Annotated in this window: 138 protein-coding genes and 3 pseudogenes (2 of these 141 cut by a window edge); 56 read left to right on the forward strand and 85 right to left on the reverse strand. The window is 70.4% G+C overall.

Annotation, left to right across the window (positions count from 1 at the left end; genetic code table 11):
- The 7 genes from rsmD to mutM form a co-directional block, all read left to right on the forward strand.
- A protein-coding gene (gene rsmD, locus G9272_RS31565; protein ID WP_171399646.1) for a 16S rRNA (guanine(966)-N(2))-methyltransferase RsmD crosses the window boundary here: on the forward strand, positions 1-50 show its 3' end. The gene continues 535 nt to the left of window position 1, outside the view; only the last 50 of its 585 coding nucleotides appear in the window; the start codon falls outside the window, past its left edge; it ends in the stop codon at positions 48-50.
- Positions 51-76: 26 nt separating this feature from the next.
- Complete coding sequence (gene coaD, locus G9272_RS31570; protein WP_216377890.1) at positions 77-556, forward strand: pantetheine-phosphate adenylyltransferase; 480 nt, start codon at positions 77-79, stop codon at positions 554-556.
- Between the two features lie 110 nt (positions 557-666).
- Positions 667-1,728: an ATP synthase F0 subunit B gene (locus tag G9272_RS31575; RefSeq protein WP_171399648.1), complete on the forward strand. Its 1,062-nt coding sequence runs from the start codon at positions 667-669 to the stop codon at positions 1,726-1,728.
- Between the two features lie 164 nt (positions 1,729-1,892).
- Positions 1,893-2,546 (forward strand): YceD family protein, encoded by a 654-nt coding sequence (locus tag G9272_RS31580; RefSeq protein ID WP_171402257.1) that lies wholly within the window; start codon positions 1,893-1,895, stop codon positions 2,544-2,546.
- Between the two features lie 2 nt (positions 2,547-2,548).
- Entirely contained in the window at positions 2,549-2,722 is a 174-nt protein-coding gene (gene rpmF / locus G9272_RS31585; protein ID WP_007493396.1) for a 50S ribosomal protein L32, read from the forward strand.
- Positions 2,723-2,741: 19 nt separating this feature from the next.
- Positions 2,742-3,566: a ribonuclease III gene (gene rnc, locus G9272_RS31590; protein WP_171399649.1), complete on the forward strand. Its 825-nt coding sequence runs from the start codon at positions 2,742-2,744 to the stop codon at positions 3,564-3,566.
- 82 nt (positions 3,567-3,648) lie between these two features.
- On the forward strand, positions 3,649-4,509 hold the full coding sequence (gene mutM, locus G9272_RS31595) for a bifunctional DNA-formamidopyrimidine glycosylase/DNA-(apurinic or apyrimidinic site) lyase (RefSeq protein WP_171399650.1): 861 nt from the start codon (positions 3,649-3,651) through the stop codon (positions 4,507-4,509).
- Here the strand turns inward: mutM and G9272_RS31600 are convergent.
- On the reverse strand, positions 4,482-4,883 hold the full coding sequence (locus tag G9272_RS31600; protein ID WP_171399651.1) for a winged helix-turn-helix transcriptional regulator: 402 nt from the start codon (positions 4,881-4,883) through the stop codon (positions 4,482-4,484). The genes mutM and G9272_RS31600 overlap by 28 nt on opposite strands.
- 106 nt (positions 4,884-4,989) lie before the next feature.
- Here G9272_RS31600 and G9272_RS31605 point away from each other — a divergent pair, with 106 nt between their 5' ends.
- Entirely contained in the window at positions 4,990-5,577 is a 588-nt protein-coding gene (locus G9272_RS31605) for a flavodoxin family protein (protein WP_171399652.1), read from the forward strand.
- 46 nt (positions 5,578-5,623) lie between these two features.
- Here the strand turns inward: G9272_RS31605 and G9272_RS31610 are convergent, their stop codons facing one another.
- Complete coding sequence (locus G9272_RS31610) at positions 5,624-6,757, reverse strand: CAP domain-containing protein (RefSeq protein WP_171399653.1); 1,134 nt, start codon at positions 6,755-6,757, stop codon at positions 5,624-5,626.
- A gap of 198 nt (positions 6,758-6,955) precedes the next feature.
- Here G9272_RS31610 and G9272_RS31615 point away from each other — a divergent pair, with 198 nt between their 5' ends.
- The 4 genes from G9272_RS31615 (at position 6,956) to G9272_RS31630 (ending at position 13,288) form a co-directional block, all read left to right on the forward strand.
- Entirely contained in the window at positions 6,956-7,237 is a 282-nt protein-coding gene (locus G9272_RS31615) for an acylphosphatase (RefSeq protein ID WP_171399654.1), read from the forward strand.
- 379 nt (positions 7,238-7,616) lie between these two features.
- Complete coding sequence (locus G9272_RS31620) at positions 7,617-7,820, forward strand: hypothetical protein (protein WP_020128723.1); 204 nt, start codon at positions 7,617-7,619, stop codon at positions 7,818-7,820.
- A 275-nt stretch (positions 7,821-8,095) separates the two neighbouring features.
- On the forward strand, positions 8,096-11,653 hold the full coding sequence (gene smc, locus G9272_RS31625; RefSeq protein ID WP_171399655.1) for a chromosome segregation protein SMC: 3,558 nt from the start codon (positions 8,096-8,098) through the stop codon (positions 11,651-11,653).
- Between the two features lie 216 nt (positions 11,654-11,869).
- Positions 11,870-13,288, forward strand: a complete 1,419-nt coding sequence (locus tag G9272_RS31630) for a sugar porter family MFS transporter (RefSeq protein WP_171399656.1) — start codon at positions 11,870-11,872, stop codon at positions 13,286-13,288.
- Positions 13,289-13,375: 87 nt separating this feature from the next.
- Here the strand turns inward: G9272_RS31630 and G9272_RS31635 are convergent, their stop codons facing one another.
- Positions 13,376-14,347: an LLM class flavin-dependent oxidoreductase gene (locus G9272_RS31635; RefSeq protein WP_171399657.1), complete on the reverse strand. Its 972-nt coding sequence runs from the start codon at positions 14,345-14,347 to the stop codon at positions 13,376-13,378.
- A gap of 353 nt (positions 14,348-14,700) precedes the next feature.
- On the opposite strand from G9272_RS31635, the gene ftsY reads away from it, so the two are divergent.
- The gene (gene ftsY / locus G9272_RS31640) at positions 14,701-15,906 is read left to right on the forward strand and encodes a signal recognition particle-docking protein FtsY (protein WP_171399658.1); all 1,206 of its coding nucleotides are present in this window, start codon (positions 14,701-14,703) and stop codon (positions 15,904-15,906) included.
- Between the two features lie 108 nt (positions 15,907-16,014).
- On the opposite strand, the gene G9272_RS31645 is transcribed toward ftsY, so the two are convergent.
- Positions 16,015-16,671 (reverse strand): bifunctional DNA primase/polymerase, encoded by a 657-nt coding sequence (locus G9272_RS31645; RefSeq protein ID WP_171399659.1) that lies wholly within the window; start codon positions 16,669-16,671, stop codon positions 16,015-16,017.
- 447 nt (positions 16,672-17,118) lie between these two features.
- On the opposite strand from G9272_RS31645, the gene nsdA reads away from it, so the two are divergent.
- From nsdA to ffh, 5 genes are all read left to right on the forward strand, one after another.
- Entirely contained in the window at positions 17,119-18,603 is a 1,485-nt protein-coding gene (nsdA, locus tag G9272_RS31650; RefSeq protein ID WP_171399660.1) for a transcriptional repressor NsdA, read from the forward strand.
- Positions 18,604-18,940: 337 nt separating this feature from the next.
- Complete coding sequence (locus tag G9272_RS31655; RefSeq protein ID WP_171399661.1) at positions 18,941-20,287, forward strand: ammonium transporter; 1,347 nt, start codon at positions 18,941-18,943, stop codon at positions 20,285-20,287.
- Positions 20,284-20,622, forward strand: coding sequence for a P-II family nitrogen regulator (locus G9272_RS31660; RefSeq protein WP_003997576.1), 339 nt, complete (start codon positions 20,284-20,286; stop codon positions 20,620-20,622). Before G9272_RS31655 ends, G9272_RS31660 begins: the two co-directional genes overlap by 4 nt.
- Before the next feature lie 26 nt (positions 20,623-20,648).
- Positions 20,649-23,096: a [protein-PII] uridylyltransferase gene (locus G9272_RS31665; RefSeq protein ID WP_171399662.1), complete on the forward strand. Its 2,448-nt coding sequence runs from the start codon at positions 20,649-20,651 to the stop codon at positions 23,094-23,096.
- Between the two features lie 122 nt (positions 23,097-23,218).
- On the forward strand, positions 23,219-24,769 hold the full coding sequence (ffh, locus tag G9272_RS31670; RefSeq protein WP_171399663.1) for a signal recognition particle protein: 1,551 nt from the start codon (positions 23,219-23,221) through the stop codon (positions 24,767-24,769).
- 203 nt (positions 24,770-24,972) lie between these two features.
- Here the strand turns inward: ffh and G9272_RS31675 are convergent, their stop codons facing one another.
- On the reverse strand, positions 24,973-25,854 hold the full coding sequence (locus tag G9272_RS31675) for an SAM-dependent methyltransferase (protein ID WP_171399664.1): 882 nt from the start codon (positions 25,852-25,854) through the stop codon (positions 24,973-24,975).
- Between the two features lie 199 nt (positions 25,855-26,053).
- Between G9272_RS31675 and proS the strand changes: the two genes are divergently transcribed.
- The 17 genes and pseudogenes from proS (at position 26,054) to G9272_RS31760 (ending at position 38,723) form a co-directional block, all read left to right on the forward strand.
- On the forward strand, positions 26,054-27,469 hold the full coding sequence (gene proS, locus G9272_RS31680; RefSeq protein WP_171399665.1) for a proline--tRNA ligase: 1,416 nt from the start codon (positions 26,054-26,056) through the stop codon (positions 27,467-27,469).
- A gap of 261 nt (positions 27,470-27,730) precedes the next feature.
- Positions 27,731-28,327 (forward strand): hypothetical protein, encoded by a 597-nt coding sequence (locus G9272_RS31685; protein WP_028806665.1) that lies wholly within the window; start codon positions 27,731-27,733, stop codon positions 28,325-28,327.
- Between the two features lie 286 nt (positions 28,328-28,613).
- Positions 28,614-29,033 carry a 30S ribosomal protein S16 gene (gene rpsP, locus G9272_RS31690; protein ID WP_054239730.1) on the forward strand — a complete coding sequence of 140 codons (420 nt, stop codon included), beginning with the start codon at positions 28,614-28,616 and terminating at the stop codon, positions 29,031-29,033.
- 5 nt (positions 29,034-29,038) lie between these two features.
- Positions 29,039-29,278: an RNA-binding protein gene (locus tag G9272_RS31695; protein WP_003973401.1), complete on the forward strand. Its 240-nt coding sequence runs from the start codon at positions 29,039-29,041 to the stop codon at positions 29,276-29,278.
- A gap of 105 nt (positions 29,279-29,383) precedes the next feature.
- Positions 29,384-29,974 carry a ribosome maturation factor RimM gene (gene rimM, locus G9272_RS31700; RefSeq protein WP_171399666.1) on the forward strand — a complete coding sequence of 197 codons (591 nt, stop codon included), beginning with the start codon at positions 29,384-29,386 and terminating at the stop codon, positions 29,972-29,974.
- A complete protein-coding gene (gene trmD / locus G9272_RS31705; RefSeq protein ID WP_171399667.1) occupies positions 29,974-30,807 on the forward strand; it encodes a tRNA (guanosine(37)-N1)-methyltransferase TrmD in 834 nt (277 codons plus the stop codon). The genes rimM and trmD overlap by 1 nt, the downstream gene beginning before the upstream one ends.
- Positions 30,808-30,944: 137 nt before the next feature.
- Complete coding sequence (gene rplS, locus G9272_RS31710) at positions 30,945-31,295, forward strand: 50S ribosomal protein L19 (protein WP_020128707.1); 351 nt, start codon at positions 30,945-30,947, stop codon at positions 31,293-31,295.
- Between the two features lie 45 nt (positions 31,296-31,340).
- Positions 31,341-32,072 (forward strand): signal peptidase I, encoded by a 732-nt coding sequence (gene lepB / locus G9272_RS31715; protein WP_171399668.1) that lies wholly within the window; start codon positions 31,341-31,343, stop codon positions 32,070-32,072.
- Positions 32,065-33,162, forward strand: coding sequence for a signal peptidase I (gene lepB, locus G9272_RS31720; protein WP_171399669.1), 1,098 nt, complete (start codon positions 32,065-32,067; stop codon positions 33,160-33,162). The genes lepB (G9272_RS31715) and lepB (G9272_RS31720) overlap by 8 nt, the downstream gene beginning before the upstream one ends.
- Entirely contained in the window at positions 33,050-34,033 is a 984-nt protein-coding gene (gene lepB, locus G9272_RS31725; protein ID WP_171399670.1) for a signal peptidase I, read from the forward strand. The genes lepB (G9272_RS31720) and lepB (G9272_RS31725) overlap by 113 nt, the downstream gene beginning before the upstream one ends.
- A gap of 122 nt (positions 34,034-34,155) precedes the next feature.
- On the forward strand, positions 34,156-34,932 hold the full coding sequence (gene lepB / locus G9272_RS31730) for a signal peptidase I (RefSeq protein WP_171399671.1): 777 nt from the start codon (positions 34,156-34,158) through the stop codon (positions 34,930-34,932).
- Positions 34,922-35,458: an NUDIX hydrolase gene (locus G9272_RS31735; RefSeq protein ID WP_171399672.1), complete on the forward strand. Its 537-nt coding sequence runs from the start codon at positions 34,922-34,924 to the stop codon at positions 35,456-35,458. The genes lepB (G9272_RS31730) and G9272_RS31735 overlap by 11 nt, the downstream gene beginning before the upstream one ends.
- A gap of 56 nt (positions 35,459-35,514) precedes the next feature.
- Positions 35,515-35,823 carry a DUF2469 domain-containing protein gene (locus G9272_RS31740; protein WP_005311352.1) on the forward strand — a complete coding sequence of 103 codons (309 nt, stop codon included), beginning with the start codon at positions 35,515-35,517 and terminating at the stop codon, positions 35,821-35,823.
- Between the two features lie 87 nt (positions 35,824-35,910).
- On the forward strand, positions 35,911-36,318 hold the full coding sequence (locus G9272_RS31745; RefSeq protein ID WP_171399673.1) for a YraN family protein: 408 nt from the start codon (positions 35,911-35,913) through the stop codon (positions 36,316-36,318).
- Position 36,319: 1 nt separating this feature from the next.
- Positions 36,320-36,580, forward strand: a pseudogene (locus tag G9272_RS31750) (magnesium chelatase domain-containing protein); the annotation flags it as partial.
- 31 nt (positions 36,581-36,611) lie between these two features.
- Positions 36,612-38,228: a recombinase family protein gene (locus tag G9272_RS31755; RefSeq protein WP_171399674.1), complete on the forward strand. Its 1,617-nt coding sequence runs from the start codon at positions 36,612-36,614 to the stop codon at positions 38,226-38,228.
- Positions 38,229-38,489: 261 nt separating this feature from the next.
- Positions 38,490-38,723: a helix-turn-helix domain-containing protein gene (locus G9272_RS31760; RefSeq protein WP_171399675.1), complete on the forward strand. Its 234-nt coding sequence runs from the start codon at positions 38,490-38,492 to the stop codon at positions 38,721-38,723.
- Positions 38,724-38,725: 2 nt separating this feature from the next.
- Here G9272_RS31760 and G9272_RS31765 read toward each other — a convergent pair whose 3' ends face one another.
- Both G9272_RS31765 and G9272_RS31770 read right to left on the reverse strand, forming a co-directional pair.
- Positions 38,726-39,055 (reverse strand): hypothetical protein, encoded by a 330-nt coding sequence (locus G9272_RS31765; protein ID WP_171399676.1) that lies wholly within the window; start codon positions 39,053-39,055, stop codon positions 38,726-38,728.
- Positions 39,052-39,390, reverse strand: a complete 339-nt coding sequence (locus tag G9272_RS31770; protein ID WP_171399677.1) for a hypothetical protein — start codon at positions 39,388-39,390, stop codon at positions 39,052-39,054. The genes G9272_RS31765 and G9272_RS31770 overlap by 4 nt, the downstream gene beginning before the upstream one ends.
- Positions 39,391-39,533: 143 nt before the next feature.
- Between G9272_RS31770 and G9272_RS31775 the strand changes: the two genes are divergently transcribed.
- The 3 genes from G9272_RS31775 (at position 39,534) to G9272_RS31785 (ending at position 40,749) form a co-directional block, all read left to right on the forward strand.
- Complete coding sequence (locus G9272_RS31775) at positions 39,534-40,289, forward strand: GntR family transcriptional regulator (protein ID WP_253267995.1); 756 nt, start codon at positions 39,534-39,536, stop codon at positions 40,287-40,289.
- Positions 40,290-40,350: 61 nt separating this feature from the next.
- Positions 40,351-40,536, forward strand: a complete 186-nt coding sequence (locus tag G9272_RS31780; protein WP_171399679.1) for a hypothetical protein — start codon at positions 40,351-40,353, stop codon at positions 40,534-40,536.
- A 9-nt stretch (positions 40,537-40,545) separates the two neighbouring features.
- On the forward strand, positions 40,546-40,749 hold the full coding sequence (locus tag G9272_RS31785) for a hypothetical protein (RefSeq protein ID WP_171394574.1): 204 nt from the start codon (positions 40,546-40,548) through the stop codon (positions 40,747-40,749).
- A gap of 25 nt (positions 40,750-40,774) precedes the next feature.
- Here the strand turns inward: G9272_RS31785 and G9272_RS31790 are convergent, their stop codons facing one another.
- The 41 genes from G9272_RS31790 to G9272_RS31990 form a co-directional block, all read right to left on the reverse strand.
- Entirely contained in the window at positions 40,775-41,074 is a 300-nt protein-coding gene (locus tag G9272_RS31790; RefSeq protein WP_171399680.1) for a hypothetical protein, read from the reverse strand.
- Positions 41,075-41,095: 21 nt separating this feature from the next.
- Entirely contained in the window at positions 41,096-41,293 is a 198-nt protein-coding gene (locus G9272_RS31795; protein ID WP_171399681.1) for a hypothetical protein, read from the reverse strand.
- On the reverse strand, positions 41,290-41,514 hold the full coding sequence (locus tag G9272_RS31800) for a LexA family protein (protein ID WP_171399682.1): 225 nt from the start codon (positions 41,512-41,514) through the stop codon (positions 41,290-41,292). The genes G9272_RS31795 and G9272_RS31800 overlap by 4 nt, the downstream gene beginning before the upstream one ends.
- A 263-nt stretch (positions 41,515-41,777) precedes the next feature.
- Complete coding sequence (locus G9272_RS31805) at positions 41,778-42,137, reverse strand: hypothetical protein (RefSeq protein ID WP_171399683.1); 360 nt, start codon at positions 42,135-42,137, stop codon at positions 41,778-41,780.
- A complete protein-coding gene (locus G9272_RS31810) occupies positions 42,134-42,544 on the reverse strand; it encodes a hypothetical protein (protein WP_171399684.1) in 411 nt (136 codons plus the stop codon). Before G9272_RS31810 ends, G9272_RS31805 begins: the two co-directional genes overlap by 4 nt.
- Positions 42,545-42,574: 30 nt before the next feature.
- Positions 42,575-42,949, reverse strand: a complete 375-nt coding sequence (locus tag G9272_RS31815; RefSeq protein WP_171399685.1) for a hypothetical protein — start codon at positions 42,947-42,949, stop codon at positions 42,575-42,577.
- A gap of 20 nt (positions 42,950-42,969) precedes the next feature.
- Entirely contained in the window at positions 42,970-43,890 is a 921-nt protein-coding gene (locus G9272_RS31820) for a peptidoglycan-binding protein (protein WP_171399686.1), read from the reverse strand.
- Positions 43,887-44,078, reverse strand: coding sequence for a hypothetical protein (locus tag G9272_RS31825; protein ID WP_171399687.1), 192 nt, complete (start codon positions 44,076-44,078; stop codon positions 43,887-43,889). Before G9272_RS31825 ends, G9272_RS31820 begins: the two co-directional genes overlap by 4 nt.
- Before the next feature lie 63 nt (positions 44,079-44,141).
- A complete protein-coding gene (locus G9272_RS31830; RefSeq protein WP_171399688.1) occupies positions 44,142-44,519 on the reverse strand; it encodes a hypothetical protein in 378 nt (125 codons plus the stop codon).
- Entirely contained in the window at positions 44,520-44,957 is a 438-nt protein-coding gene (locus G9272_RS31835; protein ID WP_171399689.1) for a hypothetical protein, read from the reverse strand.
- An 8-nt stretch (positions 44,958-44,965) separates the two neighbouring features.
- The gene (locus tag G9272_RS31840; protein WP_171399690.1) at positions 44,966-48,280 is read right to left on the reverse strand and encodes a hypothetical protein; all 3,315 of its coding nucleotides are present in this window, start codon (positions 48,278-48,280) and stop codon (positions 44,966-44,968) included.
- Positions 48,280-51,591, reverse strand: a complete 3,312-nt coding sequence (locus G9272_RS31845) for a phage tail tape measure protein (RefSeq protein WP_171399691.1) — start codon at positions 51,589-51,591, stop codon at positions 48,280-48,282. The genes G9272_RS31840 and G9272_RS31845 overlap by 1 nt, the downstream gene beginning before the upstream one ends.
- A 2-nt stretch (positions 51,592-51,593) precedes the next feature.
- On the reverse strand, positions 51,594-51,749 hold the full coding sequence (locus G9272_RS31850; protein WP_253267996.1) for a hypothetical protein: 156 nt from the start codon (positions 51,747-51,749) through the stop codon (positions 51,594-51,596).
- A gap of 53 nt (positions 51,750-51,802) precedes the next feature.
- Complete coding sequence (locus G9272_RS31855; RefSeq protein WP_171399692.1) at positions 51,803-52,330, reverse strand: DUF7426 family protein; 528 nt, start codon at positions 52,328-52,330, stop codon at positions 51,803-51,805.
- The gene (locus G9272_RS31860; RefSeq protein WP_171399693.1) at positions 52,330-52,803 is read right to left on the reverse strand and encodes a phage tail tube protein; all 474 of its coding nucleotides are present in this window, start codon (positions 52,801-52,803) and stop codon (positions 52,330-52,332) included. The genes G9272_RS31855 and G9272_RS31860 overlap by 1 nt, the downstream gene beginning before the upstream one ends.
- A 13-nt stretch (positions 52,804-52,816) precedes the next feature.
- Positions 52,817-53,251, reverse strand: coding sequence for a minor capsid protein (locus G9272_RS31865; RefSeq protein WP_171399694.1), 435 nt, complete (start codon positions 53,249-53,251; stop codon positions 52,817-52,819).
- Positions 53,248-53,598: a hypothetical protein gene (locus G9272_RS31870; protein WP_171399695.1), complete on the reverse strand. Its 351-nt coding sequence runs from the start codon at positions 53,596-53,598 to the stop codon at positions 53,248-53,250. The genes G9272_RS31865 and G9272_RS31870 overlap by 4 nt, the downstream gene beginning before the upstream one ends.
- A gap of 10 nt (positions 53,599-53,608) precedes the next feature.
- A complete protein-coding gene (locus tag G9272_RS31875; RefSeq protein WP_171399696.1) occupies positions 53,609-53,926 on the reverse strand; it encodes a hypothetical protein in 318 nt (105 codons plus the stop codon).
- Positions 53,923-54,597 (reverse strand): hypothetical protein, encoded by a 675-nt coding sequence (locus G9272_RS31880; RefSeq protein WP_171399697.1) that lies wholly within the window; start codon positions 54,595-54,597, stop codon positions 53,923-53,925. Before G9272_RS31880 ends, G9272_RS31875 begins: the two co-directional genes overlap by 4 nt.
- A 12-nt stretch (positions 54,598-54,609) precedes the next feature.
- Positions 54,610-57,582, reverse strand: a complete 2,973-nt coding sequence (locus tag G9272_RS31885) for a hypothetical protein (RefSeq protein ID WP_171399698.1) — start codon at positions 57,580-57,582, stop codon at positions 54,610-54,612.
- A gap of 17 nt (positions 57,583-57,599) precedes the next feature.
- Positions 57,600-58,046 carry a hypothetical protein gene (locus tag G9272_RS31890; RefSeq protein WP_171399699.1) on the reverse strand — a complete coding sequence of 149 codons (447 nt, stop codon included), beginning with the start codon at positions 58,044-58,046 and terminating at the stop codon, positions 57,600-57,602.
- A gap of 62 nt (positions 58,047-58,108) precedes the next feature.
- A complete protein-coding gene (locus G9272_RS31895) occupies positions 58,109-58,618 on the reverse strand; it encodes a hypothetical protein (protein ID WP_171399700.1) in 510 nt (169 codons plus the stop codon).
- Positions 58,619-58,637: 19 nt separating this feature from the next.
- Positions 58,638-59,204: a hypothetical protein gene (locus G9272_RS31900; protein WP_171399701.1), complete on the reverse strand. Its 567-nt coding sequence runs from the start codon at positions 59,202-59,204 to the stop codon at positions 58,638-58,640.
- Positions 59,201-59,671 carry a hypothetical protein gene (locus tag G9272_RS31905; protein ID WP_171399702.1) on the reverse strand — a complete coding sequence of 157 codons (471 nt, stop codon included), beginning with the start codon at positions 59,669-59,671 and terminating at the stop codon, positions 59,201-59,203. Before G9272_RS31905 ends, G9272_RS31900 begins: the two co-directional genes overlap by 4 nt.
- Before the next feature lie 5 nt (positions 59,672-59,676).
- Positions 59,677-60,741, reverse strand: coding sequence for a major capsid protein (locus G9272_RS31910; RefSeq protein ID WP_171399703.1), 1,065 nt, complete (start codon positions 60,739-60,741; stop codon positions 59,677-59,679).
- Between the two features lie 17 nt (positions 60,742-60,758).
- Complete coding sequence (locus G9272_RS31915) at positions 60,759-61,547, reverse strand: hypothetical protein (RefSeq protein WP_171399704.1); 789 nt, start codon at positions 61,545-61,547, stop codon at positions 60,759-60,761.
- 284 nt (positions 61,548-61,831) lie between these two features.
- Entirely contained in the window at positions 61,832-62,947 is a 1,116-nt protein-coding gene (locus tag G9272_RS31920) for a phage minor capsid protein (RefSeq protein WP_171399705.1), read from the reverse strand.
- Positions 62,948-62,959: 12 nt separating this feature from the next.
- On the reverse strand, positions 62,960-64,564 hold the full coding sequence (locus tag G9272_RS31925; RefSeq protein WP_171399706.1) for a phage portal protein: 1,605 nt from the start codon (positions 64,562-64,564) through the stop codon (positions 62,960-62,962).
- Positions 64,551-64,748, reverse strand: coding sequence for a hypothetical protein (locus G9272_RS31930; protein WP_171399707.1), 198 nt, complete (start codon positions 64,746-64,748; stop codon positions 64,551-64,553). Before G9272_RS31930 ends, G9272_RS31925 begins: the two co-directional genes overlap by 14 nt.
- Positions 64,748-66,043, reverse strand: a complete 1,296-nt coding sequence (locus G9272_RS31935) for a PBSX family phage terminase large subunit (RefSeq protein WP_171399708.1) — start codon at positions 66,041-66,043, stop codon at positions 64,748-64,750. The genes G9272_RS31930 and G9272_RS31935 overlap by 1 nt, the downstream gene beginning before the upstream one ends.
- Positions 66,044-66,055: 12 nt before the next feature.
- Positions 66,056-66,565 carry a helix-turn-helix domain-containing protein gene (locus tag G9272_RS31940; protein ID WP_171399709.1) on the reverse strand — a complete coding sequence of 170 codons (510 nt, stop codon included), beginning with the start codon at positions 66,563-66,565 and terminating at the stop codon, positions 66,056-66,058.
- 76 nt (positions 66,566-66,641) lie between these two features.
- The gene (locus G9272_RS31945) at positions 66,642-67,058 is read right to left on the reverse strand and encodes a hypothetical protein (protein ID WP_171399710.1); all 417 of its coding nucleotides are present in this window, start codon (positions 67,056-67,058) and stop codon (positions 66,642-66,644) included.
- Positions 67,059-67,185: 127 nt separating this feature from the next.
- A complete protein-coding gene (locus G9272_RS31950; RefSeq protein WP_171399711.1) occupies positions 67,186-67,464 on the reverse strand; it encodes a hypothetical protein in 279 nt (92 codons plus the stop codon).
- 105 nt (positions 67,465-67,569) lie between these two features.
- Positions 67,570-67,749: a hypothetical protein gene (locus G9272_RS31955; protein WP_171399712.1), complete on the reverse strand. Its 180-nt coding sequence runs from the start codon at positions 67,747-67,749 to the stop codon at positions 67,570-67,572.
- Between the two features lie 68 nt (positions 67,750-67,817).
- Positions 67,818-68,438, reverse strand: coding sequence for a hypothetical protein (locus G9272_RS31960; protein ID WP_171399713.1), 621 nt, complete (start codon positions 68,436-68,438; stop codon positions 67,818-67,820).
- Positions 68,435-68,932 (reverse strand): hypothetical protein, encoded by a 498-nt coding sequence (locus G9272_RS31965; RefSeq protein WP_171399714.1) that lies wholly within the window; start codon positions 68,930-68,932, stop codon positions 68,435-68,437. Before G9272_RS31965 ends, G9272_RS31960 begins: the two co-directional genes overlap by 4 nt.
- A gap of 10 nt (positions 68,933-68,942) precedes the next feature.
- A complete protein-coding gene (locus G9272_RS31970; protein ID WP_171399715.1) occupies positions 68,943-69,101 on the reverse strand; it encodes a hypothetical protein in 159 nt (52 codons plus the stop codon).
- Positions 69,101-69,943, reverse strand: a complete 843-nt coding sequence (locus tag G9272_RS31975) for a protein transporter Sec31 (RefSeq protein WP_171399716.1) — start codon at positions 69,941-69,943, stop codon at positions 69,101-69,103. Before G9272_RS31975 ends, G9272_RS31970 begins: the two co-directional genes overlap by 1 nt.
- 86 nt (positions 69,944-70,029) lie before the next feature.
- Positions 70,030-70,221: a hypothetical protein gene (locus G9272_RS31980; RefSeq protein WP_171399717.1), complete on the reverse strand. Its 192-nt coding sequence runs from the start codon at positions 70,219-70,221 to the stop codon at positions 70,030-70,032.
- Positions 70,221-70,391 (reverse strand): hypothetical protein, encoded by a 171-nt coding sequence (locus G9272_RS31985; RefSeq protein ID WP_171399718.1) that lies wholly within the window; start codon positions 70,389-70,391, stop codon positions 70,221-70,223. The genes G9272_RS31980 and G9272_RS31985 overlap by 1 nt, the downstream gene beginning before the upstream one ends.
- Positions 70,388-70,675 carry a hypothetical protein gene (locus tag G9272_RS31990; protein ID WP_171399719.1) on the reverse strand — a complete coding sequence of 96 codons (288 nt, stop codon included), beginning with the start codon at positions 70,673-70,675 and terminating at the stop codon, positions 70,388-70,390. Before G9272_RS31990 ends, G9272_RS31985 begins: the two co-directional genes overlap by 4 nt.
- Positions 70,676-70,841: 166 nt before the next feature.
- Between G9272_RS31990 and G9272_RS31995 the strand changes: the two genes are divergently transcribed.
- A complete protein-coding gene (locus G9272_RS31995) occupies positions 70,842-71,135 on the forward strand; it encodes a helix-turn-helix domain-containing protein (protein WP_171399720.1) in 294 nt (97 codons plus the stop codon).
- A gap of 432 nt (positions 71,136-71,567) precedes the next feature.
- On the opposite strand, the gene G9272_RS32000 is transcribed toward G9272_RS31995, so the two are convergent.
- The 34 genes from G9272_RS32000 to G9272_RS32165 form a co-directional block, all read right to left on the reverse strand.
- Positions 71,568-72,281 carry a hypothetical protein gene (locus tag G9272_RS32000; protein WP_171399721.1) on the reverse strand — a complete coding sequence of 238 codons (714 nt, stop codon included), beginning with the start codon at positions 72,279-72,281 and terminating at the stop codon, positions 71,568-71,570.
- A 97-nt stretch (positions 72,282-72,378) separates the two neighbouring features.
- Positions 72,379-72,534: a hypothetical protein gene (locus G9272_RS32005; RefSeq protein ID WP_171399722.1), complete on the reverse strand. Its 156-nt coding sequence runs from the start codon at positions 72,532-72,534 to the stop codon at positions 72,379-72,381.
- A gap of 2 nt (positions 72,535-72,536) precedes the next feature.
- Positions 72,537-72,734, reverse strand: coding sequence for a hypothetical protein (locus G9272_RS32010; RefSeq protein ID WP_171399723.1), 198 nt, complete (start codon positions 72,732-72,734; stop codon positions 72,537-72,539).
- A 205-nt stretch (positions 72,735-72,939) separates the two neighbouring features.
- Entirely contained in the window at positions 72,940-73,320 is a 381-nt protein-coding gene (locus tag G9272_RS32015) for a hypothetical protein (RefSeq protein WP_171399724.1), read from the reverse strand.
- Positions 73,317-73,706, reverse strand: a complete 390-nt coding sequence (locus G9272_RS32020; RefSeq protein ID WP_171399725.1) for a hypothetical protein — start codon at positions 73,704-73,706, stop codon at positions 73,317-73,319. Before G9272_RS32020 ends, G9272_RS32015 begins: the two co-directional genes overlap by 4 nt.
- Positions 73,703-73,954: a hypothetical protein gene (locus tag G9272_RS32025; protein ID WP_171399726.1), complete on the reverse strand. Its 252-nt coding sequence runs from the start codon at positions 73,952-73,954 to the stop codon at positions 73,703-73,705. Before G9272_RS32025 ends, G9272_RS32020 begins: the two co-directional genes overlap by 4 nt.
- A complete protein-coding gene (locus G9272_RS32030; RefSeq protein ID WP_171399727.1) occupies positions 73,951-74,208 on the reverse strand; it encodes a hypothetical protein in 258 nt (85 codons plus the stop codon). Before G9272_RS32030 ends, G9272_RS32025 begins: the two co-directional genes overlap by 4 nt.
- Complete coding sequence (locus tag G9272_RS32035) at positions 74,205-74,618, reverse strand: hypothetical protein (protein WP_171399728.1); 414 nt, start codon at positions 74,616-74,618, stop codon at positions 74,205-74,207. Before G9272_RS32035 ends, G9272_RS32030 begins: the two co-directional genes overlap by 4 nt.
- A complete protein-coding gene (locus G9272_RS32040; protein ID WP_171399729.1) occupies positions 74,611-75,558 on the reverse strand; it encodes a hypothetical protein in 948 nt (315 codons plus the stop codon). The genes G9272_RS32035 and G9272_RS32040 overlap by 8 nt, the downstream gene beginning before the upstream one ends.
- Before the next feature lie 70 nt (positions 75,559-75,628).
- Positions 75,629-76,267, reverse strand: a complete 639-nt coding sequence (locus G9272_RS32045; RefSeq protein ID WP_171399730.1) for a DNA cytosine methyltransferase — start codon at positions 76,265-76,267, stop codon at positions 75,629-75,631.
- Positions 76,264-76,782: a hypothetical protein gene (locus G9272_RS32050; RefSeq protein WP_171399731.1), complete on the reverse strand. Its 519-nt coding sequence runs from the start codon at positions 76,780-76,782 to the stop codon at positions 76,264-76,266. Before G9272_RS32050 ends, G9272_RS32045 begins: the two co-directional genes overlap by 4 nt.
- Before the next feature lie 73 nt (positions 76,783-76,855).
- On the reverse strand, positions 76,856-77,479 hold the full coding sequence (locus tag G9272_RS32055) for a hypothetical protein (RefSeq protein ID WP_171399732.1): 624 nt from the start codon (positions 77,477-77,479) through the stop codon (positions 76,856-76,858).
- A complete protein-coding gene (locus G9272_RS32060; RefSeq protein WP_171399733.1) occupies positions 77,476-79,302 on the reverse strand; it encodes an AAA family ATPase in 1,827 nt (608 codons plus the stop codon). The genes G9272_RS32055 and G9272_RS32060 overlap by 4 nt, the downstream gene beginning before the upstream one ends.
- An 11-nt stretch (positions 79,303-79,313) precedes the next feature.
- The gene (locus G9272_RS45525; protein ID WP_253267997.1) at positions 79,314-79,511 is read right to left on the reverse strand and encodes a hypothetical protein; all 198 of its coding nucleotides are present in this window, start codon (positions 79,509-79,511) and stop codon (positions 79,314-79,316) included.
- Between the two features lie 107 nt (positions 79,512-79,618).
- Positions 79,619-80,428: a DUF2303 family protein gene (locus G9272_RS32070; protein WP_171399735.1), complete on the reverse strand. Its 810-nt coding sequence runs from the start codon at positions 80,426-80,428 to the stop codon at positions 79,619-79,621.
- Between the two features lie 2 nt (positions 80,429-80,430).
- Positions 80,431-80,811, reverse strand: coding sequence for a hypothetical protein (locus tag G9272_RS32075; protein ID WP_171399736.1), 381 nt, complete (start codon positions 80,809-80,811; stop codon positions 80,431-80,433).
- Between the two features lie 135 nt (positions 80,812-80,946).
- The gene (locus G9272_RS32080; RefSeq protein WP_171399737.1) at positions 80,947-81,093 is read right to left on the reverse strand and encodes a hypothetical protein; all 147 of its coding nucleotides are present in this window, start codon (positions 81,091-81,093) and stop codon (positions 80,947-80,949) included.
- A complete protein-coding gene (locus G9272_RS32085; protein WP_171399738.1) occupies positions 81,090-81,425 on the reverse strand; it encodes a WhiB family transcriptional regulator in 336 nt (111 codons plus the stop codon). The genes G9272_RS32080 and G9272_RS32085 overlap by 4 nt, the downstream gene beginning before the upstream one ends.
- Positions 81,422-82,327, reverse strand: a complete 906-nt coding sequence (locus G9272_RS32090; RefSeq protein WP_171399739.1) for a hypothetical protein — start codon at positions 82,325-82,327, stop codon at positions 81,422-81,424. Before G9272_RS32090 ends, G9272_RS32085 begins: the two co-directional genes overlap by 4 nt.
- Positions 82,327-82,947 carry a hypothetical protein gene (locus G9272_RS32095; protein ID WP_171399740.1) on the reverse strand — a complete coding sequence of 207 codons (621 nt, stop codon included), beginning with the start codon at positions 82,945-82,947 and terminating at the stop codon, positions 82,327-82,329. Before G9272_RS32095 ends, G9272_RS32090 begins: the two co-directional genes overlap by 1 nt.
- Positions 82,944-83,081, reverse strand: a complete 138-nt coding sequence (locus tag G9272_RS32100; RefSeq protein WP_171399741.1) for a hypothetical protein — start codon at positions 83,079-83,081, stop codon at positions 82,944-82,946. The genes G9272_RS32095 and G9272_RS32100 overlap by 4 nt, the downstream gene beginning before the upstream one ends.
- Positions 83,078-83,911 (reverse strand): exonuclease domain-containing protein, encoded by an 834-nt coding sequence (locus G9272_RS32105; RefSeq protein ID WP_171399742.1) that lies wholly within the window; start codon positions 83,909-83,911, stop codon positions 83,078-83,080. The genes G9272_RS32100 and G9272_RS32105 overlap by 4 nt, the downstream gene beginning before the upstream one ends.
- Positions 83,908-84,690, reverse strand: a complete 783-nt coding sequence (locus G9272_RS32110; RefSeq protein WP_253267998.1) for an ERF family protein — start codon at positions 84,688-84,690, stop codon at positions 83,908-83,910. Before G9272_RS32110 ends, G9272_RS32105 begins: the two co-directional genes overlap by 4 nt.
- Before the next feature lies 1 nt (position 84,691).
- Positions 84,692-85,729, reverse strand: a complete 1,038-nt coding sequence (locus tag G9272_RS32115) for a YqaJ viral recombinase family protein (RefSeq protein ID WP_171399743.1) — start codon at positions 85,727-85,729, stop codon at positions 84,692-84,694.
- A complete protein-coding gene (locus tag G9272_RS32120; RefSeq protein ID WP_171399744.1) occupies positions 85,726-85,953 on the reverse strand; it encodes a hypothetical protein in 228 nt (75 codons plus the stop codon). The genes G9272_RS32115 and G9272_RS32120 overlap by 4 nt, the downstream gene beginning before the upstream one ends.
- Positions 85,950-86,183: a hypothetical protein gene (locus G9272_RS32125; protein ID WP_171399745.1), complete on the reverse strand. Its 234-nt coding sequence runs from the start codon at positions 86,181-86,183 to the stop codon at positions 85,950-85,952. The genes G9272_RS32120 and G9272_RS32125 overlap by 4 nt, the downstream gene beginning before the upstream one ends.
- Complete coding sequence (locus tag G9272_RS32130; protein ID WP_171399746.1) at positions 86,176-86,637, reverse strand: hypothetical protein; 462 nt, start codon at positions 86,635-86,637, stop codon at positions 86,176-86,178. The genes G9272_RS32125 and G9272_RS32130 overlap by 8 nt, the downstream gene beginning before the upstream one ends.
- The gene (locus G9272_RS32135) at positions 86,634-87,080 is read right to left on the reverse strand and encodes a hypothetical protein (RefSeq protein WP_171399747.1); all 447 of its coding nucleotides are present in this window, start codon (positions 87,078-87,080) and stop codon (positions 86,634-86,636) included. Before G9272_RS32135 ends, G9272_RS32130 begins: the two co-directional genes overlap by 4 nt.
- Positions 87,077-87,397: a hypothetical protein gene (locus tag G9272_RS32140; RefSeq protein WP_171399748.1), complete on the reverse strand. Its 321-nt coding sequence runs from the start codon at positions 87,395-87,397 to the stop codon at positions 87,077-87,079. The genes G9272_RS32135 and G9272_RS32140 overlap by 4 nt, the downstream gene beginning before the upstream one ends.
- On the reverse strand, positions 87,394-87,759 hold the full coding sequence (locus tag G9272_RS32145) for a hypothetical protein (protein ID WP_171399749.1): 366 nt from the start codon (positions 87,757-87,759) through the stop codon (positions 87,394-87,396). Before G9272_RS32145 ends, G9272_RS32140 begins: the two co-directional genes overlap by 4 nt.
- A complete protein-coding gene (locus tag G9272_RS32150; RefSeq protein WP_171399750.1) occupies positions 87,756-88,229 on the reverse strand; it encodes a hypothetical protein in 474 nt (157 codons plus the stop codon). The genes G9272_RS32145 and G9272_RS32150 overlap by 4 nt, the downstream gene beginning before the upstream one ends.
- Positions 88,226-88,444 carry a hypothetical protein gene (locus G9272_RS32155; protein ID WP_171399751.1) on the reverse strand — a complete coding sequence of 73 codons (219 nt, stop codon included), beginning with the start codon at positions 88,442-88,444 and terminating at the stop codon, positions 88,226-88,228. Before G9272_RS32155 ends, G9272_RS32150 begins: the two co-directional genes overlap by 4 nt.
- Before the next feature lie 87 nt (positions 88,445-88,531).
- Positions 88,532-88,720, reverse strand: a complete 189-nt coding sequence (locus G9272_RS32160) for a hypothetical protein (protein WP_171399752.1) — start codon at positions 88,718-88,720, stop codon at positions 88,532-88,534.
- Positions 88,717-89,010, reverse strand: coding sequence for a helix-turn-helix domain-containing protein (locus G9272_RS32165; protein WP_171399753.1), 294 nt, complete (start codon positions 89,008-89,010; stop codon positions 88,717-88,719). The genes G9272_RS32160 and G9272_RS32165 overlap by 4 nt, the downstream gene beginning before the upstream one ends.
- A gap of 264 nt (positions 89,011-89,274) precedes the next feature.
- On the opposite strand from G9272_RS32165, the gene G9272_RS32170 reads away from it, so the two are divergent.
- The 6 genes and pseudogenes from G9272_RS32170 (at position 89,275) to G9272_RS32195 (ending at position 94,531) form a co-directional block, all read left to right on the forward strand.
- Entirely contained in the window at positions 89,275-89,709 is a 435-nt protein-coding gene (locus G9272_RS32170; protein ID WP_253267999.1) for an XRE family transcriptional regulator, read from the forward strand.
- A 157-nt stretch (positions 89,710-89,866) separates the two neighbouring features.
- Positions 89,867-90,154 carry a hypothetical protein gene (locus G9272_RS32175; protein ID WP_171399755.1) on the forward strand — a complete coding sequence of 96 codons (288 nt, stop codon included), beginning with the start codon at positions 89,867-89,869 and terminating at the stop codon, positions 90,152-90,154.
- A 59-nt stretch (positions 90,155-90,213) separates the two neighbouring features.
- Positions 90,214-91,602, forward strand: a pseudogene (locus G9272_RS32180) (YifB family Mg chelatase-like AAA ATPase); the annotation flags it as partial.
- A complete protein-coding gene (gene dprA / locus G9272_RS32185; RefSeq protein WP_171399756.1) occupies positions 91,599-92,759 on the forward strand; it encodes a DNA-processing protein DprA in 1,161 nt (386 codons plus the stop codon). The pseudogene G9272_RS32180 and the gene dprA, both read left to right, overlap by 4 nt.
- A 263-nt stretch (positions 92,760-93,022) precedes the next feature.
- Complete coding sequence (gene whiG / locus G9272_RS32190; protein ID WP_054239720.1) at positions 93,023-93,865, forward strand: RNA polymerase sigma factor WhiG; 843 nt, start codon at positions 93,023-93,025, stop codon at positions 93,863-93,865.
- 108 nt (positions 93,866-93,973) lie between these two features.
- Positions 93,974-94,531: a TetR/AcrR family transcriptional regulator gene (locus tag G9272_RS32195; RefSeq protein WP_171402260.1), complete on the forward strand. Its 558-nt coding sequence runs from the start codon at positions 93,974-93,976 to the stop codon at positions 94,529-94,531.
- 1 nt (position 94,532) lies between these two features.
- Here G9272_RS32195 and G9272_RS32200 read toward each other — a convergent pair whose 3' ends face one another.
- On the reverse strand, positions 94,533-95,108 hold the full coding sequence (locus G9272_RS32200) for a M23 family metallopeptidase (RefSeq protein WP_171399757.1): 576 nt from the start codon (positions 95,106-95,108) through the stop codon (positions 94,533-94,535).
- A 279-nt stretch (positions 95,109-95,387) separates the two neighbouring features.
- On the opposite strand from G9272_RS32200, the gene rpsB reads away from it, so the two are divergent.
- The 11 genes from rpsB to G9272_RS32255 all read left to right on the forward strand — a co-directional run bounded on the left by rpsB (position 95,388) and on the right by G9272_RS32255 (position 106,501).
- Positions 95,388-96,347, forward strand: a complete 960-nt coding sequence (rpsB, locus tag G9272_RS32205; RefSeq protein WP_171399758.1) for a 30S ribosomal protein S2 — start codon at positions 95,388-95,390, stop codon at positions 96,345-96,347.
- 146 nt (positions 96,348-96,493) lie between these two features.
- On the forward strand, positions 96,494-97,330 hold the full coding sequence (gene tsf / locus G9272_RS32210; protein ID WP_171399759.1) for a translation elongation factor Ts: 837 nt from the start codon (positions 96,494-96,496) through the stop codon (positions 97,328-97,330).
- Positions 97,331-97,515: 185 nt separating this feature from the next.
- Complete coding sequence (gene pyrH / locus G9272_RS32215) at positions 97,516-98,274, forward strand: UMP kinase (protein ID WP_171399760.1); 759 nt, start codon at positions 97,516-97,518, stop codon at positions 98,272-98,274.
- A 183-nt stretch (positions 98,275-98,457) separates the two neighbouring features.
- A complete protein-coding gene (gene frr / locus G9272_RS32220; protein WP_053748032.1) occupies positions 98,458-99,015 on the forward strand; it encodes a ribosome recycling factor in 558 nt (185 codons plus the stop codon).
- On the forward strand, positions 99,015-100,196 hold the full coding sequence (locus G9272_RS32225) for a phosphatidate cytidylyltransferase (RefSeq protein ID WP_171399761.1): 1,182 nt from the start codon (positions 99,015-99,017) through the stop codon (positions 100,194-100,196). Before frr ends, G9272_RS32225 begins: the two co-directional genes overlap by 1 nt.
- Positions 100,197-100,430: 234 nt before the next feature.
- On the forward strand, positions 100,431-100,847 hold the full coding sequence (locus tag G9272_RS32230; RefSeq protein WP_171399762.1) for a polyketide cyclase: 417 nt from the start codon (positions 100,431-100,433) through the stop codon (positions 100,845-100,847).
- Positions 100,847-101,275, forward strand: coding sequence for a MarR family winged helix-turn-helix transcriptional regulator (locus tag G9272_RS32235; protein WP_171399763.1), 429 nt, complete (start codon positions 100,847-100,849; stop codon positions 101,273-101,275). Before G9272_RS32230 ends, G9272_RS32235 begins: the two co-directional genes overlap by 1 nt.
- A 126-nt stretch (positions 101,276-101,401) precedes the next feature.
- Entirely contained in the window at positions 101,402-102,508 is a 1,107-nt protein-coding gene (rlmN, locus tag G9272_RS32240; RefSeq protein WP_171399764.1) for a 23S rRNA (adenine(2503)-C(2))-methyltransferase RlmN, read from the forward strand.
- A gap of 250 nt (positions 102,509-102,758) precedes the next feature.
- Positions 102,759-103,835 carry a thiamine ABC transporter substrate-binding protein gene (locus G9272_RS32245; protein WP_171399765.1) on the forward strand — a complete coding sequence of 359 codons (1,077 nt, stop codon included), beginning with the start codon at positions 102,759-102,761 and terminating at the stop codon, positions 103,833-103,835.
- Entirely contained in the window at positions 103,811-105,481 is a 1,671-nt protein-coding gene (locus tag G9272_RS32250) for an ABC transporter permease (protein ID WP_171399766.1), read from the forward strand. The genes G9272_RS32245 and G9272_RS32250 overlap by 25 nt, the downstream gene beginning before the upstream one ends.
- Positions 105,482-106,501, forward strand: a complete 1,020-nt coding sequence (locus tag G9272_RS32255; RefSeq protein WP_171399767.1) for an ABC transporter ATP-binding protein — start codon at positions 105,482-105,484, stop codon at positions 106,499-106,501.
- A gap of 100 nt (positions 106,502-106,601) precedes the next feature.
- Here G9272_RS32255 and G9272_RS32260 read toward each other — a convergent pair whose 3' ends face one another.
- The gene (locus G9272_RS32260; protein WP_171399768.1) at positions 106,602-107,324 is read right to left on the reverse strand and encodes an LAETG motif-containing sortase-dependent surface protein; all 723 of its coding nucleotides are present in this window, start codon (positions 107,322-107,324) and stop codon (positions 106,602-106,604) included.
- A gap of 162 nt (positions 107,325-107,486) precedes the next feature.
- Positions 107,487-108,273 (reverse strand): annotated as a pseudogene (locus G9272_RS32265) (LOG family protein); it runs 376 nt beyond the window's last position.

Raw genomic sequence — 108,273 nt, forward strand, 5'->3', positions numbered from 1 at the left:
GAACGTTTTGGTACGGTCGCGCCGCCTCTACGTGCGAAGACGCACGATGACCGGACTGGAGAGCGAGGGACCACAAGTGCGCCGTGCCGTCTGTCCCGGGTCGTTCGACCCGATCACCAACGGACACCTCGACATCATTTCCCGCGCTTCTCGTCTGTACGACGAGGTCTATGTCGCGGTCATGATCAACAAGGCCAAGAAGGGCCTGTTCGAGATCGACGAGCGGATCGACCTGATCCGCCAGGTCACCGCCGAGTACGGCAACGTCCGGGTCGAGGCCTTCCACGGCCTCCTCGTCGACTTCTGCAAGCAGCGCGACATCCCGGCCATCGTCAAGGGCCTGCGGGCGGTCAGCGACTTCGACTACGAGCTCCAGATGGCCCAGATGAACAACGGCCTGTCGGGCGTCGAGACGCTGTTCGTGCCCACCAACCCCACGTACAGCTTCCTCTCCTCCTCCCTGGTCAAGGAGGTCGCCACCTGGGGTGGCGACGTCTCCCACCTGGTGCCGCCGCTGGTCCTGGAAGCACTGGGCGAACGGCTCAGGAAGGACTGACCCCGGGACCGGTCCGCTGACGGCTCGTCACCCGGTGTCCGGCGGACACCTCATGGCCGTACAGTCGTCCCGTCCGTCTCCAACACAGCGCAGAGAGTGGCGAGCAACCGGTGGACGTGCAGAAGAAGCTCGACGAGATCGTCACGGCGGTCTCCAGTGCCCGGTCGATGCCGATGTCGGCCTCGTGCGTGGTCAACCGCGCGGACCTGCTCGCCCTGCTGGAAGAGGTGCGCGCGGCCCTTCCCGACTCCCTCGCCCAGGCCGAGGAGCTGATCGGCGGCCGTGAGCAGATGGTGGAGCAGGCCCGCCAGGAGGCCGAGCGGATCATCTCCACCGCGCACGCCGAGCGCGGCTCCCTGATCTCCGACACCGAGATCGCCCGCCGCTCCCGGTCCGAGGCGGACCGCATCCTCGACGAGGCCCGCAAGGAGGCCGAGGAGGTCCGCGCCGAGGCCGACGACTACGTCGACTCCAAGCTCGCGAACTTCGAGGTCGTCCTCACCAAGACGCTCGGTTCCGTCGGCCGCGGCCGCGAGAAGCTCCTCGGCACCGGACCCGGCACCGACGAGAACGGCTACGAGGACGAGGACGCCCCCGAGCGCAGCCACGACCCCGAGACCCTGCGCCGCGACGCCGACGCCTACGTCGACACCAAGCTGGGCGCCTTCGAGGCGGTCCTCGCCAAGACCCTGGACGCGGTCGGCCGCGGCCGCCAGAAGCTGCACGGCCGTATCGCCTCGGACGACCTCGGCGCCCTCTCCGACGACGCCACGACGTTCCAGCACTCCTCCGACGCCGACTACCTCGCCGACCTGACCGCCCTCGCGGAGCAGGACGCCGCGGCGGCGCAGCCCGTCCAGCAGTCGTACGACCAGCAGGAACCGCAGCCGGCGTACGGCTACCAGCAGCAGGCGGACCCCTACGGCGGCTACCAGCAGCAACCGCAGCAGGGCTACGGCCAGCAGGACGCGTACGGCTACCAGCAGCAGGCCGACCCGTACGCGTACCAGGGCTACGACACCCAGCAGGCCCCCTACGACCCGAACCAGGCCGTGCAGCAGCCCCAGCAGCAGGTCCAGCAGGGATACGCCCTCGACGAGACCAGCCTCTTCGACACCGGCATGATCAGTGCCGAGCAGCTGCGCGCCTACGAGCAGGAACGCGGCCTGTAGCACCGGGTGCAGCACCGGGTCGGTCCGGGAAAAGGCCCCGGATTGGGCTGTGGGCGAATGCTCCAGTATCCTGGCTCTTCGGTCGCGTGTACGTCCGCGATCACAGCTGCCCGCAACACCGTAGTAGGGCAGCGTCCCCCGAGCTCAGAAGATCGAAAGCAGGAATGGCCCTGAACGCCCGCCTCGACCACCGCAAGCCTCTCGTGTTCGACACGCACGAGCTGGGGCGGCGTCCTGGTGCGCTACAGCGCCTGACCCGCGAGTTCGACGCTCCCCAGGATCTCGGGATCCAGGGAGTGATCGGAGTGCCGGAAGGCGCCCCGGTGGAGCTCGAGCTCCGACTCGAGTCGGTCATGGAAGGTGTGCTCGTCACAGGCACCGCCCGTGCACAGGCCGAGGGGGAGTGCGTAAGGTGTCTGGAGCCGCTGGAGCTGGAGCTCGAAGCGGACTTCCAGGAGATGTTCTCGTACCCTGACGCCGACGACCGGGGCCGCCCCAAAGCGGAGCCGGTCGACGACGCCGAGGAAGACGAGGACAGGCTCTTCATCGAGGACGGCTTGTTCGACCTCGAACCCGTGCTGCGTGATGCGGTGGTGCTCGCACTGCCGATGCAGCCGGTGTGCCAGGACGACTGTCTGGGCCTGTGCTCCGAGTGCGGAGCGCGGCTCACGGACGACCCGGACCACCACCACGACGCCACCGACATCCGTTGGGCGGCATTGCAGGGACTCGCCGGTTCACTCGAAGACGGCGAGAAGGACGAGATGAGTGGCGAAGCGCCTCGATCGGCGCGCGCCAACGAGAAGCAGGAGAAGTAGCCGTGGCTGTTCCGAAGCGGAAGATGTCGCGCAGCAACACGCGCCACCGCCGGTCGCAGTGGAAGGCTGCGGTCCCCACCCTGGTTGCGTGCGAGCGCTGCCACGAGCCCAAGCTGCAGCACATCGCGTGCCCGTCTTGCGGCACCTACAACAAGCGCCAGGTCCTCGAGGTCTGAGCGGCTGGTGAGAGGCTCCATGTCTGACGCCAAGGCGGACACGACCGCCAAGAAAAAGGCGGAGAACACGGCCTCGTCCCACACGCTTCTGGAAGGGCGGCTCGGCTATCAGCTCGAGTCCGCCCTTCTGGTGCGTGCGCTGACCCACCGTTCCTTCGCATACGAGAACGGCGGTCTGCCGACGAACGAGCGGCTGGAGTTCCTCGGGGACTCCGTGCTCGGCCTCGTCGTCACGGACACGCTGTACCGCACCCACCCCGACCTGCCCGAAGGCCAGCTGGCCAAGTTGCGGGCCGCGGTGGTCAACTCGCGTGCGCTGGCGGAGGTCGGTCGTGGCCTCGACCTGGGTTCCTTCATCCGGCTCGGCCGGGGTGAAGAGGGCACGGGCGGCCGGGACAAGGCGTCCATCCTCGCCGACACCCTCGAAGCGGTGATCGGTGCGGTCTATCTCGATCAGGGCCTCGACGCGGCCTCCGAACTGGTGCACCGCCTGTTCGACCCGCTGATCGAGAAGTCCTCGAACCTCGGTGCCGGCCTGGACTGGAAGACCAGTCTCCAGGAGCTCACCGCGACCGAAGGCCTCGGTGTCCCCGAGTACCTGGTCACGGAGACCGGCCCCGACCACGAGAAGACCTTCACTGCTGCTGCCCGCGTCGGAGGCGTCTCGTACGGCACCGGCACCGGCCGCAGCAAGAAGGAGGCGGAGCAGCAGGCCGCCGAGTCCGCATGGCGGTCCATCCGGGCCGCGGCGGACGAGCGTGCCAAGGCGGCGAAAGCCGTCGAGGTCGTCGAGGCCGTCCAGGCCGCCGACGGCAGCCCGGACCCTGAGTCCGCCTCCGCCTGACAAACAGCAGAAAAGTAGAACAGCAGTACGAGACGAGCGCCCGCCCCCCGTTGGGAGGCGGGCGCTCCGTACGGGGGATCCCATGCCCGAGTTGCCCGAGGTCGAGGTCGTCCGGCGCGGTCTGGAGCGGTGGGTCGCCCATCGCACGGTCGCCGAGGCCGAGGTGCTGCATCCGCGTGCCGTACGCCGTCATATCGCCGGCTCCGACGACTTCGCGCACCGGCTCAAGGGCCACCGCATCGGCACCCCCGGTCGCCGGGGCAAGTATCTGTGGCTGCCGCTGACGGACACGCACCAGGCGGTCCTCGCCCACCTCGGTATGAGCGGACAGCTCCTGGTCCAGCCGCACGAGGCCCCCGACGAGAAGCATCTGCGCGTCCGGGTGCGCTTCGCGGACGCGGTGAACACCGAACTGCGCTTCGTCGACCAGCGCACTTTCGGCGGGCTGTCGCTGCACGACACCACCTCCGACGGCCTTCCGGACGTCATCGCGCACATCGCCCGTGACCCCCTCGACCCGCTGTTCGACGACGAGGCGTTCCATCAGGCCCTGCGGCGCAAGCGCACCACCATCAAGCGCGCCCTGCTCGACCAGTCGCTGATCAGCGGGGTCGGCAACATCTACGCGGACGAGGCGCTGTGGCGCGCCCGTCTGCACTACGACCGTCCGACCGCGAACTTCACGCGCCCCCGCACGCTCGAACTCCTGGGCCATGTCCGCGACGTGATGAACGCGGCCCTGGCCGTGGGCGGCACCAGTTTCGACAGCCTGTACGTCAACGTCAACGGCGAGTCGGGCTACTTCGACCGGTCCCTGGACGCGTACGGCCGCGAGGGCCTGCCGTGCAGGCGGTGTGCCACGCCGATGGTCCGGCGCCCGTGGATGAACCGGTCCAGCTACTTCTGCCCGAAGTGTCAGAAGGTGCCGCGCGTCCCGTCGTAGCGTTCGCGGGCGGCCAGTACGTCGCCCATGCGCCCCTCCACGCAGTGGATGAGGGACAGCAGCCGCTCGGCCACCTCGCGGCCCAGCGGCGTCAGTTCGTAGTCCACCCGGGGTGGGTTGGTCGGCTGGGCCTCACGGTGCACCAGGCCGTCGCGCTCCAGCGCGTGCAGCGTCTGGGACAGCATCTTCTCGCTGACGCCGTCGACCCGGCGGCGCAACTCGTTGAAGCGCAGCGAACCCTCGTACAACGCCCCGAGCGTGAGTCCGCCCCAGCGGCCCGTGACGTGCTCCAGCGTGCCGCGCGAGGGGCAGGCCTTGGCGAACACGTTGAACGGGAGGTCCTGGTCCTCCGCGCGCTCCTGGGTGATGTCCATGCGAAAAGCGTACTCGAAGGCAGCGCTAGCTGACAGATTGCACTAGCCAAAAGTTAGTGCTTTCCTGTGGTTACCGCTTTCGACCTGCCTGTTCGAGGAGTGCCATATGTCCACGCCCGTTATCGCTGTCGCCTACCACTCCGGCTACGGCCACACCGCCGTCCTCGCCGAGGCTGTCCGTGCCGGGGCCGCCGACGCCGGTGCGGAGGTGCGTCTGATCAAGGTCGACGAGATCACCGAGGAGCAGTGGACGCTGCTCGACGGCTCGGACGCGATCGTGTTCGGCTCGCCGACCTACATGGGGACCGCGTCCGGCGCCTTCCACGCCTTCGCCGAGGCGACCTCGGCGCGCTGGGCCACCCAGGCGTGGAAGGACAAGCTCGCCGCCGGGTTCACCAACTCCGGCTCCAAGAGCGGCGACAAGCTGCACACGCTCCAGTTCTTCCAGATCCTCGCCGCGCAGCTCGGCATGCACTGGGTCAACCTCGGCCTGCTGCCCGGCTGGAACAGCAGCACCGCCTCCGAGCACGACCTCAACCGCCTGGGCGTCTTCCTGGGCGCGGCCGCTCAGACCAACGTCGACGAGGGCCCGGACGCCGTCCACAAGGCAGACGTGGCGACGGCGGAGCACCTGGGGCGGCGCGTCGCCGAGACCGCGAAGGTCTTCCTGGCCGGCCGCGCCCAGGCTGCTTGATCGTTTCTGCGGGGTCCGTCACCCGCTGCTCGATCCCTTTTCGGCCCTAGTAGCCGAAGTCCTGCGTCCACCAGGGGCCGCCGGAGCCCAGGTGGACACCGACGCCCAGCGTCTTGAAGTCGCAGTTCAGGATGTTCGCCTTGTGGCCGGGGCTGTTCATCCAGGCCTCCATGACCGCGGCCGCGTCGGCCTGGCCACGGGCTATGTTCTCGCCGCCGAGGTCGGCTATCCCGGCCTTCGCCGCCCGGTCCCACGGGGTCGCCCCGTCCGGATCGGTGTGGTCGAAGAAGCCGCGCGCGGCCATGTCGTCGCTGAACTTCTCGGCGAGCTTCGACAGCGCGCTGTTGGCGGAGACGGCGCTGCACCCGACCTTGGCCCGCTCCTCGTTGACCAGCTTCAGCACCTCGGCCGCGGCCTGCGCCTCGGCCGAGACCGTCACCGGGGACTCGGACTTCTCCGGCGCCTTGGTGGCCGTCTTCGACTTGGACGGAGTGGTCTTCGGTTCCTTCGAGGGTGTGGCCTGCGGCTTCTTGGTGGCCGTCTCGGTCGGCGACGCCGACGCGGTGGAGGTGGAGGGGGAAGGCGTCGGCGAGGCGGAGGGCGAGGTCGACCGGCCGGCGTCACGGCTGGTCGACGTACCACCGCGTTCGGTGTCGGCGGAGCCGGACGTGCCGCCCTGCTCGGAGGCCGAGTTGGTCGGGGAGTCGGCGGCCTGCACCTTGTCGCCCGAGCCGCTGCCGCCGCCGAGCTGGTAGTTGTCGAGGCCGGGCACCACGCCCGTGGCCACCGCGACGGTGCCGATGGCGACGGCCGCGGAGACGCCCAGCAGGCCCGTCTTGACCGGCGTGGCGACCTTCCGCTTGCGGCGGCGGCCGGCCGTGGCCCGGTTCGAGCCCGGCCGCAGGTCACCGTCGTCGGGCCGGAAGCCGTCCATCGCGAAGACCGCGGTGTCGGCGTGGGCGTACTCGTCGCCGGTGGCGTACAGGTACTCCCGGCTTCTGGCGACGGAGTCGGCGTACGCCTCCGGGTTCAGATACGGCGCGATGCCCATCGTGGGGCGCTCGTCGGCGTACGGGTCCTGCGGGGTGTGACTGTCCGCGTGCGAGCCGTGCGTCTGTGTGACCCCCGTGGCGCGGCTCGTGGCGGCGCTGCCGGCGGCGGAGCGTCGGTGGCGTCCCATGTCCTTGCCTTCCTCGTCCAAGCGGTGTTCCCGGCGGTCGCCCGAAGCGCTGGGGCGACGCGCGCCTCCTGCGCCCTCTGGTCGACCTGACTCACCCGATCGAGTGAGTTTCATATGAGAATCATTGGGTGGGGACGGTACCGCATGGCCCTGAGGGGGGAAGTGCTCCGAGCGACTTTGCCCGGTTAGGTTGCACCCATGAACGAGGACGTACGGCTGGTCGCCTGGGTGCGCGGACGTGTCCAGGGCGTGGGTTTCCGCTGGTTCACGCGGGCCAAGGCGCTGGAGATCGGCGGCCTGAGTGGCTTTGCTCTCAATTTGGCCGACGGACGGGTCCAGATCGTCGCGGAGGGGGCCCGAGAGGGCTGCGAGGGACTGCTCGGGTGGCTCCTGGGTGACGACACGCCCGGGCGGGTGGACGGCGTCACCGAGATATGGGACACACCGCGCGGCGGCTACGACGGCTTCGCGATCCGCTGAGGAATCCGCGCCGAACGGCCCGGGAGGGACGCCGGTACATGCCAACGGCACCTGCCCCAGCGAAAAGGGGCAGGTGGTTGCCAAGAATCGCTTGCAGTGGGAGGCTCCGCACGTCAGGATGATCGCCACGCCCCGAGGGCCCCGCAGGAGTCGCAGCGCCGCCGTTCAGGCCGCGCGCCACCGGGATGCCCGCCAATACGGGGCGTGATCGTGTTGACCGTCAAACTTTTTGGTGAGACGCTGAAAGCACCCCGCGCACCTCAGCTGTTTGGCATGGATGAACGGCAGCACCACCAAGATCCTGGCAAGCACCGCGGGTGCGAATCCCTCACGACCCACACCGCTTCGGTCGGTCACTCATTGTGGAGGACCATCCATCATGGCAAAGGCGCTTCTCGGTTACGTCGGCGGCTCCGACCCGCGACTCCTCGCCGAGATGCGACGGCTCCAGCAGCGTGTACAAGACCTGGAATCCGAACTCGGACGCATCCAGGCCGAAAACGACGCGCTGACGGCTGCCGCTTCTCACGAATCGCTTCTGGAGAGCATCGACGCACGCCAGGCGGAGCCTGCGCTCACCTGATCGCTGCACCGCTGCACAACGGCACACGCAGTGGTCGGGCGGCTCATCTCACCGCGTCGGACCGCTAAGTTGTCAGAGTTTGCAAGGGACGCTTCGGCGTCCCTTCTTTCTTTCCCCCGCCCCGTCTTCCCGTCTTTCCCGCCGTCGTCCTGCCCGCTCTTTTGCTTCCCCCGCGCACCCTTTCAGTCTCTTAACGTTTGGTGTGCCCTGCGCGTTCACGGGTGAAACCGCGGGTTCATGGAGTGAGACACCCCCGGAAGGTAGAGTCCAGCGCCGTGCACCTCAAGGCCCTGACCCTCCGGGGATTCAAGTCGTTCGCCTCGGCGACCACCCTCAGGTTCGAACCGGGGATCACGTGCGTCGTCGGACCGAACGGCTCGGGCAAGTCCAACGTCGTCGACGCGCTCAGCTGGGTCATGGGCGAGCAGGGCGCGAAGTCGCTGCGCGGCGGCAAGATGGAGGACGTCATCTTCGCCGGCACCACCGGCCGCCCCCCGCTGGGCCGCGCCGAGGTGTCCCTGACCATCGACAACTCCGACGGGGCGCTGCCCATCGAGTACGCCGAGGTCACCATCACGCGGATCATGTTCCGCAACGGCGGCAGCGAGTACCAGATCAACGGTGACACCTGCCGGCTCCTCGACATCCAGGACCTGTTGTCCGACTCCGGCATCGGCCGCGAGATGCACGTCATCGTCGGCCAGGGCCAGCTCGACTCCGTCCTGCACGCCGATCCCATGGGCCGCCGCGCCTTCATCGAGGAGGCCGCGGGCGTCCTCAAGCACCGCAAGCGCAAGGAGAAGGCGCTCAGGAAACTGGACGCGATGCAGGCCAACCTCGCGCGCGTGCAGGACCTGACCGACGAACTACGGCGTCAGCTCAAGCCCCTCGGCCGCCAGGCCGCCGTCGCCCGCCGCGCCGCCGTCATCCAGGCCGACCTGCGCGACGCCCGTCTGCGCCTCCTCGCCGACGATCTCGTACGGCTGCGCGAGGCCCTTCAGACCGAGGTCGCCGACGAGGCCGCCCTCAAGGAGCGCAAGGAAGCCGCCGAGCAGGAACTGCGCAAGGCCCTCCAGCGGGAGGCCCTCCTGGAGGACGAGGTCCGCCGGCTCGCACCGCGCCTCCAGCGCGCCCAGCAGACCTGGTACGAGCTGTCCCAGCTCGCCGAACGCGTCCGCGGCACGATCTCGCTCGCCGACGCGCGCGTGAAGAGCGCCACCTCCGCGCCGCCCGAGGAGCGCCGCGGCCGCGATCCCGAGGACATGGAGCGCGAGGCCGCCCGCGTCCGCGAGCAGGAGGCCGAGCTGGAGGCCGCCCTCGAAGCGGCCCAGCACGCGCTCGACGACACCGTCGCCCACCGCGCCGACCTGGAGCGGGAACTCGCCGTCGAGGAACGGCGGCTGAAGGACGTCGCCCGGGCCATCGCCGACCGCCGTGAGGGCCTGGTCCGGCTGAACGGCCAGGTCAACGCGGCCCGTTCGCGTGCCGCCTCCGCCCAGGCCGAGATCGACCGGCTCGCTGCCGCCCGCGACGAGGCCCAGGAGCGGGCCGTCACCGCGCAGGAGGAGTACGAGGAGCTCAAGGCGGAGGTCGACGGCCTCGACGCGGGTGACCAGGAGCTCGGGGAACAGCACGAGACGGCCAAACGGCGGCTCGTCGAGGCGGAGGCCGCTCTCACCGCCGCCCGCGAGGCGGTCACGGGGGCCGAACGCAGACGCGCCGCGACCCAGGCCCGCCACGAGACCCTGGCCATGGGCCTGCGCCGCAAGGACGGCACGGGCGCGCTGCTCGGCGCGCGGGACCGGCTGAGCGGACTGCTGGGTCCGGCGGCCGAACTGCTGACGGTGAGGCAGGGGTACGAGGTCCCGCTCGCGGCGGCCTTCGGGGCGGCGGCGGACGCCCTCGCCGTGACCACCCCGGCCGCGGCCGCCGAGGCGATCCGCTTCCTGCGCAAGCAGGACGGGGGCCGGGCCGCGCTGTTGCTGAGCGGCGCTCCGGACGACGTACCCCAGGAGCCGGGGGAGACCGAAGGACCGCGGTACGCCGCCGACCTCGTGCAAGGCCCCGACGATCTGCTGCCCGCCGTACGGCGTCTCCTGCGGGGGATCGTGGTCGTCAGCACGCTGGAGGACGCCGAGGAGGTCGTCTACGCCAGGCCCGATCTCACCGCCGTCACCGCCGAGGGCGACCTGCTGGGGGCGCACTTCGCGCACGGTGGGTCCGCCGGCGCGCCCAGTCTGCTGGAGGTGCAGGCCTCCGTCGACGAGGCCGCGGCCGAGCTCGAGGAGCTGGCCGTGCGCTGCGAGGAGTTGACCGGGGCGCAGCACGCGGCGGGGGAGCGGCGCAAGGAGTGTGCCGCGCTCGTCGAGGAGGCGGGGGAGCGGCGGCGGGCCGCCGACCGGGAGAAGTCGGCCGTGGCCCAGCAACTCGGGCGGCTCGCGGGACAGGCGCGGGGCGCCGCCGGTGAGGCCGAGCGGTCCACGGCGGCCGCGGCGCGGGCGCAGGAGGCGCTGGACCGGGCCGTGGAAGAGGCCGAGGAACTGGCCGAACGGCTGGCCGTCGCCGAGGAGATGCCGGTCGAGGAGGAGCCCGACACCTCCGCGCGCGACCGGCTCGCCGCGGACGGGGCCAACGCCCGGCAGACCGAGATGGAGGCGCGGCTCCAGGTCCGTACGCACGAGGAGCGGGTGAAGGGGCTGGCCGGGCGGGCCGACTCGCTGGACCGGGCCGCGCGGGCGGAACGCGAGGCACGCGCGCGTGCCGAGCAGCGGCGGGCGCGGCTGCGGCACGAGGCCGCCGTGGCGGAGGCCGTCGCCTCCGGTGCGCGCGGGCTGCTCACGCACGTCGAGGTGTCCCTCGGGCGGGCCGAGGCGGAGCGGGTCGCCGCCGACGCCGCAAAGGCGCGGCGCGAGCAGGAACTGGCCGCCGCCCGCACCGCCGGGCGCGATCTCAAGGCCGAGCTGGACAAGCTGACGGACTCGGTCCACCGGGGCGAGGTGCTCGGCGCCGAGAAGCGGATGCGGATCGAGCAGCTGGAGACCAAGGCGCTGGAGGAGCTGGGGGTGGAGCCGGCCGGGCTCGTCTCCGAGTACGGGCCCCACCAGCCGGTGCCGCCCTCGCCGCCCGCGGAGGGCGAGGTGCTGCCGGAGGACCCCGAGGACCCGCGCAACCAGCCGAGGCGTTTCCTGCGGGCCGAGCAGGAGAAGCGGCTGAGGGCGGCCGAACGCGCCTATCAGCAGCTCGGCAAGGTGAACCCGCTGGCCCTGGAGGAGTTCTCCGCGTTGGAGGAGCGGCACAAGTTCCTCAGCGAGCAGCTGGAGGACCTCAAGAAGACCCGTGCGGACCTCCTTCAAGTGGTGAAGGAGGTCGACGAGCGGGTCGAGCAGGTCTTCACCGAGGCGTTCCGGGACACCGCACGGCAGTTCGAGGGTGTGTTCAGCCGGCTCTTCCCGGGCGGCGAGGGACGGCTGATCCTGACCGACCCCGACAACATGCTCACCACGGGCGTCGACGTCGAGGCCCGGCCGCCCGGCAAGAAGGTCAAGCGGCTCAGCCTGCTCTCCGGTGGCGAGCGGTCGCTGACCGCCGTCGCCATGCTGGTGTCGATCTTCAAGGCCCGGCCCAGCCCGTTCTACGTCATGGACGAGGTCGAGGCCGCCCTCGACGACACCAACCTCCAGCGGCTGATCCGCATCATGCAGGAGCTCCAGGAGTCCTCGCAGCTGATCGTGATCACGCACCAGAAGCGCACGATGGAGGTCGCCGACGCGCTGTACGGCGTGTCCATGCAGGGCGACGGTGTGTCGAAGGTCATCAGCCAGCGCCTGCGCTGAGCGGCCCGGAGCGGGGTACCTGAAACCAAGCTCCGAGCGTTTCTTCAAGAGTTGAACACATGCTTCTCACGTGTGCGCTGAAAAGTCACAGTCGCACCCTCTTGACTTCGAAACTTGAAGGCATAGTCTCGGCACCGTTGCTTTTACCTTCAGGTACCACCTATCTGGAGGTGTTGATCCCGTCGGCGGCGTTGCCGACGGCCCGAGGAGTTGAACGTGACCAGCACAGAGCAGGCACAAAAGTCAGGAGCCGGGACGGCTCACCCCGATCATCTCGGGCACGTCATCTTCATCGCGGCGGCGGCCGCGATGGGCGGCTTCCTCTTCGGCTACGACAGCTCCGTCATCAACGGCGCGGTCGAGGCCATCCGGGACCGTTACGACGTCGGCTCCGCGGCCCTGGCGCAGGTCATCGCCATCGCCCTGATCGGCTGCGCCATCGGCGCCGCGACCGCCGGCCGCATCGCCGACCGCATCGGCCGCATCCGGGTCATGCAGATCGCCGCCGTGCTGTTCATCGTCAGCGCCGTCGGCTCGGCCCTGCCCTTCGCGCTGTGGGACTTCGCCCTGTGGCGGGTCGTCGGCGGCTTCGCCATCGGCATGGCCTCCGTCATCGGCCCCGCCTACATCGCGGAGGTCGCCCCGCCCGCCTACCGCGGCCGCCTCGGGTCCTTCCAGCAGGCCGCGATCGTCATCGGCATCGCGATCTCGCAGCTGGTCAACTGGGGTCTGCTGAACGCCGCCGGCGGCGACCAGCGCGGCAAGCTCATGGGCCTGGAGGCCTGGCAGGTCATGCTGGGCGTCATGGTGGTCCCGGCCGTCCTCTACGGTCTGCTCTCCTTCGCCATCCCCGAGTCCCCGCGCTTCCTGATCTCCGTCGGCAAGCGCGAGCGGGCCCGTGACATCCTCGAAGAGGTCGAGGGCAAGAGCGTCGACCTGGACGCCCGCGTCGCCGAGATCGAGCACGCGATGAACAGTGAGCACAAGTCCACGTTCAAGGACCTGCTCGGCGGCTCCTTCTTCTTCAAGCCGATCGTCTGGGTCGGTATCGGCCTGTCGGTCTTCCAGCAGTTCGTCGGCATCAACGTCGCGTTCTACTACTCCTCGACGCTGTGGCAGTCGGTCGGCGTCGACCCGACGGACTCGTTCCTCTACTCCTTCACGACGTCGATCATCAACATCGTCGGCACCGTGATCGCGATGATCTTCGTGGACCGCGTCGGCCGCAGGCCGCTCGCCCTCATCGGCTCCGTCGGCATGGTCGTCGGCCTCGCGCTGGAGGCCTGGGCGTTCTCCTACGATCTGGTCGACGGCAAGCTGCCCGCCACCCAGGGCTGGATCGCCCTGATCGCCGCCCACGTGTTCGTCCTCTTCTTCGCCCTGTCCTGGGGTGTGGTCGTCTGGGTCTTCCTCGGCGAGATGTTCCCCAACCGGATCCGGGCCGCCGCCCTCGGCGTGGCCGCGTCCGCGCAGTGGATCGCCAACTGGGCCATCACCGCGAGCTTCCCGTCGCTGGCCGACTGGAACCTCTCCGCGACCTATGTGATCTACACGGTCTTCGCCGCGCTCTCCATCCCGTTCGTCCTGAAGTACGTCAAGGAGACGAAGGGCAAGGCGCTGGAGGAGATGGGCTGAGCCTCGCGAAGAGGCCCCTGATCTCGAGGAGCCGGGCCACATCCCCGCTGCCCGCTCCTCGATACCCGTAGGACGTGCTGCCCCGGCTCACCCGTTGAGCCGGGGCAGCACGTTCTCGCAGAACAGCCGCAGTCCGCGCCACCCCTCCGCCGTCGGCATCCCGCCGGCCAGCGGATGCAGGACGAGGTTGTCGAGCCCCTGCGCCACGCACTCGTCCGGCGTGAGGATCCGGTAGACCCCCTCGTCACGGAGCTCCCGGACGCTGCCCGCCGCCGACCGCACCGCCGAGCGGATCTCGCCGGACTGCCAGGAGGCGTACGTCCGGGCCTCGTGCAGGAAGTGTTCGCCGTACTCGGCCCACGCCCGGTCCGGATCCTCGGCGATGTGCAGCAGCGGGGTCTCGGCGGCCGGCATCATCGTCCAGCCCTCGGTCCCGTACTCCACCAGCCGCTCCTTGTAGTACGCCTCCAGCTCCGGAAGGTGCGCGCTGGGGAAGAAGGGCAGGCCGAGCCGGGCGGCCCGGCGGGCGGCGGCCTTCGAGGAGCCGCCGACCAGCAACAGGGGGTGCGGTTCGGAGGACGGACGCGGGGTGACCCGCACGGTACGGCCCCGGTACTCGAACTCCTCGCCGGTCCAGGCCTTGAGCAGGGTGTCGAGAAGCTCGTCCTGGAGCCGTCCGCGCCGCTTCCAGTCCACCCCCGCCCGGGCGTACTCCTCGGGCCGGTACCCGATCCCGGCGACCGTGACCAGCCGGCCGCCGCTCAGCAGGTCGAGCACCGCGATGTCCTCGGCCAGCCGCAGCGGGTCGTGCAGCGGGCCGATCACCGCCGAGACCGTGACCGCGAGCCGCCGGGTCGCGCCGAGCACGGCGCCCGCGAAGGCGAACGGCGACGGCAGCCAGTTGTTCTCGGCTCCGTGATGCTCCTCGGTCTGCACGGTCGTGACCCCGCACTCGTCGGCGTACGCGGCCATCTCCAGAGCGGCCCGGTACCGCACACCGAGCTCGGCCGGGGTCGCGTCGGGAGCGACGAGGTTGAAACGGACGACGGTGACGGGCATGGGAGGCCCCCTTCGGCGGATGCGGAGGACCGTAGCTGACGAGGCGTCAGATGGCCATGGGTCCGGACGGCCCGGCTCTACGCTCCGGCCATGACCCGAGCCGTGGTGCCGACCGACCCTCAGGGCGAGGCCGAGCGGGGGGCGCGTCGCCCTCTGGCTCGACCCCGACGACCTGCGGTGGCTCGCCGAGCACTGCTGCTGTCCCGCGGACGCGCCCGCGGAGGTCGAGGACCGCTGTCTGCGTCTGCGCTTCCGGGCGAGGGTCGCGCTGCACAAGAGCGGGCCGACCGGCTGACGCGCGGCCGGGTCGCCGCCCGCCCCGGCGGGGAGGGGTCACGCATACTGGACGCGTTATGGAAATCGTCATCCTTGCTGTAGTCATCGCCGTGGTCGTGCTCGGTGTGCTCGGCGGGCTCGTGGTCGGCAGCCGACGGAAGAAGTCGCTGCCCCCGCCGCCCCCCACCGTGCCCGACATCACCGCCCCTCCGGCCGAGCCGCATGTCGGCGACGAGGCCGAGACGCCGCGCGACGAACCGCGCCGCACGATAGAGGAGGTGGATCTTCCCGACGGCGGCTCGACCGGCACCGCCGTCGAGGAACCGCCCGTTGTCGAGGTTCCCGAGCTCGAGATCCCGGAACCCACCGAGGGGCGGCTGATCCGCCTCCGCGCCCGTCTCTCCCGCTCGCAGAACGCCCTGGGCAAGGGCCTGCTCACGCTGCTCTCCCGCGAGCACCTCGACGAGGACACCTGGGAGGAGATCGAGGACACGCTGCTCACCGCCGACGTCGGCGTGCAGCCCACCCAGGAGCTGGTCGAACGGCTGCGCGAGCGCGTCAAGGTGCTCGGCACCCGCACCCCCGAGGAGCTGCGCAGCCTGCTGCGCGAGGAGCTGCTCAAGCTGGTCGGCACCGATGTCGACCGCACCGTGAAGACCGAGCCCGAGGAGCGCAAGCCGGGCATCGTGATGGTCGTCGGGGTCAACGGCACCGGCAAGACCACCACCACCGGCAAGCTCGCGCGCGTGCTCGTGGCCGACGGGCGGACCGTCGTCCTGGGCGCCGCCGACACCTTCCGCGCCGCCGCCGCCGACCAGCTCCAGACCTGGGGCGAGCGCGTCGGCGCGCACACCGTGCGGGGCCCCGAGGCGGGCGACCCCGCCTCCGTCGCGTTCGACGCGGTGAAGGAGGGCAAGGAGATGGGGGTGGACGTCGTCCTCATCGACACCGCGGGCCGGCTGCACACCAAGACCGGGCTCATGGACGAGCTCGGCAAGGTCAAGCGGGTCGTCGAGAAGCACGCGCCGCTCGACGAGGTGCTGCTCGTCCTCGACGCCACCACCGGGCAGAACGGTCTCGTCCAGGCCCGTGTCTTCGCCGAGGTCGTGAACATCACCGGCATCGTCCTGACCAAGCTGGACGGCACGGCGAAGGGCGGCATCGTGGTCGCGGTCCAGCGCGAGCTGGGCGTCCCGGTCAAGCTGATCGGACTCGGCGAGGGCGCGGACGACCTGGCGCCGTTCGAGCCGGAGGCCTTCGTGGATGCCCTTATCGGCGACTGAGGGCCGTCGCCCGCGAGATCGGCGCCCGGTTCAGGCGCAGAAGAGAACGAAGCGCCCGCCCCCAGGTGCAGTGGGAGCGGGCGCTCGGCTGTGTGCACGCCGTACGGCTCAGGCGCGCGACCGGTGGGCCAGGTAGGCCAGGGTGCCCAGCAGCAGGCGGGCCTCCGGTGGGCGGGTCGCCGAGTCCAGCGCGGGTGGGCGCAGCCAGCGCACCGGGCCGAGCCCGCCGCGATCGGAGGGTGGGGCCGTGATGTACGTGCCGGGGCCGAGACCGCGCAGGTCCAGGGCGGTCGGGTCGTCCCAGCCCATGCGATAGAGCAGGCCGGTCAGTTCGCCGGCGGCGCCGGGGGCGACGAAGAACTGGGTGCGGCCCTCCGGGGTGGCGGTGACCGGACCGAGGGGAAGACCCATGCGCTCCAGTCGGACCAAGGCGCGGCGGCCGGCGGGCTCGGCGACGTCGATCACGTCGAACGCGCGCCCGACGGGCAGCATGACCGCGGCGCCCGGGAACTCCGACCAGGCCCTGCTCACGGCGTCGAGCGTGGCACCGGCGGGGACGCGGGGGGCGAACGCCAGGGGATGCGCGCCGGGTTCGCGGCAGTCGGAGCGCCCGCACGAGCAGACGCCCGCGGCGGCCCGCGCGCCGGGCACCGCGTCCCAGCCCCACAGTCCCGTGAACTCGGCGACGGCGGTGCACTCGGACGAGCGACCGCGCCTGCGCGCGCCGGAGCGGATCTCGCGAATGCCGCCGATCGTGAAGCCCATGCCCCCTCCAACGGGTTCGACGCGCCGATGGTTACGCAGCGATCGTTCGTGGTGACTCTCTGTGCTTCTGCTTCCCGGCGACCGCTCGATCCAGGCAGCGCCTGGAAGCGCTCCGGGTGGTGTGCTGGGTCGTGCGCGCCCCTGAGTGCTTCGCTCCGCTCACTCCCGGCCGTCCTGTGTCAAGTGAATCGCGTACGAGCCACCGGGAGTTCATTCGAAGGGGTGGCGAATGGTGGCGTTTCCGGGATCCTCGTGGCCGGAGCCGTGATCGTAGGATTACTTTGAGTGTGCGGGTCCTGGAGGCACATGCGCTTGTGGGTATGCCGGAGGCAAGTCGGCTTTCCGTTCGAAGGGTGACAAGTCCCGTACGGCGGGCCGTATTTACCGGCATTCTGATAAGGCTTGGCGCACTCAGTGACAAGTGGTCTCAGGGATGGGGGCGTTCCAGTGAGCGGCAACGGCGGAAGCGGAAGTATCGCTGCGGGTGGGGACAAGCGCCCGAACGAGCTGCTCTCTTCGTGGTTCGTGCGCAGCGGCTGGTCGAAGGGTGAACTCGCCCGTCAAGTCAACCGCCGGGCCCGTCAGTTGGGTGCCAACCACATCTCCACGGACACCTCGCGCGTGCGCCGCTGGCTGGACGGCGAGAACCCCCGCGAGCCCATCCCCAGGATCCTGTCCGAGCTGTTCTCCGAGCGGTTCGGCTGTGTCGTCTCCGTCGAGGACCTCGGGCTGCGCGCCGCGCGCCAGGCGCCCTCCGCGACCGGCGTCGACCTGCCGTGGACGGCCCCGCAGACGGTGGCCCAGCTCAGCGAGTTCTCGCGCAGCGACCTGATGCTGGCGCGGCGCGGCTTCCTCGGGACCTCGCTGGCCCTGTGCGCGGGCCCGTCCCTCATCGAGCCCATGCAGCGCTGGCTGGTCCCCTCGCCGCCCGCCCCGCTCGAGGAGCCGGACTCGATCCCGACCAGCCGGGCCCGCGGCCGGCTCTCCCGGCCCGAGCTGGACCTGCTGGAGTCCACCACCGTGATGTTCCGGCAGTGGGACGCCCAGTGCGGCGGCGGACTGCGCCGCAAGGCGGTCGTCGGGCAGCTGCACGAGGTGACGGATCTCCTCCAGGAGCCCCAGCCCGAGTCCACCGCGAGGAGGCTCTTCAAGGTCGCCGCCGAACTGGCGGAGCTCGCGGGCTGGATGAGCTACGACGTCGGGCTCCAGCCCACCGCGCAGAAGTACTTCGTCCTCGCCCTGCACGCGGCGAAGGAGGCCGGCGACCGGCCGCTCGGCTCGTACGTGCTGTCCAGCATGAGCCGCCAGATGATCCACCTCGGCCGGCCCGAGGACGCCCTGGAACTGATCCACCTCGCGCAGTACGGCAGCCGGGACTGCGCGAGCCCGCGCACCCAGTCCATGCTGTATGCGATGGAGGCCCGCGCCTACGCCAACATGGGGCAGCCCGGCCGGTGCAAGCGGGCGGTGCGGATGGCCGAGGACACCTTCGCCGAGTCGGACGAGTGGGACGAGCCGGACCCCGACTGGATCCGCTTCTTCTCCGAGGCCGAGCTCTACGGCGAGAACAGCCACTCGTTCCGCGACCTCGCCTATGTCGCCGGCCGCAGTCCCACCTACGCCTCGCTGGCCGAACCCCTGATGCGCAAGGCCGTGGAGCGGTTCGCGGGCGACCACGACCACCAGCGGTCGTATGTGCTGAACCTGATCGGCATGGCCACGGTGCACCTCCTCCAGCGCGAGCCCGAGCAGAGCGCCACCCTCGCCACCCAGGCCATGAAGGAGGCCAAGAAGGTGCGCTCCGAGCGCGTCAACACTCGTATCCGAAAGACCGTCGACAGCGCCGTACGCGATTTCGGGGATCTTTCCGAGGTCGTGGACCTGACCGAGCGGCTCACCATCGAGCTTCCGGAGACGGCCGAAGCGGTCTGATCCGGCTGATCCACAGAGTAAAACCCCGGAACTCCGGCCGCGGCCGGCCCTCCCGAACTGCCCGACTCGGCTCCCCCATGCCAGGTCATTCGGAAGGCCGCCCGCGGCCGGTTTATTGCGTTCTTCGAAGGTTGCGCCACGATAACGATCCACTCGACGAACATCAGCCAGTTCATCGAGGCGTAACGCACGAGGCGCCTTCGTCACAGCGGCGAAACAACGAGGGGCTTCCACCGAAACCGCGCTGCGCGAATCTCATGGCGCATAACCGGCCCACCCCTCACGACCCGCTCTGGCTTCGCCCGCACGGGGCCGTACCTACGACGAGGAGACGCCGATGGCACAGGCCGCCATCACGCTTGCGGCGGACGCACCCACGCTGTCGTCCGCGAACACAGGCTTCATGCTCATCTGTTCCGCACTGGTACTGATCATGACCCCGGGCCTCGCCTTCTTCTACGGAGGCATGGTCCGCGTCAAGAGCACGCTCAACATGCTGATGATGAGCTTCATCAGCATCGGGATCGTCACCATCCTGTGGGTGTTGTACGGCTTCTCCCTCGCTTTCGGTACCGACTCGGGCAGCCTCATCGGCTGGAACTCCGACTGGGTCGGTCTCAGCAATATCGGCCTGACGGAGCTGTGGGACGGCTACACCATCCCGATCTTCGTGTTCATGGTCTTCCAGATGATGTTCGCGATCATCACGCCCGCCCTGATAAGCGGTGCGCTCGCCGACCGCGTCAAGTTCTCCGCGTGGGCGCTGTTCGTCGCCCTGTGGGCCACGGTCGTGTACTTCCCGGTCGCGCACTGGGTCTGGGGCGCCGGTGGCTGGGCCTTCGAGCTGGGTGTCATCGACTTCGCCGGTGGTACGGCGGTGCACATCAACGCCGGTGCCGCGGCCCTCGGCGTGATCCTCGTCATCGGCAAGCGGGTCGGGTTCAAGAAGGACCCGATGCGCCCGCACAGCCTGCCGCTGGTCATGCTCGGCGCCGGTCTGCTGTGGTTCGGCTGGTTCGGCTTCAACGCCGGCTCGTGGCTCGGCAACGACGACGGCGTCGGCGCGCTGATGTTCGTCAACACGCAGGTCGCCACCGCCGCCGCCATGCTGGCCTGGCTCGTCTACGAGAAGATCCGCCACGGCGCGTTCACCACGCTGGGCGCCGCCTCCGGTGCGGTCGCCGGTCTGGTCGCCATCACCCCCTCGGGTGGTGCGGTCACCCCGCTCGGCGCGATCGCGGTCGGCGCCATCGCCGGTCTGCTGTGCGCCATGGCCGTCGGCCTGAAGTACAAGTTCGGCTACGACGACTCGCTCGACGTCGTCGGCGTCCACCTGGTCGGCGGTGTCGTCGGCTCCCTGCTGATCGGCTTCTTCGCCAGCGGCAAGGGCCAGTCCACGGCGACCGGTGTCTTCTACGGCAACCACTCCTTCGACCAGCTGTGGAAGCAGTGCGCCGGTGTCTTCGCGGTCCTCGCCTACTCGCTGGTGGTCTCCGCGATCCTCGCCTTCCTCCTCGACAAGACCATCGGCATGCGGGTCTCCGAGGATGACGAGGTGGCCGGCATCGACCAGGCCGAGCACGCCGAGACCGCATACGACTTCAGCGGTGCCGGCGGCGGCGCCGCCCGCACGACCGCCCTTCCGACCGCGGTCACCGACGCGAGCAAGAAGGTGGACGCATGAAGCTCATCACCGCCGTCGTGAAGCCCCACCGGCTGGACGAGATCAAGGAAGCCCTTCAGGCCTTCGGCGTCCACGGTCTGACGGTCACCGAGGCCAGCGGTTACGGTCGTCAGCGGGGACACACCGAGGTCTACCGCGGCGCCGAGTACACGGTCGACCTGGTTCCCAAGATCCGCATCGAGGTGCTGGCCGAGGACGACGACGCCGAGCAGCTGATCGACGTCATCGTCAAGGCGGCCCGTACCGGCAAGATCGGTGACGGCAAGGTCTGGTCCCTCCCGGTCGAGACGGCCGTTCGGGTCCGCACCGGCGAGCGCGGCCCGGACGCGCTCTGACGGCAGAACAGAACAGGAGTCGCTGGGTGACGAGTACGGACGTGCGCAAGGATGCAGAGGACTCGGGACCCAGCGGCTACGCGGCGGCCCGGCTGCGCCTCCTCACCGAGGGGGCGCGGTCCGGGCCGCCGCGCCGTTCCGCCCTCGCGGAACTGACCGACGACTGGCTGTCGGGGCTCTTCACGGCCGGCACCGAGGACCTGAAGGGCGTGTCCCTGGTCGCCGTCGGCGGCTACGGCCGGGGCGAGCTGTCCCCGCGCAGCGACCTCGACCTCCTCCTGCTGCACGACGGCGCCGACCCCAAGGCGGTCGCCGCCCTCGCCGACCGGCTCTGGTACCCCGTGTGGGACCTGGGCCTCGCTCTGGACCACTCCGTCCGCACGCCGGCGGAGGCCCGCAAGACCGCCGGGGAGGACCTCAAGGTCCAGCTCGGCCTCCTCGACGGCCGCCACCTCGCAGGCGACCCCGGGCTGACGGCGGGACTGCGTACGGCCGTCCTCGCCGACTGGCGCAACCAGGCGCCCAAGCGCCTCCCCGAGCTCCAGGAACTCTGCGTCGAGCGCGCCGAACGCCAGGGCGAGCTCCAGTACCTGCTGGAGCCGGACCTGAAGGAGGCACGGGGCGGTCTGAGGGACGCCACCGCGCTGCGGGCCGTCGCCGCCTCCTGGCTGGCCGACGCGCCCCGCGAGGGCCTCGACGACGCCCGGCGCCGGCTCCTCGACGTGCGGGACGCCCTGCACCTGGCCACCGGCCGCGCCACCGACCGCCTGGCCCTCCAGGAACAGGACCAGGTGGCCGCCGAACTGGGCCTGCTGGACGCCGACACGCTGCTGCGGCAGGTGTACGAGGCGGCCCGCGTCATTTCGTATGCGAGTGATGTCACCTGGCGCGAAGTGGGGCGCGTGCTGCGGTCACGCGCCGTGCGGCCGCGACTGCGCGCCATGCTCGGGGGCGGCAAGCCCGTCGCCGAGCGCTCTCCGCTGGCCGAAGGGGTGGTGGAGCAGGACGGCGAGGTGGTGCTCGCCCGTGCCGCACGCCCCGAACGCGACCCCGTGCTCCCCTTGCGCGCCGCGGCCGCCGCCGCGCAGGCCGGCCTCCCGCTCTCCCTGCACGCCGTACGGCGCCTCGCCGCCACCGTGCGCCCGCTGCCCACGCCCTGGCCCGCCGAGGCCCGTGAGCAGCTCGTGACCCTGCTCGGCTCGGGCCAGCCCACCATCGAGGTCTGGGAGGCGCTGGAGGCCGAGGGCCTGATCACGCGGCTGCTGCCGGACTGGGAGCGGGTGCGCTGCCGCCCGCAGCGCAACGCCGTGCACATCTGGACCGTCGACCGGCACCTCATCGAGACCGCCGTGCGCGCCTCCGAGTTCACCCGCCGGGTCAGCCGCCCCGACCTCCTCCTGGTCTCCGCCCTGCTGCACGACATCGGCAAGGGCTGGCCCGGCGACCACTCGGTCGCGGGCGAGATCATCGCCAAGGACGTCGCCGCCCGGATCGGCTTCGACCGCGCCGAGGTCGCCGTCCTCTCCACGCTCGTACGGCATCACCTGCTGCTGATCGAGACGGCCACCCGGCGCGATCTGGAGGACCCGGCCACGGTCCGCTCGGTCGCCGAGGCGGTCGGCTCGCAGAGCACCCTGGAGCTGCTGCACGCGCTCACCGAGGCGGACGCGCTGGCCACCGGCCCCGCCGCCTGGTCGTCCTGGCGAGGTTCGCTCGTGGCGGACCTGGTCAAGCGGGTGGCGGCGGTGCTCGCCGGGGACGAGCCGGACGAGCCCGACGCCGCCGCGCCCACCGCGGAGCAGGAACGGCTCGCCATCGAGGCGGTCGCCACCCACAGCCCGGTGCTGGCCCTGCGCGCCCAGACCGAGCCCCCCACGGAGGACCGGCCGGCGGACGACCCCGAGCCGCTCGGCGTGGAACTGCTCATCGCCGTTCCCGACCAGGAGGGCGTACTGCCCGCGGTGGCCGGCGTCCTCGCCATGCACCGGCTGACGGTCCGCACCGCCGAGCTGCGCGCCCTGGACCTGCCGACCGGCGTCGAGGGCTCCGTCCTACTGCTGAACTGGCGGGTCGCCGCCGAGTACGGCTCCCTGCCCCAGGCGGCCCGGCTGCGCGCCGACCTCGTACGCGCCCTGGACGGCTCGCTGGACATCGCCGGACGGCTCGCGGAACGGGACGCCGCCTATCCCCGCCGACGGGGCGTGGTCGCGCCGCCGCCGCGTGTGACGGTTGCCTCGGCGGCCTCCCGGCACGCCACGGTCATCGAGGTACGCGCGCAGGACGCGCCGGGGCTGCTGCTCCGGATCGGCCGGGCCCTGGAGGACGAGGGACTGCGGGTCCGCAGCATGCACGTCTCGACCCTCGGCGCGAACGCCGTGGACGCCTTCTACGTCACCGGAGCGGACGGCGCGCCCCTGCCCGGTGACGAGGCCGCCTCCGTCACCCGCAAGCTGGAGGAGACGCTGCGGGCGTGACCGTGTGCCGCGTGGCACGCGTCCCCGCCCGCTGAATACAGCAGGCGGGGACGAATGTCTTGCGCGGCCGGATACTCTGGAAGACGCTCAGACTGCCCCCGACTCCGAGGACCGACGCCGCCGTGTTCGATACTCTCTCCGATCGCCTTTCAGCGACCTTCAAGAACTTGCGCGGCAAGGGGCGCTTGAGCGAAGCGGACATCGACGCCACGGCGCGCGAGATCCGCATCGCACTCCTCGAAGCGGACGTGGCCCTGCCGGTCGTCCGCACGTTCATCAAGAACGTCAAGGAACGCGCCCTCGGCTCCGATGTCTCCAAGGCGCTGAACCCCGCCCAGCAGGTCCTGAAGATCGTCAACGAGGAACTCGTCACGATCCTCGGCGGCGAGACCCGGCGGCTGCGGTTCGCCAAGCAGCCGCCGACCGTGATCATGCTCGCCGGTCTCCAGGGTGCCGGTAAGACCACCCTCGCCGGCAAGCTCGGCCGCTGGCTGAAGGAGCAGGGCCACTCGCCGCTGCTCGTCGCCTGTGACCTCCAGCGCCCCAACGCCGTCAACCAGCTCAGCGTCGTCGCCGAGCGCGCCGGCGTGGCCGTGTACGCCCCGCAGCCCGGTAACGGGGTGGGCGACCCGGTCCAGGTCGCCAAGGACTCCATCGAGTTCGCCAAGACCAAGGTCCACGACATCGTGATCGTGGACACCGCCGGCCGCCTCGGTATCGACGCCGAGCTGATGCGGCAGGCCGCGGACATCCGCGACGCCGTCTCGCCCGACGAGATCCTCTTCGTCGTCGACGCGATGATCGGTCAGGACGCCGTCAACACGGCCGAGGCCTTCCGCGACGGTGTCGGCTTCGACGGTGTCGTGCTGTCGAAGCTCGACGGTGACGCCCGCGGTGGTGCGGCCCTGTCGATCGCGTCGGTGACCGGCAAGCCGATCATGTTCGCGTCGAACGGCGAGAAGCTCGACGAGTTCGACGCCTTCCACCCTGACCGGATGGCCTCCCGCATCCTCGACATGGGTGACCTGCTCACCCTGATCGAGCAGGCGGAGAAGACGTTCAGCCAGGAAGAGGCCGAGAAAATGGCCTCCAAGCTGGCGTCCAAGAAGGGCCAGGACTTCACCCTGGACGACTTCCTGGCCCAGATGGAGCAGGTCAGGAAGATGGGCAGCATCAGCAAGCTGCTCGGCATGCTGCCCGGCATGGGCCAGATCAAGGACCAGATCGCCAACCTCGACGAGCGTGACGTCGACCGCACGGCCGCGATCATCAAGTCGATGACCCCGGCCGAGCGCCACGAGCCGACGATCATCAACGGCTCACGCCGCGCCCGTATCGCCAAGGGTTCCGGCGTCGAGGTCAGCGCGGTGAAGGGCCTGGTCGAGCGGTTCTTCGAGGCCCGCAAGATGATGTCCCGGATGGCCCAGGGCGGCGGCATGCCCGGGATGCCGGGAATGCCGGGCATGGGCGGCGGCGCCGGCCGGCAGAAGAAGCAGCCGAAGCAGGCCAAGGGCAAGCAGCGCTCCGGCAACCCGATGAAGCGCAAGCAGCAGGAGCTGGAGGAGGCCCAGCGCCGCGAGGCCCAGGCCCAGGGCGGCAACGCGCTCGGGCTGCCGCAGCAGGGCGCCCAGGACTTCGAGCTGCCGGACGAGTTCAAGAAGTTCATGGGCTGACGCCTGTAGCACGTGGCTCGGCGCCGAGCCGAGCCCGTCCGTACACCATGTGGGGCGCTCTTCCGTTCACGGAGGGGCGCCCCACACGGCGTACGGACGGGAAGCGGCTGCGCGCGGGCAGTCGGACGCGCACCGGCGCACGGGCGTCCCGCGGCCGGCGAAGGCCTACGGGGGAGGCGTGGTCCTCGGGGGACGCGGGAGCTTCAGGGAGTCCGCGCGATCAGGTACCGGAACACGTTCGGCATCCACACCGTCCCGTCCGGGCGCCGGTACGGGTGCAGCGCCTCGGTCAGTTCCTTGTCGACCTGCGCCTGGTCCGTCGCCGCGACCGCCGCGTCGAACAGCCCGGTGGACAGCAGGCCCTTGAGGGCGCTCTCCACGTCGGCGTACCCGAAGGGGCAGGCCACCCGCCCCGATCCGTCCGGCCTCAGACCGGCCCGCCCGGCGACCTCCTCCAGGTCGTCGCGCAGCGCCGGGCGCAGTCGGACCGCGCTGCCGCGCAGCGGCTCGGCCAGCTTGGTCGCGATCCGCAACACCGCGGATGTGGCGCAGCGTTCCGGCGGGCCCCAGCCGACGAGCACCACCGGCGCCCTGCGCGCGACGAGCGGGGTCGTGGCCGCGAGCAGACCACCGAGCCCGTCCGCGTCGCCCGCGCGACATCCGATCGGCTCGAACGCGGTCACCAGGTCGTACGCGCGCGTGCCCGGGCCGGCCGTGTCCTTCGGCAACCGGTCGGTGAGGCGGGTGCCGCCACCGTCCCCGCGCGCGCCCGCAGCCCGTTCCCCGGGCTCTCTCGGCAGCAGGCGTTCGCGCGCGAGGGCCAGCCGTTCGGGGGAGGAGGGTTCGACACCGGTGAGGCCCGCCGCGCCTCTGGAGGCCGCCATCAGCAGGGCGAGCCCCGAGCCGCAGCCGAGGGCGAGGAGCCTGGTGCCGGGCCCCACGTCCAGTCGCTCGTAGACGGCCTCGTAGAGCGGGACCAGCATCCGCTCCTGGATCTCCGACCAGTCACGCGCGCGTGCACCCGGGTCCGCGCGGGGCGTCGACCCCGCGAGTGGCAGGTGCTGCCGCACGAGCGTAGGTGTCATGGATAAGCGCCCCAATCCGCCGAGAGTTGCCGCAGTAACCGATCAGGTGGCCCCCGTGCAGTGCGCGCGCACTTCCCCCGTATGCCAGGTAACTCCCCGTACGCGACGGCGTCCAGGGGTCTCGGGCCCCCGCTTGTGCGCCGGCTGTGCCTGTGGCGAGAATTCACATTCCGGCAACTTGGGGCCGTACCATCGCGCCATGGCAAAGGCTCCCGTTCTCACCCCGCGGGCGGACGACTTCCCCCGCTGGTACCAGGATCTGATCAACAAGGCGGAACTGGCCGACAACGGACCGGTGCGCGGCACCATGGTGATCCGACCGTACGGTTACGGACTGTGGGAGCGGATGCAGGCGGAGATGGACGCCCGCATCAAGGAGACGGGCACCGAGAACGCGTACTTCCCGCTGCTGATCCCGCAGTCGTACCTCACGCGCGAGGCGGACCATGTCGAGGGATTCGCACCCGAGTTGGCCGTGGTGACGCACGGCGGCGGCAAGGAACTGGAGGAGCCGGCGGTCGTCCGGCCCACCTCCGAGACCATCGTCAACGAGTACTTCTCCAAGTGGGTGCAGAGCTACCGCGACCTGCCCCTGCTGATCAACCAGTGGGCCAACGTGGTCCGTTGGGAGCTGCGGCCCCGCCTCTTCCTGCGGACGTCCGAGTTCCTCTGGCAGGAGGGGCACACCGCGCACGCCACGTACGAGGAGGCCCGCGACTTCGCCGCGCGCATCCAGCGCGAGGTCTACGGCGACTTCCTGGAGAACGTCCTCGCGATCGACTTCGTCTCCGGCCGCAAGACGGTCAAGGAGCGCTTCGCGGGCGCCGTCAACACCCTCACCCTCGAGAGCATGATGGGCGACGGCAAGGCCCTCCAGATGGTCACCAGCCATGAGCTGGGCCAGAACTTCGCCAAGGCCTTCAACACCCGGTACCTGTCGAAGGAGGGCACCCAGGAGCTGGTCTGGCAGACCTCCTGGGGTTCGACGACCCGCATGATCGGCGCCCTGGTGATGACCCACGGCGACGACGACGGACTGCGGGTGCCGCCGCGGCTGGCGCAGATCCAGGTCGTCGTTCTCGCGATCAAGGGCGACGAGGCGGTTCTGGCCAAGGTCCGCGAGGTGGGCGACCGGCTGAAGGCGGCGGGGCTCCGCGTCCGGGTCGACGACCGCACCGAGGTCCCCTTCGGGCGGCGCGCGGTCGACTGGGAGCTCAAGGGCGTGCCCGTCCGCGTCGAGATCGGACCCCGTGACCTGGAGAACGGCACCGCGATGCTGGCCCGGCGCATCCCGGGAGGCAAGGAGCCGGTGGCGATCGACGCGCTCGAGGGCCTGTTGCCCGCCATCCTCGAAGAGGACCAGACGCTGCTGCTGAAGCAGTCCCGTGAGCGCCGCGAATCCCGCACGACGGACGTCTCGACGATCGAGGAGGCGGCCGAGGCGGCCGTCGCCGGCGGCTGGGCGCGCATCCCGTGGGCGACCCTCGGCGAAGAGGGCGAGGCCAGGCTGGCCGAGCAGTCGCTGACCGTACGGTGTCTGATCGCGGAGGACGGGTCGGTGCCGGACGACGGGGACGCCCCCGGTAACCTCGCGATCGTCGCGCGCGCCTACTGAGACGGCGCCCTCCGCTCGTGAGAGCGACCGAAACGCCTCTTGCGCCCCTGCGGAACATCCCTACCCCGGCGCGCGGACCTCGTCTACGCGCCGGGTCGTACGTGGGCCTACGCACCACCTTGGGGGGAGCTGTGAGGCTTCTCCGCAGATCAGCGCACCCGCCCTCGTCAGGACGCATCAGCGGCAACTGACGGGTACGTGCAAATTATTTGGGATGGCCCGGAATAGGAACACTGGGGCACCCCCGCTCGTTGTCATTACGTGAGCACGACACAGACACCACCTGTTCTCGCCGCAGAGCTGGCAGAGGCGTGGGCCGACATTCAGCGGTACCACCCCGAGCTGCCGGATCTTGCCGCGCCAGAGTCCCTGATCGGGGAGTCGTCGTCCGCCTGCGGTCACGAGCTCTCCTTCGAGCGACTGCTTCACGAGGCAGTCCATGGCATCGCCGCAGCCCGCGGCGTGCGCGACACCTCCCGTGCCGGCCGCTACCACAACCGCAGATTCCTCGCGATCGCCGAGGAACTGGGCCTGGACCACCCCGAGGAGCCCCACCCCAGCAGCGGTTTCTCCCTGGTCACGCTCAACCCCGAGGCCAAGCGGCGCTACCGCCCGACGATCGAGCGCCTCCAGCGGGCCCTCAAGGCCCATCTGGCGGCCACCTCCTCCGACACCACCCGTTCCTTCCGCGGTCCGGCGGCCCGGCACGGCTCCTCCGGCGGCGGCGTCCGGGTCAAGGCCGTGTGCGACTGCGGCCGCAATGTGCGGGTCGTACCTTCGGTCCTGGCCCAGGCGCCGATCGTGTGCGGGGGCTGCGGCAAGCCGTTCCGGATCCCGGAGATCGCGGGCGCGGCCTAGGCACGTGCCGTCATGCACCGGCATCTCGTGGCTGCCGGTTCAGCGTGGTGCGGGGGGCCGTCGAAGGCGGCGCCCCGCAAGCGCCGGGCGTTTCTGCCGCATGCCCGGAAACCACCCGCGGCCGGAAGGGGCCCGCGCGGTGTGGCACAATGGCTAGCTGTACTCGACAGTCGCACAGGACCCCTCTCTCCTCCGGCTGACGCGTCCATCGGGCACTCGGGTACCGCAACCCCACGCGGCCATCTCGCCGTGCCCAACCACGTCAAGACCAGGAGACACCACTTCCGTGGCAGTCAAGATCAAGCTGAAGCGTCTGGGCAAGATCCGCGCGCCTCACTACCGCATCGTCGTCGCCGACTCCCGCACCCGTCGTGACGGTCGTGCGATCGAGGAGATCGGCAAGTACCAGCCGACGTACCACCCGTCGATCATCGAGGTCGACGCCGACCGCGTGGCGTACTGGCTGGGTGTCGGCGCGCAGCCGACCGAGCCCGTGCTCGCCATTCTGAAGAAGACCGGCGACTGGCAGAAGTTCAAGGGCGAGCCCGCCCCGGCGCCGCTGCTCGTCGCCGAGCCGAAGAAGGCTCGCCCGGTGTTCGAGGCCCTCGGTGGCGACGACTCGGGCAAGGGTGAGGCCATCACCCAGAAGAAGAAGGCTGAGAAGAAGGACGAGGCTGCCGCCGAGTCCGAGTCGACCGAGGCCTGAGCAGCATGCTCGAAGAGGCGCTTGAGCACCTCGTGAAGGGCATCGTCGACAACCCCGACGATGTGCAGGTCGCCTCGCGCAACCTGCGCCGCGGGCGCGTGCTCGAGGTCCGGGTCCACCCGGACGACCTCGGCAAGGTGATCGGCCGCAACGGCCGCACCGCACGCGCTCTGCGCACCGTCGTGGGCGCCATCGGCGGCCGTGGCGTCCGCGTCGACCTCGTCGACGTGGATCACGTCCGCTGACGCGTTTCGCAGCACCGGCTCGGGCCGGGGAGGGCCACTGGGCCGTCCCCGGCCCGTAGTCGTTACGGCAGTCGTGACGACAGGTACGACAGGAGATCTTCAGAAGTGCAGCTCGTAGTCGCGCGGATCGGCCGCGCCCACGGCATCAAGGGCGAGGTCACCGTCGAGGTACGCACCGACGAGCCGGAAGCGCGGCTCGCGCCCGGCGCCGTCCTGGCCACGGACCCGGCCTCGACCGGCCCGCTGACCATCGAGACCGGCCGCGTCCACAGCGGTCGTCTCCTCCTGCGCTTCGAGGGGGTGCGGGACCGCACCGCCGCCGAAGCCCTGCGCAACACCCTCCTGATCGCCGAGGTCGACCCCGCGGAGCTGCCCGAGGAGGAGGACGAGTACTACGACCACCAGCTGATGGACCTGGACGTGGTCACCAAGGACGGCGCCGAGGTCGGCCGGATCACCGAGATCTCGCATCTGCCCTCCCAGGACCTCTTCATCGTCGAGCGGCCCGACGGCAGCGAGGTGATGATCCCCTTCGTCGAGTCGATCGTCACCGAGATCGACCTCGAGGAGCAGCGGGCCGTCATCGACCCGCCGCCCGGTCTGATCGACGACCAGGCCGAGATCGCGTCCTCGCGGGACGCGGCAGAGGACGAAGACGAGGGTGCGGGCGCGGGCGCGGACGGGGACCGGCCGTAATGCGCCTCGACGTTCTCACGATCTTCCCCGAGTACCTCGACCCGCTGAACGTCTCCCTCGTCGGCAAGGCACGCGCGCGTGGCCGGCTGGACGTCCAGGTGCACGACCTGCGGGAGTGGACGTACGACCGGCACAACACGGTCGACGACACCCCCTACGGCGGCGGACCCGGCATGGTCATGAAGACCGACCCCTGGGGCGACGCCCTCGACACCGTCCTGGCCGACGGCTACGAGCGGGGCTCGCACGCGCCCGCGATCGTCGTCCCGACGCCCAGCGGCCGGCCCTTCACCCAGGAACTCGCGGTCGAGCTCTCCGAGCGCCCCTGGCTGATCTTCACCCCGGCCCGCTACGAGGGCATCGACCGGCGGGTCATCGACGAGTACGCCACCCGGATCCCCGTCTACGAGGTCTCCATCGGCGACTACGTCCTGGCCGGCGGGGAAGCCGCCGTCCTGGTCGTCACCGAGGCCGTGGCACGGCTCCTGCCCGGCGTGCTCGGCAACGCCGAGTCCCACCGCGACGACTCCTTCGCGCCCGGCGCCATGGCCAACCTCCTGGAGGGCCCCGTCTTCACCAAGCCGCCCGCCTGGCGCGGCCGGGAGATCCCCGAGGTGCTGCTCAGCGGCCACCACGGCAGGATCGCCCGCTGGCGCCGCGACGAGGCCCTGCGGCGCACGACGGCCAACCGGCCCGACCTGATCGAGCGCTGCGAGCCGAAGACCTTCGACAAGAAGGACCGCGAGATGCTCTCCATCCTGGGCTGGATGCCCGACCCGGAGGGTGCGCCGTACGGTCGATTTTGGCGCAGGACCGACGGCGTGGAAGAATAGGTCGCTGTTGTGCGCCGTCCGGTGTGCGCCCCTGCCGCAGGGGGACACGACGCCCGCCTCGACGGGCACACGGCACTCAATCCTCGAACATCTAGTTCCGTTGATGACCTGTGGCATCAGCGAAGAAAGCAGACGAAATGTCTCACCTGCTCGACTCAGTCGACGCCGCGTCGCTGCGCAGCGACGTCCCGGCCTTCCGCCCGGGTGACACCGTCAACGTCCACGTCCGCGTCATCGAGGGCAACCGCTCCCGTGTGCAGCAGTTCAAGGGCGTAGTCATCCGCCGCCAGGGTGCCGGTGTCCGCGAGACCTTCACGGTCCGCAAGGTCTCCTTCTCCGTCGGCGTCGAGCGCACCTTCCCCGTGCACACCCCGATCGTCGAGAAGATCGAGCTCGTCACCCGCGGTGACGTGCGTCGCGCCAAGCTCTACTACCTGCGCGAGCTGCGCGGCAAGGCCGCGAAGATCAAGGAGAAGCGCGACAACTGAGTGCCCTGAGGGGTTCATAGAGCGGCCGGATAGCATCTGGCCCCGATGGACACCGAAGCTCAGCCGACGACGGAGCGCGACCGCTCCTCCCACCCTTCCGTTCCCGCGGACGTCTCCCAGGAGACCCCGGAGGCGGAAGGAGCGGAGGGACGGTCGCGTTTCGCGTTGGTGGGGCGGATCACGGAGTGGCTCCCGGGTGGCCGGATCAGTCTGACCCTGCTGATCTGCCTGCTGTTTTTGCTGGTCCTCAACGCTTTCGTGGCGCAACCATTCCAGATTCCCAGCGGATCCATGGAAAACGGATTGAGGATCGGTGACCGCGTTCTCGTAAATAAGTTGGCGTACCGTTTCGATGCCGAGCCGCGGCGCGGCGATGTCGTGGTGTTCGACGGCACCGGGTACTTCGGGAACTTCGACTACATCAAGCGCGTCGTGGGTGTAGGGGGAGACCACGTGGTCTGCTGCGACAAGGAGGGGAGGATCAAGGTGAACGGCCGGTCGGTCGACGAGTCGACGTTCCTGTATCCCGGCGATCGTGCGTCCACGGTGGACTTCGACGTGGTCGTGCCCGAGGGCACCCTGTTCGTCCTCGGTGACCACCGCAGCCACTCCAGTGACTCCCGGGACCACCTCGGTTCACCGGGCGGCGGCATGATCCCCGTCGACCGTGTGATCGGCCGCGCCGACTGGATCCTCTGGCCCTACGCGCACCTCACCCGCCTGTCCCGCCCGAGCGCCTACGCGCGAGTGCCCGGCGCGGAGGGTGCCCATGGGTAACCGCGGCAAGCCGCGCTCCATCCCCACCAGCGCCGCGGACAACCTGCTGCCCACCGGCGCCCGGCGCACCTCCAGCTCGGCCGGCGGTCGCACCCGCGCGGAGCGGCGCAAGCTCCAGCGCAAGGTCAAGCGCAAGCGCAGGCGCTCGGCCGTCCGGGAGATACCGCTGCTGGTCGGTGTCGCCGTCCTGATAGCCCTGGTTCTGAAGACCTTCCTCGTGCAGGCCTTCGTGATCCCGTCCGGCTCCATGGAGCAGACGATCCGGATCGGCGACCGGGTCCTGGTCGACAAGTTCACCCCGTGGTTCGGCTCCAAGCCCGAGCGCGGGGACGTCGTCGTCTTCAAGGACCCCGGCGGCTGGCTCAACGACGAGCAGACCACCACCAAGAAGGAGGACCCGGTCGTCGTCAAGCAGATCAAGGAAGGGCTCACCTTCATCGGTCTGCTGCCGTCCGACGACGAGAAGGACCTCATCAAGCGGGTCGTCGGGGTGGGTGGCGACCGCGTCGTGTGCTGTGACACGCAAGGACGGGTCACCGTCAACGGCGTTCCCCTGGAGGAGGGGGCGTATCTGTATCCCGGCAACGACCCCTCCAGCACGGCGTTCGACATCACCGTCCCCCAGGGGCGGCTGTGGGTGATGGGCGACCACCGGGCCAACTCCGCCGACTCCCGGGCCCACCAGAACACCGACTACGGCGGCACCGTCTCGGAGGACGAGGTGGTGGGACGTGCCATGGTCATCGCCTGGCCGCTGGGGCACTGGGTCCGTCTCAAGGAACCGCAAACTTTCGCATCCGTGACCGGCTCGGCCGCCACGGCGACTGCATCCGCCCAGCTGTCGCATAGGGTTGCCCCCGGCGATCCGAACGGATCGGTTCGACAACTCCCGAGCCCTGCGGAACTCCCGCTCGTTATGGGAGTGGTGGGCCTGCGTCGTACGTGGGGCAGGCAGCGGCACAGAGTGAGGAGTTGGCGTGGGGGATGTGGCGGTTGGCGCACGGTCCGGGCACGACGGCGAGGAGCACCGCGGTCATCCGGTGGAAGCCGCCGACCCGGCTTCCGACAGCGCCGTGACCTCCGGGAGTGACCCGGCGGCGGGCGGCGACGGCCCGCCGGCGGACGAGCCGCCCCGGACCGGTGGCGAAGGGTCCGGTGGCCCGGCCCCGAAGCCGAAGAAGCCCCGTTCCTTCTGGAAGGAGCTGCCGATCCTGATCGGTATCGCGCTCGTTCTGGCGCTGCTGATCAAGACGTTCCTGGTGCAGGCGTTCTCCATCCCGTCCGCCTCGATGGAGAACACCCTCAAGGAGGGCGACCGGGTCCTCGTCGACAAGCTGACCCCGTGGTTCGGTTCCGAGCCGGAGCGCGGCGAGGTGGTCGTCTTCCACGACCCCGACAACTGGCTGGCGGGCGAGGCCACCGTCGATCCGAACGCCTTCCAGACCGTCCTCAGCTGGATCGGCCTGATGCCGTCCGCCGAGGAGAAGGACCTGATCAAGCGGGTCATCGGCGTCGGCGGCGACACCGTCGCGTGCAAGGGCACGGGCCCGCTCACGGTCAACGGCAAGGCGCTGAACGAGGCGTCGTACGTGTACCCCGGCAACACCCCGTGCAGCCAGGACGACCAGGGCGGCCAGTTCACCGTGAAGGTCCCCAAGGGCTTCATCTGGGTCATGGGCGACCACCGTCAGAACTCGCGCGACTCGCGCTACAACCAGTCGGACAAGAACCACGGCATGGTGCCCGTCGACCAGGTCGTCGGCCGTGCCGTCGTCAAGGCCTGGCCGATCACCCGCTGGGGCACGCTGCCGGTGCCGGACACCTTCGACCAGGACGGCCTGAACACCCAGTCCGCGGGATCCGCGGCCCTGACGGTCGCCCCGCAGGGCCTCGCCCTCGTCGGTGTCGTCCCGGTGGTTCTGTGGCGTCGTCGGCGCACGGAGGACTCCGCGGTCCGCTGACCTTCCGGCTTCCGCGTCGGCCGTCACTCGGCAAACCCTTTCCCAAGCTTGTGACCAAGGCTCGGGAAGACCGGGGAAGAAGGGCTGACCCGGTTCGGTACCGCCGGGTAGGGTGCGGATCCATGGGTGGCGAGAGCACAACGCGTACGGCCCCGCACAGTGGCGGTGGCACCAGCAGTGGCCCGGTGGGCAGCCGGACCGGACAGCGTCTGTCCGGACTGGCCGTCGCACTGGGCCTTGTGCTGTTCCTCGGCGGATTCGGGTGGGGAGCCCTGCTCTACCGGCCGTACACCGTGCCCACCAGTTCCATGAGCCCGACGATCGCCGCCGGCGACCGAGTGCTGGCCGAGCGCATCGACGGCGACGAGGTGCGCCGCGGGGACGTCGTCGTCTTCACCGACAAGACCTGGGCGAGCAACGCGCCCGTGGTCAAGCGGGTCGTCGCGGTCGGCGGCGACACGGTCTCCTGCTGCACCGACGGCAAGCTGAACGTCAACGGCAAGGAGATCGAGGAACCGTATCTGCCCGCGGGCAGCCTGGCCGAGATCAAGAACTTCCCGACCGTGAAGGTCCCGGACGGCCGGCTCTTCCTGCTCGGCGACGAGCGGGAGGGTTCCCTGGATTCCACCGCCCACCTCACGGACGCGGCCCAGGGCACGGTCGCGCGCAGCGCCGTCGCGGCCCGTGTCGACGCCGTCGTCTGGCCCATGAACGGCATGCTGGAGCGCCCCACGGGCTTCAAGACGCTCGGCGCCCTCTCCCAGCCGGGCCCGCTGGGCACGATCGGCTGGCTGATCGTCGCCGGTGGTGTGCTGGTCCTCGGTGGCGGGGCGTACGGCCCGATCGCCAAGCGGACGTCCGGCCGCCGTGCCCGGCCGGAGGCGGCCGGTGCCCGCTGAGACCACGGACGAGCCGACGGGCGCGGGCGTCGACTCCTACGAGGGCGGGCTGCGCAAGGTCGCCCGGGTCGTCCTCCTCGACCCGCAGGACCGCATCCTGCTGTTGCACGGCCATGAACCGGACGACCCGTCCGACAACTGGTGGTTCACCCCCGGCGGCGGCGTGGAGGGCGACGAGACCCGTGAGGAGGCGGCTCTGCGGGAACTCGTCGAGGAGACCGGCATCACCGAGGTCGAGCTCGGCCCGGTGCTGTGGCGGCGGATGTGTTCCTTCCCGTTCGCCGGCCGCCGCTGGGACCAGGACGAGTGGTACTACCTGGCCCGTACGACAGTGACGGCGACCCGTGCCACGGCCCTGACCGAGCTGGAGCGTCGCAGTGTCGCCGGAGCGCGTTGGTGGACCTGTCAGGAACTGACCCGGGCACATGAGACGGTGTATCCGACCAGACTCGCCGAGCTGCTGCGCAGGCTGCTCGACGAAGGTCCTCCGGCCGGACCCGTAACCCTGGACACGGAAATCGTCTAGCGGCTCACGGGACTGGCGCACAATGGGGAGATCGCACGGCTGAAGGGGAACATGCCATGAGCGCCGAGGACCTCGAGAAGTACGAGACCGAGATGGAGCTGAAGCTCTACCGGGAGTACCGCGATGTCGTCGGTCTGTTCAAATACGTGATCGAGACCGAGCGGCGGTTCTACCTCACCAACGACTACGAGATGCAGGTGCACTCGGTCCAGGGCGAGGTGTTCTTCGAGGTGTCGATGGCGGACGCCTGGGTGTGGGACATGTACCGGCCGGCCCGGTTCGTGAAGCAGGTGCGGGTGCTCACGTTCAAGGACGTGAACATCGAAGAGCTCAACAAGAGCGACCTGGAGCTTCCGGGGAGCTGAGTCCCGCAGGGGAGCGCTCGTGCGGGTGACGGGGTTTTCCACAGCCCCCGGGTTGTCCACCAAGATCCTTTTCGTGGCGGCGGATGCGTGAGCGTGGGTGCCGGAGGTGGTGCCCACATGAACACGAACACCGATCTGGCCCGAGGCGCACTCGGCAGGTACGGCGAGGAACTGGCCGCACGGCGGCTGGTCGAGGCCGGGATGACGGTCCTGGAGCGCAACTGGCGCTGCGGCAGGACCGGTGAGATCGACATCGTCGCGAGGGACGGCGACGTCCTGGTCGCCTGCGAGGTGAAGACCCGCAGCGGCGGCGGATTCCAGCACCCGATGGCATCGGTGACACCGGAGAAGGCCGAACGCCTGCGTGGCCTGGCCGAGCGGTGGATCCAGGCGCACGGAGGGGCCCCGCCGGGCGGCGTCCGCATCGATCTGGTCGGCGTCGTCCTGCCCCGCCGCGGGGCGGCCGTCGTCGAGCACGCGCGGGGGGTGGCCTGAGATGGGGTTCGCGCGTACGTGCTCGGTGGCGCTGGTGGGCGTCGAAGGGGTCGTCGTCGAGGTGCAGGCCGACCTCGAACCGGGAGTGGCCGCGTTCACGCTGGTGGGGCTGCCGGACAAGAGTCTGACCGAAAGCCGGGACCGGGTACGGGCGGCGGTGGTGAACTCGGGCGGCGACTGGCCGCAGAAGAAGCTCACCGTCGGACTCAGCCCGGCATCGGTGCCCAAGGGCGGCAGCGGCTTCGATCTGGCGAACACCTGCGAAACACCGTTCTACCGTGTCATGCTGGACCATGGCCCACGACGCACCCGGCATCCCCACCCGCGCGATCATCTACTGCCGCATCAGCCGCGACCGAGAAGGCGCCGGCCTCGGCGTCGAACGGCAGCGCGAGGACTGCGCAGCCCTCGCCGCGCAGCTCGGCATCGAGATCCACGCGACGTACTCCGACAACGACCTGAGCGCCTACAGCGGCAAACCGCGGCCCGGATACCAGCGGCTCCTCGACGACCTGCGAGCGGGCCGCGCAGACACCGTCCTGGCCTGGCACACGGACCGCCTCCACCGCTCCCCGGCCGAGCTTGAGGAGTACATCGACGTCTGCGAGCCTCGCGCCGTCCAGACCCGCACCGTGAAGGCCGGCAACCTCGACCTCACCACCGCCAGCGGCCGGATGATCGCACGACAGCTCGGCGTGCAGGCCCGCTACGAGGTCGAGCGGATGGCCGAGCGGCAGAAGCGCAAGCGCGACGAGATGGCCCAGCGCGGGCAGTTCTTCGGCGGCCGCCGTCCCTTCGGCTACGAGGCCGACGGGGTGACCCCGCGGGCCCTGTTCTGCCTCGCCTGCGGCCGGGACGAGCCCGCGGACTTCGAAGTCGTCATCAAGTGCCAGCACTGCGACGCGGCCGAGCGGGACCTGACCGGCTGGGCGTGCGAGCGATGCGGGGCGCCGGACGGACGGCACGTCCTGAGCGAATGCCGCACCTGCCGCACGGCCGCCACCGTCGCCCCGGGCAGCGAGTTCGAGCGGATCCGGGAGGCCGCCGACATCCTCCTGGCCGGCGGGTCCCTCGGCGCGATCGTCGCCGAGTGGAACGACGTCCCCGTCCCCACCAGCACGGGCCATGAGTGGCAGCGCACCGAGCTCCGCACCATGCTGCTCCGGCCCCGGAACGCGGGCATCGTCAAACATCGCGGCCAGGAAGGGGGCCCCGCCGGGTGGCCGGCCGCGCTGGACGAGCCGACCTGGCGCAGCCTCGCCGCCCTCCTCGGCGACCCGGACCGGTGCAACACCCCCGGCAACGAGCGCAAGCACCTCGGGTCCGGGCTCTACGAGTGCGGGCTGTGCGCCGACGGGACCACGGTGCGGGTCACCTCGAGCAACAAGACCCGCGGCGGTGGCGAGCGGGTGTGGGAGCAGGCGTACTCGTGCAAGGCGAGCAAGCACGTTGTGAAGAAGGCCGAGCCGCTGGACGCGTTCGTGCAGTGGCAGCTGTTGCAGAGGCTGGCCCGGCCGGATATGGCGGATCTCCTCGCGGCGCGGGAGGAGCCGGTGGATGTGCGGGGGGCGCAGGCGGAGATGCGGGCGGCGCGGCAGACGCTGGACGCGCTGGCGGCTGATCTGGGTGCGGGGGAGATGACGTTGCAGGAGTGGCGCATCGCGTCGAAGGGGGTGCGGGCGCGGCTGGAGGCGGCGGAGGGCACGTTGTCGCGGGCGGTGGAGGTGAACCCGGTGGCGGGGCTGCTGGCGGCGGACGATGTGGAGGCGGAGTGGAACCGGCTCGATCTGTCGCGGCGGCGTTCGGTGGTCGCGTTCATGATGACCGTCAGGCTGCGGCCGGCGCGGCGGGGGCGTCTGCCGGGTGGGACGTACTTCGATGCGGAGTCGGTGGACATCATGTGGAAGTAGAACGCCCCCGGCCGGGATAGTCCGTGCCGGGGGCGCCTTGGCCGTGCCGCCGTGCCTGGGGGGCGTACGGCGGTCGGCCGGTTCCGTGGGGGGTGCAGCAATACTTGGCTGAAGTGTTGCCGTTTGACAATGAGTCAATAGCCACATCACCCGAACGGGTGTTTTATTTTGTCAGGCATTGCGCAGCACGGAGAGTCTTGATCTAAAAATGCCCGGTATACCGTGCTGACTTAAGATCATGCACGCCAGAGCGTTTGTCGAGTGCTCGACCCCTCCGCCGACGACTGGCTCCAAGAGCGCCGCCATGCCATCGGCGACCGCATCCGCACCGAACGCATACACCGGAACCTGACACAGGAACGCCTCCACCTCGCGGCAGGAATCAGCCGCTGGAGCCTCCAGGAACTCGAAGCCGGCCGGAGCAACCCCACCTTGGACACGCTGCTCCGCATCGCCCGGGCCCTCGACACCCCGCTCGCCGACCTCGTCCGGTGACGTCACCCGCACTCCAGCGCCAGCGCGCGCAGTGCACGGCTGTCCGGGCAGTAGTCGCGGTGCGAGCAGCGCGCACACGAGCCGATGTGAATGCGGTACACCCGCGCGGCCTGTACGCCGACGCACTTCCGGCAGGCGCGCGGCAGCCAGCGGCGGACGGCCCCGTCCGCGACGCGGATCCGGGGGCCGAGCTTCATCCCCGTATCCCCCAGCGGCTTGCTGCACCACGGGCACGCCGTCCCGTCGATCTGCTCGGGGGTGAGAGTGTGCACCTTCGGCATGGGCAGCATCTCGGCCGCGGGCGGGTCGTCCCACGAAGGCGCGTCGATCATCGCCCGTTCTCCATCTGCGCCCACAGACCGCACTCGTCCGTGGTGAGCCCGGTCTGCTGCGACAGTCCGGCGATGATGCGCCAGCCGGGGCCGTGGCTGTGGCGGGCCGGTAACGGGGCCGGGCCGCTTGCGGTGATGCGGAGCCGGGGTCCGGCCGTGGACAGCTCGAGGGTGATGATGTCGGCGCCGCTGCCGAGGAGGGCGACGAACAGTTCGTGGGCGACCGGCGGGGCGTCGGGGTGGTGGACTCGCTCCCGGACCCATGCGCGGACGGCGGAGGCGTCGGCGGCGTGGCCTTTGAAGTTCAGCCGCCAGGTGTGTCCCGATTCAGGCATGAGTGTCCCCTGTGGCCGGTGGCTATCTGAATACACGAAAACGCTTTGTGTATTCACAATGTCGTGGCGATTGGCACTGGTCAAGCCAGGCGGGACAGTATGTGTATTCAGATTGACGCGATCACCGGATGGGGAGTACAGCCGTGGCACAGCCCGAGTACCTGCGCATCGCCGCCGACCTGCGGCGCCGCATCTCCTCCGGTGAATGGGCTCCCGGCGAGGCGATCCCGACGCTGCGGGTCCTGACCGAGGCGTACGGCGTCTCTGAGATCACCATCCGCAACGCGCTCAAGTTGCTCGTCGGGGAGGGCCTCGTCGAGACCCGGGCCCGCGCCGGGACCATCGTCCGTGAGCGGCCGCCCGTGCACCGCATGCCCGCCGACCGCTACCGCGCCACCCCGGGCGCCAGGTCCACGCCGTACACGCGGGACCAGGGCATCGGCTGGCAGGAGTACCGGCTCGACAAGAGGTTCGAGCGGGTCGAAGCGACCCCGGAGCTGGCGGCGCTGTTCGAGGGCGAGGCGGGCGAGCAGCTCCTCGCGCGGCATTTCGTGTTCTACGACAACGACCAGCCCACCCAGATGTCCACGTCGTATGTGCGGTGGACGGACGTGGCGGACACTCCGGTCGCCGACCCGATCCATGAGCCCTGGCCCGGCGGCACCCGCGCCCAGATGGCGTCCCTCGGTTTCCAGGTCACCCGCGTGACCGAGTCCTTCACCGCGGCCATGCCCACCGAGCTCGAGGCCGCGACGCTCCGGATCGGCGCCGGGATCCCCGTGCTGCGCTACACGCGCCGGCACATCGCCGACACCGGGCGGGTCGTCGAGGTCGCGCACCCGATCGTCCGGCGCGGGGATACGACGGTCGTCGATTTCGTGATCGACCTGAAGGACTGAGGGCCCGCATCTGGCGGGATCGCGATGAGTGGGCGGGGCCTGCGATCACTAGAATGAAGGCATGCCCCCCACCCCTTCCGAGCGTGGCTCTGTGCGGTCTGCCGCGGCCGTGAACGAGGCGATTCGGGCGATTGCGTGGCGGGCCAGGGGCAGGGAGTGGAAGCAGGCAGAGAAGGCCCTGTACCGGCTGCTGGTGGAGGAGTGGGTGGCGGCGGAGCAGCGGGCGAAGATGGTCACTGCGGCGTAGGATCCCCGCGTGGCACAGACCTTCGATTTCCCCGACACCCTGCTGGCCCTGGAGTCTCGCGCCTGGGAGGAGATTCAGGCCGGGCGGCTGACTGTCGGTACGGCGGCTGCCGTGCAGGTGGCGGTGCGCGAGTTCGCGGCCGAGGGTGGGCACGATCGGTACGCCGTCGAGATGGGGCTAAAGAAGACCGTTCGGCACCCCGATGTGACCTGAGCTACTCCCCATGAGGCGGCGGGGGCTAAGCCGTTTCCCACCACTCGTCTGCACCCTCATAGTCCGGCTCGGGCGCGTTGACCGTGACCGTGAGGAAGCCGTGGGCGGTGCCGTACCGGATGAATTCCAGGAGAGCAGCGGCCTGCGGGGCGGTGGTGTCGCGGTCGATGACGAAGGTGCGGTTGCTTCCGGTACCGCGCCGGGAGCTCCTGCCCTGGGCCCAACGGCGAGCTCCGGTGGCTCGGAGCATGGCCATGGCGGTCTCAAAGTCCTCGATGCCGCCGAGCTCCAGGACGATCGGCGGCGGCGTGGTGGGCTCACTCATGCGCGCCAGCATGGCAGAGGATCATCCGCCGTCCGGCCAGCTCGTCAACGTCTTGCCGGACTCCTCGTCGGTGAGCTCGATCCGTGCGCCCGGCAGCTCGCCCCACGACCGCTTCCAGGTGTTGTACTGCGAGCGCGCCACGGCCTCGCTTCCCCACCAGCCGTGCATGACGGGCCGGCCGGTGGAGGTGAGGGTGAGGTGGTAGCGGTCGGCGGTCATGCGAGCCGGATTCCGCGCGCCCGGTGCGGCTCCCGCGTGATCGCACCCTTCCGTTCCATCTCCCCCAGTTGGTAGGCGACGGCGCTTCGCGACCCGAGGCCGACCTGTGCGCCGATCTCCTCGAAGGTGGGCGACGCACCCTTGTCCGCGATGGTCTGTCGGATGCAGCGGAGGATGCGTTCCTGGGTGTCGGTGAGGTGATCTACGCGGTGCCTGGCCATGACTCGACTAGAGCACGTGTTCGAATAATGCGGCAAGTCGAGGACGCCGCGAAGCCTCCCGTGGGGAGCCGGGAGGCGCGGCGGGCCCTGCCGAAACAGCAACGCACGGCAGGGCCCGAGAGGGGGATTCCACCCGGGGGTGGAGCGGGATCCCACCCCCACACCATGCACCACAATCCGGCCAGTGGGATAGATCACGGCCGGAAGTAGTACTCCGGGCATGACGAAACGGCCCCCACCGCCCGAAGGCAGTGGGGGCCATCTCAGACTCCAGTTCGGTTGTACTCATCCACCCTGTCCGGCGGCGCCGGCGGCTCGATCCTGTGCTCCCGCATCTGCGACGTCAGCTCATTGACATACCCGGCAAACGCCCGCACCAGCGACCGCAGCGACCGCACCTCATCCCGCGTCGAGATCAGCTCCTCCCGCAGCTCCGTCTTGATCGTGTCGAACGCCGCCCGGTCCTCAGCCCGCTGGTTCGGCTCCGCCTGCGCCTGCGCAGCCGCCCGAGTAGCCTCAGCCGTCGCCGCGGCCGCCTGCTTCGTAGCCCTGGCCGCGAACAGCCCAGCCAGCACCATGCCGACCGTGCCGAACGCAGCCACCAGCCCCGCCCAGATACTCACCCAGGCCCGCCTTCCCGGGCGGACTGCGGCGCTGGGGGGACCGAGTATTCGGGCACCGTCGCCGCCCACAAGATGACCCCGACGTGCGAGGTGAGATACCAGAGTGCGACGTAGGCGCCGCGGGAGAACTGGCCGCTCACGACGGCGGCCATGTAGGCGATCGCCCACACAATGGGGGGAATCAGGGCGACGACGAAGCCGACGCGGTCGCGGCCGATGCGGAGGAACGCGGACACGGTCGTGATGATCCCGGCGCTGATCCACAGCCAGGCCCAGTGTCGGATGTCGCACCACTGCGTCAGCAGGTACAGGCCTGCTGTGGAGGGCGGGTCGACGAGCATGCCGATGCCCCAGCAGGTCTTACCGATGCCGAGGATCAACAAGAAGGCGCCGCGGCGGCCCAGCATTTCGCGGAGGAGGGACGCCCGGCACCCCACTCATGCCGCCTTGATGGGGCTGGTCTGCTCCGTCCGCAGGGCCGAAGGCGGGACCGGGGCTGTGACCTCGCGGTGGATGACCAGGGCCACCAGCGCCTCGACTGCGAACATCCACAGTGCCTGCTGCTCCGCCGAGATCTCCAGGCCGAACGCGAGGAACAGTGCCAGTCCGCCCTGCGCGAGGTTCACGATGGCCGCGCCGACCGCGCCCGTCTTCAGGACGACCGCGTTGACGATCGCGACGATCAGCGACAGGACGGCCATGATGGCGCCCTGCTGCTCGTCGGACACGTTGAAGCCGTAGGCGGCCGACAGCTTCAGGACGACCGCGATGGCGGCCAGGATGTAGACCGGCTCTCTGCCGAAGATACGCATGAGGGATTCCTTCCGAAGGGTCAGACGTTGGGGACCTTGAGCGCTGCCCACGAGGTGGCGCCCGGCCACCCGTCGGCGGCCGCGCCGGTGTAGCCGAGCTTTCGCTGCCACCGGGCGTACGACTTCCGGTCGGCCTCAGTCCACTGCGGGCCCGGACCGTCCTCATAGGCGGAGCAGCCGACGGCGACCAGGCGCTTGCCCAGCGCGGTGACGATCGCCGACCTGGGGTTCTTCCGGAACCAGGCGGCGCCCGGGAACGGCTCATACTTCGCCTCGACCACGGGCGTCGACGGCGCGCCCGCGGCCTCCTTGGCGAACGCGAGCAGCTTGGCGAAGTCGAGAGCGCCCGGGTCGCCGTGCGAGTTCTCGTCCACGTGCATGTGCCCGCACACGCCCCTGAAGGCGTTCCAGGCGGCGTCGTTCATCCGCTGCCCGCCGCCGTTGGCGTAGGACGTCGGGTAGGCCGGCCACTTCGACGGGCCCGACAGCGGCACGCTGTGCTTCGTGTGCATCCATGCGAGGAACTCGGCCACGTCGCGCAGCGCCCAGTCGGGAGCCTGCGGCCAGTAGATGAAGTCCTTGTCCTGGACGAGTCCGGCCTTCAGCCACTTGGCGCGGGTGGCCGGGTCGCAGGTTCCGACCATCTCCAGCTGACAGACGTTGTTCGTGTTCGTCTCGACGCCGCCCGCCAGGTTGAGGAGGGCGCGGGCAGAGGTGTCGATGTCGAAGTGCTGCCACCACTTCAGCCGCCTCGCCGCGAAGTCCGGCACGCAGGTGAGGGTCGGTGCTGATGCGCCGCCGCCGTAGTCGGGGAGGGTGCGGCCCTCGGTGGTGTGGAGGACGACGACGTTGACCTCCATGTCGTCGCCGCCGAACTTGCCCTGGTAGCGGTGCGCCTGGCTGGCCCCGGGGTAGGTCTGGGGGCCGGTTCTCGTCGTCATCGCGCGCCACCGTCCTGCGCCGAGTCCCAGATGGCCCGGGCCGCCACAGTCCAGGCCATCTGGACCTGCTCGCCGAGGTTCTCCCACGCCGGCATGCGGCGCCCGTCGTGCGTGAGGCCGCCGGTCGCCTCGCCGTACGCGGCATACGCCCGTGGGCCGAGGTCGGCGGGAATCGGTTGCTGTGCCATGGGCCCTCCAGGGCATGAGAAAAGCCCCGGCCAGCAGGCACGGGGCATCAGGGGCGAGCGGGGTCAGGCAGCGGGTAGCAGCAGGTAGCCAGTCACCCAGAGGTTGCCGTTCGTGGCGGCGACCGTGGCCGGATTGAGGGGTGTCGCACTCGCCCCGCTGTAGAGGTACAGGTTGGACAGGGCCAGCCCAGCCGACGCGCCCACGCGCAGGCCCGACGCGGCATACGTCTCGTCCACGGTGACGAGCATCGACACGACGTGCGTCGCGCTCACCGCGTGCTGGAGCTCGAGGCGGTCAGCGTGCTGGACGACTCCCGTCACCCCGGACGGCTGGTGCGCCGAGTTGGTGATCAGCCCCCAGTCGGTACCGGTGTTCCGCAGCGCGCACGCCACCAGCTGGAGCCGGGCCCCGGCCTCCGTCGTCAGAACATGCGCGGTCACTCACGCCACCTCATAGATCGTCACCGTGATCGAGCTGTAAATGTTGATCTGCTGTCCGGCAACCGGCGAGGCGACCAATTTGATGGTGTGCGAGCCCGCCGCCCCCAGAGTCCCCCGGTAGACCTGCGTCACCGTTGCCGAGGTGCCGGCGCTGCCGCCGCCGTCTCGGAAGACGGCGAACTCGGCCTGGACGACGCCGTCGACGTGGATGTTGCCGGAGCCGAGGGTCGTCGGTGTGCCCGTGAGGCGGTAGTCGAAGACGGCGTTCACCACGTAGACCGCGTTCGCGGTCTCCGACGTGAACGTGACCGTGGCGCCCGGTACATCGGCCAGCGTCGCTGCACCAGCGAGCGCCGACGTGGCCGCGGCCCGGTACGTGGCTGGCTGGAGCCTGTTGAGGCGCCCTGCGGTGATCGTCTCTCCGGCGAGGAAAGCCATACGTACTCCTACAGGGCCGAGGTGGCGGGCTGGGCGAGCCGCAGAGCCTCGCCTGCGGCCTGGGCTTTGACGATCCCGTTGACGGACCGGGTGACGGTGAACCGCTGAACGTTGAGAACCAGCAGGTCGTCATAGCGGACCTGTGGGCTGCTGTTGCTGTTCGCGGCCGCGCTGATCGACCGGGTGCCGACAAAGTTCGAGGTGGTCACCGAGGTGTCCACCACGTCGACGTGCCACTCCGGAGGCTCCGGCGCCGACGCCAGCCACACCTTCGTGCGGACCGCGCTGCCCGCGATCTGGAGACGGCAGCGGACGTAAGTGCCTGCCGCGTGGGTGAGGCTGGTGGTGTAAGTGCCGATCGACGACTCGACCGTTGCGACCCTTTTCCGCAGGTCGATGAGGATCGCGTTGCCGGTGGTGAACTCGATCCGGGTCATGTACAGGTTGTCGGCGTCGACGTAGCGGCCGACCGGCCCCCCGTACAGCGAGCCGCCCGTCGCGGTCGCCGATGTCGTCAGCGATACGTACACGTCCACGTCCGGGAACGCGTACGGCAGGCTGGACCGGCGCGATGCGTTCGTCGTCGTCAGGACATGAGCCGCGACGCCGGAGCCGACCGTGTAGTCGGTGCCGACTGTGCCGCCGGCCGACCCCCACGCCTGGCCCGAATCGGCCGTGCCCCAGCCGCCGGACACCGACCGGCCGAACGCGTCTCGGTATTCGTTCGCGATGGCCGTGGCCGTCATCCGCTCGCCGCCTACCAGCACGTCGAACGGGAACTGCGTCGGGTCCTGCGTCCACTGTGGGCCCGTCGTCGTCCGGACCAGGAGTGAGGTGTCCGTCGCGGTCGCCGATGTCGTCAGGACCGAGCCCTCCGTGTCCGCCTTGCCGAGGACCGTATCGCCCACGACCGCGACTCTCCACGGCCCCGCTGGCACGCACACGAGGTCGATCTCCCACGTGCGGACGCCGATACGTTCCGTGTAGCCCTGCACCATCAGGTCCACCGGGCCCGGCGGCAGCCAGTCCGGGAGGTCCGTCAGACGGAGCGTGTCGCCTTCGATCAGGTCGAGGATCACGGGGATCAGCGCCGGGTTGCGGTGCAGGCGGATCCTGATGGTCGGGTAGCGGGCCTCGTCCCACGTGCCCAGGTGCATCAGCCAGGCCGCCATGGGCTCGGTCTGGTCGTCCGAGTAGAGGTTGAGCTCGACGCTGGTGTCGTAGCGGCCCACCCCGTTGGGCGGGTCCTGCGTCGACAGGGCACCCGTGGTCAGCTCCGCGCGGGCCGACGAGCCGCCGGTCCGCGCCGCGGTGACGTCGTTGCGGACGATGGCGTCATCGTCGACGGGCTCCAGCGCGCCCAGTCCTGGCGCGTTGTAGGACAGCGTCAGCACCGGGACCTGGTTGTACAGCGTGGTCCGGGCCCGGTACAGCAGCCCGAGCCGCTCCCGGTCCTCGACGAGGATCCCGCTGTCTGCGTCGGCGCACTGCTCCAGCTGCTCAAGCAGGATGGCCGGCCGCTGCGGGCCCATGCGGGCGGTCGTGCCCTGAACACCGGCGACCCGGACCGGCACGCCCTCCTCGACGGCGAGGCGACGCAGGCGTGCGGCGGCGGTTTCGCCGAGGTAGCCGTCATCCGCGCCGTCCATGACCTTGGTGTTGTCGGCCTGGAAAACACTGAGGTGGCCGATGGTGGTGCCCTCCATGCCCGCCCCGAAGGAGCTGGACACCCTGCGGACGCGGCCCACGGTGCCGGTGAAGCTGGTGGACTGGAAGACGCCGCTGGCGGAGACACTCAGCCAGGCGATGTCGACAAGGACGCTGCCGCCGGACTGGCGGGCGAACAGGCGGACGCGGTTTTCGCTGCCGAAGAAGGAGGGCGATGATCCTGACCCGCTGTTGATGAAGAACAGCTGTGTGCCGTCGTTGTCGTAGGCCTTGATCTGGACGTTGTCCGTTTGGACCTGGACCGTGTAGCGGACGGCCGTGCCTGTGGTCTGCACCTCGAAGAACGTGGCGAGCGCGCCCGGCGCAGTAGGGATGCGGTACACCATCTCGACCTGCCACGGCCCCGTGCCGGAAGCGGGCGCGGGCACCTCCGCGGACAGCGTTGCGCCGACCGCCACCACGGGCAGCGGCGCAGATCCGGAGAAGGTGTCGTCGCTGGCCATCGCGAAGTTCGTCAACTTCATCGGCTTGACGCCCGTCATCGGGCTGTACGCCTGCGTGGCCTCGCTGTCGTCCTCCATCGGCCAGTACGCGAGCAGCGTCGAATCCGACGGGATCCGGCGCCGCAGAGTCGACTGGAGTGCCTTCTTGCCCTGGTTGAGGCGGCGCAGGATGCCCGCGCCCTCGCCCTCGACCCGGATCAGGTGCCCGGTCCGGCCCCAGCGCGGCGGCCAGTCCGAGTACTCGCCGGAAAACCGGGTCCGCTTGGTGGAGATCGCGGCCCCTCCGGCGAGCGTCCACGTCAGCCCCACAGTGTCGACAAAGCTCGTCGCGCCCACCGCCTGCGCGGTGAAGTCGGCCTTCGCGACGATCGTGCCACCGATACCGCTGCGCATCTCGAAGCCGTAGTAGCTCCCGGCCGGCGGCTGGAACGCCGTCACCGTCTCGATGTCTCCGACGGTGACCGGCGCGGTGGACGCGAAGATGGTGGCAGCAGAGCCGGTGCTGGTGATGCCGAGTTGCGTCCACGGTCCGGCGATCGTGGGCGCGGTGTAGTGGCTGAACTGCCCGGTCGTCGAGTCGTAGGTGCTCCTGAGGGCGATGCGGCCTGACGGGGTGACGGGGATCGGGAGGGTAGAGCCGAACTGGACGAAGTTCGAGCCGTTCGTGGAGATGCGCAAGGTCAGAAACCCGTTCTCGACGAACATCAGCCAGGAGCGCTGGTTGCCGGTGACCAGGTGCTTGGCGCACAGCTCGAAGGCTTCGCCGGTGCCCCAGTTGGTGAGCTGGACATCCACACGGACGTCGAGACTTCCCGCGACGTTCAGGGCGGTCGCGGAGGGGGTGGTGGCCCGGGACAGTTGGTCCCCGGGCACCACCAGCCGCTGAGTGCCGGCGAGTACGGACACCCGCATCGGCGTATTCCGACCGATCAACCCGTAGAGCGGCGAGCGCGGGTTGCGCGGCGAGAAGAGGCCGTCCGGGCTCTTCAACGTGAGGGTGCAGGAGGCCGGATCGACCGCCGACCCCTCAGCCGTCTGCCCGCGCTGATGCGTGATGATGTCGCCCAGCTGGGCGTACTGCGTGATGTCGGTCCACACCCCGCCTACCTGCATCTCGACGATCGTGCCGAGCGGGTCCTCGGGGAATGCCATCAGCGGCTCCTCTTTCCTGAGAGTGCGAACTCGACATCGCCGCCCGTGGTGCGCTGGATGCCGCGCCGCATACGGCCCATCAGGTAGTCGTCCTCGCCTCGGGCCGGTGAGCGGAACTCCACGACGACGCGCTGCTGCCCGCCCGCGCGCCCGCCCGCGCCGCCTGCCCAGCTGTATGCGCCCGGCGCCGGAGTGTCGACCAGGCCGGCCATCGAGCTGTTCACGGCGGACCGCTGCGACTCGATGCCCTCGATCAGGCCCTGGCCGGTATACACGCCGACCTGCGCCATCACTCGCGACGGCGACTTGATGCCGAGGGCCTTCTTGATGCTCTTCGACATGGCCTTCGCGATCGTCAGCATCTGCTGCTCGATGCGCTTCTGCTGCGACTGGAGTCCACGCACCAGGCCTGCCGCGGCCTGAATTCCCGCCCCGTACATCGCGTCACCGGCCGTCGTGCCGGCCTTACCGGCCGCCGTGACGAGCGCGGCCTGCTCCGAGTTGATGGCTTTGATCTGGCCGGAGGTGGCCGATGCCAGCGCGGCGGCCGCCGATGAGCCCTGCTCCACCCCGGCCTGCGCGATCTGCGCCACCAGGTCCGAGCGGACGCCCTTGCTGCGGAGCGCCGCCAGGTTCTTCGCGAACTTTTCGGCGGCCGCCCGGTCCGCTTTCAGGCCGGACAGGATCGTCTCCGCCGTCTGCGGCCAGCCGCCCGTGTTCTCCTGGCTGGTGATGTTCGCGCCCGTGAGCACACCGGCCTTGACGTCGGCCGCCAACTTGTTGCGGGCCGTGACCAGGGCGGCGTAATTTTTCTGCGCCGTCTTCAGCCGGGCGGCGACCTTCTCCTCGGCACTGGCCAGCTTCACCAGCTTCTTGGTGCCCGTGCCCAGGGTGGAGAGAGCCTTCGACCGCTTCTTCCCGGAGAGGCTGTCGGCGATGATGTCGCTGAGCTTTTCACTGGCGGCCTTAACCTGCTTCGTCGAACCGGTGAGGCCGACGATGAGGCCCTTCGCGATCCATCGGCCTTGGGCCTTGGTCACCTTCGACGGCGACGCGATACCCAGCGCCTTCGCGATCGGGTCGGGGATAGCGCTCTTTGCCCAGCCGACGAGCTTGGACGTGAGCCAGCCGGTCATGCTGGAGACGCCGGACCAGAAGCCCTGGACGAGGTTTTGGCCCTTGCCGTACAGCAGGTTGTTCAGCGAGAGGTAGCTGACGATGCGGCCCGGCAGTCCCCGCACCCAGGCGAGGAACTCGCCGCCCTTCCTCGCCGCAGCGTTCTTGAAATTCTGCCAGGCCGCGGACGCCTGAGCGCCGACCATGCCGTTCATCGGGTTGAGCGCGGCCACCGTCCGGGCCGGCAGGGTGCTCACGTAAGCGATGAACTTGGCCCACTCGCGGGACACCGGACCAGCCACGTAGCGGGACCACATGGTGGAGAACCACGCGCCGATCGCGAGCCCCAACCGGTTCATGACCGGTCCGGCTTCGTTGGCCTTCGCCGACACCCACGCGGTGAAGGAGGCCCACCACTCCGGCAGCTTTTCCTGCGTCTTGACGATGAGCTGCCCGACGAACCCGGAGATCATCGTGATCGCCGCGGCGCCGAGTGCAGCAGCCACCAGCAGCGGCAGCTTGGCCAGCGCGCCGATGATTGCCGTAGCGATCACGCCGACCTTCAGGACCGTTTCGGGGTTCGCAGCCACATAGTCCGCGGCCTTCTGCCCCATCGTGGAGAGCGCTGTCACGAGCTTCGGCGCCATCTCCACGGCCTTGTCCACCAGCTTCTGGCCGACGAGCTCGAAGAACTTGACGACCCGGTCGGCGCCCTCCTCGCCGCCCTTGCCCGCGTCGTCCCACAGGCCGCCCACGGCCTTCTTCGCCTTGCCCAGCGCGTTGTAGACAGGCCCATTGAGGAAGTCGACGAGGTTCTGGGTGGCGGTGTTCTTGAACTTCTCGATCTTCGAACTGAGGTTGTCGCGCAGCGCGTTGCCGAGCCGGTCGGTGGCGCCGGCTGCCTTGTCCATCCCGGCCTGCGCTGCCGCACCCGCCGGGTCCAGCGCGAGAAGCGCGTCGCCCATCACGGTGCCCGGGTCACCGAACAGCGCGGTGGCAGCGTTCAGGCGGGTCGTCTTGTCCGTTGTCTTACGCAGCGCGTCCGTGGTCATCTGGAGCGCTTCCTGACCGTCCTTGCCGCCCTTCTTCAGCTTCGCCGCGACCTCGGCCGAGTCGAGGCCGATCGACTTGAACGCGGCCTGGACGCCCTTGCTCTGACCGATGGCGAGCTCACCGAACTGCCCGATCGCATCCGCTACCTGGTCCGAGTCGCGGGCGCCGGCCCGGATCGCCTGGTTGATCAGGCCGATCGACATCTTCCCGTCCAAGCCCACCCGCTTGAACTGCACCGAGTATTCGTTCAGCGTGTCCAAAAAATCATCCGCTTTGTTGGCGGATGTCCCAAATCCCGCAGCGATCAGGTCGAGAGCCTCGGTGGCGTTCTTCGCCAGGCCGGTACGGATCAGCTGGGTGGCTGCGTTGGTGACGCCCACCAGGTCCTGGTCGAAGGTGTTCGCGAGGTCGGCGACCTTCGTGGAGATCTTCTCGATCTCCTTGTTCGTCGCGCCCGACGAGATCAGCCCCGACCCCATCACGTTCGCGATGGTGTCCGCCGCCGTCTGGAAGTCCTCGACAACCGCGTTCGCGTACAACTGGCCCGCGATGTGCCCGTACTTCTTCGCATCCGCGCCCGACGCGCCGAGCTGCGCCCCGAGCCGGGCCGTGATCTTGCCCTGGTCCATCGCCTCCTGAATGCCCGCGATCAGAGCCGCGCCGGCAGCCGCGCCAGCCGCAGCCGCCGCGCCCGCAGCCACAGTCTTGAGCTTCTCCAGCCGCGAGCCGGTCTCCTGCACCGCGTTGTCGGCGCCGTCCCCGGCACCGTCGGCCAGGCCGTCCCCGACCGCGTCCCCAGCATCCTGACCGGCCCGGCGGGCTTCGCCCTCCAGGTCGTCGAGTCCATCGGCCACGCGGTTGGCGATGCGCTGTCCCGCCCGGCGGGCCTCCGCCTCCGCCTCGGCGGCCGCCGCGGTGACCGCGTCGACCAGCTGGCCGCGCATGTCCCGCCACTGGCCGTCCGCGCCCCGCACCAGGCCCTGCCCGAGCGCCTGCCCGGCCTGCTGCCCCGCGTCGTCGGCGTCGTCGCTCATGCGCTGCCCGGCCTGCCGCAGCGCCTGCTCGGCACGGCGCAGGCCCGGGTCCACGCCGCGATCGTCGATCGTGATGACGCCGTTGAGTTCGCCGACGGTGAGCGCCACGTCTACCTCCTTCGGGCAGTGCGGGGGTTGTCCTCAGGAGGTGGTGCGAAGTGGCGCTGTAGCCGGGACTCGGTGGAGAGCAGGGCGAGGATGCGGAGCTGGAGCCACCGCCAGGTGCGCTGGGCGAGGACGCCGGACTCGACGTCGATGCCGTACACCTGGTGCAGGTCCGCCTCGATCAGCGGCCACTGGGCGAGGAGGCCGGGCCAGCTCAGATCGGCCGGGGGCCCCTTGCGCGTCCGCTCCTTCGAGGCTGTGACGCCGCCCTCGTACCATTCGTAGAGGCCTGTTGCTTCGTCCCGTTTGCCGCAGCCTTTGCCGAGGAGGCGCGCGACATCTGCCGACGCTCCGCCCGGTTCCTCCCCGCTTTTCCCGGGGCCTCGCCGGTGGCCCAGTACTCCAGGGCGGTCTCCTCGTCGGCGGTGATCCAGAACATCGCGGTTAGCGCGACGTGCTTGAACATGCTCCAGTTGAGGTCGGCGAGGAGCTTTTCGTACGCCGCCCCGAGGCACAGCCGGTACAGGTCCAGCTCTTCCTTGTCGTCCAGGACAGGCTTGTCCGGCGCGCTGCCACCGGATGCCAGGCGCGCGGCGAGTGTCGTGATCCGCTCGACCTTGATGCCGGCCTCGGCCGAAGGGTCGGGGATGTGGTACTCGGTGATCCGCCCGTCCTTGTCCCGCACGGGCAGGGTGAGGCCCTCGGAGAGGAAGTCGTCGAGAGCTTGGAACTGCGCCGCCATCAGGCGACCGGGTTCGTGATCAGGGAGAGCTGTCCGTTGCCGGTGAGGGTGACCTCGACCTGGTCCAGGGCGGTGGTCTCGCCGCCGGACGGCGCCCAGGTGACGATCGCGATGCCCTCGTACGCCTCCGGGAGGCCGTCGCGGTCGTAGTACCGCACGCGGACCTCGGACGCCGACCCGTAGCCGAACGCGGCAGCGCGGAGCGCCTCGTGGGTGGGGTGGTACACCTTGACCTGGTCGTTGATGCGCCGGTTGATGGTGAGGGACACCTCCCAGGACTGTCCCGTCTTGGTGTTGCCCGCCCAGCCGCCGCTGTCGTAGTCGGAGGAGTCCTCGATGTTCGGCTCGGCATTCGGCTGGAAGTCCGTGACGCCGATGATGTTCTGGTAGTCCGAGCCGTCCTTCGCGGCCGCCATGTCGAGGTCGATCTTCCAGCGGCGGGCCAGAGCGTTCGTGGGCGTGGGAGTGCTCATCTGGCGGTTCCTCTCAATCGATCAGGTAGGTCCCGGGCCTGTCGGTCCGGAAGTAGAAGTTGCTGGTCAGCTCCATACGCCCGCGGGCGTCCTGACCGATCCACGCCTGCGACTGCCGCCACGACAGAACGACCGTCACAGAGCCGCAGGAGTAGTGCCGCCGGTTGTGCAGCGCATCGAAGACCGCGTCGGCGAGGTCGTCGATCGCGTCCGGGTCCCGGCCCGCGCGAATCCGGAACTGCACCCCGGTGATCGCGTCGGTGAGGTCGGTGTCCTCGACCGGGTAAGCGGTCAGCGCGATCGCCCGCTCCGGACCGTCCGGCATGACGCCCCGGAAGATCCCGGTGTCCGGGTCCTGGATCACGCCATCCGGGTCGAAGATGCCGACGCCGGCCCCTACAAGGAGACCGGCGATTCCGTCGAGGAGGCTGCTGGTGTATCCGCTCACCGTGTCGCCCGCCTCAGCTGCGCCGCGATGATCGCGAGGACCTCGGCGCGCGCCCCGTTGAGGCTGTTCTCCAGGTATTTCGCGGTCCGGCCTGGGGCATGCCGGTATGCCAGGTTCTCGTGCTGGATCACCGCGTAGGGGGTGTCGTAGGACACCATCCCGGTCAGCGTGGACTCCTCCACGCTGGCCACCCCGGAGTGCATCAGCGGCGACTCGTCGAGCGGGACGACCTCCTGGGACTTGCCCAGCACGTGCTCGGCGGAGAGGAGCAGGCCGCGTGCGGCGCCCTGCCGCAACTGCCGCTCGACCGCGGGGCCGTGCCAGGTGAGTCGGAAGCTGCGCGCCACGGCTGACCTCCTACTGGAGAAAGACCTGCGTGTTGGAGGGGACCGGCAGGGTGCCGCCGTCCGCGCGGGCGATGGTGATGACCGTCGTGCGGCGTCCGTCCGGCAGCGTCACCCGCGAGTTCGGGGCCGGCCGGTGAGAGGGGACGGTGATGTACGACGAGCCCGAGGTGACGGTCTGCCCGCCCGGGTTGGTGACCTGCTGGGTTTTCTCGTCGATCAGGCAGCGCACCGGCTCCGGGGCCGCGTACAGGTCGCCCTTGCTGCCCGAGCCGAGGTACGCCTCTACGGTCACCGTGTGCTGGAGGAGGAAGCCGGGGATCTGCCTCACCACGAGGACCACGCCCCGACCCAGAAGTCACAGCCTGGGATCCGTTGCAGCGCGGCGAGCGCCCGAGGCGGCAGCACACCAGCAGCCACCGGAGTAGCGGCCGCGCTCCCGGACCGGCCGGACAGGCTCACCGGACCGGCCGACACGGAGTCCCAGCCGCCGTCTGCGCCGACCGGGTCGCCGGTCTCGCCCCACCACTCGACGATCGCGCACACCGCTTCAGCGAACGCTGCTGCGACCTCTGCGTTGGTCGGGAGTTGGGTGAGGGTGTCGGTGTCGTAGACCGCGGCGCCGAGCGCGTCGTCGAGGGCCCGTGAGGCGTCGGTGAGGAGCTTCGGCGCGTTCAGCGGCGGTGCGGCGTGCAGGTATTCGGCGAGCTGCGTCGTCGTCGCATACACGCGGCCAGTCCCGACGATGGCCGGGGCCGGCGCGACGGACACGATCTCGTGCTGCACCCCGGCGCCGGTCCCGGTGACCGTCCACGACAGCCGCCACAGCCCAGCAAGCGTGTACGTCACCGGCGCCGTCCACGTCGCCCCGCCGTCGGCGCCGGTGACGACCGGCGTCACGGTGGTGCCGTCCGGCCGGGTCACCACCAGCGTCGCGGCCGTGGTCACGTCGGCCGGGTCGACCGCCAGCCGCGCGGTCGCGAAGTCGCCTACGTCGGGCATGGGCGCCTCCTCTCAGGTCGTCGAGGTCACGAGATGCGGCCCGCTGCTGGTCGCCGCTGCCGTGGGGCCGGTCGTGGCTGCCGTCAGTGCGGGACCGAGGGTGGACGGGTCCAGGCCGGGACCGGTGGTGGTCGCGTCGAGGTGGTCGGCTGGCTGTTGCCGACGGCCCGCCAGCGGCCGGGCCTCGCTGAGGTCGACGGCCTGGGTGAGCCGGATCTTCGGGCCGATCAGGGCCCGGCTGGTCTCCCCGGCGACGCCGAGGGTGCGCGCCTTCGTGCCGGTGAGGGGGCGTGCCGCCTCGATGCCGAGGGCAAGCGGTAGCGTCCGGGCCTTGCGCTGGCCGAGCGGCTGGGCTACGGCCGTCTCGGTGGCGCGGCTGAGGGCGAGCAGGGCGTGCGTGCCGAGCTGCTGCGCCTCCGCGGTCTCGGCCGCGAGGGTGAGGGCCAGGCGCTTCGCTCCGGCGAGGGTGCGGGCGGTGCTGGTCTCCACGGCCGGTACGGCGGTCCCGGGGACGAGGAGGCGCTGCGCCTCGCTCGTCTCGAGCGCCGTGCCGAGTGCCGTCTGCTTCGCGCGGCCGGGCGGCCGGGCGGTGTCTGTCTCGCTCGCGGTGCTGAGTGGGAGGGTCTTACGGCCCGTGACCGGCTGCGCGGACTCGACCACCAGCGGGGTGGTCAGGGCCTGCGTCTTGCGGCCGGTGACGGGCCGAGCCGTGTCGACCTCGGCACCCCGGGACAGTGCGGTGACCGCGCCGCCGGTGAGGCCGAGAGCCTCGCTCGTCTCGACTGCGGTAGCCAGCAGCCGGGCCCTCGATGCGGTGAGGGGGCGCGCCGTCCACGTCTCCTCAGCCGGTGTGAGGGCCCGGCTGCGGCTGCCCGTGAAGGGTTGGGCGGTCGCGGTCTCAGCCGCCACGGTGAGACCGCGTGCCCTGGCCCGGCCGAGCGGCCGAGCCTCCCCTACCTCACCCGCCACGCCCAGCGTGCGGGTCTTCGCACGGCCCAACGGACGGGCCGCGTCAGTCTCTTCGGTGGCGGCCAGCCCGGACGCCGAGACGATCGGCACCGCCGCATCGGTCTCCGCCGCGACCGGCAGTACGGCCGCTTTCGCGCCTGCGGCCGGTCGGGCCGTGGCCGTCTCCACCGCGGTGCCGAGGGGCAGGCTCCGCCGCCCCGTCAGGGGCTGCGCCTGCTCCACCTCGCTGGCCGCAGTGAGCGGGGACCGCTTCACCCGGCCGAGCGGCAGGCCGGTGTCGGTCTCTTCGGTCAGGCCGAGTGTCCGCTGCCCGGTACCCGTCAGGGGCTGTGCTGTCTCGACGGCCGCGGCGGCGGTCAGGGCGCGTGTCTTGCGTCGCCCGGCGGCCAGTGCGGTGTCCGTCTCTGCGGCCGGGGTGAGGCCCGCGCGGTGGGTGCCGGTCAGCGGCTGCGCTGCCTCGGTCCCCGAAGCGAGGCCCAGTGCCTTCCGCTTGGCCCCGGCCAGGACTTGGCTGGTGTCGACAGCCGTCGCCTGCGGGAGCGCGCGGGCTCGCGTTTGACCGGGCGCCTGCGCGCTGTCCGTCTCCGTCGCGGTCCCGAGCTGTCGGGACCGGCGGCCGGTGAGCGGCTGAGCTGTCTCTGTCTCGGCTGCAAGCGTTGCGGCCCTGGTCTTGCGCCGGGCGAGTGCCTGGCCGCTGCTCGTCTCCACGGCGGTGCCGAGTGCGACCGTCTTGCGGCGGCCGAGGGCCTGCGCTGTACCGGTCTCCGAGGCGACGCCGGCCGCCTGTGTCTTCGTCCGGCCGAGGGCCTGCCCGGTGTCGGTCTCGGAGGCGAGCGTCAGGGCTGCGCTGCTCGCGGGTACGAACTCGACCAGCGCCCACAGCGTGGAGACGCGGCGGGCCGTGGTCTGGGAGACGTTGCCGCGGTAGCCGATCTGTGCCGTGTCGAGGGTGGCCGCAGTCCATGCGGTGGAGGTCTGGGGGTTGGTGTACGCGGTCAGCTGGTACGGGAACGGGCTGCCCACCTTGTGGGTGGACCAGCCGTTCACTGCGACCGACACCGACGCGGACTCGCTGGTCGTGCCGGATGCCTGGCCCTTGATCCGGTACACGATGGAGGCCGCGGTCGCCGCGTTGGAGCCGACCCGGCCGCCGACCTGGACGAGGGTGATGCCGTCGCCCGAGCTGATCCCGGCGGAGGCCGCCGAGTCGATGTTGACGTCGTCGATGGTCGTGGTGCCGGTTGCCGTGGTCGCGTTGTACGACGTCGCGTCGTTCGGGGTGATCTCGTTGATGCGCGTGTAGTTGTTGCTCGCGCCCGCGGTGCCGCCGACGACCGTCGCGAAGCCGTTGTTGTCGCCTGCCGCGTTGGGCCGCAGGTGCACGACCGAGCCCGCGCCCGGGAGACCGGTCTGGACGCTGCCCGTGGTGTCGTTGACGGCTACGTCGTCGATGTAGATGTCCGTCGTCGCCGCGAACTGCACGCCCATGCGGATGCGGCTGAACCCGGTGATGTTCGAGCACAGCGTGTCCGCGAACAGCGTGCCGTTCAGGTAGCCCTTGAACGCGGCGATCCCGGAGGCGATGACGCCGCCGTTATCGACGTCGTTGTAGTCCAGCTCGATGCGGTGCCACACGCCGGTGGTGAGCGCCGACGAGGTCCCGGTGAGAGTGGTCTCCGTGAAACCGTCCCGCAGCACCAGCGTGCCATCGGTCTGGAGCCGCAGCAGGGCCGGGAAGTACCCGCTCTGTCCGATCCCATAGATGTTCGTTGCCGTGTTGGGGAGGGTGTCGACGCGGAGGTACAGCCGGTGGAAGGTCCGCATGACCACGCCGGACGTGAGCTGGTGCTCGACGAAAGCCGTCGCGCTGGTCGGGTTGGACCGGAGGGAGGCCGCGCCGGCGCGGTGCACGGTGGTGGAGATTGACGGCGAGCCAGTGACGACGGCGCCTGAGTTGACGCCGAACTCCAGCGACGTCGACTGGAGCTCGAAGCCGCACGTCCACATCCGCGCCATGCCGGCCTCCCCAGGGGTCAGGCTGCCGAGCTGGCGCGCGCGAAGTCGCTGATGGTCAGCGTGAAGTCGCTGCCGTCCGGCGTCATCGTCACGTCGTGCTTGGTCAGCGGGACCAGGTCTGCGTCGGTGCCGCCGGTGGTGTCCGGGTCGTAGCAGATGACCACCGCCGAGATCGCGTTCCCGGAGGCTGCGGTCCAGGTGACGTCGGCGGCGTCCATGTTCCAGCGGTCGTTGGTGTCGTCGACCGCGGAGGTGACGGACGCGAGCGTCTTGCGGCCCATGGTGGTCTGTTCGTTGGACGCGCCCGCGAGGAGCGTGGCGAGGTCGTCGTAGTCGCGCATGACCGAGTCGGCGACGATGCCGGACGTCTCGATGGGCACCATGATCAGCGCGTCGTTGGTGGCGGGCAGGGACGTGTAGTACGCCAACCGGCCCAAGGCGATGTTGAAGACGATGTTGGCCACCGTCGGTCCCTTCAGGCATGCGGAAGGGGGCCCCGAGAGGCCCCCTCACCGCGGATGGTCGGCTACGCAGACGCGCCGATGATCAGGATGTCGTACGTCACCGACGTGCCCGCACCGGAGTTCGCGACCTTCAACAGGTCGCCCGTGGAGGCCGTCACCGCGTACGTCGTAGCGTCCGCCGCTCCCGCGATGGCGCAGAACGATGCGCCCGGCCGGAGCGTGATGGTGCCGGTGCTGTTCAGGAGCGTCGCCCAGGGGTTCGAGGAAGCCGCGCCCACGACCACGCTGTTGGTGTTCGCGGCCGCCGCCTTGATGATCAGCCCCTTGACCCGGGCGAAAGTGATCGCCGACCCGAAAGCGTCCAGCAGGACACCCGCCAGGTCGAGATCCTCGGTCCCCGACGCGGCCAGCGTCCGCCTGTCCGACCACGCCTTGTCCGCCTTGCCCGCCGCGGTGCCCGTGCCGAGCTGCACCGAGCTGGACAGGCTCATCGGGAAGCTCACCGTGCCCAGGTCGAGGGCGGTGGAGAGGTTGCCGCTCGCCGACATGGCGAGCGCGCTGTTGAGTGGCATCCGATGTCACCCTTTCTGGTCAGGTCGCGATGACGAGCGGGACCTGGCGCTTGAACGCCGGGGTCGCGATCGTCGCCGGGGCCGTTCCGGTCAGCGAGCTGCCGGACGTCTGCGCGAGGTTGCCCTCGCCGGTCAGGACCGGCTTCGCGCCGATCGTGCCGACGAGAGTCGGGACGGTCGTCGCGGTGACGGAGATCGCCGCGTAGTAGATCCCCGACTTGGTGATCTTCTGCGCGGTCGACAGGGCAAGCGTCTTTGCCGTGTCCGCCGCCCACGCCGCGGTCAGCTGGTCCGCCGACTGCGCGAGCAGTGCCCCCGCGCCCGAGTACAGGGCGAAGAAGTAGTTCGTCGGGGTGCCGGCCGCGGTGCCGCCGCTGATGAACGTGAGGTTCGTGATGGTGTCGCCGTCCGCCAGGTACAGCGGGACCGAGCACATCACGCCGGTTGCTGCGGTGGCCACGTCGTCCAGGCCCACGCGGGGGAGGTTGGCCCTGTGGAAGGTGACGTCCGGGTCGGGGCGGCCGGCGGAGTTGAGCCAGCCGAGGTCGTTGCGGGGGTTCCCGCGGAAGGTGCCGAGGAGTGTCACTTCTGGTCCTCCTGGTTCTGCTCGCCGCGGGCGAGGATGGCCTTGCGCTTCTTGCCGTCGGCCTCGGCGTCGATGACGCGCTGGCGTTCGGCGGCGTCGTCGGTGCGGTCGAGGTAGGCGAGGACGTCGTCCTGGTTGTACTTGGACGGGTCGTACTCGGGGGCCGCGGTCGCGGTGACGGGCGGCTGCTCGTCCGGGATGCCGATGCCGAGTCCGACCGACGGCGCGGAGCCGTGGCCGAGGTTGGTCATCGCGTCCTCCGGGGAGGCCGGGCCGGTCGAGGCAGGCACTTCCTCGCCGTCCTCGATGGGCAGGAGCGCGTAGCCCTGGCGGCGGAAGTACTCGATGGCCGCCCTGCCCTCCTTCGAGGCGTCGTTGACGTAGCCGGTGCCCTTGGTGAACTGGACGCCGACGGAGTCGCCGCTGTAGGAGCGGACGGGGGCTTCGACCCTGTAGCTGTTCGTCATGGTGGTCACCGGACCTTCACGTTGCGGAGCACGCCGCAGCTCTTGGTGTTGCGGAGGACGGCCGCGACCGGGCCCATCTCGACCTCGCCGGACTTGACGGCGCCGGGCTGGGAGAAGTCGGGCAGGTAGGTCTCGACGAGCGGGGTGCCCGCCATCGACGCCCCGTGGAACGCGTCCAGACCCAACGACACCGCGTAGATGTCGGTCAGGCCGGTGATGGTGCCGCCCGCGCCGCCGCCGTCGGTGTCCGCAGAGCGGATCGGGACGATCGGGGCGGAGCCGTCGGCGCGGTCGCCGAGGTCGACGAGGACCCAGTCGCCGTACCGGTCGATCTGCATGCCGAGGTCGTTGCGCTCGCTGGTGAACTGCGAGGCGCGCCGGGCCAGGGACTTGATGCGGGCGATGCTCGTGGTGTTGCCCAGGATCGCCTTCACGCCGGACGGGACGGACCCGTCGGCGCCGGTGTCACCGGAGCCGGTCTGCGAGCCCATGATCCGGGAGAGGAAGTCATCGAACGCGTCGAAGGCGCTCATGGCGAGGTCCTCGGACGTGACCGCAGCCGGGCTCCAGTTGAGGTAGCCGGTCGTGACGCCCTCGTTGAGCGGCAGGTACTCCGTCGACTGCCCGGTGAGCGCTTTGTCGAGACCGTCGAAGCCGGCATCGTCGACCGCGGTGTCGCCGAGGATCAGCTCCTGCTGGAAGCGGGTGCGGACCGAGGTGAGCTTCTGCGCGAGCTGGAAGCTGATCTCGTTCGACGCGGCCGGGCCGAGACGGGCCAGCTTGCGGTCGACGGTGAACGCACCGCCGAGCGGGTGGAGCTCCACGCTCTTGCGCTCACGGGTGGCGGTGTTCGGGATGTATTCCTCGTTGAACCGGCGGAACGCCGCCAGGCTCGGGGCGAGGAGCCGGGTGTAACCGTAGGTGAGGGAGCCGCCGCCCGTACCCGGGGTGACGGTGTCGTCCCAGACGAAGTTGTTCAGCAGCCACGAGTTGCGGCGGAGGTTGTCGATGACGGCGAAGTCGATGTCCGCCTGGGTGTTGAGCTGCGCCTGAGCGAGCGTCACGGGCATGGGGTTCTCCCTGATGGTCAGGTCTGGTAAGCGTTCGCGATCGCCCCTGCGAGCGATCCGGTGCGCTTCTTGGCGGCGCCTTCGCCGGTGCCGCCGGACAGGTCCCCGCCGGACTTGCCAGCGGTCTGGGTGGCGATGCCGGGGTTGGCCTTCAGCTCGGCCTTGATCAGGTCGTCGACCTTGCCGCCGAATCCGCTGGACGACGGGTCGAGCTTGCCGAGCGCCTCGTAGAAGGAGCGGCTGTTGAGGAGCGGGGCAACCTTGACGCCCTGCTTCTCGGCCCGGCCGTACACGGCGAGCTGCGCCGTGAGGTCGCGGATCGTCGCGTCCTTGGTCTCGATGACCTTCGCGGATTCCTGCTCGGCGGCCGTGCGGCCTGCCTTCTCGGCTTCCTCGACGGCCTTTTCCTGATCGGTGAGCCTCTCCTTGCGGAGCTTCTCCAGCTCGGCGGCCGCTGCCTTGCCCTTCTCGGCTTCGGCCTTGTTCTCCTTGGCGCGCTCTTCCCACTTGCGGGCGTGCGCCTTCCAGTCCTCTTCCTTGCCGGATCCGGACTCGCCGGATTCCTGTCCGGACTGCTGTCCGCCCTGGCCAGCGGCTGTGCCGCCGCCTTCGGATCCGCCCTGTCCGGACTGGCCGGACTCACCGGATCCGGACTGTCCGCCGGACTCGGAGCCGCCTTCGCCCTCGCCGTTGCCACCCGCGATGGCGTAGATCGGCGCGCCGTTGCGGCGGTAGCCCAGTACGTCCAGAGCGGAGTGCGTCGCCAGAGGGTGCTGGAAGTGCGAGCGCGTGAAAGGGACCTGCATGGTGATCTACTCCCGTTTCGGGTTGCCCGACGCGCCGTGCGGCCGTCGGAAGTCGTTGGGCCGGAGTTGTCAGCGGCCGGGATTACCGTCGAGGCATGACGCACCGAGAGAACGCCCCAGGCGCCTGCCGCCGCTGTCAGGGACCGCTGGTTCGCACCGTCACCGAGATACCGGCCTGGGGGCGTTCACTGCCTCCCCGCAGAGGCAAGCCCTTCTGCCCCTCATGCACCGCAACCGAGCTGCAAGAGTGGGACCGCGACAACACGCCACAGTCCGACCAGTAGTCAGCGCGCCGCGCCAGAGCCGATCTGTTCGCGGTGGCTCTTGCGCGGCAGGCCGGTCTCCGCGGTCAGCGTGCGGATACGGCCCTGGTAGGCGCGCACCTTGGCGTTCGCCTTCGCCTTCTTGTCGTCGTCGATCGCCCCGGCCGCCTTGCGTTTCCACGCGCGGACCTGCCGCTCGAGATAGCGCTGCTGCTGCGACTGCTCGTACGTCGCCCGCGTCCGGTCGGCCTTCGGCGGTGCAGGCTGCGTCACGCCCGGCAGGTAGATCGAGATCGAGTGTCGGCAGTTCGGATGCATCAGCCCTGCCGCCCGCGCCTCCGGAAGCGACCCAGCCACCCGGACGGTGACCATCTCGCCGTCCTCCGTCGCGTGCTCCACCTCGACCGTGCCCGCGCCCTCCGCGCCTTCACGCCGTAGGACCTTGCCCTCCCACGGGCGGCAGCGCTCGCACTCCTCCGGCGCGTCCGATACCCGCACCAGGTCCACGCCGACGGAGGCGAGCTGGTCGGTGTGCGCCTGCACTGCGGCCCGGCCGAGTGCGGAGCGGGTGGCCATCTCCGTGTAAGAGGTGAGGTTCCAGGCGCGGCCGGCCCGGTCCACGAAGCCCGTCACCCCGCGGTCCGCGAACCGAGCCAGGGACCGCTCCGCCGCCTCACGCCGTGTCGATGTGCCCAGCAGTGGGGCGGATGTGGCCTCGGCGACGGTATGCCGGTACACGTCCATCCCCGTGCGGAGGATCCGCGTGTGCGTGGCGCTCGTCTCCTGCACCAGCGCGGCAGCGAGCCGGTCCACAGCTCGTGTGCCCGCGGGGATCGCTGCCACGGTCGGGGCGACGGCGCCGAGTTCGACGACGGCCGCCTGTGTACCGCGGTTGTATGCCTCGGCGACCGCGCTGTGGATGGCGCCGGTCGCGTTGGACTGGAGGGCGGCGATGATGTCCTCGATCGCCGTGCGGACCTGGCCGATGGACTGCAACTTGAGCGCCGTCCACAGCGGGGAGTCGAGGCCCTCAGCGAGCGCTTTCGTCACCCGCTCGATCAGGGCGAGTTCGGCCGCCTCGTACAACGTGGACACGGCGGACGCGAGGTCCTCGGCCATGTCGGGGCTGACCGGCATGACGCCTCCCCGCTACTCCTCGGTGCTGGCGTCCTCCGACTCGGCGTCGTCGGCCGGCTGCTCCTCGTCGTCCTGCTCGTCGAAGACAGGCCGGTCCGCGCCGAGTGTCAGCGGGTCCTCAACGAGACGGCCGGTCTCCTTCAGGATCCGGTCCACCTCCGCCTTCTGGTCCTTCTCGTCCCAGTCCGGGTGCACCAGCTCGACCAGCGCCTCAGTGGACGCGGCCTCGGCCTGCCGCAGCGCGTTCGCGGTCTCGGCGAGCGTCTTGATGTCGTCCTGCACGCTGTCCTGGAACACCACGTCGGGCCGCTCGACGTCGACGGCCGTGACGCCCGGGAACATGGCCGACGCCTCCAGCATGAGGAGGACCTCCACGATGTCCGCGATCGCCGTCGCGGCCAGCTCGGACTTTCGCGCCCGCGTCGACATCGACCTCGCGGTGCGGGCCTTGATCTCCGTCGCCGTGACCGCACTCCCTGAGGAGTCGTCCCCGAAGGTGTTCCCGCTGTAGCCCGCGTTGCGGATTACCTTGCCCACGAGGTCCTCGACCGTGGCCCGGTGCTCCTCGTGGCGGATCGCGAACTGGTTCAGCGTGATGCCCTGTTCGGAGTTCGGCGGCACGTTCAGCAGCGAGAACGCTTCACGGTCATCCCACACGCCGCCCATGCCGGGCCCCGTGACCGACAGGAACTGCGCCGGAACGATGATCCGCGACTTGGCGAGGCGGATGTCCCGCATCCACGACGTGTACGTCTCGTCGATCGCCGACAGGAATGTCTCCGCGCCCTGGTAGTCCGAGGTGCCGAGGCCGGCGCCGCCGGGGATGTCCCGCCAGTCCGGGGCGAACATCGTGTTCGGCAGGTAAGACACGGCGAGCCGCTTGCCGATGGGCAGTTCGCGGTAGGGCAGGAAGTGCTTCGTGGCTGCGAACTCGGTGAGGTCGCGCGGCTTGCCGAGGTTGTCCTCGGTGCCGTCGTACACGCCGTGCAGGATGATGCCGGGCTCGTGCCGCTCGAGGTGGCGGACGACGCGCTGCCCTTCGCAGGCGATGACGGTCCAGAACGTGACGGCGCGCAGCTTGTCGCCGTGGGCGAACTCGGGTGCGGCGCCGTCGGCGTGGACCAGGCTGATCCACGGGCCGGGCTGGACATCTTCGTCCCACACGATCCGCAGGTACGAGCCGCCGAGGGCCGCCGTGGTCTCCCCGGACGCGATGAGGGTGCGCTTCATCCCGAGGTCCATGAGGTCCTCAAGACGCTTCTGCGTGGCCTTCGCCTTGGCCTTCAGGGCCGGGGGCTCGGAGTACAGCAGGTCCGAGGATGTGCGGGCGATGTCGCGGGCGAGCGGCATGTGGAGGTTGGCGCGCTGCTCGCCGAGGGGGGTGGGCTGGCCCCAGAACCAGCGGGCCACGGTGCCGACGAGGCCGCCGCGGTACTGGCTCGGCCGGTTCTGGAGTTGTCCGGCCTGGCCGGTGGCGTAGGAGCGGGTGCCGCGGTTGCGGTAGCGGTAGGCGAGCCGGTCGGGGTTGGCGGAGAACCAGGCGGACCAGTCGTCCATGTCGGAGCGGATCGCGGGGTGGATCGGCGGCCAGGCGGTGTTCTTCTCAGGGAGTGCCACCGTCCGCCTCCTTCGCTGCTGCTGCTTCCATGGCGTCCGCCGTTTCCCGCAGGGCTGCGGCAACGTCCAGCGTGGTGAGCGTGATCGTGCCTGCCGCGTCCGCCGTCAGCTCGATCGCCCCGATCTCCATGGCGGAGCCAGCGCCGATGCTCAGGTACACGGGAATCGATGCCGTCGCAGCCATCAGGCAGCCACCTCCAGGGATGTTGCGGGCAGCAGGTGCCGCCACTCGTTCACCGAGCTGTGCAGCCCGTACCGCAGACCGTCCACGCTGTGGTCGTTGACCTTCAGCGGCTGGTCGATGCCCTTCAACGAGGCCTTCTCGTCCCACACATACGCCGGAAGCTCCTCCAGCAGGCCGGAGCAGGAGCGGTGGATCGACAGCAAGTTCGCGCCGAACGCCGTCGACACCGACCGGATGCCGTCCTTCACCTCGTTGTCCGCCTGCGTCACGCCGAGCACCCCGTCCGACCACAACTGCGTCATGAAGCTCGCAGCGCTCGGGTCGACGTACAGCCACGACGGGGACACGCCCTTCGACCCGCGATGCTCGTAGGACGCCAGCCACTGGCGCACGCCCACGGAGTACTGCGCGTCCGTCAGCTGCCGGCGCGCGACCCGCGAGTCGTGCCGGTACTCCGACGCGACGTACAGCCGCGAGTCGGCGCCCACCCCGATCAGCAGCGCCGCGAACGGGTTGACCGTGCCGTAGTCGATGCCGACCGCCATCCAGCGGGAGATCTCCGGGACGATGTCGATGATGTGGCGGGCCTCGTCGAACGCGTCGTAGATGACGCCTTCCGCGAGGCACCACTCGCCGAGGATGTACCGGCGGAAGAACAAGCCCTGGTGCGACCGCTTCAGCGCGTCAACGTAGGCGGTGGGCAGGGACGGGTTGTCGTCGAGGATGAAACTGAAGCGGGCGACGTCCAGCGCGCTGGGGTCCTGGGACTCGACGAGCGTGCCGTCGCGCCGCACGTGGAGCCGCGCCCGGTCGAGGATCTGCTTCTTCAGCCAGTGGTTGGGGCCCTCGGGGTTCGTCGTGCCGAACCACTGTGCGCCCTCCACCGACAGGCGGGTCTCCAGCATCTGGAAGAACGACTGCGGGTACGTCGTCACCTCGTCGCAGTACGCGCCCGCCAGAGTGAGGCCCTTGATCTTGTCGACGGCCTTCTCATCGTTCGCGCCGGCCACGTAGATCGTGCGGCCGAAGATGACGACCTCACCCGCGCCCGCCCGGTACACGCACCGGCGTTTGCCCACCATCTGCTCGATGACGTCGATGATGTTCCGCTTCAGAGTGCGCTCCGTTTTTCCGACCATGAGGAGCGCGCCGGGCGGGCCCGTGCGGATGTACTTCAGCCACACGAAGATGCTCCCGATCGTCTTGCCCGACCGGACCGCGCCCTCCCACAGGTTCCCGCGCGCGGCCGCTAGCTGGGTTGCCCGCAGCGCCTTGCCAGAGAGAGCAGTGAACATCGTCCACCCCTCTCACTCGCCGGGCATCATCCCCCTCAGCCACTGGTCCACGGCCGCCAGGCCCTCCAGGTCCTCGCGCTCCGGCGGGACGAGCTTCAGCGACTTCTCGATCGCGATGCTGGCCGCGGCCAGGAGGTCTCGCTTCGCGTCGGCCGGGGGCTCGTCGAGTTCGCGCTCGACGTACTTGTTCGCGGCGCCGCCGATCCGGAACACCTTCGCGGGCTGCCACAGCTGCTCGGTGAGTCGCTCCGCGTCGTCCTGGAGGGCCTCGGCGAGGATGGCGCGGCGTTCGGCGAGTTGAGCGACGCGGTGCCGGGTGGCTTCCTCGGTCACCGTGATCTCGAAGACGAGGTTCATCTCTGCGGCGAGGACGGACACGGTGCGGGTGCCGCGGTTGATGGTCCGAGCGATCTCGTTGCGGCCCATGCCTTGCGCGTGGAGGCGGCGGACTGCGTCGTAGTCCTCTTGGGTGACGGCGCGCTGGCTGTGGCGCAGCCCGTTCTTCCTGGGCGGAGTGGGCATGGCCGCCTCCTTCTGGGCGTGCGAAGGCCCGGCCGCCATGGGTTACGGCCGGGCCAGTCTGTGTGGGCGCTGGGGGTCAGCCCTTGTCGGGGCAGGTGCGGCCCGCGTTGGTGGAGAACTCGCTGCCGTCCTCGTCGAGGCCGGTCGCGGCCGCGCCCATGTTGCCGCGGGCGAGCTTGCCGTTGGCGAGCCGGTTGTCGACGCTGGCGGTGCCGCCGCTGGAGCAGTTGATGTCGATGAAGTAGCCGGCCTCGGCGGTGAGCTTCTTCGTGACGGCGGTGAACACGTCTTTCAGGCCGGTGAGGCTGTCGACTTCGACGACGACCTGGCGGGTGTTGCCGCTGGTCTCCTGCTCGACGATTTTGTACGCGGGCGTCTTGGCCGCGGGGGCCTTCTTGGTCGGCTTCGCGTCGTCGCTGGTGTCGGTGCTGGTGCAGCCGGTGAGCGCGAGGGCGGTGATGGTGATGGCGGCGGCGATGTGGCGGTTTCGCATGTTCCCCCCTGGAACGTGGTGCTGTGAGGGGGCATCATGCCGTATCCGCGTTGATCGTTTCCGGGCACGCCAGATCTGCGGGTCAGTGTGGGGCATGATCGGCTGAAACGTCAAGCAAGGTTGAGGTTCACGCCCGGGCGGCGATCCACTCGCCATCCTCGTCCAGCACCATGCGCACGCCGCAGCGGACACACACGCCACTGGACCGGGCGTCCCCGAACCCGGTCACGTCGGCCGGGTCATGCTCGAGGCAGGTACCGGTCATCCGCATGGCGACGACCAAGGCGGCTGCGGTTCCGGGCTCGGGCGGGATGCCGAGGAGGTCGTGTTCGAGGACGGCGATCCGGGTGGGGTTCGCGCGCGGCTGTGCGGGCGCTGGGGCTGGACGGCGGCGCCAGAACTTCATGGGGTGATCCTCTCGCGCGAAGGCCCGGCCGTCACAGGGGTGAACGGCCGGGCCTTCGTGTTGCCGAGCGGTCCCGGCGCGTAGCCCACAGTGTGTCAGGCCGAGTCAGTCGTCGTCCTCACCTACGGCAACCTCAACCTGCTTGATCTTCCCGCTCGTCGACAGCTCAGCACGCACGGGATTCGAGCCGGGCGCGCCGACCTTCCGTGCGTTCTCGACGAACTCGGCGAGCTCGTCCAACGTGAGGTCTTTGTCTTCCCCGGTGAAGCGCAGCGCAGCAGGCATGCCCTCATGGTGGCGCACGAAGGCCCCGCCGGGGGAGTGGTGCGGCGGGGCCGGGCTGGTACGGAGGTCTACTTCACGGGCTGGTGGCGGTGCTCGTCGGACAGATCGTAGATGATCAGGCCCCCGTTGGTGCGCTGGACCCGCACCCCCTTCCCACCCTCCTCCCCTCCACCGTTGTTGCCGTTGTCGTTGTCGCCTGACCTGCAACAACAACCGACTCCATGCGGGTCGGCGGGAGAGGGAGAGGGGGCGGCCGGGATGGCCTCCTTACGTACGGCCGGCCCGTTCCCCTCTCGCGTGCGGCTGGCCTTCCAGGGGATGCCCGCCTCCTCGAGGAGCGCCTTCACGACCTTGGTGTCGGAGAGCTTCAGGTCGTCGCGGAGGCGGGTGAGGAGGACTCCCTTGTCGTCACCGATGAGACGGCGGAGGGCGGCGCCAACGTCCGGCTGCTCCCTCTCGACAGCTGCGCCCTCGTCGGGGTCGCGGCGGTCCCGGATCCACCCGCGGGTCTTCTGCCAGACGCAGGTCCCGATGATCCCGACGATCACGTAGGCGATCTCGGGCCACACGGCGACGATCCCCCACACGGCGCCGAGCAGGACGAGGACGGCCTTCGCTGTCCGCTCGCTCATCCCGCCCGGCTCCCCCGCCTCCTCCGGATCGGTCCCGCCGGCCTCCTCGGTGCTCACCCGAACACCCCCGTGAAGCCGGTCCCGGCCAGGTTCACGCCCGAGCCGAGCGGGATCGCAGCCACGCCGGCCACGTTCCCGGACAGAGCCACGAGGATCCCGGCCAGCGCGCCGAGCAGGATCTTCGACTTGGACTGCTGCGGCCCCCACTTCAGCAGAGCGATCAGCACGACCGTCAGCAGGAACACGATGACGTAGCCGCCGTCGGTGAGGACCAGCTGGTGCGCGCGGGTGACGTCGGGGGCGTTGCCGCCGATGCCGTAGACGAGCGCGCCGTAGCCGATGACGTTGCCTGCCCACAGGGCGAGCCAGGTGACGCCGCCGAGGAGGGAGAACGCGCCGAGGGCGGCGAGGGCGGCGAGCATCCCGTACAGCTTGGCGAGGACGTACGGCACGATGGCGCCCCACCGGCGTTTCTCCTTCATCCACCAGCGCATCAGGAACAGCAGGTCGATGCCGACGCCGAGGGCGACTCCCCCGAGGTTGATGGCCATGTACGGCATTTCAGTGGCTCCAGATCGTGGCGATGTAGGCGATGGGGAGTGTGAGGAGGATGACGGTGCAGGCGGCGGGGCCGAGGTAGGCGAGTGGGGCGCGGCGGGGGGCTATCGCGTGGAGGCCGACGGCGGCGAGGACCGCAGCCGTCGGCCAGAGGAGGCCCATCACGCGCTCCGGAGGTAGCGGCCGACGGTGTCCGGGCGGGCGTTGGCGTCGGCGACCTTGTGGACGTACCGCAGGACCGCGTCCGGATCGGTGATCCCGGAATCCCGGGCAGTCCGGACCGCGTCCTTCACGGTCATCGGCCCGGCGAGGGTCGGGAGCGGGCTGGCGGATCCGGACTGCGGATCGGATCCGCAGTCCGGATCCGCGGATCCGCGGTCCGGATCGCTGGTCAGGGAGCGCCGCTCGGCGTCGAGGACGGCCTCGCCGCGCTGCAACTCCCGCTGGATCGGGATCATCGCGAGCTTCCCGTCGAGGGCTGCGCGCCGCTTCGCCACCCACTGCTGCGTCCGCGAGTCGAGGGGTCGGGCGTGCACACGCATGGCGATGGTCCAGCCGCCCTTGGCGAGCGCGGACACGGCCGCGCCGACCGCGCCGACGACCATCTGGTCGAAGACGTAGCCGTGCGCAAAGACTGCGGCCATGGACACGGCGAGGGCCCAGCGCCCGGCTCTGCGGGGGGCCTTGGCGCGCTCAGGGTCGGAGCGCAGCAGCCACTCGACGGCCATGCACATGATCCATGTGAGGTCGAAGGCGACGCCGGCCGCGTAGGCGATGACCGCGACGACGGACATGGCGAGGAGTCCGCCGATCGCGCTGGTGCTCCAGACGAGGGCGACGGTGACGAGGAGGGTGGCGCCGATGGTGACGGCGGTGCGGACGATCTGGTCCCAGTCGCGGGGCGGGGCAGGGACCTCGATGGTCTCGGTGTCGAGGACCATCTCGGTGACGCCGTCGACGGTGTGGGGTACGAGGCGGGTCCGCTCGATGCTGCGGGTCTTCACGGTGCTCCTCCGGGAGCGGCATGGGACCGGCCTCCCGCGGCCGTGGGGGAACGGAATCGCGGGAGGCCGGCCGATCTGGGGGTGGGTCAGGGGGCGTAGAGGCCGCGGCGGCGGCGCTCGTTCTCGCGGTCGCGCTGCTCCCAGGCGTCGGCTGCGGCTCCGGCGCGGCGGGCTCCGCTGGTCTTGGAGCGGAAGAACCGCCCGACCGACCCGGTGACGCTGGTTCCTGCGGCCGGGTAGGCGCGGGTGGACTGCTCGCGGGTGCGGCGCCAGGCCATCAGATGCACCGTCCTGGGAGGACGCCTTGCCGCTCGCCGGGCCCGCCTTGCGCCTGCTGCTCGCGGGTGACGCCTTGCTGCGTGGCGTAGTCGTCGGCGGCGCGGGCGAGGAGCTGTTCCGGGGTGGCGTTCGCGTCGTCGTGGTGGGGGCTCGGGGTCTGCTCGCTCATGCGGTCACCGCCGGACGGCTCGCGCTGGCGAAGACGCAGATGGTGTCGAGGAACGTGGGGTCGGCGAGGCGGACCACGCGGAGCGGCTGGCCGTCGCGGTCGGTGGTCTCCCACTCCTCGACGCCGCCGCCGGTGGCGCGTTCCACGGCGATCAACGCCTCGGTGGCCGGGACGGTGTCGGTTCCCCAGACGGTGCCGTAGTTGTCGAAGTTGACGACGGTGCCGGGCGGGAGGCCGGCGAAGGGGCTGGGCTGCTTGGGGGGCTGGTCGGTACGGTTGGCCATGAGGGCCTGCCTTTTCGTGATGGTTGAGGTGGGCCTGGCCCCGTCCCGGAGCGCCAACTCAGCGGGACGGGGCCGTTTTGCATCAGTAGCGCGGTGCCACTTCCAGCACTGTAGGGGAACCCCCTACACTTTGGCCAGTGGCCCGCCCAAGGAGAAGGGGCCGGGTGTGACCGAGGAGGCGCAGCGGGTGTTCGATGCCATCGACGCTGTCAAGGCGATCGCCGACCCGACCGAGAGAGCGCGAGCCCTCGGCGAGGTGCTGAAGGCTCTGCCGGGGCAGAACAAGGCGCTGAAGGAGGCGCGGCAGGCGGCCGTGAGTGAGCTGCTCGCGCGGCCGGGTGCGTCGCTGCGCACGGTCGGTGCAGAGTTGAACATCAGCTTCAGCACGGTGCAGGACATCGTGAAGGGCTACTCGGGCTCGGGGAAGAACCGGCCGAAGACGGAGGCGTCGGATGGATGAGCTGGTGCGGTCGCTGCATGCCACGCGTCCGACCGAGGGGTAGCTCGCGGGCAGGGCCTGGGCGTACGGTCGGTCTGCACCATGATGGGGGGCGCCCATCGACGGCCCGCCGATCCTCACGGGGACGGCGGGCCGCGTGCTGCTCACGGCCGCACGGTCTCCTCGTAGGCGTAGTCCATCCTGAGGCAGTCGCCTTGCAGGCTCATGCCGCGCAGGAGGTAGTGGGCAACAGCGCCCGGATCGTGGTCCAGCGGCCGACTGACGCGTCCTCCCGCTGAGGCCGGGGCAGCTTGGTCCCAGCTGAGTCCGTCGAGCGGACCACCGTAGAGAGTGATGCGAAGGGCGCGCATAGGGCCGTGCCTCCCACTGAGGAGTTCTGGGCCCCGCGCCTGCAAGAAGTCTAGGGCGCGGCACTGACACCGCGCCCCAGCCCTACGCTGCGATCACTCCCTCAGCCCAGACCACCCCGCACCCCGTGCAGTGCGCGAGCGGCGGCCGGCCCTCCCCGCCGTGGACGTCGATCGCCCCACCACAGCCGTGCCGCTGCTCCAGCGTCCGCCGCTGCGCCGCAATGTCCAGCGCCCGCTCGACTCGCTCGGCGGCGCCGGCCGCGACCACACCGATCTGCTCCAGCTGCACCACCGTCAACGCGCGGAACGGGCCGCCCTTCCCCTCGATCCGGGCCAGCAGCCACAGCGCGGTGTACGAGGCGGAGCGGCGGCGGCCGGTCCACCTCCAGCGGCGCGGGTCCGCCGCGTCGGCGCGTGCGAGTTGGTTGCGGCGTTCCCGGTCGGCGGCCGGCCAGTTGCTGGGGGCGAACGGCATGGGCGCGCGCTGTACGTCGGCGGCGATCTGGTCGGCGGTTCCGTGGAGGGAGGCCTCGACGGCACGCATGGTGTCGAGGATGTGGAGTCGGACGGGGACGGGGCGGACGCCGATCTGGATCGGGTCGCGTTCCTGGCTGCGGAGGTGGGCGGCGTGGGCGCGGTCGTAGTTGAACTCGGCGCGGTCGGCATCTTCGAGGCGGGCGAGGTAGCCGCGGAGGCCGAGGCCGAACGCGCCGAGTTGGGTGGGCTGGCCTACGGCTTCGTGGAGGTCCGCCCAATGCAGGGCGACGGTGCGAAGGTTCGTGGCGGCGGTGGTCATCGTGACTCCCGTGGTGCGGTGGGGCGGTACGGTGATCGCACCGGATGGGGCGTGCCTGGCCTGGGGAGGTCGAGTGGGCGCGCCCCTTCGTCGTTGCTCAGTCGTCGGCGGAGATCAGGCTGGCGATGCCGAGCCACGTGAGGACGGTGGCGATAACGCCGACGATCCCGGCGAGCTGGCCGTCCGCAGTGAGGCCGTAGGTGACGCCTCCGGAGACGGCGCCGAGGATGACGCCGAGGATGAAGGTGGGCACGGTCACTGCTCCTTGGTCTGGTCGGTGCCGGGCTGCTGCTCCGGCGGGTGGATCGCGTGGTGCAGCTCGACGAGCCGCCGGTCCCACCAGCGGGACAGGCTCGTGCCGAGCGGCGGCGGCCCGGCCTTCACCCACCGCTCGTAGAGGGCGATGACGCGGGTGACGTCCTGCTCGGCGGATCGGTGGAGCGCGGCGAACACGCGGGTGGTCTTCTCGGCCCGGTCGCTTCGGTCGCTGCCGGGCCGGGCAGGCCGAGGGCGTCGCACATCGAGCACAGCGCGAAGGACGTGCCCTCGCCTCGGGCGATGCGGCGTGCCTCGCTGTGGACTTGGCGGGCCCGCTCGACGACGGCGTACAGCTGGTCGAGGGCGTCGCTGGTGATGCTGTCGACGGTGTGGCGGTCGGTCACTGGCCGTTCCTGTCGTGGAGGCCGAGGGCGTGGCGCACCCCGGGGAAGCGGTCGTTGGCGTAGCTCATGCGCTGGATCTGGAAGTCGACCGGCAGACCTGTGCGGAACCGGGCGAGTTCGCTAATCGCGGCGCAGATCAGGCCCCACCTGCCGTCCTCGTGGGCCGGTCGGTCCTGGGGAAACAGGGCATCGAACTCGTCGTCAGGCAGGATCAGCCGGACGTCGACGTCCCGCCACGTCTTGCCGATGGCAGCCGTGCCGACGAGGTAGGGGACGTGGCCGAACGCGGCGTCGATCTCGCGTCCGAACGCGTCGAGGTGGAGGGCGGCGGGCATGCCGACGCCGACCATGGGGCGGGGTGCGGGTTGGTTGGTCATGCTGCGGTCCCGTGGTCGAAGCCTGCGGTGATCGCCTCGAACTGGGCGCGGGCTGCCGGGTCGAGGCGGTAGGTGTCGCGGCGCGGCAAGACCGGGCGGGTGCAGCCGGGGCCGTGGACCTGGCCGTCGGAGTGGAGCCAGAACGAGCAGCACGGCACGAGCGGCTCGACCTGCTCGCCACGCTTCAGCCTCGCCGCGCGCTGCGCCTCGGCCCGCTTCCGGTGGTGCGCCCGTCGGGCGAGCGCGTCGACGCACAGCAGACCGGGCGCGATGCAGGCAACAAGGGCAGCGATCCACCATGCGGAGGTGACGGCGAGCCAGGCGGCGCCGGCCAGCTCGAGGACGGCGATGGCGCGGCAGGTGCGGGCGATGGCGAGGTTGGTCACTGCTGCTCGCCTCCTTCCAGCCGGAGGGGCGGGACGTCGAGCGCGGCCCGGACCATGCAGTCCTTCGCCTCCAGGAGCTTCCGGAGTCCGGCGGTGAGCTCGGGTCCGTCGGGGAGGTGGTCGACCATCTCGTGTGCGAGGGCGTGGAATGGGGCGCTGAACCAGGCGAGGTTGGCGGGCAGGTGGTCGTACTCGAAGTACCGGAGGATGTGGGTGGTGCTGGGGTGGCGGTTGCTCTTCTCGGTCATGCGGCTTCCTTGTAGGTCGAGGGCCCTGTGTGGCCCGTGTGGGCGCGAACTCTGCGTGCGGCGTAGATCCGGGCTCGCGTCCGCCCGTAGCCCCAGGAGGGGTGGACGACGCCGCGCCACAGGCCGGTTGCGGCCCACCCGCCGAGGAGGGCGAGGGTGAGCAGCGCGATGGTGCCGACGACGCCGAAGACCACGGTCCAGCCGAGGAGCCACCAGCCGAGGGTGAGCGCGGTGTCGATGGCCTCCCCGATCACGGCCGCTCCCCGGGGGTGTGCTCGGCCTCGGCGACGTATGACGTGACCTTGCGGACGAGGCGCAGCGGCCCGCTGTTTCCGTCGGCGAGGCTCTCGTACAGGCGGCGGGCGTCGTCTCGGTTCGGGTAGGCCGGGCCCCAGTCCTCCCACTTGCCGGACCTTCGCTGCGCCTGGACGATCCAGCCGGTGTCGGTGGGGATCGGTGGGTGGCGGAGCTGGAGGAGTTCGGCGGGCAGGACGTGGCGGCCGACGTACACGGCGACCGCGAGGGTGAGTTCGGCGACGAGGTCGTCGGTGCCGCCGAGGCAGTGGCGGACGGGGACGGTGGACACCTTGTCGGCGATGACGGCGGCGAGGGGCGCGAGTTCGTTGAGCTGCTCGGTGGTGAGGGTGCTGGTCGGGTCAGCCACGGCTGGTCTCCTCGTCGCTCAGGACGTCCCGGCTGCACGCGGTGCAGATCCCGCCGTCCTCCAGCTCCTCGGCCGTGACTGGGGTCCAGATGTCTCCGGCCGGGTTCGGGGCGCAGCGCAGGCAGTGCAGCTCTGTGCGGGTGGTGGGGACGTAGGCGACGACACGGTCGGCCTCTCGTGTCTGGGTGTCGGGCTGCTCCCCGACGGCGGGCCGCTCGTCCGTCGGCTCGTCAGGGAAGAGGGCGTTCAACTCGTCCACGTCTGCCTGAGCCGCCGCCAGTTCCTCGGCGGTGAACCGGCCCTCGCAGCAGTGGTCGCCTGCCGAGCAGGGGCTCGGGATGGAGGCGAGCCGGCCGCACGGGGCCTGCGCCTCGGTGGGCTTGAAGCCGCCTCGCTCGACCGCTCGCCGGACGGCCCGCGCCTGGTGCTCCCAGTACGACTGGTCGTCTGTGTCGAGGTTCTCCCAGCCCACGCCGTCTGGCATGAACCGCTGGTACAGCCAGGCGGGCAGCGAGTCGAGCGTCTCGGCGGGCTGTTCCTCGGCGGCCACACGGCTCGGACCGTCGGCGGGCGCGGACAGCGCGGCGTCAACGGCCTGCACCGTCGGGCACGGCCAGGGCATCCACCAGCCGACCGGCTGCGGCTGCCGCTCCTCCTGGGTGCAGGTCTCGCAGTACTGGCCACCCTCGCCCTCGATGGGCTGGTGCAGTGCGGCGATCGCTTCCCGGAGCAGCGTGGCCCGGTCGGCGGACACGACAGCAGACGGCGAGACGGCCAGCACCGCGTCTCGGGCCGCGTCCATCGCAGCCTCCAAGCCGTCGTCCCAGCCGGACTGGTAGTGCTGCGATCCGTCGGGCGACGGGGTCTTGAGGGCGAAGATCGCTCGGGTGACGTGCTTCGCCAGCTCCTCGGCGGCCTGCGGGTTGGTGGTGTGGTTCATCGGTCCTCCGTAGGGTGGGCTGGCCGGCCGCCGGTACTTCCGATACCGGCGGCCGGTCCTGCGTGGGTGGTCAGGCCGCCTGGTCGGCGTGCAGCGCCAGGAACTGCCGGCCGATCCACTCGGAGTAGGCGGGCGGGACGGCTTGGCGGGCCTCGGTCTTGTTCATCCACGTGCAGCCCATCGCGTCCGCATAGGCGCGCTCGCCCTTGTGCATGAACGGCAGCAGCCCCTTGTGGTGCCAGCACGGCGGGAGCAGCTCACCGCCACCGCCCCACGAGGTTTCGAAGCTGCGGTGCCGGCGGACGTTCAGGCCGAACTGCGAGCCGCACAGCAGGTAGTCCGGGCGCAGCGGCGCTTCGGGCACGTTCTCGATGACCCGCGGGCGGCCGGACTTGTCCATCAGCTTCCGGCCCGGGGTGAGGAGGTCCTCGTGGTCGGCCTGGTCGCCGCGCCACTGGGTGACGTTGGCGAACGCCTGGCAGGGCCAAGAGGCGTGCACGAGGGCGTACCGCTCGACTTCGCCGGTGGTGATGATCCGGTCGAGGTACTCCAGCGCGTCGGCCTGGTGGAACTCGAACGGGTAATTCGGCATCGGGTTGACGTCCACGCCGACGACGTCGTATCCGGCGAGCCAGTAGCCCCACGACAATCCGCCGGCGCCGCAGCACAGGTCGAGGACGGTCAGCCCGTTCGGGGTACGCCCGGTCATGCGGGCCTGCTGTCGGCCGCACCAGACACGGCAGACGCGGCGGGGCGGCGGTCGGCGAGCATCCGCAGCCAGGACGCGACCGCCGTGCCGTGGTTGCCGCCGAAGAACGACACCTCGGGCGGCTCCGGGTCGGCCATGTCGGCGACCTCGTGCAGGACTTCGGATGCGTGCTGCGCCAGGGCGAGGGCCGCGTCGTCTCGCGGCGCTTCCACACCGGCGGTGGCCTGCTGGAGGAGGTAGAGCGCGCCGAGGGCTGCCGTGCCGGGGTCGTCGAGGTCGTAGCAGAGCGCGGCCAGGGCGGCGCGGGCTTCGACGGCCGGGCCCTCCAGCTCGGTGATGCGGGCGCGGAGCCTGCGGACCTCGGTGAGCAGCGCGGGCACGTCGGTGTCGGTGAGCTGACCGAAGTCGGGATGCGCGTTGGGGTCGATGGTGGCGGTGCGCTCGTACAGGTGGGCGGCACGGGTCTCGATTTCGTCGAGCTGCTGCTCGGTGAGCGGGATGGTCTGGTCGGTCATGTGGATTTCCTTTCGCGCGGGCCCTGGTAGAACCGGGTCCTCGGGTTGGTGTGGGGCGGTATGGGCTGGCCGGTCAGGCGTGGCCGAACTCGATGTCGGCCAGTTCGGCGCGTGCTTCGGCGACGGTGGTGCGGCTCATGGCCAGGTCGTAGATGAGGCCGACGGCGTGGTATTCGCCGCTGTCGGTGGCGTCGCGGAGGCGGGAGGCGATGTCGGAGATGAGGTCGAAGACGTCGCTGTCGGAGTCGACGGGTTCGTCTTCTTCCTCGTCGTCGGCTTCGTCCGGTGCGGTGTCCTCGTGCACGGCGGCGATCACGGAGGCTCGCAGTTCCTCGGGCATGCCGGGGTGGAACGCGAAGTGGATCCGCACTCCGGTCACATCGGCGTGGGTGATGTCGACGTGCTCGGCGTCGGGGATCAGGCCGTCGGCGCCGAGGTTGATGGCCCACTCGGAGATGTCGGCCGCGCCTTCGATCAGCGTGTGGATCGCCGTGGCCGGCGTGTTGAGGTCGCGGCATTCGAGTGCCTCGTCCCACGTGAGTCCGTCGTCTCCCGTGTCGGTGCGTGTGCTTTCGATGTGGGCGTCGAGCATTGCGGCGAGGGTGGCGTTGGGGTGTTGGTGGCCGCGGTGTGCGGAGAGCTGTCGGGCTGCTTCGGTGCGGAGGTCGTCGTCGGTGTAGGGGCGGTTGGTGGTCATGCGGTGTGCCTCGTTTCGGTGTCGGTGTCGGGGTGTGTGGGTCGGTCGGGGTGGCTGCCGGTGGCGGGGTCGCAGCCGAGGTGGGTGTCGTATCCGCGGTTGGCCCAGTCGGTGGTCATGGGTCGGGTGCAGATGGTGCAGAGGGGTTCTTCTGAGGCTGGCCGTTCCGGGGTTCCCTCCCCGTTCCCCCTCTTCGAGGGGGGAACGTGGGGAACGGGGGGCGTTCCGGGTGTTTCCGGGGGCGTTCCGGGAAACGTCTGACCTGGGGTTTTGTGTGTTCCGGGGTGCGTTCCGGGAAACGTTTCCGGGAACGCTGTTTGGGAGGGGGTCGGGGAACGCTCCGGGGAAACGTCGATACCTGGCATTTCGGACCGTGCTTTGCGGCGTCGGATGGCGTCAGCGATCTTGTTATTACCGCCCGGTACGCGGAGCTCGGCGAGCTTGTCCCGCGCAGCCCGGTTGCCCGCGTCGTTGGGCAGGCCGGCGCGGTCGAGGGCGGCGATGATGTGCTCGACGGTGCCGGGGATGGCGGCCATGCCGTGCGGCTCGCCGGGCTCGGTCTCCCACGTCATGACGACGTGGCGGGTGCCGCCGACGGCCCAGTTGTCGCCGTCGCGCTGCGCCTGGCGGAGCAGGGTGAACTGTTCGGGGCCGATGCCGGTGCGGGTGTGGGTCCGCTTGAGGGCGAGGGTGCCGCCGCCCTGCGCGGTGAGTTCCCACACGTGGTCGACGTCCTGCGTTTTGGCGGAGGAGCCTCGGCCGCCGCGGTCCTTGTCCTTGCCGAAGTGGTCGAGGCGCACACTCGCGATGCGGTCGCGCTTGAGGGGCAGCAGCGTGTGCCGGTAGAGGGACAGCCAGGTGTCGGCGTCGTTCTCGGGGCCGCCGATGAACCGGCTGACGGTGTCGATGACGACGAGTTCGGCGCCGGTGGCTTTCACCAGGGCGAGGAGGTCGGCGCCGCCGCCCGCGGTGTCGAGGGGGCGGATCGGCGGGAACGACGCGTACCGGAGTTCGCCCATGTTCCGCGGCCCGGCGCCGAACGACAGGAACCGTTCCTGGACCTGCTCCTGACCGTTCTCCGCGTCGAGGTAGAGGATGCGCACCGGGTCCTGCGGGGCGTCGCCGAGGAAGGGCTGGCCGGTGGCCATGCGCCACATCCACTCCTGGCAGAACAGGGACTTGCCGGCCTTGCCGTCGCCGACGAGGGTGATCTGCTGGCCCGGTCCCATGAGCTTGCCGGGCAGGAGCTGGATCGCGCCGAAGTCGGTGGCGAAGAACGTGCCCCAGTTGAGGAGGCTGGCGACGAGGTGGGAGGGGCCGCGGCCGGTGTTCTCGCGGAGGGTCTCGGCCTGCTGGAAGTCGGCGACGAGGGCGGCGAGTTCGTCGCCGTCTGCCTTCCGGTCGATCGCCGTCTTGAGGAGGGTGGAGTGGGCGTCGTAGCGGCGCTGCCGTGCGGTCTCGGCGATGCGCTCGGCGAACGCGGCGGCCATGCCGGGGGTGATGGTGTCGGTGCCGAGCCGGTAGACGAGGGCGCCGCCTTCGACGCGGTGGAGCTGGCCCTGCTTCTCGAGTTCGGCGCGGACGAGGGCGGGGTGGCAGTGCTGGCCGGTGGCGTGCAGGCCCGCAGCGGTGTCCCAGATGAGCTGGTGGGCGGGCTTGTAAAGGTCGTCGCGGGTGATGAGGAGCGCGCACTCGTCGTAGGCCTGCTTCGAGTGCATGACGATGCCGACGACGTACTCTTCGGCCTCCGCGTCGTGGGGGCTGGTGCGATTGAGGCCGTCGTGGTCCGCCTGGTCTGGCGCAAGGTGGCGGACGTTGCTCACGGGCGGTCTCCTCAAAACAGGGGCTGGGTCGGGCACTTGTGGGCGGTGAGGTGCTGGTGCGGGCAGTCCGGCGGGTGCCGGCCGGTCGTCCAGCGCAGTCGCAGGGCCCGGTGTGGGAGGCGAGGCAGGCACCAGACGAGGTCGTTGGGGCTGCTGTCCGCGAGGGCGGCGCGGTAGGGGCGTGGCTCGTCGGGGGGTGGGAGCGGCACGCTGGCTTTGAGGGCTGCGGTGTGGCCGACCCACTGGACGAGGAGGGGTGCCCGGCACGCGGGGCAGCGCGAGGTGATGCTGTTGCTGCCCCGCGGCCGGGCCCCGGTCACGCCGGTGCGCCGTTCATGACCGGGCTGTCGATCTGCTCGCCGATCGCCTTGACGACGTCGGCGAACGCCTGGTCGCGGATCTCGCCGGGGCGCTCCAGCTTGTAGCCGAGGGTGAGTCCGTTCTGGCCGATGCGGTGGCGGAGGCGGGCGGTGAGCCGGTAGCCCTCGCTGCCTTCGAAGGGGACGAGGCCGATGACGAACGTCTCGGGGACGACCAGCTGTCCCTTCTGGCCGGCCTTCGTGGTCTGGGTCTCGACGAACTGGAACTGCCGCTGCCCGCTGCTCAGTCGGGTCGCGGACTGGAAGTCGACCTTCACCGCGGCCTGGAAGGACTGGGCGATCTCCAGCATCTCGGCGGACGACGGCTCCAGCAGCTCGGGGAGGTGGTCCTCAAGGAACTCGGCGAACTCCTCCTGCTTCATCAGCTGGCCGTCGCAGCGCCGCCACTGCTGCCACGCGGTGGTCTCGCGCAGGGCGAGGTGGAGGCGGTGGCCGGACCAGCGGGCGCCGTTGGGGGTGTGGGCGTCGAGGACGGCGGTGACGGTGAGGCGCTCGCTGTCGGCGTACACCTCCGAGTTGTCGTCGTGGTGCTTGGTCCAGTAGGCGAGGAAGGACTCGGCGTCGCGGACGGTGGTGGTGCCTTGCTTGCGGGGCGGGGTGCCGGTGTGCTCGGGTCCGGTGAGGTCGATCGTCTTCACGCCGGTGGGGGTGTTGAAGGCGTGGACTTTGCCGGGGTCGAGTACGACGGGCTGCGCGGAGCGGAGCGCGGTGTCGACGATGACCTGTGCGTTGTCGGTGTTGGTCATGATCAGGCGTCCTTGAAGGTCTGGTTCGCGGGGGCGGTGCGGAACTCGATGGCCATCTGGCGGGGGTCCTCACGGACGGGCTGGCCGTCGTCGTCGAGGAAGTACAAGTTCTTGACCGGCGTGGGCTTCGGGGCCTTCACCGCGGACTCGACGCCGATCGGCATCGGGGCGGACTCGACGCCGTTGGCGGGCGGGTCGACGACGATGGTGATCGTCAGGGAGCCCTTCTTGCCGTGGGTGCGGACGGCGTCGAGCAGCTGGTGGAACTCGGCGGACAGCTCTTCGTCGGTGCGGCCGTTGAGGTGGCTGGCGAGGAACGCGGCGACGGGTGCCTGCGGCTGCTCGGCGATCTCGCCGGTGGTCTTGTCGACGTTGCTGCTCATGTGCTGGTGGTGCCTTTCTGGTTGGTGGTGCTGGTGTGGTGTGTGGGGGTGGGCCCGCCCGCTGGTTCAGGGGGAGCAGGCGGGCCCGGGTGGCGGCCGCGGCGCTGGGGGGTGCGCCGAGGGGGAGGCCGCCGGTCAGGTGGTCTTGGCGGCGGGCTGCGGTTCGCGGGCCCGCGGCCTGGGCGCGTGCGCGGTGCACTTCCAGCCGGTGAGGTAGAAGCGGACGGGCCCGTCGTGTTCGCCGGTGAGGCCGTCGCACGGCTCCGGCTCCCGGGCGCTCACGTCGTCGCCTCGGTTCGCTGCTCTTCCTGCTGCCGCATCCGGCGCAGGTGCTCGTACCGGTTGCGGCGGGCGCGCGGGGCCATCCCGCCTCGGATGCCGTGCCGGTTCTCGTGTCCGCGTCCGCCTTCCTCGGCGAGCGCGTCTTCGAGGCAGGCGATCCGGACGGGGCATGAGGCGCAGATCTGCTTGGCGGCCTCGGCCTTGGCCTTCTCTCCGGGGTGGGGGAAGAACAGGTGGCGGTACTTCGCCATGTCGGGCCGGACGCAGAGTGCTTGGGTGAGCCAGGCGCGGCCGGGTTCGGTGTCGTGGGTGTTGTAGTTGAGGCGTGTCATGCCGCGCTCCCGAAGATCCCGGCGTACAGGCGATCAAGTTGCGTCTCCTGCCGCTCCTCCTGCTGTCGGCGCTCCCGCATCGGCCGGTCCTCGACGTGCGCGCCGGCCACGCAGTGCGGGACGTCGCAGCCGGACGTCACAGTGCCCTCCGGATTCCGGCCGTGGTGCAGACGGAAAGCGACCTTGTACGCGGAGTACGTCGTGCCGCCGAACCACACCGACGGCGTGGTGTGCGACGTCGACCCGATCCAACGGACGTGGCCACCGTCGATCGGTTCGGCGTGCTGGTTGAACGCCTCCTCCAGCGAGGTCAGCCGCCGCCGGGCGGGGCGGGGGATGGACGGGTCGCGCTGGGCCCGCTTGTCGAGGGCCTTGCACAGGCCGCAGTACGCCGTGCCGTCACTCTCGAACTTCGCGTGCACGGCGAGGTCGTGGCCGCTGACGCACCTGGCCGGGACGTCGCCCAGGCCGCGCTCGGCGCGCACTCTCTGGCGGGCCTGCTGGCGTCCGGCCTCATCGTTGACGTGGTCGGGTGCGACGCAGTGCGGGTAGTCGCACTCGGCCTTGACGTAGCCCTGGGGCGGGCGGCCGTGCTTCTGCTCGAAGGCGATGCCGGCCGGGCTGTATCCGGCCTCCTTGTACCGCATGAGCGGGGTGCCGGTGGCCTTGGCGCGTTCGCCGGTCCATTCGAGGTGGCCGCCGTCGACGGGCCGGGTCTTGCTGGCCCACTTCTGTTCGAGGGTGAGGGGCTGGATGGCCACCTGGGGGAGGCCGAGGTGGGTGCGGAGGCGGGCGACGCGGACTTTGTCGCAGCGCAGTTCGCGGGAGATCCGCAGGTTGCTGTAGCCGTCGCGGAGCATGGCGATGATGTCCGTGTCTGTGGCGTTGCGTGGCGTGGGCATCAGCGGGTCACCGCCGAGAGGTTGTGCCACTCCACGCCGCGCAGCGCCTGCTCCGCCCACTCCTGCGGCACCTCTGCCAGGACATGACCCAAGGAGTGAAGGCCGAGAGCGAGAAGCATGTACGCGTCGCTCTCGTCGTAGCGGTGCTTGCCCTCTGTCAGCAGCCCGTACCGCTCGTGCACGACGTCGCGGATCATGCCCTTGCCGACCTTGTACCGGTCCTTCTGCGGCACGGTGGTCGGGACGGGGCGGGTCTTGCCGGTGGCGTACACGTTGCGGGACTGGGGGTTGATGACGGCGTACGGAATGCCGCGCTTCCACAGGTCTTGGCGGATCATCCAGCGCATGGCGGCGAGGGCGTCGGCGCCGGTGTTGTTCTTGCTGAAGGCGGCGCCTTCGATGACGACGTAGTCGGCGTGGCGGTAGAAGGTGGCGCAGCCTTCGAGCTGCTGGGCGAACCGCTCGTGGAGGTTCTTGGCGGGGGCGTGGACGTGGTCGGTCCAGCCGACGCCGGCGGTGCCTGTGACGATGGTCGCGGCGTCGAGGGCGATGAGGAGGGGGCGGGGCCCGGCCGCCGCGGGTGCGGCCGGGATCTCGGTGGTGTCGAAGAGTGTGGTCACGGGGTGCCTCCCTGCGGGGTGTTGGCGCGGTGCCGGCCGGACGGGACCGGGGTGACCCACCAGCGGGCGAGGCCGGTGGCTCCGACGAGCGCGGCCATGACGGCGGCGGCGCCGAGGGTGATCTCGTGGATCACAACTCCTCACCCGCCTCGCGCTGGGCGGGCACCGGGCGCAGCGGCCACTCGCCGGGGATCACGGCCTCCGGGTCGTACTTCTCCTTGGCCTTCGCCTCGTTGCGCAGCCAGGCCTGGTACCGGACGGCGTCCTCCCAGTACCACTGGACCTGCCGCGCGTGGAGCTCCTCGACCGTGAGGTCCCGCAGCGAGTTGAAGCGGTTCGTGCGCAGCGCCTGCACCCACGCGGGGCGCTCCCGGTACGGGGTGTGCGCGATGACGCCCATCTGGTACGCGGCCCGCGCTGACATGAACGCGTCGTACTCGGCGCCGTGCGCCTGCTCCTCGTCCCAGGGCAGTCCGTACGTCTCCGCGGTGGTCCGCATCTGGTACGGGCCCTGCGTCTCCGAGACGCGCTTGCGGAACGGGGCGACCTGCCGGTCGAGGACCATCGTGTCGATCACCCGCAGCGGCTCGCGGACGATGCCTTCGAGGCTGTCACCGAGGTGGCGGCGGCACTCGCGGTCGAGGAGGTTGAGGTCGTAGCCGCCCAGGTTGTGGCCAACCAGCGGGATGCCGGCGGCGACGACTTCGGCGATGGCCTTCGCGATCTCGCCGACGCCCTGCTCTGCGGGCTGGCCGTGTTCGGCGGCGTACTCGTCGGTGATCTTGTGGACTGCGATGGCGCCGGGCTCCATCGGGATACCGGGGTTGAGGAGCCAGGTGCGGATGTCGGGGGTGCGGCCGAGGCCGCCGAGGATGAGGGCGCAGGTGACGATGCGGGCGGTGTCGGCGTCTTTGTCGCTGGCCTCGAAGTCGAGGGCGGCCATGTGCTCGAGGTGCCAGCTCACGCGCCACCCCCGACGCGCTCCTTGTAGATGCGCGGGCCGAGACTGTCGAGCGTCTCCATGTCGCCGTTCTCGTTGGCGACCTGCGCGTTCAGCATCCGCAGGTTCGAGACCTCGTAGCCGATCTGCTGGATCCGCGCAGCCGACGTCTTCGGGTCGAGGATCTCGTCGCGGTACGACTCCGCCGACCGGGCCGGCGCCTCGATCCCGCGCTCGATCCGGTCCAGGTCCGGTTCCGTGTCGTGCGTCGGCGTCAGGCCGAAGCCCAGCAGCAGCGTTCGCAGCGCGACGGACTGCGCTTTCGTCGTGGCTTTGTCCGCGGTGTCCAGGGCCTCGCCCATGGTCTGGAGGGTGAAGCTGTCCCCCATCGGGCCCATGACGGTCCAGGTCACGACGACGGAGCACTCACGCATCGTGCCGCCGGACTTGGTGTTCTTGGTGCTGTATGTGGCTTCGACCTTGGAGGACATGACGTGCACGCCGTGCTTCAGCGTGACCGGGCCAAAAACGTTGACGACGGTGTCGACGCCACGGAAGTTGAAGCGGGTGCCGGACTGGTTGTACAACTCGCCCTTGCCGATGGCGCGGATGTCGCGGCGGACGCGGAGCCAGGCGACGCCGACGGGCACCATGTCCGGGTCTTCGGTGCCGGGCTCGTAGTCGGCCATCGGGTCCGGCGCCGGGAACTGGTCCACGTACCCGTCCGGGAGCTGCAAGTCGTCCTGCTGCTCAGCGGGCTGGGTGCGGCCTGCGGCCGAGGCTGCGTTCTCTCGCAGTCCCATGTCAGATCTCCCCCTTGTACTGCTTGGCGATGTCGATGCGTTCGGTCGGGTTCGGGGCCACGCACGCGGCGTAGGCGTCCGGGAACCGCTCGGCCATCAGCTCGAGGTCGACCTTCGGTGCGGCCTGGCTGGGCTCCAGGGAGTAGGCGCGCTCGCCGCCGATCAGCGCGGACTGCGCGTCGCCGAGGGCGGCGATCATGCGGGCCTTTGCTGCGGCCTTCGCCTTCTTCGCCTTGGCTTCGGCGCGCTGGTGGGTGCCGTAGTCGAGGAGCGCGTCGAGGGCGTCGTCGTGGCGGTCGATGTCGACTGCGCCGGAGCGGGTGGGGTGAAGGCGGCGGAACATCTTGGCGACCGCTTCGCCGTCCCCCGACGGGGCGGGCGGGACCTCGGCTTGCACGTGCTCGGTCCAGAACTTGTCGACCGCGGTGGTGATGTCGGCCATCACGTCGGTGTACTGGTCGGCGCGGATGACGCCCTGGTGGTACTCGTTGCCGCCGATGAGGACGGCGTAGTGCATGTGCTCGTAGCCGTTGACGATGATCTGCCACAGCACCTGGGCGGTGACGTCGTCGGGTGCTCCGGCGTGCCACTGCGCGGCCTTGAACGCGGACCGGGTCTTCACTTCGAGGGCACAGGGTGCCTGCTCGTCCTCGGACAGGGGGCACTCGGTGACGCGCCGGTCGAGGGTGGTCATCCAGTGCGGGTGGGTGTCGTGGGCGACGAGGCCGACGCGGCGGATGACGGAGCGGGACTGCATGGCCCAGCGGCGGGCGACGTTCTCTTCGTTGGCGGTGCCCCAGTAGGCGGCTTCGCCTGCGTCGTCGACGTCGAAGCCGAGCTTGTCGTAGTAGACCTTGATTGGGGGCTTCTGCTCGATGAGGCCGAGGATGCCGGGGACGTCGCTGGAGCCGATGCCGGAGCGGCGGGCGGTGAGCCAGTCGGCGCGGTCGGCGGTGGCGGGGAGGATGAGGCGGCCGGTCGGTGTTACCCGGCGGCCGGCGGCCGGGGCCGAGGCCCCGACCGGCGCGGACGTTGTCATCGGGCGTCGCCTCCGCTCGGCGCTGAGAGTGCGGCCACGGCGGCAGCCCAGGTCGAGTCACCGTCGTCGCCGGTGGCGGCACCCCACACGGCGTCTCCGTATGCGGCCTGGTGGCGGGCGGCGATCTCGCGGGCCGCGTCGGCGCCGCAGCGGATTTCACCGCGGTCGATCTGGCCGAGGACGCGGTCTGTGTCGGCGCTCGGGGTGATGGTCGGGAAGCTCACGGGCGGGCCTCTCTGGTCGTGGTAGGGAAGTAGGTGCGGCGACCGGAGGCGTCCTGCGGGGCGAGGAACCCGCGGGCGGCCAGCGCCCGCAGGTCCTTGCGCGCGGTGTTCCGCCCGGCCGTCGGCCACGGGGAGGCAGCGAGAAGCCACTCGGCCCGGGCGGTGGTGACCGGCTGCCCGTCGGCCTGTATGGCGGCGAGGAGGTAGGTGCGGCGGGAGACGTCAGCCACGGGCCACCTCGCTGGTGACGTCGACCCACGCGCTGTACTCCCAGTCGAAGACCGTGAGCGACTCGGCTTTCCACCGGTCGGTTCGGCCGTCGCATGCCCAGCCGACGGCGTGGATTGATCCGCTGACGGGGTGGGTGTCGAAGCCGACGACGCGGAACAGCCAGCCGTTGGAGCTGTAGGTGCGGCCGGGCTGGAAGAAGTCGGGGCCGCCGTGCTGCGCGGGCCGGTCGGCGGCGCGGTCGAGGAGGACGGCGCCCGCGATCAGGCCGCTGTTGTGGGCGGTGCGTCCGGTTCTCGCGTCGGACTGGCGGCGGAGGAGCGCGGCACCCTCAGCGAGGACCTCGGCGCGGTGAGCGGTGACGAGGGTCTCGGCGCGGTCGACGTCGTGCAGGGTGGCGATCCCGCCGTGGCTGTCCTCGGACAGGGCGGCGATGATCTGACGGCGGGCGCTCACGCGGACCGCCGATCCTGCTGAGTCGGCAGCGGGTTGGCCTTCAGGTGGCGGCGGGTCGCGGCGTGCGTCGGGTGCTTGATCAGCGACGCACCCCGCATCACCACCGCCGCCGTCTTCGCCGACAGATCCGCCAACGGCTTCGCCAACTTCGCCATCCGGGCCGCCACCCGCATCGCCTGCGGCCCCGTCAGCGCGACCTTCGTCGACATCCGCTCGACGAGCCGGGCCTGAAGCGTCTCGAACGCCAGCTTCTGGGCGTTCCGCTCGTCGGCGTCGCGAGGGGTCTCCTCGCAGACCATCGCGGTGAACTCCTCGAAGAACTCGCCGGACAGGAGGTCGAGGAGTTCGCCGACGTTGGCGTGGACGAGGGGCTCGACGTCGGCGGTGACCATGAGGGGGGTGGCCTCGATGTACATGGGGCCACGCACGGAGTTGTCGGTCATCGGAGTGCGCCCTTCGGGGAGGTGAGCAGGAGGATGGCGAGGGCGGCCGCGTCCCGGAGAGCCTCACGAGACGGGCGGCAGGCCTGGCGGGCGGAGTGCTTGGCGTTGTCCCACTCGCGCAGCAGCGGGTACACGGCGTCCGACCGGACGACGTCCCACACCACGGGCTTCACCGCTTCGAGCGGGCGGGGCCACGCCCACACCTCCGCCCCGACGAGCAGGAAGTACGGGACGCTGCACGCCGCGAACAGGCCGCAGGTTCCGCTCACGGCGCTGGCCGGGGTCAGATCGGCGAACAGGAAGACCAGGACGTTCACCGCGGGCCACCCGTCTCGGGCAGGTCGTGACCCACCAGGTACGAGTGGTGCACAAACACCTCGTGCTCACCCGCAGGCGACGGCGCGAGGATCCGCGACAACTTCTCCGCCGACCGGTCGGGGTCCGGCGTCTTCCGGGCCCGGAGTTCCCGAACCACGTCGTCGAGCGCCTCGTTCGTGGTGTGCCGCTCCGCCCGCAGCGCGGCCACCTCTGCCCGCAGCTTCTCCAGCTCGGCCGCCGTCTCCGGCGACATCAGCATCTGAGCCGACTCCAGCGCCAACGCGATACCCGCCGCCGTCCGGTTCTGCGTCAGCGCCGCCAGGATCACACCCGCCGCCGAGTTCACTCGCTTCGTGTTCACGCGGCACCGCCCTCGGCCAGCGCCGGGATCCCACGCTCCGCACGGAACTCAGCGATCGCCGCCTCGCAGCAGACCGGCTCGCCCTCGACGGAGTGCTCGTCCTGGACCATGCGCTCGTCGAACGCGTCGTCAGCGGTCAGTACCTCCCAGCCGAGGTCACAGTGCGAGCAGACATGCGTCTCCTTGCAGGTGACCCGGCCGGCCTTCACATGCGGCCGCTTCAGCAGCTCCGCGAGCAGCTCCTCGCAGCGCCTGCGGTAGTCACCGTCGATGTCCCGGCTGGCCAGGCGGTCGCTCACGTACACCCCGCCCAGGTCACCGAGCGGACGCGGTGCGATCTCGATGTCGAAGGGGAGCCCGGCGAGTTCGCCGTCCAGTCCCTCGAAGCCGAGGGCGCTGATCGGGATGTGGGTGGCCTGGGGCGCGATGGTCACGATCACGCGCCAGTCGTCGCGGTAGGTCTTCTTCACGCCGCACCGCCCAGCAGCGGCAGCTCCGTACCGAAGATGGCCTCAAGTTCCATCCGCGTCGACATCACCAGACGCGGGCACTTCTCCGGGTCGACGCCGTCGATCACGTACAGCGCCGCACCGTTCCGCGTGTGCTCGGTGGCGCGCCAGATCTTGCCGTTCGGGGCGACCAGGTCGCCGGTCGTGTTCTCGGGGCCGCTAATCTGAGTGGTCACGGTGACCTCTTTCTGTGATGAGGGGTTGCCGAAGTCGGGGGCTGCTCAGGCCGGCAAGCTGCGAGCGGCCCTTCGGCGTGTGTGGGATCAGGCGGCGTCGGCCGTAAGCGCCGCGACCGGGCGTGACTTGGGGGCCGAGGCGAACACCGCGCGGACCTGCTCGCGGAGTTCGGGCCGCATTGGCGGCGCCGCGTCGACACTGCGGCGGGCCGCTTCGATGACGGCCGGGCCGAGAAGGCGCTCAGCCTCCGCGAGGGAGAACCGGGGCGCGATCATGCTGGTACCGCGGCCAAGCACGGGGGCTCGGTGGGGGCTTCGACGGTGCGGCCGGTGTGCTCCCACAGGACGAGGAGGTCTACTCCAAGCCGTTTGGCAATTGCCAGGGCTTCGTCGTGGGTGGCGGTGCTGCGTTCACCGGAGCGCAGGTGGCCGATCTTGCTGGGGTGGCATCCGGCCGCGTCGGCGAGTTCGCGGACGCTGACTTCGCGGCCGTTGCCCGTGCGCTTCATGAGCCGGACCAGGAGGTCAGGGTCGACGAGCACCATGGGGTTGTGCTGGGGTCGCATGTTCACCTCCGTAGACAGAGTGTGCGTTTGCGTGAACAAGGACGACAGTACACGTCCGTAGACAAGCTGTCTACGCAAACGCACAGCGCGTCAAAATCCGGTCATCAGCCCTGGAGGGGATGGCGCTCACAGTGTCTTTGCGTAGACACTTTGTGCCGGGGGGTGAATGGTTGTGCCCACTGACCTGGTATTTACTCAGTGATCAACACGATTACCGTAGACATCAAACGTCACGTAGGGGATCGAGAGGGCACAATGCATGCCATGACCGAGCAGCGGTTCGACTTCAGGGATCTCCTCCGGCGGCGCCGGGCGGAACTCGGCCTCAGCCTGCGTGACATGGAGGACCGCTCCATCGACCCGGCGAGCGGCGCCCAGGCCAAGTTCGGATGGCTCTCCAAAGTCGAGAACGGCAAGCCGACCGACCCCCCGAAGGAAGACGTACTCCTCGCGATCTCCATCGGGTACGGGCTCCCCGAGACAGTGGTCAAGGCTGCGGCGGCGAAGCAGTTCATGGGATTCGATCCGGCCTCCGATCCCACCGTGATGTGGAGCGGCGACCTCACGACGCGAGTCATCGTGGCGCACGCGGAGGGGCTGTCCGAGGAGGAGCGCCGGCAGTTGGCCGATATCGCGGAGACCTTTGCCCGGAGGAAGACGCAGCGTAGCGGCTCCGCAGAGGGCAAGTCGGACGAATAGTACGACTTTCCATTACTCAGTGATTCGCACTGGTCACACCCTGATCGGTATGGCAGTGTCTGTGATCCGCCTGGGGGGCGCAAACAGATCACTCCACATGTGCGCTCGAACGTCAGAGCGAGAGCGCGCGTGAGGCTGTACCTGGGGAGGCAGTGCGATGGCGGACGAGGAGTACGAGGGGAACGAAGAGCCGCGCGAAGACCCGTCCGGCGAGGACGCGCCCCAGCCGGAACCTGACGCGCCTCGGGCGGTCTTCCGGATGGAGCTGGTCGACAGCCTCCCCGGAGACCGCGCCGTAGTAGGGGTAGAGCAGGAGGGCGAGTTCATGTGGCTCGCCTCCAAGAAGCATGTGACCCAGCAGGCGGTCGAGGAGTTCACCGATCAGCTGACGCGGATCGTGAGCGAGGGCTGGTGGGTGCAGAACTGGCCCGGAGCCCGCGGCTGACGCAGTAGTAATGGAACCCGCAGGTGCGGCACCTGCGGGTTTATTACGGTCATAGCAGGGGCTTCGATCTGGCCATCGCCAGCGCCGTGCTCGGCGCGGCCGAACGGATCGACCCACGGGTGCTCGCCGACATCGTCATGATCGGAGAGCTCGGCCTGGACGGACGGGTGCGCCCGGTCCGGGGCATCCTGCCCGCCGTACTGGCCGCGGTAGACGCCGGATACGAGCAGGTGGTCGTGCCGGAGTGCGCCGCCGCCGAGGCGGCACTGGTCCCCGGCGTGTCCGTGCTCGGGGTGCGCAGCCTGCGGCAGCTGATCGCCGTCCTCGCCGACGAGCCGGTCCCCGACGAGGAACCGGACGAGGCGGGCCGCCCGGATCCGCTCCTGGCCGGCCTGCGGATGCCCGGCACGGGAGCGGCCACCGGGATGCACAGCATGGGCGCCGCCCATCAGGACCAGGAGCACGACCTCGCGGACGTGGTCGGACAGAGTTCGGCTCGGACCGCGGTGGAGGTGGCCGCGGCCGGCGGACACCACCTCTTCCTGGAGGGACCGCCCGGGACCGGCAAGACCATGCTCGCTGAGCGCCTGCCGGCCGTCCTGCCCCGGCTGAGCCGGCAGGAGTCGCTGGAGGTCACCGCGGTCCACTCGGTGGCCGGGCTGCTGCCGCCGGGCAAGCCCCTCATCGACGTGGCCCCGTACTGCGCCCCGCACCACTCGGCCACGATGCAGTCGCTGGTCGGGGGCGGGGCCGGGTTCGCCCGACCGGGCGCCGTCTCGCTGGCCCATCGGGGGGTGCTCTTCCTCGACGAGACCCCCGAGTTCGGCAGCCACGCCCTCGACGCCCTGCGGCAGCCCCTGGAGGCCGGGCACGTGGTGATCGCGCGCAGCGCCGGAGTGGTGCGGTTCCCGGCACGGTTCCTGATGGTGCTCGCCGCGAATCCCTGCCCGTGCGGCCGGTTCTCGCAGCGGGACACCCAGTGCGAATGCCCGCCCTCGGCGATCCGCCGCTACCAGGCACGGCTCTCCGGCCCGCTGCTCGACCGGGTCGACCTGCGCGTCGAGGTCGACCCGGTCAGCCGGGCCGAGCTCGCGCACCGTGGTCCCGGAGGCGAGTCCACGGCGATCGTCGCCGACCGGGTCAGGGCCGCCCGGGAACGTGCGGCGGCCCGGCTGGCGGGCACTCCGTGGCGGACCAACAGCGAGGTGCCGGGGCGGGAGCTGCGCAACCGGTGGCATGCCGCGATCGGTGCCATGGACGAGGCGGAGCGCAGCCTGGAGCGAGGGGTGCTGACCGCCCGGGGGCTCGACCGGGTCCTGCGCGTCGCCTGGACCGTCGCCGACCTGGTCGGCCACGACCGGCCCGGCACGATGGACGTGAACCTGGCCCTCCAACTGCGCACGGGGGTGCCGCGCGGGGTGCCGATGGCCCTCGGGGCGCTGACGTGAACGGCGGCGGCGAACCGGCCGGCGAGCGGCTCGCCCGGGTCTTCCTCGGGCGGGTCCTCGAGCCCGGCGACGAGGTGGGCGGGCAGTGGGTGCGGGAGCGGGGCGTGCCGGAGGTGGTGCGTCGGCTGCGGGACGACGGGGAGCCGTTGCCCGGGGTGACCGCGCGGCGCTGGGCCGGCCTGCGGGCGCGGGCCGGGCAGGCCGAGCCGGAGCGGGATCTGGCCCTCGCGCGGGAGGCCGGGGTGCGGTTCGTGTGCCCGGGAGACGCCGAGTGGCCGGGGACGCTGGACGAACTCGGGGACGCCCGGCCGCTCGGGCTCTGGGTGCGCGGGCGGCCCAGTCTGCGGATGTGGGCGCTGCGGTCGGTCGCCGTCGTCGGTGCCCGTGCCTGCACCGAGTACGGCGCCCATATGGCGGCCACCCTCTCCGCCGGCCTCGCCGAACAGGGCTGGGTCGTGGTGTCGGGCGGCGCCTACGGGGTGGACGGCGCGGCCCACCGGGGCGCCCTCGGCGCGGGCGGCGCCACCGTCGCCGTCCTCGCCTGCGGAGTCGACCAGCCCTACCCGCGCGGCCACACGGCGTTGATCAACAGGATCGCCGAACAGGGGCTGGTGATCGGCGAGTTGCCGCCCGGCGATCATCCGACCCCGAGCAGGTTCATCCTGCGCAACCGGGTGATCGCCGCGCTCACCCGGGGCACGGTCGTCGTCGAGGCCGCCTACCGCAGCGGCTCGCTGGTCACGGCTCGGGCAGCCCAGCGATTGGGCCGGCACACGATAGGGGTGCCGGGGCCGGCCACGAGTGGTCTCTCCGCCGGTGTGCACGAACTGCTACGGGGAGAGGCCGTACTGGTCACCGATGCCGCGGAGGTCGTCGAACTGGTCGGCGACATGGGTGAGCTGGCCCCCGACCGGCGTGGCCCCGCGCTGCCGCGCGATCTGCTGGAGCCGGCTGCCCGAAGGGTCCTGGCCGCGCTGCCCGCCCGCAGACCCGCGGCGGTCGACGAGGTCGCCCGCGAGGCCCGGACCACACCGGACGACGCGATCGCGAGACTGTACGAACTCAGAGCGCTCGGCTACGTCGAACGACACGGCGACGGCTGGAAGTTGACACGCCAGGCGGTGGTCTCCGTTCGAGGAGGTCGACGTCCATGTTGACCCGGGGGGTTCGGCCGTCCGGGGGAACGCCGAAAGCCTTGGGGATTCAGGCAGTTGACCCGCCCCGGGGTCGACCGCCGTGACCGCCGTGACCCTGGAGTGCGCCCAGCGGAACGTATCTGCGTACCGGTCCGGGCTCGCCCTTCGCGCACCGCGACACTTCAGTCACGCTACGCTCACGAGGATTCCGGCACAGAACGGCACCTCTGCACCACGCGGTACCCACCTCACGCACTTCACGGCAGAACGGCACAAGGCGACGAATGCCCCAGCACACCTCCGGGTCCGACCGGGCGGCGATCACCCCAGCCGCCCGTGACGGTGGCAGCGTGCGGCCGCCCGCTCCCTCGACACTCGACGAGCTGTGGCGGTCGTACAAGGCGACGGGGGACGAACGGCTGCGGGAGCAGCTGATCCTGCACTACTCACCGCTGGTGAAGTACGTGGCGGGCCGGGTGAGCGTCGGCCTGCCGCCCAACGTGGAGCAGGCCGACTTCGTGTCCTCCGGGGTCTTCGGGCTGATCGACGCGATCGAGAAGTTCGACATCGAACGGGAGATCAAGTTCGAGACCTACGCGATCACCCGGATCCGGGGCGCGATGATCGACGAGCTCCGGGCGCTGGACTGGATCCCGCGGTCGGTGCGGCAGAAGGCGCGCAACGTCGAGCGGGCCTACGCGACGCTGGAGGCCCGGCTGCGGCGGACCCCCTCGGAGTGCGAGGTGGCCGCCGAGCTGGGCATCGCGGTGGACGAACTGCACGCCGTGTTCAGTCAGCTGTCGCTGGCCAACGTGGTGGCGCTGGAGGAGCTGCTGCATGTCGGGGGTGAGGACGGGGACGGCCTCAGCTTCATGGACACGCTGGAGGACACCGCCGCGGACAACCCCGTGGAGGTGGCCGAGGACCGGGAGCTCAGACGGTTCCTCGCGCGGGCGATCAACACGCTGCCCGACCGGGAGAAGACGGTCGTCACCCTCTACTACTACGAGGGCCTGACGCTGGCCGAGATCGGGAACGTGCTGGGCGTGACCGAGAGCAGGGTCAGTCAGATCCACACCAAGTCCGTCCTCCAGCTGCGCGCGAAACTGGCGAGCTTCGGCCGCTGAACCGGGCGGACCGGCCCGGCCGGACGACGGAAGTGCGGGCGGAGTCACTCCCGCCGGGGGTGGTGCGTCCGTAGAGTGGTCGACGTGCCAAGGATTCGAGCGGCCTCCGTGGCCGAGCACCGGTCGATGCAGCGTGCCGCCCTGCTGGACGCGGCACGCTCCCTGTTGTCCGAGGGCGGTACGGAGGCGCTGACCTTCCCGGCCCTCGCCGAGCGCACGGGACTCGCGCGCTCGTCCGTGTACGAGTACTTCCGGTCGCGGGCCGCCGTGGTCGAGGAGCTGTGCGAGGTCGACTTCCCCGTATGGGCGGCGGAGGTCGAGGCGGCGATGGCCGCGGCCGACGGGGCCGAGGCCAAGGTCGAGGCGTATGTGCGCCGGCAGCTCGCCCTGGTGGGTGACCGGCGGCACCGGGCCGTCGTGGCGATCTCGGCGAGCGAACTGGACGCGGGGGCCCGGGAGAAGATCCGGGCGGCGCACGGCGGGCTCGTGGCGATGATCGGGGCGGCGCTGGCGGAGCTGGGGCACGCGGAGCCCCGGCTGGCGGCGATGCTGTTGCAGGGCGTGGTGGACGCGGCGGTGCGGCGGATCGAGCTCGGGGCCGCGGAGGATCCGTCGGCGATCACGGACGCCGCGGTGGGAATGGTGCTGCGGGGCGTCCGGGGCTGAGTCACGGCAGGGGTACGCCGAGCACCGGCAGCAGCCGTGACGGGCCGCTCCGCCGTAGCCACGGAGGCAGCAGCGACAGCGGGTCCAGATAGGTCCTGCCGCTCAGCAGCCCCCAGTGCACACATGTTCTTGCGCAGTGCGAGCCCGTCGGCTCCACCGTGCCGACGACCTGGCCCGGCGCCACCTCGTCGCCCTTGCGCACCGACGTTCGTACCGGCTCGTAGGTGGTCCGCAGGGGCGGCAGGCCCGTCCCCGACAGTTCCACCGAGACGACGCCCCGGCCGGCCACCCGGCCCGCGAAGGACACCCGGCCGGCAGCCACCGCCCGTACCGGAGCGTCCGGCGGAGCCGCGAGGTCGACGCCCCGGTGGCCGCGGGCGTACGGGCCGGCCGGTGGCTCCCAGCCCCGCAGCACCGCCGGACGGGTGCCCACCGGCCAGGCCCGGCCGATCGCCGGGACGGGCGGCGCGGTGAGTGCCCGGGTTCCCGGTGCGACCTGCGGGGCCGCCCACGCCACCGTGGCCAGCGTCGTCATCGACAGGACCGGCAGCAGGGCCGTGAATCGCTGTGCGTACATGACGCCACCGTCCCGCGTTCCCGCGACGGCGGCCGGGACCTGTGGACCACCCGATGGTTGTGGACAGCGGCGTCACCCGGTGCCCCGCGGGTCCCGTACACTTCTTCTGGCGATCCGGGTCACCGGGTCGACTTCGCACGCCCCGGTATCGGGGGCCGGCCACGGTCGGTTCTCCGGTATCTGCGCCCCTCGGTCCTCAGTGGCTCGGCGCACGCGGGCGTCAGGCGCGGGAGCCGTCCGGTCCCCGCGGCACAACCGAGAAACCCAAGGAGAACGGCCATGGCCGTCGTCACGATGCGGGAGCTGCTGGAAAGCGGCGTCCACTTCGGTCACCAGACCCGTCGCTGGAACCCGAAGATGAAGCGCTTCATCTTCACCGAGCGCAACGGCATCTACATCATCGACCTGCTCCAGTCGCTGTCGTACATCGACCGCGCCTACGAGTTCGTCAAGGAGACCGTCGCCCACGGCGGCACGGTCATGTTCGTCGGCACGAAGAAGCAGGCGCAGGAGGCCATCGCGGAGCAGGCCACCCGCGTCGGCATGCCTTACGTCAACCAGCGCTGGCTGGGCGGCATGCTCACCAACTTCTCGACCGTCTACAAGCGCCTCCAGCGCCTCAAGGAGCTCGAGCTCATCGACTTCGAGGACGTCGCCGCCTCGGGTCTGACGAAGAAGGAGCTCCTGGTCCTCTCGCGTGAGAAGGCCAAGCTCGAGAAGACCCTCGGTGGTATCCGCGAGATGTCCAAGGTGCCCAGCGCCGTCTGGATCGTGGACACCAAGAAGGAGCACATCGCGGTCGGCGAGGCCCGGAAGCTCAACATCCCGGTCGTCGCCATCCTCGACACCAACTGTGACCCCGACGAGGTCGACTACAAGATCCCGGGCAACGACGACGCGATCCGCTCCGTCACCCTGCTCACCCGCGTGATCGCCGACGCCGTCGCCGAGGGCCTCATCTCCCGTTCCGGCGTCGCCACCGGCGACAAGGGCGAGAAGGCCGCCGGCGAGCCGCTGGCCGCGTGGGAGCGCGACCTGCTCGAGGGCGAGAAGAAGGCCGACGCCGAGACCACGGACGAGGCCGCCGAGAAGCCGGCCGAGGCCGCTGCCGAGGCTGAGGCCCCGGCCGCCGAGGCTCCCGCTGTCGAGGCCGAGGCCCCCGCCGCCGAGGCCCCCGCCGCCGAGGCTGAGGCCCCCGCCGCCGAGGCCGCTCCGGCCGCCGAGGGCGAGCAGGCCTGAGTCAGGCCGTAGGCCGTACGGTCGCCAGGTCGTCCGTACGGCCCTAGGGACGAAGTGACGGCGGGGGGTGCCGAGCGCACCGCCCGCCGTTCACCCACAGCCCCCAGATCTTCGAGACTTCGAACTCCGAGAGAGATTCACAGATCATGGCGAACTACACCGCCGCTGACGTCAAGAAGCTCCGTGAGCTCACCGGCGCCGGCATGATGGACTGCAAGAAGGCGCTGGACGAGGCCGAGGGCAGCGTCGACAAGGCCGTCGAGGCGCTCCGGATCAAGGGCCAGAAGGGCGTCGCCAAGCGTGAGGGCCGCTCCGCCGAGAACGGCGCCGTGGTCTCGATCATCGCCGACGACAACTCCTCCGGCGTCCTCGTCGAGCTGAAGTGCGAGACGGACTTCGTCGCCAAGGGTGACAAGTTCCAGGCCGTCGCCAACGCGATCGCCGAGCACGTCGCCAAGACCTCCCCGGCCGACCTCGAGGCGCTGCTCGCGTCCGAGATCGAGGCCGGCAAGACCGTCCAGGCGTTCGTGGACGAGGCCAACGCCAACCTCGGCGAGAAGATCGTGCTGGACCGCTTCGCGCAGTTCGCCGACGGCTTCGTGAGCGCGTACATGCACCGCACGATGCCCGACCTGCCCCCGCAGATCGGTGTCCTCGTCGAGCTGGACAAGCCGAACGCCGACGTCGCCAAGGGCATCGCCCAGCACATCGCCGCCTTCGCGCCGAAGTACCTCTCCAAGGAGGACGTGCCGGCCGAGGTCGTCGAGTCCGAGCGCCGCGTCGCCGAGGAGACCACCCGCGCCGAGGGCAAGCCCGAGGCCGCCCTGCCGAAGATCGTCGAGGGTCGCCTCAACGGCTTCTTCAAGGACGCCACGCTGCTCGGCCAGCCGTACGCGCTGGACAACAAGAAGTCCGTCCAGAAGGTCCTGGACGAGGCCGGTGTCACCCTGAAGCGCTTCTCGCGCATCAAGGTCGGCATCTGAGTCCGTGCCGCGATCGACGCGTCGGCCCGATAGGGTCGGACGCAGTCGTCCGGTACGCCGTCACGCGCGTGCGTGACGGACGACAGCAGATCTGACGAGGAGGCCATTGCCGCGCACGGGTTGGAACACCCCACCGGCAATGGCCTTCTTCGCATGTGCACCACGTGAAAGAGGCGGGATCTCCCATGACCACCAAGGCCCAGAAGAGCGACGACGGCAAACTACGCGGCCGGTTCATGCTGAAGCTGTCCGGGGAGGCATTCTCCGGTGGCGGGGGCCTGGGCGTGGACCCCGACGTGGTGCACAAGATCGCCCGCGAGATCGCCGCCGTCGTCCGTGACGGTGCCGAGATCGCGGTCGTGATCGGCGGCGGCAACTTCTTCCGCGGCGCCGAACTCCAGCAGCGCGGCATGGACCGTGCCCGCTCGGACTACATGGGCATGCTCGGCACGGTCATGAACTGCCTCGCCCTCCAGGACTTCCTGGAGAAGGAGGGGATCGACAGCCGCGTGCAGACCGCCATCACGATGGGCCAGGTCGCCGAGCCGTACATCCCGCTGCGCGCAGTGCGGCACCTGGAGAAGGGCCGCGTGGTCATCTTCGGTGCCGGTATGGGCATGCCGTACTTCTCCACCGACACCACCGCCGCCCAGCGCGCCCTGGAGATCGACGCCGAGGCGCTGCTGATGGGCAAGAACGGCGTGGACGGCGTCTACGACTCCGACCCGAAGACCAACCCGGCGGCCGTCAAGTTCGACGCCCTCGGCTACGGCGAGGTCATCACCCGCGACCTGAAGGTCGCCGACATGACCGCGATCACGCTGTGCCGCGACAACAAGCTTCCGATCCTCGTCTTCGAGCTTCTGACCGAGGGCAATATCGCTCGTGCCGTCAAGGGTGAGAAGATCGGCACGCTTGTGGGTGAGCAAGGCAGCCGGGCCTGACCGGTAGAACCCCGTAGAACCCCGGTTTCGTACGACAACACCTGACCGGGGGACGGACCCTGGTCGGGGGATGGACAATGTCCTGCCGGTCGGGAACCGTGCAGGAAGAAGACGCGACGCAGCCGGCCGCCGCCTCCGCAAGGAACCGCAGCCGGGCCTACTCAAGACACGCAGGAGCAAGTGGTGATCGAAGAGACCCTCCTCGAGGCCGAGGAGAAGATGGAGAAGGCCGTCGTGGTCGCCAAGGAGGACTTCGCCGCGATCCGCACCGGCCGTGCGCACCCGGCGATGTTCAACAAGATCGTTGCCGACTACTACGGCGCACCGACGCCGATCAACCAGCTGGCTTCGTTCTCCGTGCCGGAGCCGCGCATGGCGGTCGTGACCCCGTTCGACAAGAGCGCACTGCGCAACATCGAGCAGGCGATCCGCGACTCCGACCTGGGCGTCAACCCGAGCAACGACGGCAACATCATCCGAGTGGTGTTCCCCGAGCTGACCGAGGAGCGCCGCCGCGACTACATCAAGGTCGCCAAGGGCAAGGGCGAGGACGCCAAGGTGTCCATCCGCGCGGTCCGCCGCAAGGCCAAGGACGCGATCGACAAGCTGATCAAGGACGGCGAGGTCGGCGAGGACGAGGGCCGCCGTGCGGAGAAGGAGCTCGACGACACCACCGCGAAGTACGTCGCCCAGGTGGACGAGCTCCTGAAGCACAAGGAAGCGGAGCTGCTCGAGGTCTGATGAACGACTCTTCCTGGGGCTCACCGCCACACGCCGGGTCGCGGGCCGGGTACTGGGGGCCCGTCGACCAGGGGCCTGTCCAGGGGGCCGCCCCGGCGGGTCCCGCGTACGATGCGCCTGAGGCGCAGCAGACTCGCCCCATGCCCATCGTCCCCGACGTACCCGCGCACGGCGGAAACCAGGATGACGACCGGGGGGCCGCTCGGCCGGGCGGCCCCTTGTTCCCGGACCGGCCCTACGGCAACCAGCCGTACGGCGACGCCGTCCACGGCCACGACACACCGTCGGCACAGCCCCACGCGGCGGTGCCGCAGAATCCGGAGCCCATGCCCGACGCCTCTCACCCGGCGCCCGCACCCCAGAAGAAGAGTGCGGGCCGAGACCTGGGCGCGGCCATAGGGGTCGGGGTCGGGCTCGGTGTGGTGATCATCGCGTCGCTGTTCGTCGTCAAGGCCGTGTTCATCGGCGTGATAGCGGTCGCCGTCGTCGTCGGCCTGTGGGAGCTGACCAGCAGGCTTCAGGAGCGCAAGGGAATCAAGGCGCCGCTCGTGCCGCTCGCGGTCGGCGGTGCGGCGATGGTCGTCGCCGGATACGTCCGGGGTCCCGAGGGTGCCTGGGTCGCCATGGCCCTCACCGCGCTCGCGGTGCTGGTCTGGCGGATGACCGAACCTCCCGAGGGCTACCTGAAGGACGTCACCGCCGGCGTCTTCGCGGCGTTCTACGTCCCGTTCCTGGCCACGTTCGTCGCCCTGATGCTCACCGCCGACGACGGAGCGTTCCGCGTCATGACGTTCCTGGTCCTGACGGTCGTCAGCGACACGGGCGCGTATGCCGTCGGCTGGCGCTTCGGCAAGACCAAGCTCGCCCCGCGCATCAGCCCGGGCAAGACCCGCGAGGGCCTGCTCGGCGCGGTGTCGTTCGCGATGGTCGCCGGCGCGCTGCTGATGCAGTTCGTGATCGACGACGGCACCTGGTGGCAGGGCCTGCTGCTCGGCCTCGCCGTCGCGGCCAGCGCCACGCTCGGCGACCTCGGCGAGTCCATGATCAAGCGGGACCTGGGCATCAAGGACATGGGCACGCTGCTCCCGGGCCACGGGGGCATCATGGACCGGCTGGACTCGCTGCTGCCCACGGCTCCCGTGGTGTGGCTGCTGCTCGTACTGTTCGTGGGCTCCGGCTGACCCACACCGCACAACCGGCTCCTGCGGGCCCCCTCCCTGTGCTTCAGGGAGGGGGCCCGTTGCCATGGAGCCGGTGATCCGATGCCGGAACGGTCCACCGCTGTCGCCCTACGGGGAGCGGAGCCGTGCGGGTGGGCCTCGGGTGGTGCGGTGCCTCGGGGGGGCGCAGTGCACTCGACAAATAGTCTTCGCGTAGATAATCTATGGACACATTATTTGGTCGAGGAGGCCCGCATGTGGGAGTACGAGCACGGCATCGAGACCAGCGCCACCCCCGAGGCGATCTGGCGGCTCTGGGCCGACGTCGAGAACTGGGGCGCCTGGAACGCCGAGATCGAGAAGATCGAGATCAGCGGTCCGTTCGCGGCGGGCAGTCGGATCACGATGACGCCGCCCGGGGACGACCCGACAGTGCTGAGCGTCGCCGAGGCCGTCGAAGGCGAACGATTCGTCGACGAGGCCCGTTTCGGTGACCTGCTGCTGCGCACCATCCACCGGATCGACCAGGTCGCGGGGGACCGGATCCGGGTGGTGTACCGCATGGAGATCACCGGCGCCGGCGCGGACGAGGCCGGCCCGCAGATCGGCCCGGGCATCACCGCCGACTGGCCCGACACCATGGCCTCGCTGGTCGGACTGGCTACCCGCTGATGCCCCTCAGCCCCGGCGAAAGCCCCGGATTCCTGCTGTGGCACGCCACACTGCGCTGGCAGCGCGACATCGCCACCGCCCTGGCCCCCCTCGATCTCACCCACGTGCAGTTCGTGCTGCTCGCCTGCACCTGGTGGCTCAACACGCAGGGCGAGCACCCCAACCAGCTGACTCTCGCCCGCCAGGCCGGCACCGACGTGAAGATGACCTCCCAGGTCCTCCGCACCCTGGAGCACAAAGGGCTCGTCGAGCGTGAGGTCGACCCGGCCGACACCCGCGCCAAACGACTGCGCGTCACCGATACCGGCGCCGACCTGGCCCCACGCGCGATCGCCGCCGTCGAGCGCACCGACGCGCTGTTCTTCCGGTCGGTGCCCCTGGACGACGCGATAGCGCTGCTCGGCCGGCTGGCTCACCCCGAACCCTAGGCGGCCCGGCCGGGCCTGCTGCGGGCCGTCTGTGGGCCGTCCGCGAGTGGCCGACGGGAGTCGACGAGCGCCCGGCGAAGCATCGGGCGCGGGGCACGGAAATTGATCTGCGACACTGGTAAGGCTATGCCTAAGCCCGGAGAACTCACTTTCGTCGCCCCCCGCGGAGCCCAGAAGCCGCCGCGGCATCTCGCCGACCTCTCGCCCGCCGAGCGGAAGGAGGTCGTGGCGGAGATCGGGGAGAAGCCGTTCCGCGCCAAGCAGCTGTCGCAGCACTACTTCGCGCGCTACGCGCACGACCCGGCGGAGTGGACCGACATCCCCGCCGGTGCTCGCGAGAAGCTGCGTGAGGCGCTGCTGCCGGACCTGATGTCGGTCGTGCGGCATCTGTCGACGGACCAGGGGACCACCCGCAAGACCCTGTGGCGGCTGTTCGACGGCACGCTCGTGGAGTCGGTGCTGATGCGCTACCCGGACCGGGTGACGATGTGCATCAGCTCGCAGGCGGGGTGCGGGATGAACTGCCCGTTCTGTGCGACCGGGCAGGCGGGTCTCGACCGCAATCTGTCCACCGCCGAGATCGTGCATCAGATCGTCGACGGGATGCGTGCGCTGCGGGACGGGGACGTGCCCGGGGGACCTGCCAGGCTCTCCAACATCGTCTTCATGGGGATGGGCGAGCCTCTCGCCAACTACAAGCGGGTCGTCGGCGCCATCCGCGCGCTCACCGACCCGGCTCCGGACGGGCTCGGGCTCTCGCAGCGGGGCATCACCGTGTCGACGGTCGGGCTGGTGCCGGCCATCCACCGGTTCTCCGACGAGGGCTTCAAGTGCCGGCTCGCGATCTCCCTGCACGCGCCGGACGACGAGCTGCGTGACACCCTCGTCCCCGTGAACACGCGGTGGAAGGTGCGCGAAGTGCTGGACGCCGGGTTCGAGTACACCGAGCGGTCCGGGCGCCGGCTGTCAATCGAGTACGCGCTCATCCGCGACATCAACGACCAGGCCTGGCGTGGTGACCGGCTCGGGCGGCTGCTGCGCGGCAAGCCCGTGCACGTCAACCTCATCCCGCTCAACCCGACCCCGGGTTCGAAGTGGACGGCCTCCCGGCCCGAGGACGAGAAGGCGTTCGTCGAGGCGATCGCCGCGCACGGGGTGCCCGTCACGGTCCGGGACACCCGTGGTCAGGAGATCGACGGGGCGTGCGGTCAGCTCGCGGCCACCGAGCGGTAGTCTGACCCCGATATCAGCAATCAGGTATCAGTACATCCGTATCGGTACATCTTCATATTCCGACAGGGGAGCGCCACAGCGCTGAGAGTGCGGGAGAGTCCGCAGACCCTCTGAACCTTGCCCAGGTCATTCTGGGTAGGAAGTTCGGACATCACTCAAGCTGTTGCGCCCTGCCCGGACACCGGCGGAACCTTCCGCGGGTGCCCGGGCAGGGCCGCGTCTCTTCCTGGTCAACCCCAGGAGGAATCCAGTGCACACCAGGACGTTCGTGGCCGCGGCCGTCGGCCTCGGCCTCGTCACGCTGTCCGCCTGCGGATCGTCGGACGACGGCGGTTCGGCGGCCGACTCCAAGACCGTCACCCTCGTCAGCCACGACTCGTGGGCCGTCTCCAAGAGCGTGCTCGCGGAGTTCGAGAAGCAGTCCGGCTACCAGGTGAAGGTCCTCAAGGACGGCGACGCCGGTCAGGCCGTCAACAAGGCCATCCTCACCAAGGACAACCCGCAGGGCGACGTCTTCTTCGGCGTCGACAACACGCTCCTGTCGCGCGCCCTCGACAACGGGCTGTTCCAGTCGTACGAGGCGAAGGGCGCGGACCAGGTCCTGCCCGAGTACCGGGCCGACCAGGACAAACACCGGGTCACGCCCGTCGACACCGGTGACATCTGCGTCAACTACGACAAGGCGTACTTCAGCGCGCACAAGCTGACCCCGCCCGCCTCCTTCGACGACCTGTTGAAGCCCGCGTACAAGAACCTGCTGGTCACGGAGAACGCCGCCACCTCCTCGCCCGGCCTCGGCTTCCTGCTGGGCACGGCCGCCAAGTACGGCGACGGGGGCTGGGCGGACTACTGGAAGAAGTTGAAGGCCAACGGCGTGAAGGTCGTCGACGGCTGGGAGCAGGCCTACAACGAGGAGTTCTCCGGGTCCGCCGGCGGAAAGAAGGCGGGGGCCGACCGGCCGCTCGTCGTCTCGTACGCCTCCTCGCCGCCCGCCGAGGTGATCTACGGCGACCCGAAGCCGACCACCGCCCCGACCGGCGTCTCCACCGGCACCTGCTTCCGCCAGGTCGAGTACGCGGGCCTGCTGAGCAACGCGGCCAACCCCGAGGGCGGCAAGGCGCTCCTCGACTTCCTGCTCACCGAGGAATTCCAGCAGGACATGCCGCTCAACATGTTCGTCTACCCGGTGCGGAAGGGGGCCCAGGTCCCGGCGGAGTTCACGAAGTACGGGCCGCAGGCGAAGGACCCCGAGACCCTGGACCCGGCGAAGATCGCCGACAACCGTGACGACTGGGTCAAGTCATGGACCTCGCTCGTACTGAAGTGACCGGGCGCGCGGCCCGCGCGGGGAACGCGGCCCGGCTCGGCCTCATGGCCGTGCCCGTCGCGTTCTTCGCGTGCTTCTTCGCCTACCCGGTCGCCGCGATCGTCGCCCGGGGGCTCGAAGCCGACGGGGGTTGGCGCTTCGGGCGGCTGTGGGACGTGCTCGCGCAGCCCGACATCCGGCACGTCCTGTGGTTCACCACCTGGCAGGCGCTGGCCTCCACCGCGCTCACGCTCCTGGTCGCGCTGCCCGCCGCGTATGTCTTCGCCCGCCTGGAGTTCCCGGGCAAGCAGGTGCTGCGCGCCGTCGTCACCGTCCCGTTCGTGCTGCCGACGGTCGTCGTCGGCACGGCGTTCCTGGCACTCGTCGGGCGCGGTGGACTGCTCGACGACCTGTGGGGCGCACGGCTGGACACCACGGTGTGGGCGATCCTGCTGGCGCACGTCTTCTTCAACTACGCGGTCGTCGTACGCACGGTGGGCGGGCTGTGGTCGCAGCTCGACCCGCGGCAGGAGGAGGCGGCGCGGATGCTCGGCGCCTCCCGCCTGACGGCGTGGCGCACGGTCACCCTGCCCGCCCTGGGGCCCGCCGTCGCGGCCGCCGCGCTGATGGTCTTCCTCTTCACCTTCACCTCCTTCGGCGTGGTGCAGATCCTCGGCGGCCCCACCTTCTCCACCCTCGAGGTGGAGATCTACCGGCAGACCTCCGAGATCTTCGACCTGTCCACGGCGGCAGTCCTCACGATCGTCCAGTTCATGGCCGTCGGCGCGATCCTCGCCGTGCACGCCCGGACCGTACGGCGGCGGGAGACCGCGCTGCGGCTGGTGGACGCGTCGGTGACGGCGCGGCGGCCGCGCGGCGCCGGGCAGTGGGCGCTCCTCGCCGGGGTCCTCGGCACGATCGCCCTGCTGCTGGTGCTGCCGCTGGCGGTGCTGGCGCAGCGCTCGCTCGACGCGCCCGACTTCGCCTACTACCGGGCATTGACCAGCGACGACGGCAACATCTTCCTGGTCCCGCCGATCGACGCGATCGGCAACTCGCTTCAGTACGCCGTCACCGCGACCGCGATCGCCGTGGCCGTCGGCGGGCTCGCCGCGGCCGCGCTCACCCGACGGGACGCCGGACGGCTGGTCCGCGGCTTCGACGCGCTGCTGATGCTGCCGCTGGGCGTCTCCGCGGTGACCGTCGGCTTCGGGTTCCTGATCGCGCTCGACGAGCCTCCGCTCGACCTGCGCGGGACGTGGATCCTGGTGCCGCTCGCGCAGGCGTTGGTCGGCGTCCCCTTCGTCGTACGGATCATGCTGCCGGTGCTGCGGGCGGTGGACCAGCGGCTGCGTGAGGCGGCGGCCGTGCTCGGGGCGTCGCCCTGGCGGGTGTGGCGGGAGGTCGACCTGCCGATGGTGTGGCGGGCGCTGCTCGTCGCGGCCGGGTTCGCCTTCGCGGTGTCGCTGGGCGAGTTCGGGGCGACGGTGTTCATCGCACGGCCCGACAACCCGACGCTGCCGGTCGCCGTCGCGCGGTTGCTGGGGCGGGCCGGCGAGCTCAACTACGGCCAGGCGATGGCCCTTTCGACGATTCTGATGGTGGTGTGCGTGGTGGCGCTGCTGGTGCTGGAGCGACTGCGGACCGATCGGACGGGGGAGTTGTAGATGCTGCTGGAAGTGGAGCGCGCGACCGTGCGGTTCGGCGGACGGCCGGTGCTCGACGCCGTCGATCTCGCCGTCGCCGAGCACGAGGTGGTGTGTGTGCTGGGGCCGAGCGGCAGCGGCAAGTCGACGCTGCTGCGGGCGGTGGCCGGGCTCCAGCCGCCGGACGCCGGGCGGGTGCTGCTCGACGGACGCGACCAGGCGGGGGTGCCCGCGCACAAGCGGGAGCTCGGCCTGATGTTCCAGGACCATCAGCTGTTCCCGCAGCGGGACGTGGGCGGCAACGTGGCCTTCGGGCTGCGGATGCACGGCATGCCCAGGACCCGGCAGGGCGAGCGGGTGGCGGAGCTGCTCGAACTGGTCGGGCTTCCCGGTGCGGCGGGCCGTGCGGTGGCTTCGCTCTCCGGTGGGGAACAGCAGCGGGTGGCGCTGGCCCGGGCCCTCGCGCCGCGCCCCCGGCTGCTGATGCTCGACGAGCCGCTCGGCCAGCTCGACCGGTCGCTGCGGGAGCGCCTGGTCGTCGAACTCCGGGAGCTGTTCGGCCGGTTGGGGACGACCGTGCTGGCGGTCACCCACGACCAGGGCGAGGCGTTCGCGCTCGCCGACCGGGTCGTGGTGATGCGGGACGGGCGGATCGCCCAGTCCGGTACGCCTCTTGAGGTGTGGCAGCGGCCTGCGGACGCGTTCGTGGCGCGTTTCCTCGGCTTCGACAACGTGGTGGAGGCGACCGTCACGGAGGAGGCCGCGGTCACGCCGTGGGGCAAGGTGCCGGTGCCGGCCGGGTCGGCGCAGGGAGCGCGCACGCTGCTCGTCCGGCCCGCCGGGGTGCGCCTGGTGGGCGCGGACGAGGGACTGCGCTGCACGGTCACCGCCCGCACCTTCCGCGGCACCCATGTCGCCGTGCACCTCCAGCCGGAGGGCGCGCCGAGGCTCGAGGCGGCGTGCACGCTGCGGGACGCGCCGGAGGTCGGGGGCGTGGTGGGAGTGTCCTTCGACGCGACCGAGACCGTCGTACTGGACTGACCGGGCCCACCCCTGCGGGAGCCTGACATGCGGGTGGCCCGCCCCTGGATAAGGGGCGGGCCACACACGTACGTCCGTCGTGCCGGTCGTGCGGCTCAGGTCAGCGCTGGCTGGACCCGCGGCGCCGCATTCCGAAGAACACCGCGCCACCGCCGACGGCGACCAGGACGGCCGCGATGCCGACGATCAGACCGGTGTTGGAGCCGGCGCCGGTCTCGGCCAGGTTGGACTCCTGGGCCGCGGCCGACGGGGCGTTGCTCGCGGAGGGCGCGGGCGCGGCGCTGTCGCTCGCCGAGTCGGACGGGGACGGGGTGATCGTCTCGGTCGGCGGCGCAGTGGTCGTGCTGTCCGACGGTGTCGAGGACGGGGAGGTGGAGGGGGTGGTGGACGGGGTGGACGTGTCCTCGGCCTCGCAGGCCTTGGACGGGGTGGTCAGGTTGCCGGGGATGTCCTTGTCGACCAGGATCTTCTTGCCCTTGACGGCCTTGACGTGGATCCGGTACTCGGCGTTCGGCTCCCAGGCCTCGGCGAAGGAGACGGTCACGCCCTTCTGCGAGCCCTCGACCGTCTGTGCCGCGCCGACCTGCCGCAGGTCGGCGCCGTTGTTCTCGAGGAAGACGGTGATGACGGCCGGGACGCCCGTGGGGTCCTTGTCGGTGACGGTGATGACACCCTTGGCGCCGTCACAGGCGGCAGTGGCGGAGAACTCGCTGATGTCGCAGGCCAGCGCGGTGCCGGCGGCGCTGAGCGCGAGGGCGGCGGAGGCGGCGGTGACACCGAGCATGCGCACCGAACGGGCGGCGGTACGGCGGGAAAGGGACACGTTTGTCCTTTACGGGAAGCGCAACTGCGGGGGGTGGAGGGGGAGATGGCGCCCCCGGTGAGCCGAGTGCGTCACCATCCCCAGCAGACTCACAGGTCTATAAGCGTTCCATAAGAAGTGTCAATGCGGGGACGCCTCCGAGCGGCTGGCTTTGCCCGCTTATTAACCACCGAGACGTTTCAACGCCTCCGGAGCCTCCTCGATCCGGTCAACGAGGGCGATACGGGACTCCATCGACCGCTCCCGGGCGAGTGACCGCAAGAGCGGCCAGGCGGGCAGCCGCCGCGTCCAGTGCTCCCGGTCGACGAGCACCATCGGCGTCGGCTCGCCCCGCGACCCGTAGTAGTTGGGCGTCGCGTTGTCGAAGATCTCCTGTACGGTGCCGGCGGCGCCCGGCAGGAACACCACACCCGCGGTGCAGCGGGCCAACAGGCCGTCCTCGCGGGTGGCGTTGGAGAAGTACTTGGCGAGGTGCGCGGCGAACGGGTTCGGCGGCTCATGGCCGTAGAACCACGTGGGGATGCCGACCGAGGGGCCGCCGCCCGGCCACTTGGCCCGCACCTCGAAGGCCGCCGTCGCCCAGTCGGTGATCGAGGGGGTGAACTTCGGTGCCTTGGCGAGGAGCCGGAGGGCGTCCGTGAGCATCTCGTCGTCGAAGGGGGCCGCGTACGCGCCGAGGTTCGCCGCCTCCATCGCGCCGGGTCCGCCACCGGTCGCCACCATGAGCCCGGTCCGGGCGAGTTCACGGCCGAGCCGGGCCGCGCCGGCGTACGCCTGGGTACCGCGCGCCATGGCGTGGCCGCCCATCACACCCACCACGCGCTCCTCGACGAGGAGTTCGTCGAGCGCGTCGGAGACGGCGTCGTCGTGGATCGAGCGGAGCATCGAGCCGAATATGTCGCCGTCCGCCTTCGTGCGCTGGAACCACGCGTACGTGAGGGCGTCCGGG

Origin of the sequence: Streptomyces asoensis, assembly GCF_013085465.1 — a bacterium.
Classification (GTDB): Bacteria; Actinomycetota; Actinomycetes; order Streptomycetales; family Streptomycetaceae; genus Streptomyces; species Streptomyces cacaoi_A.

Coding starts and splice junctions, on each gene's coding strand:
- G9272_RS32200 (WP_171399757.1), bottom strand. CDS start 95,108: ATGTACGCACAGCGATTCACGGCCCTGCTGCCGGTCCTGTCGATGACG.
- G9272_RS32110 (WP_253267998.1), bottom strand. CDS start 84,690: ATGGGACTGCGAGAGAACGCAGCCTCGGCCGCAGGCCGCACCCAGCCC.
- tsf (WP_171399759.1), top strand. CDS start 96,494: ATGGCGAACTACACCGCCGCTGACGTCAAGAAGCTCCGTGAGCTCACC.
- G9272_RS32040 (WP_171399729.1), bottom strand. CDS start 75,558: ATGAACCACACCACCAACCCGCAGGCCGCCGAGGAGCTGGCGAAGCAC.
- G9272_RS31940 (WP_171399709.1), bottom strand. CDS start 66,565: ATGCCCACTCCGCCCAGGAAGAACGGGCTGCGCCACAGCCAGCGCGCC.
- G9272_RS31605 (WP_171399652.1), top strand. CDS start 4,990: ATGTCCACGCCCGTTATCGCTGTCGCCTACCACTCCGGCTACGGCCAC.
- G9272_RS32055 (WP_171399732.1), bottom strand. CDS start 77,479: ATGACCACCAACCGCCCCTACACCGACGACGACCTCCGCACCGAAGCA.
- G9272_RS31615 (WP_171399654.1), top strand. CDS start 6,956: ATGAACGAGGACGTACGGCTGGTCGCCTGGGTGCGCGGACGTGTCCAG.
- G9272_RS31580 (WP_171402257.1), top strand. CDS start 1,893: ATGGCCCTGAACGCCCGCCTCGACCACCGCAAGCCTCTCGTGTTCGAC.
- rlmN (WP_171399764.1), top strand. CDS start 101,402: ATGCCTAAGCCCGGAGAACTCACTTTCGTCGCCCCCCGCGGAGCCCAG.
- G9272_RS31895 (WP_171399700.1), bottom strand. CDS start 58,618: ATGCCACTCAACAGCGCGCTCGCCATGTCGGCGAGCGGCAACCTCTCC.
- G9272_RS31795 (WP_171399681.1), bottom strand. CDS start 41,293: ATGACCGCCGACCGCTACCACCTCACCCTCACCTCCACCGGCCGGCCC.
- G9272_RS32090 (WP_171399739.1), bottom strand. CDS start 82,327: ATGCCCACGCCACGCAACGCCACAGACACGGACATCATCGCCATGCTC.
- G9272_RS31610 (WP_171399653.1), bottom strand. CDS start 6,757: ATGGGACGCCACCGACGCTCCGCCGCCGGCAGCGCCGCCACGAGCCGC.
- G9272_RS31810 (WP_171399684.1), bottom strand. CDS start 42,544: ATGCTGGGCCGCCGCGGCGCCTTCTTGTTGATCCTCGGCATCGGTAAG.
- G9272_RS31930 (WP_171399707.1), bottom strand. CDS start 64,748: ATGGCTGCGACGGCATCGATTCCCGTGTACCTGAGCATCGGCGCTGGC.
- G9272_RS31675 (WP_171399664.1), bottom strand. CDS start 25,854: ATGACACCTACGCTCGTGCGGCAGCACCTGCCACTCGCGGGGTCGACG.
- G9272_RS32075 (WP_171399736.1), bottom strand. CDS start 80,811: ATGAGCAGCAACGTCGACAAGACCACCGGCGAGATCGCCGAGCAGCCG.
- G9272_RS31655 (WP_171399661.1), top strand. CDS start 18,941: ATGGCACAGGCCGCCATCACGCTTGCGGCGGACGCACCCACGCTGTCG.
- rplS (WP_020128707.1), top strand. CDS start 30,945: ATGTCTCACCTGCTCGACTCAGTCGACGCCGCGTCGCTGCGCAGCGAC.
- G9272_RS31660 (WP_003997576.1), top strand. CDS start 20,284: ATGAAGCTCATCACCGCCGTCGTGAAGCCCCACCGGCTGGACGAGATC.
- G9272_RS31780 (WP_171399679.1), top strand. CDS start 40,351: ATGCCCCCCACCCCTTCCGAGCGTGGCTCTGTGCGGTCTGCCGCGGCC.
- G9272_RS32000 (WP_171399721.1), bottom strand. CDS start 72,281: ATGACCACCGCCGCCACGAACCTTCGCACCGTCGCCCTGCATTGGGCG.
- G9272_RS31790 (WP_171399680.1), bottom strand. CDS start 41,074: ATGAGTGAGCCCACCACGCCGCCGCCGATCGTCCTGGAGCTCGGCGGC.
- lepB (WP_171399671.1), top strand. CDS start 34,156: ATGGGTGGCGAGAGCACAACGCGTACGGCCCCGCACAGTGGCGGTGGC.
- G9272_RS32085 (WP_171399738.1), bottom strand. CDS start 81,425: ATGACACGCCTCAACTACAACACCCACGACACCGAACCCGGCCGCGCC.
- G9272_RS32170 (WP_253267999.1), top strand. CDS start 89,275: ATGACCGAGCAGCGGTTCGACTTCAGGGATCTCCTCCGGCGGCGCCGG.
- G9272_RS31955 (WP_171399712.1), bottom strand. CDS start 67,749: ATGCCTGCTGCGCTGCGCTTCACCGGGGAAGACAAAGACCTCACGTTG.
- G9272_RS32015 (WP_171399724.1), bottom strand. CDS start 73,320: ATGACCAACCAACCCGCACCCCGCCCCATGGTCGGCGTCGGCATGCCC.
- G9272_RS31740 (WP_005311352.1), top strand. CDS start 35,515: ATGAGCGCCGAGGACCTCGAGAAGTACGAGACCGAGATGGAGCTGAAG.
- G9272_RS32255 (WP_171399767.1), top strand. CDS start 105,482: ATGCTGCTGGAAGTGGAGCGCGCGACCGTGCGGTTCGGCGGACGGCCG.
- G9272_RS32225 (WP_171399761.1), top strand. CDS start 99,015: ATGAACGACTCTTCCTGGGGCTCACCGCCACACGCCGGGTCGCGGGCC.
- lepB (WP_171399668.1), top strand. CDS start 31,341: ATGGACACCGAAGCTCAGCCGACGACGGAGCGCGACCGCTCCTCCCAC.
- G9272_RS31920 (WP_171399705.1), bottom strand. CDS start 62,947: ATGCCGGTCAGCCCCGACATGGCCGAGGACCTCGCGTCCGCCGTGTCC.
- G9272_RS31635 (WP_171399657.1), bottom strand. CDS start 14,347: ATGCCCGTCACCGTCGTCCGTTTCAACCTCGTCGCTCCCGACGCGACC.
- G9272_RS31915 (WP_171399704.1), bottom strand. CDS start 61,547: ATGCAGGTCCCTTTCACGCGCTCGCACTTCCAGCACCCTCTGGCGACG.
- G9272_RS32045 (WP_171399730.1), bottom strand. CDS start 76,267: ATGACCGGGCGTACCCCGAACGGGCTGACCGTCCTCGACCTGTGCTGC.
- G9272_RS31885 (WP_171399698.1), bottom strand. CDS start 57,582: ATGGCGCGGATGTGGACGTGCGGCTTCGAGCTCCAGTCGACGTCGCTG.
- G9272_RS32135 (WP_171399747.1), bottom strand. CDS start 87,080: ATGACCGACAACTCCGTGCGTGGCCCCATGTACATCGAGGCCACCCCC.
- G9272_RS31985 (WP_171399718.1), bottom strand. CDS start 70,391: ATGAGCGAGCAGACCCCGAGCCCCCACCACGACGACGCGAACGCCACC.
- G9272_RS31910 (WP_171399703.1), bottom strand. CDS start 60,741: ATGCCCGTGACGCTCGCTCAGGCGCAGCTCAACACCCAGGCGGACATC.
- rpsB (WP_171399758.1), top strand. CDS start 95,388: ATGGCCGTCGTCACGATGCGGGAGCTGCTGGAAAGCGGCGTCCACTTC.
- G9272_RS32230 (WP_171399762.1), top strand. CDS start 100,431: ATGTGGGAGTACGAGCACGGCATCGAGACCAGCGCCACCCCCGAGGCG.
- G9272_RS31950 (WP_171399711.1), bottom strand. CDS start 67,464: ATGAAGTTCTGGCGCCGCCGTCCAGCCCCAGCGCCCGCACAGCCGCGC.
- G9272_RS32250 (WP_171399766.1), top strand. CDS start 103,811: ATGGACCTCGCTCGTACTGAAGTGACCGGGCGCGCGGCCCGCGCGGGG.
- rnc (WP_171399649.1), top strand. CDS start 2,742: ATGTCTGACGCCAAGGCGGACACGACCGCCAAGAAAAAGGCGGAGAAC.
- G9272_RS31825 (WP_171399687.1), bottom strand. CDS start 44,078: ATGGCACAGCAACCGATTCCCGCCGACCTCGGCCCACGGGCGTATGCC.
- G9272_RS31855 (WP_171399692.1), bottom strand. CDS start 52,330: ATGGCGGCGCAGTTCCAAGCTCTCGACGACTTCCTCTCCGAGGGCCTC.
- G9272_RS32160 (WP_171399752.1), bottom strand. CDS start 88,720: ATGATCGCGCCCCGGTTCTCCCTCGCGGAGGCTGAGCGCCTTCTCGGC.
- G9272_RS31770 (WP_171399677.1), bottom strand. CDS start 39,390: ATGCCTGAATCGGGACACACCTGGCGGCTGAACTTCAAAGGCCACGCC.
- G9272_RS31945 (WP_171399710.1), bottom strand. CDS start 67,058: ATGCGAAACCGCCACATCGCCGCCGCCATCACCATCACCGCCCTCGCG.
- G9272_RS31905 (WP_171399702.1), bottom strand. CDS start 59,671: ATGACGAACAGCTACAGGGTCGAAGCCCCCGTCCGCTCCTACAGCGGC.
- G9272_RS31815 (WP_171399685.1), bottom strand. CDS start 42,949: ATGCGTATCTTCGGCAGAGAGCCGGTCTACATCCTGGCCGCCATCGCG.
- G9272_RS31765 (WP_171399676.1), bottom strand. CDS start 39,055: ATGATCGACGCGCCTTCGTGGGACGACCCGCCCGCGGCCGAGATGCTG.
- G9272_RS31645 (WP_171399659.1), bottom strand. CDS start 16,671: ATGGGCTTCACGATCGGCGGCATTCGCGAGATCCGCTCCGGCGCGCGC.
- G9272_RS31840 (WP_171399690.1), bottom strand. CDS start 48,280: ATGGCATTCCCCGAGGACCCGCTCGGCACGATCGTCGAGATGCAGGTA.
- G9272_RS31965 (WP_171399714.1), bottom strand. CDS start 68,932: ATGGCCATCAACCTCGGGGGAGTCGCCCTCGGCGTCGGCATCGACCTG.
- mutM (WP_171399650.1), top strand. CDS start 3,649: ATGCCCGAGTTGCCCGAGGTCGAGGTCGTCCGGCGCGGTCTGGAGCGG.
- G9272_RS32235 (WP_171399763.1), top strand. CDS start 100,847: ATGCCCCTCAGCCCCGGCGAAAGCCCCGGATTCCTGCTGTGGCACGCC.
- pyrH (WP_171399760.1), top strand. CDS start 97,516: ATGACCACCAAGGCCCAGAAGAGCGACGACGGCAAACTACGCGGCCGG.
- G9272_RS31935 (WP_171399708.1), bottom strand. CDS start 66,043: ATGTTCACTGCTCTCTCTGGCAAGGCGCTGCGGGCAACCCAGCTAGCG.
- G9272_RS31970 (WP_171399715.1), bottom strand. CDS start 69,101: ATGGGCCTCCTCTGGCCGACGGCTGCGGTCCTCGCCGCCGTCGGCCTC.
- G9272_RS31755 (WP_171399674.1), top strand. CDS start 36,612: ATGGCCCACGACGCACCCGGCATCCCCACCCGCGCGATCATCTACTGC.
- proS (WP_171399665.1), top strand. CDS start 26,054: ATGGCAAAGGCTCCCGTTCTCACCCCGCGGGCGGACGACTTCCCCCGC.
- G9272_RS31800 (WP_171399682.1), bottom strand. CDS start 41,514: ATGGCCAGGCACCGCGTAGATCACCTCACCGACACCCAGGAACGCATC.
- ftsY (WP_171399658.1), top strand. CDS start 14,701: ATGGAAATCGTCATCCTTGCTGTAGTCATCGCCGTGGTCGTGCTCGGT.
- whiG (WP_054239720.1), top strand. CDS start 93,023: ATGCCCCAGCACACCTCCGGGTCCGACCGGGCGGCGATCACCCCAGCC.
- G9272_RS32050 (WP_171399731.1), bottom strand. CDS start 76,782: ATGACCGACCAGACCATCCCGCTCACCGAGCAGCAGCTCGACGAAATC.
- G9272_RS32070 (WP_171399735.1), bottom strand. CDS start 80,428: ATGACCAACACCGACAACGCACAGGTCATCGTCGACACCGCGCTCCGC.
- G9272_RS31860 (WP_171399693.1), bottom strand. CDS start 52,803: ATGAGCACTCCCACGCCCACGAACGCTCTGGCCCGCCGCTGGAAGATC.
- G9272_RS31880 (WP_171399697.1), bottom strand. CDS start 54,597: ATGCCCGACGTAGGCGACTTCGCGACCGCGCGGCTGGCGGTCGACCCG.
- G9272_RS31620 (WP_020128723.1), top strand. CDS start 7,617: ATGGCAAAGGCGCTTCTCGGTTACGTCGGCGGCTCCGACCCGCGACTC.
- G9272_RS32025 (WP_171399726.1), bottom strand. CDS start 73,954: ATGACCGAGAAGAGCAACCGCCACCCCAGCACCACCCACATCCTCCGG.
- G9272_RS31835 (WP_171399689.1), bottom strand. CDS start 44,957: ATGGCTTTCCTCGCCGGAGAGACGATCACCGCAGGGCGCCTCAACAGG.
- G9272_RS32115 (WP_171399743.1), bottom strand. CDS start 85,729: ATGACAACGTCCGCGCCGGTCGGGGCCTCGGCCCCGGCCGCCGGCCGC.
- G9272_RS32175 (WP_171399755.1), top strand. CDS start 89,867: ATGGCGGACGAGGAGTACGAGGGGAACGAAGAGCCGCGCGAAGACCCG.
- lepB (WP_171399669.1), top strand. CDS start 32,065: ATGGGTAACCGCGGCAAGCCGCGCTCCATCCCCACCAGCGCCGCGGAC.
- G9272_RS31980 (WP_171399717.1), bottom strand. CDS start 70,221: ATGGCCTGGCGCCGCACCCGCGAGCAGTCCACCCGCGCCTACCCGGCC.
- G9272_RS32165 (WP_171399753.1), bottom strand. CDS start 89,010: ATGCGACCCCAGCACAACCCCATGGTGCTCGTCGACCCTGACCTCCTG.
- G9272_RS31600 (WP_171399651.1), bottom strand. CDS start 4,883: ATGGACATCACCCAGGAGCGCGCGGAGGACCAGGACCTCCCGTTCAAC.
- G9272_RS31695 (WP_003973401.1), top strand. CDS start 29,039: ATGCTCGAAGAGGCGCTTGAGCACCTCGTGAAGGGCATCGTCGACAAC.
- trmD (WP_171399667.1), top strand. CDS start 29,974: ATGCGCCTCGACGTTCTCACGATCTTCCCCGAGTACCTCGACCCGCTG.
- G9272_RS31990 (WP_171399719.1), bottom strand. CDS start 70,675: ATGGCCAACCGTACCGACCAGCCCCCCAAGCAGCCCAGCCCCTTCGCC.
- G9272_RS31820 (WP_171399686.1), bottom strand. CDS start 43,890: ATGACGACGAGAACCGGCCCCCAGACCTACCCCGGGGCCAGCCAGGCG.